This window comes from Spongiibacter thalassae (assembly GCF_012272835.1).
Lineage (GTDB): Bacteria > Pseudomonadota > Gammaproteobacteria > Pseudomonadales > Spongiibacteraceae > Spongiibacter > Spongiibacter thalassae.
On the sequence record NZ_JAAWWK010000005.1, the window covers coordinates 308654 to 423996 of the forward strand.

91 protein-coding genes and 1 pseudogene (1 of these 92 cut by a window edge) are annotated in these 115343 nt (G+C 51.8%); 55 read left to right on the forward strand and 37 right to left on the reverse strand.

What is annotated here, in order from left to right; genetic code table 11:
• The first annotated feature begins 417 nt into the window (after positions 1–417).
• Complete coding sequence (locus HCU74_RS14745; RefSeq protein WP_168451181.1) at positions 418–1284, forward strand: hypothetical protein; 867 nt, start codon at positions 418–420, stop codon at positions 1282–1284.
• 34 nt (positions 1285–1318) lie between these two features.
• On the opposite strand, the gene HCU74_RS14750 is transcribed toward HCU74_RS14745, so the two are convergent.
• The 4 genes and pseudogenes from HCU74_RS14750 to HCU74_RS20470 form a co-directional block, all read right to left on the reverse strand.
• The gene (locus HCU74_RS14750; RefSeq protein ID WP_168451182.1) at positions 1319–6703 is read right to left on the reverse strand and encodes a site-specific integrase; all 5385 of its coding nucleotides are present in this window, start codon (positions 6701–6703) and stop codon (positions 1319–1321) included.
• Positions 6704–6782: 79 nt separating this feature from the next.
• On the reverse strand, positions 6783–7352 hold the full coding sequence (locus HCU74_RS19840; RefSeq protein WP_210425301.1) for a hypothetical protein: 570 nt from the start codon (positions 7350–7352) through the stop codon (positions 6783–6785).
• 20 nt (positions 7353–7372) lie between these two features.
• Positions 7373–7978 carry a recombinase family protein gene (locus tag HCU74_RS19845; protein ID WP_210425302.1) on the reverse strand — a complete coding sequence of 202 codons (606 nt, stop codon included), beginning with the start codon at positions 7976–7978 and terminating at the stop codon, positions 7373–7375.
• A 95-nt stretch (positions 7979–8073) separates the two neighbouring features.
• Positions 8074–8454: pseudogene (locus HCU74_RS20470) on the reverse strand (recombinase family protein); the annotation flags it as partial.
• 615 nt (positions 8455–9069) lie between these two features.
• Here HCU74_RS20470 and HCU74_RS14760 point away from each other — a divergent pair.
• Both HCU74_RS14760 and HCU74_RS14765 read left to right on the forward strand, forming a co-directional pair.
• Complete coding sequence (locus tag HCU74_RS14760) at positions 9070–9408, forward strand: helix-turn-helix domain-containing protein (RefSeq protein WP_168451183.1); 339 nt, start codon at positions 9070–9072, stop codon at positions 9406–9408.
• Positions 9398–10657, forward strand: a complete 1260-nt coding sequence (locus HCU74_RS14765; RefSeq protein ID WP_168451184.1) for a type II toxin-antitoxin system HipA family toxin — start codon at positions 9398–9400, stop codon at positions 10655–10657. The genes HCU74_RS14760 and HCU74_RS14765 overlap by 11 nt, the downstream gene beginning before the upstream one ends.
• A 46-nt stretch (positions 10658–10703) precedes the next feature.
• On the opposite strand, the gene HCU74_RS14770 is transcribed toward HCU74_RS14765, so the two are convergent.
• Complete coding sequence (locus HCU74_RS14770) at positions 10704–10898, reverse strand: hypothetical protein (protein WP_168451185.1); 195 nt, start codon at positions 10896–10898, stop codon at positions 10704–10706.
• A 571-nt stretch (positions 10899–11469) separates the two neighbouring features.
• On the opposite strand from HCU74_RS14770, the gene HCU74_RS14775 reads away from it, so the two are divergent.
• From HCU74_RS14775 to HCU74_RS14870, 20 genes are all read left to right on the forward strand, one after another.
• Complete coding sequence (locus HCU74_RS14775; RefSeq protein WP_168451186.1) at positions 11470–12123, forward strand: TetR/AcrR family transcriptional regulator; 654 nt, start codon at positions 11470–11472, stop codon at positions 12121–12123.
• A gap of 405 nt (positions 12124–12528) precedes the next feature.
• Entirely contained in the window at positions 12529–13632 is a 1104-nt protein-coding gene (locus HCU74_RS14780; protein ID WP_168451187.1) for a homogentisate 1,2-dioxygenase, read from the forward strand.
• Positions 13633–13657: 25 nt separating this feature from the next.
• Positions 13658–14542 carry an HpcH/HpaI aldolase/citrate lyase family protein gene (locus HCU74_RS14785; RefSeq protein ID WP_168451188.1) on the forward strand — a complete coding sequence of 295 codons (885 nt, stop codon included), beginning with the start codon at positions 13658–13660 and terminating at the stop codon, positions 14540–14542.
• Positions 14543–14544: 2 nt separating this feature from the next.
• Positions 14545–15054, forward strand: a complete 510-nt coding sequence (locus HCU74_RS14790; protein WP_168451189.1) for a MaoC family dehydratase — start codon at positions 14545–14547, stop codon at positions 15052–15054.
• A 2-nt stretch (positions 15055–15056) separates the two neighbouring features.
• Positions 15057–16211, forward strand: coding sequence for a CoA transferase (locus tag HCU74_RS14795; RefSeq protein ID WP_168451190.1), 1155 nt, complete (start codon positions 15057–15059; stop codon positions 16209–16211).
• 55 nt (positions 16212–16266) lie between these two features.
• Positions 16267–17118: an alpha/beta hydrolase gene (locus HCU74_RS14800; RefSeq protein ID WP_168451191.1), complete on the forward strand. Its 852-nt coding sequence runs from the start codon at positions 16267–16269 to the stop codon at positions 17116–17118.
• A 1-nt stretch (position 17119) separates the two neighbouring features.
• A complete protein-coding gene (locus HCU74_RS14805; protein WP_168451192.1) occupies positions 17120–17953 on the forward strand; it encodes a fumarylacetoacetate hydrolase family protein in 834 nt (277 codons plus the stop codon).
• An 81-nt stretch (positions 17954–18034) separates the two neighbouring features.
• Complete coding sequence (locus HCU74_RS14810) at positions 18035–19300, forward strand: MFS transporter (protein WP_168451193.1); 1266 nt, start codon at positions 18035–18037, stop codon at positions 19298–19300.
• Between the two features lie 184 nt (positions 19301–19484).
• Positions 19485–21890: a TonB-dependent receptor gene (locus HCU74_RS14815; RefSeq protein WP_168451194.1), complete on the forward strand. Its 2406-nt coding sequence runs from the start codon at positions 19485–19487 to the stop codon at positions 21888–21890.
• Between the two features lie 75 nt (positions 21891–21965).
• Positions 21966–22136, forward strand: coding sequence for a hypothetical protein (locus HCU74_RS14820; RefSeq protein ID WP_168451195.1), 171 nt, complete (start codon positions 21966–21968; stop codon positions 22134–22136).
• Between the two features lie 298 nt (positions 22137–22434).
• The gene (locus HCU74_RS14825) at positions 22435–23214 is read left to right on the forward strand and encodes an SDR family NAD(P)-dependent oxidoreductase (RefSeq protein ID WP_168451196.1); all 780 of its coding nucleotides are present in this window, start codon (positions 22435–22437) and stop codon (positions 23212–23214) included.
• A 188-nt stretch (positions 23215–23402) separates the two neighbouring features.
• Positions 23403–24284 carry a carotenoid biosynthesis protein gene (locus HCU74_RS14830; RefSeq protein WP_168451197.1) on the forward strand — a complete coding sequence of 294 codons (882 nt, stop codon included), beginning with the start codon at positions 23403–23405 and terminating at the stop codon, positions 24282–24284.
• Positions 24285–25193: 909 nt separating this feature from the next.
• Positions 25194–26696, forward strand: a complete 1503-nt coding sequence (locus tag HCU74_RS14835) for an HAD-IB family hydrolase (RefSeq protein ID WP_168451198.1) — start codon at positions 25194–25196, stop codon at positions 26694–26696.
• A 17-nt stretch (positions 26697–26713) separates the two neighbouring features.
• Positions 26714–29116, forward strand: coding sequence for a glycerol-3-phosphate 1-O-acyltransferase (locus tag HCU74_RS14840; protein ID WP_168451199.1), 2403 nt, complete (start codon positions 26714–26716; stop codon positions 29114–29116).
• Positions 29117–29393: 277 nt separating this feature from the next.
• A complete protein-coding gene (locus HCU74_RS14845; protein ID WP_168451200.1) occupies positions 29394–30185 on the forward strand; it encodes an SDR family NAD(P)-dependent oxidoreductase in 792 nt (263 codons plus the stop codon).
• A gap of 55 nt (positions 30186–30240) precedes the next feature.
• The gene (locus HCU74_RS14850) at positions 30241–31107 is read left to right on the forward strand and encodes an SDR family NAD(P)-dependent oxidoreductase (protein ID WP_168451201.1); all 867 of its coding nucleotides are present in this window, start codon (positions 30241–30243) and stop codon (positions 31105–31107) included.
• A gap of 120 nt (positions 31108–31227) precedes the next feature.
• Positions 31228–32922 carry an FAD-dependent oxidoreductase gene (locus HCU74_RS14855; RefSeq protein ID WP_168451202.1) on the forward strand — a complete coding sequence of 565 codons (1695 nt, stop codon included), beginning with the start codon at positions 31228–31230 and terminating at the stop codon, positions 32920–32922.
• A gap of 150 nt (positions 32923–33072) precedes the next feature.
• On the forward strand, positions 33073–33798 hold the full coding sequence (locus HCU74_RS14860; protein WP_168451203.1) for a sulfite exporter TauE/SafE family protein: 726 nt from the start codon (positions 33073–33075) through the stop codon (positions 33796–33798).
• Between the two features lie 243 nt (positions 33799–34041).
• A complete protein-coding gene (locus tag HCU74_RS14865; RefSeq protein ID WP_168451204.1) occupies positions 34042–34521 on the forward strand; it encodes a nuclear transport factor 2 family protein in 480 nt (159 codons plus the stop codon).
• A 67-nt stretch (positions 34522–34588) separates the two neighbouring features.
• Positions 34589–35248, forward strand: coding sequence for a DsbA family protein (locus tag HCU74_RS14870; protein ID WP_168451205.1), 660 nt, complete (start codon positions 34589–34591; stop codon positions 35246–35248).
• 115 nt (positions 35249–35363) lie between these two features.
• On the opposite strand, the gene HCU74_RS14875 is transcribed toward HCU74_RS14870, so the two are convergent.
• The 8 genes from HCU74_RS14875 to HCU74_RS14910 all read right to left on the reverse strand — a co-directional run bounded on the left by HCU74_RS14875 (position 35364) and on the right by HCU74_RS14910 (position 46834).
• Positions 35364–36131 carry an SDR family NAD(P)-dependent oxidoreductase gene (locus tag HCU74_RS14875; protein ID WP_168451206.1) on the reverse strand — a complete coding sequence of 256 codons (768 nt, stop codon included), beginning with the start codon at positions 36129–36131 and terminating at the stop codon, positions 35364–35366.
• A gap of 28 nt (positions 36132–36159) precedes the next feature.
• Entirely contained in the window at positions 36160–37164 is a 1005-nt protein-coding gene (locus HCU74_RS14880; protein WP_168451207.1) for a zinc-dependent alcohol dehydrogenase family protein, read from the reverse strand.
• Positions 37165–37199: 35 nt separating this feature from the next.
• Entirely contained in the window at positions 37200–37988 is a 789-nt protein-coding gene (gene budC, locus HCU74_RS14885; RefSeq protein WP_168451208.1) for a meso-2,3-butanediol dehydrogenase, read from the reverse strand.
• A 35-nt stretch (positions 37989–38023) separates the two neighbouring features.
• Entirely contained in the window at positions 38024–38794 is a 771-nt protein-coding gene (locus tag HCU74_RS14890) for an SDR family oxidoreductase (RefSeq protein ID WP_168451209.1), read from the reverse strand.
• 217 nt (positions 38795–39011) lie between these two features.
• Positions 39012–41054, reverse strand: coding sequence for an NADPH-dependent 2,4-dienoyl-CoA reductase (locus HCU74_RS14895; protein ID WP_168451210.1), 2043 nt, complete (start codon positions 41052–41054; stop codon positions 39012–39014).
• A 96-nt stretch (positions 41055–41150) separates the two neighbouring features.
• A complete protein-coding gene (locus HCU74_RS14900; protein ID WP_168451211.1) occupies positions 41151–42128 on the reverse strand; it encodes an alpha/beta hydrolase in 978 nt (325 codons plus the stop codon).
• Positions 42129–42192: 64 nt separating this feature from the next.
• A complete protein-coding gene (locus HCU74_RS14905; RefSeq protein WP_168451212.1) occupies positions 42193–44343 on the reverse strand; it encodes a PQQ-dependent dehydrogenase, methanol/ethanol family in 2151 nt (716 codons plus the stop codon).
• Positions 44344–44572: 229 nt separating this feature from the next.
• The gene (locus tag HCU74_RS14910) at positions 44573–46834 is read right to left on the reverse strand and encodes an enoyl-CoA hydratase-related protein (protein ID WP_168451213.1); all 2262 of its coding nucleotides are present in this window, start codon (positions 46832–46834) and stop codon (positions 44573–44575) included.
• Between the two features lie 459 nt (positions 46835–47293).
• Here HCU74_RS14910 and HCU74_RS14915 point away from each other — a divergent pair, with 459 nt between their 5' ends.
• The 8 genes from HCU74_RS14915 (at position 47294) to HCU74_RS14950 (ending at position 57867) form a co-directional block, all read left to right on the forward strand.
• Positions 47294–47878 carry an AraC family transcriptional regulator ligand-binding domain-containing protein gene (locus HCU74_RS14915; protein WP_168451214.1) on the forward strand — a complete coding sequence of 195 codons (585 nt, stop codon included), beginning with the start codon at positions 47294–47296 and terminating at the stop codon, positions 47876–47878.
• 3 nt (positions 47879–47881) lie between these two features.
• Positions 47882–48238: a helix-turn-helix domain-containing protein gene (locus tag HCU74_RS14920; protein WP_168451215.1), complete on the forward strand. Its 357-nt coding sequence runs from the start codon at positions 47882–47884 to the stop codon at positions 48236–48238.
• 580 nt (positions 48239–48818) lie between these two features.
• Positions 48819–50456, forward strand: a complete 1638-nt coding sequence (locus HCU74_RS14925) for an AMP-binding protein (protein WP_210425303.1) — start codon at positions 48819–48821, stop codon at positions 50454–50456.
• A gap of 65 nt (positions 50457–50521) precedes the next feature.
• A complete protein-coding gene (locus HCU74_RS14930) occupies positions 50522–51733 on the forward strand; it encodes an iron-containing alcohol dehydrogenase (RefSeq protein WP_168451216.1) in 1212 nt (403 codons plus the stop codon).
• Positions 51734–51754: 21 nt separating this feature from the next.
• Complete coding sequence (locus HCU74_RS14935) at positions 51755–53179, forward strand: coniferyl aldehyde dehydrogenase (RefSeq protein WP_168451217.1); 1425 nt, start codon at positions 51755–51757, stop codon at positions 53177–53179.
• Between the two features lie 773 nt (positions 53180–53952).
• Positions 53953–55428: a flavin-containing monooxygenase gene (locus tag HCU74_RS14940; protein ID WP_168451218.1), complete on the forward strand. Its 1476-nt coding sequence runs from the start codon at positions 53953–53955 to the stop codon at positions 55426–55428.
• Between the two features lie 276 nt (positions 55429–55704).
• Positions 55705–56367, forward strand: a complete 663-nt coding sequence (locus HCU74_RS14945; RefSeq protein ID WP_168451219.1) for a nitroreductase family protein — start codon at positions 55705–55707, stop codon at positions 56365–56367.
• Between the two features lie 84 nt (positions 56368–56451).
• A complete protein-coding gene (locus HCU74_RS14950; RefSeq protein WP_168451220.1) occupies positions 56452–57867 on the forward strand; it encodes a WS/DGAT/MGAT family O-acyltransferase in 1416 nt (471 codons plus the stop codon).
• A 132-nt stretch (positions 57868–57999) separates the two neighbouring features.
• Here HCU74_RS14950 and HCU74_RS14955 read toward each other — a convergent pair whose 3' ends face one another.
• The gene (locus HCU74_RS14955; RefSeq protein ID WP_168451221.1) at positions 58000–58740 is read right to left on the reverse strand and encodes a FadR/GntR family transcriptional regulator; all 741 of its coding nucleotides are present in this window, start codon (positions 58738–58740) and stop codon (positions 58000–58002) included.
• 179 nt (positions 58741–58919) lie between these two features.
• Here HCU74_RS14955 and HCU74_RS14960 point away from each other — a divergent pair, with 179 nt between their 5' ends.
• From HCU74_RS14960 to HCU74_RS14990, 7 genes are all read left to right on the forward strand, one after another.
• Positions 58920–60137 (forward strand): acyl-CoA dehydrogenase family protein, encoded by a 1218-nt coding sequence (locus HCU74_RS14960; RefSeq protein ID WP_168451222.1) that lies wholly within the window; start codon positions 58920–58922, stop codon positions 60135–60137.
• A gap of 37 nt (positions 60138–60174) precedes the next feature.
• Positions 60175–61239 carry a zinc-binding dehydrogenase gene (locus HCU74_RS14965; protein WP_168451223.1) on the forward strand — a complete coding sequence of 355 codons (1065 nt, stop codon included), beginning with the start codon at positions 60175–60177 and terminating at the stop codon, positions 61237–61239.
• Positions 61240–61259: 20 nt separating this feature from the next.
• Positions 61260–61985 carry an SDR family NAD(P)-dependent oxidoreductase gene (locus tag HCU74_RS14970; RefSeq protein WP_168451224.1) on the forward strand — a complete coding sequence of 242 codons (726 nt, stop codon included), beginning with the start codon at positions 61260–61262 and terminating at the stop codon, positions 61983–61985.
• Between the two features lie 13 nt (positions 61986–61998).
• Positions 61999–63048, forward strand: coding sequence for a phosphotransferase family protein (locus HCU74_RS14975; RefSeq protein WP_168451225.1), 1050 nt, complete (start codon positions 61999–62001; stop codon positions 63046–63048).
• A gap of 176 nt (positions 63049–63224) precedes the next feature.
• The gene (locus HCU74_RS14980; protein WP_168451226.1) at positions 63225–63995 is read left to right on the forward strand and encodes an SDR family NAD(P)-dependent oxidoreductase; all 771 of its coding nucleotides are present in this window, start codon (positions 63225–63227) and stop codon (positions 63993–63995) included.
• Between the two features lie 174 nt (positions 63996–64169).
• The gene (locus HCU74_RS14985; protein ID WP_168451227.1) at positions 64170–64817 is read left to right on the forward strand and encodes a glutathione S-transferase family protein; all 648 of its coding nucleotides are present in this window, start codon (positions 64170–64172) and stop codon (positions 64815–64817) included.
• A gap of 830 nt (positions 64818–65647) precedes the next feature.
• On the forward strand, positions 65648–68026 hold the full coding sequence (locus HCU74_RS14990) for a TonB-dependent receptor (RefSeq protein ID WP_168451228.1): 2379 nt from the start codon (positions 65648–65650) through the stop codon (positions 68024–68026).
• A 573-nt stretch (positions 68027–68599) separates the two neighbouring features.
• Here the strand turns inward: HCU74_RS14990 and HCU74_RS14995 are convergent.
• The 5 genes from HCU74_RS14995 to HCU74_RS15015 all read right to left on the reverse strand — a co-directional run bounded on the left by HCU74_RS14995 (position 68600) and on the right by HCU74_RS15015 (position 75025).
• Positions 68600–69379, reverse strand: a complete 780-nt coding sequence (locus HCU74_RS14995; RefSeq protein WP_168451229.1) for a glucose 1-dehydrogenase — start codon at positions 69377–69379, stop codon at positions 68600–68602.
• A gap of 52 nt (positions 69380–69431) precedes the next feature.
• The gene (locus tag HCU74_RS15000; RefSeq protein WP_168451230.1) at positions 69432–70193 is read right to left on the reverse strand and encodes an SDR family oxidoreductase; all 762 of its coding nucleotides are present in this window, start codon (positions 70191–70193) and stop codon (positions 69432–69434) included.
• Positions 70194–70802: 609 nt separating this feature from the next.
• On the reverse strand, positions 70803–72344 hold the full coding sequence (locus HCU74_RS15005) for an AMP-binding protein (RefSeq protein WP_168451231.1): 1542 nt from the start codon (positions 72342–72344) through the stop codon (positions 70803–70805).
• A 200-nt stretch (positions 72345–72544) separates the two neighbouring features.
• The gene (locus HCU74_RS15010; protein ID WP_168451232.1) at positions 72545–73681 is read right to left on the reverse strand and encodes an acyl-CoA dehydrogenase family protein; all 1137 of its coding nucleotides are present in this window, start codon (positions 73679–73681) and stop codon (positions 72545–72547) included.
• 165 nt (positions 73682–73846) lie between these two features.
• Complete coding sequence (locus tag HCU74_RS15015; protein WP_168451233.1) at positions 73847–75025, reverse strand: acyl-CoA dehydrogenase family protein; 1179 nt, start codon at positions 75023–75025, stop codon at positions 73847–73849.
• A gap of 123 nt (positions 75026–75148) precedes the next feature.
• Between HCU74_RS15015 and HCU74_RS15020 the strand changes: the two genes are divergently transcribed.
• Complete coding sequence (locus HCU74_RS15020; RefSeq protein ID WP_168451234.1) at positions 75149–76117, forward strand: GlxA family transcriptional regulator; 969 nt, start codon at positions 75149–75151, stop codon at positions 76115–76117.
• 69 nt (positions 76118–76186) lie between these two features.
• Here the strand turns inward: HCU74_RS15020 and HCU74_RS15025 are convergent, their stop codons facing one another.
• From HCU74_RS15025 to HCU74_RS15060, 8 genes are all read right to left on the reverse strand, one after another.
• Positions 76187–77587 carry a phosphotransferase family protein gene (locus HCU74_RS15025; protein ID WP_168451235.1) on the reverse strand — a complete coding sequence of 467 codons (1401 nt, stop codon included), beginning with the start codon at positions 77585–77587 and terminating at the stop codon, positions 76187–76189.
• Between the two features lie 5 nt (positions 77588–77592).
• Positions 77593–78858 carry an acyl-CoA dehydrogenase family protein gene (locus HCU74_RS15030; protein WP_168451236.1) on the reverse strand — a complete coding sequence of 422 codons (1266 nt, stop codon included), beginning with the start codon at positions 78856–78858 and terminating at the stop codon, positions 77593–77595.
• A gap of 108 nt (positions 78859–78966) precedes the next feature.
• Positions 78967–80520, reverse strand: a complete 1554-nt coding sequence (locus HCU74_RS15035; protein WP_168451237.1) for a long-chain-fatty-acid--CoA ligase — start codon at positions 80518–80520, stop codon at positions 78967–78969.
• A gap of 73 nt (positions 80521–80593) precedes the next feature.
• Positions 80594–81376 (reverse strand): enoyl-CoA hydratase/isomerase family protein, encoded by a 783-nt coding sequence (locus HCU74_RS15040; protein ID WP_168451238.1) that lies wholly within the window; start codon positions 81374–81376, stop codon positions 80594–80596.
• 43 nt (positions 81377–81419) lie between these two features.
• Complete coding sequence (locus HCU74_RS15045; RefSeq protein WP_168451239.1) at positions 81420–82556, reverse strand: CaiB/BaiF CoA transferase family protein; 1137 nt, start codon at positions 82554–82556, stop codon at positions 81420–81422.
• 28 nt (positions 82557–82584) lie between these two features.
• Positions 82585–83751 carry an acyl-CoA dehydrogenase family protein gene (locus HCU74_RS15050; RefSeq protein WP_345889693.1) on the reverse strand — a complete coding sequence of 389 codons (1167 nt, stop codon included), beginning with the start codon at positions 83749–83751 and terminating at the stop codon, positions 82585–82587.
• A 48-nt stretch (positions 83752–83799) separates the two neighbouring features.
• On the reverse strand, positions 83800–85947 hold the full coding sequence (locus HCU74_RS15055) for a 3-hydroxyacyl-CoA dehydrogenase NAD-binding domain-containing protein (protein ID WP_168451241.1): 2148 nt from the start codon (positions 85945–85947) through the stop codon (positions 83800–83802).
• A gap of 78 nt (positions 85948–86025) precedes the next feature.
• Positions 86026–87234, reverse strand: a complete 1209-nt coding sequence (locus tag HCU74_RS15060; protein WP_168451242.1) for an acetyl-CoA C-acetyltransferase — start codon at positions 87232–87234, stop codon at positions 86026–86028.
• 164 nt (positions 87235–87398) lie between these two features.
• Here HCU74_RS15060 and HCU74_RS15065 point away from each other — a divergent pair, with 164 nt between their 5' ends.
• A complete protein-coding gene (locus HCU74_RS15065; protein WP_168451243.1) occupies positions 87399–88406 on the forward strand; it encodes an AraC family transcriptional regulator in 1008 nt (335 codons plus the stop codon).
• A 723-nt stretch (positions 88407–89129) separates the two neighbouring features.
• On the opposite strand, the gene HCU74_RS15070 is transcribed toward HCU74_RS15065, so the two are convergent.
• The 4 genes from HCU74_RS15070 to HCU74_RS15085 all read right to left on the reverse strand — a co-directional run bounded on the left by HCU74_RS15070 (position 89130) and on the right by HCU74_RS15085 (position 94391).
• Positions 89130–89687, reverse strand: coding sequence for a hypothetical protein (locus HCU74_RS15070; RefSeq protein ID WP_168451244.1), 558 nt, complete (start codon positions 89685–89687; stop codon positions 89130–89132).
• Positions 89677–90858 carry a phosphotransferase gene (locus tag HCU74_RS15075; protein WP_168451245.1) on the reverse strand — a complete coding sequence of 394 codons (1182 nt, stop codon included), beginning with the start codon at positions 90856–90858 and terminating at the stop codon, positions 89677–89679. The genes HCU74_RS15070 and HCU74_RS15075 overlap by 11 nt, the downstream gene beginning before the upstream one ends.
• Positions 90859–90896: 38 nt before the next feature.
• Complete coding sequence (locus tag HCU74_RS15080; RefSeq protein WP_168451246.1) at positions 90897–91829, reverse strand: DUF7064 domain-containing protein; 933 nt, start codon at positions 91827–91829, stop codon at positions 90897–90899.
• Between the two features lie 129 nt (positions 91830–91958).
• Positions 91959–94391 carry a TonB-dependent receptor domain-containing protein gene (locus HCU74_RS15085; protein WP_168451247.1) on the reverse strand — a complete coding sequence of 811 codons (2433 nt, stop codon included), beginning with the start codon at positions 94389–94391 and terminating at the stop codon, positions 91959–91961.
• A gap of 331 nt (positions 94392–94722) precedes the next feature.
• Between HCU74_RS15085 and HCU74_RS15090 the strand changes: the two genes are divergently transcribed.
• From HCU74_RS15090 to HCU74_RS19860, 5 genes are all read left to right on the forward strand, one after another.
• Positions 94723–95445: a response regulator transcription factor gene (locus HCU74_RS15090; RefSeq protein WP_168451248.1), complete on the forward strand. Its 723-nt coding sequence runs from the start codon at positions 94723–94725 to the stop codon at positions 95443–95445.
• Between the two features lie 306 nt (positions 95446–95751).
• The gene (locus HCU74_RS15095; protein WP_210425304.1) at positions 95752–96270 is read left to right on the forward strand and encodes a MauE/DoxX family redox-associated membrane protein; all 519 of its coding nucleotides are present in this window, start codon (positions 95752–95754) and stop codon (positions 96268–96270) included.
• 10 nt (positions 96271–96280) lie between these two features.
• Positions 96281–96862, forward strand: a complete 582-nt coding sequence (locus tag HCU74_RS15100; protein WP_168451249.1) for an exopolysaccharide biosynthesis protein — start codon at positions 96281–96283, stop codon at positions 96860–96862.
• Positions 96863–96955: 93 nt separating this feature from the next.
• A complete protein-coding gene (locus tag HCU74_RS19855) occupies positions 96956–97633 on the forward strand; it encodes an MBL fold metallo-hydrolase (protein WP_210425305.1) in 678 nt (225 codons plus the stop codon).
• A gap of 18 nt (positions 97634–97651) precedes the next feature.
• Positions 97652–98347 (forward strand): rhodanese-like domain-containing protein, encoded by a 696-nt coding sequence (locus HCU74_RS19860; RefSeq protein WP_210425306.1) that lies wholly within the window; start codon positions 97652–97654, stop codon positions 98345–98347.
• Positions 98348–98371: 24 nt separating this feature from the next.
• Here HCU74_RS19860 and HCU74_RS15110 read toward each other — a convergent pair whose 3' ends face one another.
• The 3 genes from HCU74_RS15110 to HCU74_RS15120 form a co-directional block, all read right to left on the reverse strand.
• A complete protein-coding gene (locus HCU74_RS15110; protein ID WP_168451250.1) occupies positions 98372–99049 on the reverse strand; it encodes an expansin EXLX1 family cellulose-binding protein in 678 nt (225 codons plus the stop codon).
• Between the two features lie 114 nt (positions 99050–99163).
• On the reverse strand, positions 99164–100204 hold the full coding sequence (locus HCU74_RS15115; protein ID WP_168451251.1) for a hypothetical protein: 1041 nt from the start codon (positions 100202–100204) through the stop codon (positions 99164–99166).
• Positions 100205–100330: 126 nt separating this feature from the next.
• Positions 100331–100768 (reverse strand): low molecular weight protein-tyrosine-phosphatase, encoded by a 438-nt coding sequence (locus HCU74_RS15120; RefSeq protein WP_168451252.1) that lies wholly within the window; start codon positions 100766–100768, stop codon positions 100331–100333.
• A 223-nt stretch (positions 100769–100991) separates the two neighbouring features.
• Between HCU74_RS15120 and tkt the strand changes: the two genes are divergently transcribed.
• The 5 genes from tkt to HCU74_RS15145 all read left to right on the forward strand — a co-directional run bounded on the left by tkt (position 100992) and on the right by HCU74_RS15145 (position 107608).
• The gene (gene tkt / locus HCU74_RS15125; RefSeq protein ID WP_168451253.1) at positions 100992–102989 is read left to right on the forward strand and encodes a transketolase; all 1998 of its coding nucleotides are present in this window, start codon (positions 100992–100994) and stop codon (positions 102987–102989) included.
• The gene (locus HCU74_RS15130) at positions 102989–103993 is read left to right on the forward strand and encodes a type I glyceraldehyde-3-phosphate dehydrogenase (RefSeq protein WP_168451254.1); all 1005 of its coding nucleotides are present in this window, start codon (positions 102989–102991) and stop codon (positions 103991–103993) included. Before tkt ends, HCU74_RS15130 begins: the two co-directional genes overlap by 1 nt.
• Positions 103994–104075: 82 nt before the next feature.
• Positions 104076–105239, forward strand: coding sequence for a phosphoglycerate kinase (locus tag HCU74_RS15135; RefSeq protein ID WP_168451255.1), 1164 nt, complete (start codon positions 104076–104078; stop codon positions 105237–105239).
• Positions 105240–105335: 96 nt separating this feature from the next.
• The gene (gene fba, locus HCU74_RS15140) at positions 105336–106400 is read left to right on the forward strand and encodes a class II fructose-bisphosphate aldolase (RefSeq protein ID WP_168451256.1); all 1065 of its coding nucleotides are present in this window, start codon (positions 105336–105338) and stop codon (positions 106398–106400) included.
• A gap of 248 nt (positions 106401–106648) precedes the next feature.
• Entirely contained in the window at positions 106649–107608 is a 960-nt protein-coding gene (locus HCU74_RS15145) for an alpha/beta hydrolase (protein WP_168451257.1), read from the forward strand.
• A 4-nt stretch (positions 107609–107612) separates the two neighbouring features.
• Here the strand turns inward: HCU74_RS15145 and HCU74_RS15150 are convergent, their stop codons facing one another.
• Entirely contained in the window at positions 107613–107984 is a 372-nt protein-coding gene (locus HCU74_RS15150; protein ID WP_168451258.1) for a hypothetical protein, read from the reverse strand.
• Complete coding sequence (gene serA / locus HCU74_RS15155; RefSeq protein ID WP_168451259.1) at positions 107984–109210, reverse strand: phosphoglycerate dehydrogenase; 1227 nt, start codon at positions 109208–109210, stop codon at positions 107984–107986. Before serA ends, HCU74_RS15150 begins: the two co-directional genes overlap by 1 nt.
• Before the next feature lie 90 nt (positions 109211–109300).
• On the opposite strand from serA, the gene HCU74_RS15160 reads away from it, so the two are divergent.
• Positions 109301–110713 (forward strand): FAD-binding oxidoreductase, encoded by a 1413-nt coding sequence (locus HCU74_RS15160; RefSeq protein WP_168451260.1) that lies wholly within the window; start codon positions 109301–109303, stop codon positions 110711–110713.
• 10 nt (positions 110714–110723) lie between these two features.
• A complete protein-coding gene (locus tag HCU74_RS15165; protein ID WP_168451261.1) occupies positions 110724–111386 on the forward strand; it encodes a fumarylacetoacetate hydrolase family protein in 663 nt (220 codons plus the stop codon).
• A gap of 18 nt (positions 111387–111404) precedes the next feature.
• On the opposite strand, the gene rpiA is transcribed toward HCU74_RS15165, so the two are convergent.
• A complete protein-coding gene (gene rpiA / locus HCU74_RS15170; protein ID WP_168451262.1) occupies positions 111405–112076 on the reverse strand; it encodes a ribose-5-phosphate isomerase RpiA in 672 nt (223 codons plus the stop codon).
• 285 nt (positions 112077–112361) lie between these two features.
• On the opposite strand from rpiA, the gene HCU74_RS15175 reads away from it, so the two are divergent.
• The 3 genes in view from HCU74_RS15175 to HCU74_RS19865 are tightly spaced (at most 25 nt apart) and all read left to right on the forward strand, a layout consistent with a single transcriptional unit that may run on beyond the window.
• Positions 112362–114164 (forward strand): ATP-binding protein, encoded by a 1803-nt coding sequence (locus HCU74_RS15175; protein WP_168451263.1) that lies wholly within the window; start codon positions 112362–112364, stop codon positions 114162–114164.
• 13 nt (positions 114165–114177) lie between these two features.
• Complete coding sequence (locus tag HCU74_RS15180) at positions 114178–115122, forward strand: response regulator (RefSeq protein ID WP_168451264.1); 945 nt, start codon at positions 114178–114180, stop codon at positions 115120–115122.
• Positions 115123–115147: 25 nt separating this feature from the next.
• Positions 115148–115343 carry the 5' end (the start) of an energy transducer TonB gene (locus HCU74_RS19865; protein WP_210425307.1) on the forward strand. Its footprint extends 611 nt past the window's final position, so 196 of the gene's 807 nt are visible here — the first part of the coding sequence; its start codon is at positions 115148–115150; its stop codon lies off the right edge, out of view.

A 115343-nucleotide genomic window follows, 5' to 3' on the forward strand; every position in this document is an offset into this window, starting at 1 on the left:
CATTGCCACGTCACTAATGTGACGGGGGGGCAGATCAGACTCGATCATATCTAATGCATCGCATATCTACCAGATTCAAAAATTACCGGTACTCCCTCTCATAAACACCTCGGTCACTCCTTAACTGTGTTCTAGCTGGACAGCTTGGTCACTCCTTGAACGCTAGCCGAGCTTTCGGCTCAGGAAGCCCAACGCCGTCCTGACATTTACCACTTGAACAGACGAATATAAGTAGCCTCTTTAGGTTTTGCGCCCTACACGGCGCATTTTTCTCCCGCAGAAAAATACTTCCTGTCCTATTAAGTTATAAATAATGCACCGACTGAACAACTTCAGGTCGATTTCGTAAAACAGGCAGTAATTTTTATCACATATTTTCATTAGATATTTCTATATCACAGGAAATGGGGCGCGGAAATGAAAACAACAGAATATTCTCTTGGCGAAGAATTTGATCTCGAATCGGAAAGCCTTCTGGGGAAGGACTTGAAAAGATTCGGGATATCTTTCACATACCTCTACCCGCAAAGCTCCTTGGCTATCCATCTCAATAACGACTGGGTTTCAACTGATAATGAAGATGTGGGTTCTCAGGTACGAAGAAAATTTGCAGGTCAATTGACGTCTGTATGTGAACTTTTCATAGAGCGATTTTATCCAGAACTCGACGCCAGCGTGTCTGTACGAAACTTGACCGCAAAAAACTCAAAGATCAGACGAAATCAAAGAACGGCATTATTTTTGGTTGATCCTAATGAGACGAGGGGAATAGCAGAGAAGCTATCTCATGTTGCCGGATTTGTTTGTTCGAGAGTCCAACAAAACCAGCCGGACCTATTCTTCCGAGATGAGTCGACAGGGCTTCTTGCCTCGGAGGTCGTATTTCTTACGGAACAGATTGATGAGCTTCGTAAGCGTATGTCTGGTATAAAAATCACCCATCCTTTTGGAGTTGAAACGTTGGATCCCAGCACCGAGCTTACTGGGTTTTCCGGTGAGTTCGACAAGTTCGAGTTTGAACTTTCCCCCGCAGAACAAGTTTCTGGACTAGCGATAGTCGACGGATTTCGCGAGTTTCGCAATACCGCATATCTAACTATTTTTGATTCCGCTGAAATTTTAGAGGCATCCAAAGTCTTTGTAGTACAGGACACGACACTTTTTAAGAAGATCACGGAGGCTAAACATTTTGGCAATAAAATTCGCTATGTCGCCGATAAGGTGTTTGAGGTTCGGCCAGACAAGCCAACCTTTATCCTCAAAGACATAGAAATAGTTGGGTGAACGTACATTCTACGTGTAGTCAAGATGGTTACCGTCAATTGACAGCCACGATCTTACTGCACGCATCAGAACTCCAGACCATTATCATCGAAATCGCCAAAAAACCCACAGCCAATTCATATGTATTTCTAACAACGCCACTAGGGGATGAGCCAAGGATGATCGCTCCGTAGTCATAGATGCCACCACTACGTTCTTCTATCGTACAATCGAATACATCAAGCTGAACACTCCGCCCAGACTCAATAGCGCTTTTGATCGACTTTACGTTAAAACCTTGGTCAACGAGCAGCTTAGTCACTATGGGTTCATCCTTTCTGACATAGACATCGTATCGATTGCTTTCGATATCGAGCAGCTTAAACACGCCTTTTACGATTTCGCAATGACGAACGTGACTCATTTTAAGCTGCCTGTTCATTCCAAGCATCATAGGCAGCTCATCGATATTCGGATAATTTGAAGCGAATAGGTTATCGAACTCTTCAATATTTTCAGCTAGCTCGATGAAACGACTCCAGGCCGCATCAGTGATGTAGTGCAAAATAGCATTAGGTGAAGCCTTGCCCTTGAACCAGGCGTTCTCGCCACGTTTTTTGAATCGCATCACCTCGTTAGCTTTGTCAAAATTTGCTTGGATTGAATACACATAATCAGGATGTAGCGCAACGAGCTTTCCGGCGTTTTGGTAGGACCTCCCTTGGGCAACGAGTCTCAGTAGCTTGAATAGCAGTAATGGTGTTGGCTTTTGAAATGAAATATAGGGTGCCTGAGAAGGCGTCTCTATTTGAACTCGATCAAATTCCGCCGTATTAACAATGCCATTAATAGCCAGTGCTCGTTCAGTTTTGACGGGCGTAAGCGCATCGGCCCATTCGGTCATTAGGTGGTTGTAATTTTTGAGGCCAGGCGATGCGCCACTGTGCCCCATCAGTCGTGCCAAGGCTATCGATGACCGAACTGATCTGCTTTGATGTTCTCCCAACACCATTCCCAATAGTGTTTTTGTATCGATGTTTTTGCAAAGTTCACTTTCTGTGGAAGTTTCAAATCCAAGCAGTATTGGAGCTATGTGATTATAGAATGCATGGCGACAATGATGGAGGGTCAAGGTCTTGCTTCCAGTCACCGCTCGCAAGATAACAGTAAGTGCTTCCTGGATTTCGCGGCATGCTGCCCATTGAGCAACGCGCCCACCACGGACCTCACAAAGAACAGGTGCATTCTGCCCCGTCCCGGCAATACTGTCGTAATTCGCCAGCACTTTTTCGATGAGCTCAATTTCATGCGGCATCAGCTTAAACAGCAGCGGTACAGCGCGTCGACTGCTTTTTCGCTTCAACTGGCGAATTCTATTATCTCTAACAAGTACCCAAGTAAAACTTTGCCATTGACACCAATCCTGGCGGCGCAATCCCAAGGCTTCATTTCCTCTCAGCCCAAACCGGAATGTAAGTAGAAGAACAAACCCCAGAAATAATGCGAATTGGCTGTCTTCACCATAAGCGTTGCGGATGTATTCCTGGCAAGCTAGATACTCGTTTTCAGAAATACATCCGGGACTTACAGTGCGGTGGTTATCCTCGGTGTCAATTTCAGACCAGTCTGGATTACTTACTCCAAACTTCGCGGCCCAATGATGGAACGCCTTTAAGCGTTTGCCAAAATATCCGACTTCCTTTTCCCTATCTCGACGCGACTCGATCATGTCATGATAGAGATCGGTAATTGCATCGGAATCCATAGAGAGGAGGTCACAGGAATAGGCTAAACCTTGGAACGCGAGCCTTAAAGTACTGAAGTAACTTTGCACGGTTTTTTTGGCATAAGGCCGGTGGTGTTTGCCGCGACCTTGCCCTGATTCAATGACATGGTTTATCCAATAGACTACCATTGAAATCGATGCACTCACCTTCCCACTGTATGCTCGGCTGGAATTTTGAATGTTTTTCGCGATTTCCTTTGCATTTTTCTTCTCATAGCGACTCAGAATTTTCGTCACTTCGTTGTATAGCTCCTTGGCGTTGTCTTGGAGGGCCAGGGCATTGTTCTCAATCGGTACTCGCTGATTAAATCTGAAGTCTTGAGGTACGTCTGAGTTTGATTCTGTATTTGGCAGCGAGATGCATATCCCGTGTTGAAGCCTGAATACATCTTGCCAGTTTAGGCTAGTCGGTGGCATCCTTTCGCTGAGCGCGCCGGCCACCACGCCAGGAAGCTCTATAAGGTTTGCTTGCCCGATGACTTTGGTAAGCCGCGTCAAAATGTCCTTCACGGTAATTCCATCTTTCTCTACGTCTGGCACAATGTACGTTGCTAGCGCATGTAGTTCCGGCGGAATTGGCAGAGAGCTTAGGTCTGCTAGCCGTGAATTTGTACAACCGAAATGAAGCAGGGATGCTGTTTTATAACTAATTTCATGCCGCTGGACCGGCGCATCAAAATCACTTGCATCCCATTCTTCACTGTATTCAATAAAGTATTTCTTCTTATGTTGGATGAGTCGGAAGTTCCGCCCGTTAAGTACATCCAGCAGCATGCCGCGGTAGCTTAGCCTTTTATCGATGCATAGCAGCATCGTCCCGACAATCAACGCCGTGGTTTTATTAGCTTTGCCCTTCTGAACGGTGTTTGTCGTGTGTTCTGCCCACTGTTTTGCGTTCCTGTAACGATCCAAATCTGCAGGCAAACTTCCCGCAAGCAGATTTCGCTCTTCTTCCCGCTTAAGGATTTTTTTTCTAATAGAGCGAGTATGCTTGCTGTCTCTTGATTTCAGGAATTGCTCAAGAACACGAAATCGAATGCCGTCATCGGGATGAGGCAGTCCATTTTCTCGCTTTAACATGCGATTCCCGAGTTTTTCAATCTCTGTAGGATTCAGCTCCTCAAGCTCTTGCTCCCCAATAAATAGCTTAATTTCCTGCTGTGCTATTCTGCGAGCATTTCTATAATTCTGACGTCGGCGTAGCGCTCTTTCTTTTAAGCCATAAATACTCGGTTCCACATAGCTCCGCTCTTTTTCCCGTGAACCGAGGTAGCTAGGTAACGCTGCCGGCGCACTTATAACATCGAAACCAAGCGAATCATAAATCGCGTTATACGCTAGGCGGTACTGATCGGCATCGTTGATCCAACACCTGGGCGAATAATCCCCATAAGCCGCGCCTCCTCGCTCGGAGTGCCCCATCCACCCATCGATAACCCCGCAGGGCACGCCAGCGCGGGCGAGTTGCTGCGAATATCGGTGCCGAAACAGATTTGGTGGAAGTGACCAGCCAACAATGGGCAGGCCGAGCAGGTCGCCGTCAGATGTTTGATGCCAATAAAGCTGCTCGTCCAAGAAGAAAAACAGAGGAAGCGCACCGTCCTTACGCTCCAGCAAAGCGAGTATTTTTCCGGCCAGTTCTGGACGCAGGACTTCTAAATCCTTTTGAAGTCGTGAAAGATACTCGAGGTAAGTAGCCAGGAGCTTGGCCAATTGTTCAGGAATCGGCACTATCCGTCCATTATGACGCGCACCGTCCGATTTATCGTTAATGTATGCACAAAGATGATTAAAGTTGAAGTGGTCGAGTAATTCAAAAGGTGATTTTAAGTACCGGCTAGCAGTACCCGCATACAGCGCCAGCAAGCAATACTGGGTATACCGATTATGAAAGCTAACGAGATCCCGTGCACCGACTAACAAGAGTTTTGCTTCAGCTATACCTTGAGATAGTACTGATTCAATCGGGGCTAGCAAACTGCCAAGCATCAGCGTAGCGAAGTCCACATTGTCTGTTACTACAGGCAGATCAAGCCCTTTAGCAATGGTGCTAACATCCCAGTTAGCATAACCGCATGCCGCGGGTAGTCCACTTTGAGGCAATGCAGTCACGATTCGAGCAAGATTATGGTCGCCAGTATTATCAAAAACTCGCTGCGCTGCGACTTGGGCCAGTTTCCCGCTGGTCACCCTTGGAAACTGCTCATTAGCTACCCTATCAAACCATGTAGTAATTTTGATAGCAGGGTTAACTTCATTCCATAAGCTGCCTAAAGTAGCTTTGCTTGAGGTGTGCTTTCTGGTGACCCGTCTCAAAGCAGATGTAATGTCGTGCGGGAGCGCTAAGCAGATGATTTCCGAATATGGGTGCACCTCCGCTTGTTCCTGCGGAGATTGTGGGCGCCACGGGCTATGTCGACGCGGTGATTGTCGCTGAAGATGACGATAATCAGGCGTAATTCGCCAGTCGTCCCCAACAGTCGCATCGATCTCGATCCTTTGAGCATGGTAAAGCGAGCGCCCGACGAGACTCCCAATTTTTGCGATCGCTGCGCCAAGGGACTGGACTGGCTCCTTGGAGCTGACTGTATTTTCCAGCCAGGCATCAAATTGAAGTAATTCTGGCGGCAGGAGTTTATCCCAACTCCAGGGCAAATATTGAGACTCCTCCGCGGAATAGAGAAAGACAGACCGGGAAGTAAGTGCTTGCTCCTCATCCGTACTCGATGGATCAACTTCTACGAGTGTGCTGTCTGGTTCGTCCTCGTCATCGTTTGCGGCACCTGGGAGGTTTTGTATAGCCGGCAGTTCCGGGTCTAGCAGACCTAACGGCAGACCTTCAGTCGTGACTGAGCCTAACTGCGGATAGATGCCTGGGGAGTCGACGTCCACAGAAAGTGGTAATGGGCTGCAATAACCCCTGGCGATAGGAGAGATCGCGCCAAGGAATCGCTTGTCAGAATCATCTGCGTGAGCGGCAAGCCCAGATGCAGCCTTTTCTATAGCATAATTGAACCACTGAAACGTGTTTGGAAAGCCTTGAGTTTCATGCCGAGCGCGGATAAGCAATTCATCAATCGTCTCCCACTTTGGATCAATCCTGTCTAAGGTAATATGGCGTGCCGCCCAGCTGATATTGCTATCAGAGATACAGCCTTCCTCGGCAACGCGAATAGCCGCCTGAAGAATTAACCAAAGTCGAAGCCTTTGGCGGCTCTCGGCAATTTTGTCCTGATCGCTATGGGAGCGGGGGTTCACGATCATGGCAAGGAGGTAATATCTGGAAGTCAGTGGGGAAAACTCAGACTTCGTGCCTTTTGCGGATTTACCTTTATGAGAAATTGGCGAGTCAGCTTTGGGGATATACTCGCTAGTATTGTTCAGTGTTTCAGAAAATTCCCACAGGCGAGATACAATCGGTTTACCTGCCCACTCTGATAGTATTTGCTCGGAGACCGGCTGGGTGAATTCGCTAGCAAAATTGTGTATTGCTCGAGGATCGTCAGGTCTGCCAAGGCAAAAATAAGCGATCTCCAGCTCATCATGAAAGCCCGCCTTGATTGCCCACTCTGATATCCCGTCATAGCGAGGCGGTAGCCTGAAGGTCGCTGGGGCGTCATCGATCTTGTGCCGATCTTGAGTGTCTTCCGTCACCTTTAAATGCTCTTATTTCCACCGGATAAAACTCCCTGAAACCTTCTTATCACAGCTTAAAACGTCAAAACAAGTCAATTTAGTACAAATAATATGTACTTATACAATCATTCTCATAACCTCCTGCCCCCGCTACCAACACTACTTGTTGAAGCTCTGAGGGCGATATGTCCTTGGAGTTTTTGCAAGCTTTTCCAAGACTTAGGATGCCTGCCAAGGCTCCGTGAAGGTCAATTTTCAAACCTTTCTTAGCAGCAGTATCTGGGCTTAGTACGATCTTATCGACCAGGCCGCGAATGATCTCTGCGGCCTCTGCGCGCTTGTCATCCTCGTTCAAAACAGCCACCAGTTTTTCGATCTGCTCGCGGTAGCGTTTACCCATGTTCGGGTGAATGTAAACCGGCTCTTCCACGGTAGTTTCGAGCAAGCCTTTCAATTCCTCATTGCGGTTTTCCAGCTCCCACATGCGGTCCTTCACACGAGCGGCAGGTACGCCATTGCAGATCGCGTCGATCAGCTTGTCGAGTTCCTTGTTATTACGGGCGAGTTCTTCATTGTGGCTTTTGATAGCCGCATTGCGCCCCATACGAAGCTTGTTCAGATGGCGGGTATATTCTTCCGCGAACACCGCTGCCAGCTCTGGGTCCATTAGGTGGTGGCGAAGCCCGTTCAGCACGGTATCTTCGAGCAGGTTGCGACGGATGGCGCGGCGGTTTGAACACGTTCCCTTATTGCGCGCTGTAGAGCACCCAAAATGCTCACTGGATATTTTGGAGAAGCCACCCACTCCCCGCACTTCATTAAGCCGGAGAACAGGTATTTCGGGCGACGGCAGTTCCACAGTGCATCATTCTTCTTGCGCGTCTTGGTCAGCTTCTTCTGACGCTCTTTGGCAGCAAGCCAAAGCACTTGATCAACTATCGCCAGCTCCGGCACATCCTGAATGATCCATTCGGATTCAGGATTAAGGCGCGGGACGCGCTTGCCGGTGTCTGGGTCCTTGATAAAGCGCTGGCGATTCCAGACCAGGCGGCCAATATAAAGCTCGTTATTGAGAATACCCGTGCCGCGATCTCGATTGCCGTTGATTGTACTTTGGGTCCAGCCTTTGCCGCTGGGGCCAGGGATGCCACTTTCATTCAATGACTTGGCAATCGCTTTCGGAGAGATGCCCGCCGCGTAATCTCGGAATATCTGGTTGATGATCTCGGCTTGATCCTGATTGATCTCGCGATCACCCTTGATCGGCTCGCCGTTCCCATCGAACTTGCGCACGACATCATAGCCGTAGGATTTACCGCCGCCGGACTACCGGCTTCCACACGACCGCGCAGGCCGCGACGGGTTTTATCGGCAAGGTCTTTTAAGAACAGGGCATTCATCGTGCCTTTCAGGCCGGTGTGAAGATGAGAGATTTCACCCTCGGACAGGGTGACCATCTGGACATTGGCAAAGCTCAGGCGCTTGTGAATTCCGGCAATATCCTCTTGATCACGCGAAAGACGATCCAGCGCTTCAGCCAGGACAATATCGAACTTTCCGCTTTGGGCATCTTGCATGAGCGCTTGAATACCAGGGCGCATCATGCTTGCCCCGGACAGGCCGTGGTCGGTATAGATTTGAACTATAGTCCAGCCTTCGCGCTCCGCCCGTTCGGTACAAAGGCGAACCTGATCCTCAATCGAGGCCTGACTTTGCATATCGGTTGAGTAACGCGCGTAGATGGCGATATTTGCGTGTGAGCGTGTCATACAGACTCCTCGCCATTCTGGCGATGTTCGTGCGACGATTGATCATGGGCTTCGCCGGAGGCTTTGTGATCGCTCTCCGCTGCCGCCCGCGCCAGCAGTTTGACCAGGGCTATCAGCTCCGGTGAATGCCGCGCTGTCGCTGTCTGATTTTTCTTTGAACGCTCCATGCAGCCAGATTACGGCATGGCTGCAAAGCCGAGCCTAGCGGCATCATCGCGAGTCGGGGCTGCGCTCTATCGTGACCTCCGTAAATTAGTGGCATTGGCAAGGAGGTGAATCCAGCTTATCAAAATGGCTCATAAAAGAGTCTGAGAGGGGGAAGATTCTTTCAGGTTTTCTGTTTCATATTGAAATATCCATCGTTTTGATGGATTTCCCAATATGATGCGAATAAACAACCGCTACAAAACCTGGTAATTGCACATGGATGCGCGACGTGACGGCGCTCAACCGGCTTTCTGCTTGAAATATGATCCATATATGGATCATATTAAGGTCATATGCTCTTTTTATAGATCATTTTTAAGTTGACTAAGTGGGCGAAAGCACACTATTGTGATTCATATATGAGTCACAATAGGCCCTTATGGGCTATATACGAAACAAAGTAAGTCTATGCCTAAATCAGTAACGCGCACATATTCTCGCTATAGCCGCGAAGCGGTCTCTCTTCTTGGCTTATTGATCCGCGAAGCGCGGACCGAACGGAAGTTTACAGTACAGGAGGTCGCTGATCGCGCCGGAATTTCCCGTGGGCTATTACAGAGGATCGAAAAGGGAGATATGAAGTGCGAAATCGGGGTTGTATTCGAGGTGGCCACGATTGTCGGGGTCACACTCTTTGAAGCCGATGAGCTCGCACTCTCAAAACAGCTTGGCCAGGTAAAGGACAAGCTCGCTCTCCTACCGAAATCCGTCCGCAAAACCACAAAGGTGGTGCGCGATGACTTCTAGTGCTGATAACGAGGCTTTTGTTTGGATATGGTTGCCGGAAGAAACCGAACCCGTCGTTGCCGGACGGCTTGAAGCCGATAACGGTAATGTCCTGTTCAACTACGGTAAGAGTTATCTTGAGCGGGTTCGTGATAGTAAGTCGGCGATTTCCATTTATGAGCCGGAACTTCCATTAAAGCAGGGAATACTCCCCTTGCTTGATGGCTTATCCATGCCTGGTTGCATCCGTGATGCCGCACCCGATGCATGGGGGCGGCGTGTAATCATCAACAAAAAGCTGGGGCTAAAAGGCGCAGGAACAGATACTGCCGAACTGGGTGAACTGACCTATTTACTGGAATCCGGCTCCGACCGTATTGGCGCACTTGATTTTCAGCGCTCTCCTACAGAATACGTACCGCGCTCAGCGAATAACGTCAGCATGGAAGAGCTGATTGAGTCCGCTGCGCGGGTGGAGAAAGGCGTGCCCCTCACGCCCGAGCTCGATCAGGCGCTGTTCCATGGCAGTTCTATCGGGGGGGCACGCCCCAAAGCACTGATACAGGACCAGGGTAAAAAATACGTTGCCAAGTTTTCATCAAGTGCTGATCTTTACAGCGTTGTAAAAGCAGAGTTCATCGCGATGCGGCTTGCCGCGCTTGCGGGGCTTGATGTCGCGCCGGTAAAACTGGTGAAAGCGGCCAACAAAGAAGTGCTTCTTATTGAGCGCTTTGACCGGCTGCCCAAGGGGGCCGGATGGTCACGCAAGGCAATGGTCTCGGCACTTACGCTGTTCGGGCTGGATGACATGATGGCGCGCTATGCAAGCTATGAAACGCTCGCAGAAATCATTCGCCGCAGGTTCAGCGATCCGAAGGATACGCTTCAAGAGCTGTATGCCCGTCTGGTCTTTAATATCCTGTGTGGTAACACCGATGATCATGCCCGCAACCATGCGGCATTCTGGGATGGTCATAGGCTGGCATTAACTCCTGCCTACGATATCTGCCCTCAAGGGCGAACCGGCAATGAAGCGACACAAGCCATGCTGATATCCGGTGATAACAGGCTAAGTCAGCTTAAAAGCTGCAGGGAAGCCGCTCATAATTTTCTGGTATCTGAAGAGGAAGCATCGACGCTATTTGATCATCAGCAGGCCATTATTGAAAAACACTGGGATGAAGTCTGCGATGAGGCTGAGCTCAGTGAAGTCGATAAGAAGCTCTTTTGGGGTAGGCAGTTTTTAAACCCATTTGCGATTGAGCGATAAAGAGGCCGCCAGCTTTATTAGCTAGCGGCCAGCAGGTTGATTACTTTCAAAATCCAGGCGGCTTTGGCGCGGGTGCTTTCCGCTTTGCTTCTATCACTCCGCTGATGGCATGAAGGTTAGCTGTGGCGATGGATTGATCCATTTTTGCAGCTTGCAGCCCGTCCGCTTCGGCGCGAAACAGGGCCTGCAACGAGCCCAGGCTGTAGGACTGCAGTTCAAAGATTGTGTAGGACTTTCTCATTTTTGGCTCCTTTTCCTGAAGGCCCTGACTGCCAAGGCCTTTACGCCCGGCCCACACATCATCATCCAGTGGCTAAGGCCTTTGACAGGCAGAGGAAAAAAGGAAGAGGAAAAGAAAAACGGGAATTGCTACCCAAGATTGATGCAGGTCGAGGCGGGTTCGTTCGGGATCAAAAGGTATGAAACGGACTGTTGCGAAAATCTGCGCTATCCATTACTGACCCTTGTTAAACCTTCGTTAACCAAATGCAACCTAGAATAGAGTTATGGATAAGAAGAAAAGAAATAAGGGGCAATCTGGCATACTTATCGAGTACCGAGGACTTGGCACAGTCTCTCCAGTGCGCAGCCGGAGGGTTACGGCGGGTTATATCTGGAGGAATCGTCTGCTTTTGGTTCAAGATATGGTTAAAATGTACCGATTAAGTATCGGCAAGCCTGATCGCATAAATCTTTGTTTGATATAAGGCTATGTGCTGTCGTTTGGATCGTTGATCGCTTGCGGTGTAACATGGCTGACTTACCCCCTCACTCTTTTATCTCGTGTTTAGACGACACTGACGGACCTGGAAATGGCTAAATCTTCATCGAAACCCGGCGTTGCTCCAAATGGGAATGTTCTACGAAAATCAAAAGCTAGAGAGGCCATGATCGTTGCCGCCGATGAGCTGTTTTCCGAGCTTGGAGGCTATGACGGAGGCGGCTACGAAGCAACCACAGTAGATCTAATTGTTGAGAGGGCTGGCGTTTCAAGGCGAACTTTTTTTAATCACTTCACCGGAAAGGCCGATGTTCTCATGCTCGATTTTCGTACGATGGCTGAAAATCATTTGAACGCATTCCGAAACAGGCCTGAATCCGAGGCGCCTCTTCAGGCAGCGTTGCTGGCAATGGAAGATATGAACCAGAATTTTTTCGCAAGCCATGTGAATAGACGTCGCTATGTGCGCCAGTTGAGGCTGGGTATGAAGGCGAGCCAATGGTCCCTGATGGGGGAGTGGGAAATGCGCATAGCTGAAGAAATATCAAATCGCCTGACAGGTAGAGATAAAAGCACCCGGGCGAGGATTATGGCGGGCCAGGCTGCGTTAATGATTCGAATCGCCAGTGAGCAGTGGTTTGCCGGCGGCCTACTAAAGGGTGAGTCTATTGTAGCAACGCTACGAAAGGTAGAGAGGGTGGCCAATAAAGTGGCGGAAGAGGCTTATCCGCTTATAAATAAGTAGCAGTAATGCTGCGGCCTGTGCCCGATAATCTCATATCGTATTGTTTTTATTGACTATTATTCCTTGTTAATGCCCTGTTTCCGGTAAATTCTGCAAGACCCAGCCTGTCCGTGGCTGCGGAGTGTCGCCTTGTCGCTGTGCTGCCGGTAAGCCGCCCGGCCTGCCCCTGAATCTATCCAGATCTCGCTCTCCAAAATTTTCTGCTATTCGCTCTTCCCTCTGATATTGAGTCATACGGCCTTGAGCTGTATGGCTCAATCTGTTTTGCCCTGATTTCGTTGTAACTACATCCCTCTTGACTTGCATCTGCACTAGTGCAAAGATATGTGGATGCACTAGTGTACTTGTCTTGGGGGGGAACCCTGTCTGAGTCAGGGCGCTAGCTGATAAAAACAGGAGTAGATTATGAAGAATTCGTGGATCCAGGCATCCAGTGGGGTATATGTTCCTCAGGCTCGCGTCGGAGTGCGTGAAATGCACGAGGAGCATATTAGTCGGGAGGGGTTCTTTGGTCCCGCTTCCATGATCTATCACGAGAAACCTGCCAAAGCGCCCACCCGAGTAGAGGGATCCCTGGCTGTTCGAATGGCAAAGGTTGAGCATTTTGACCAGCTTGACGAAGAAAGTGAGGCAGGTCTGCCCACGCTCATGCTGCATAACCCGGAATTGAGTATTTCCCTGAGCCGTCGAGTGGCAGAAATGCCGTTCCTGTTGCGCAACATCGACGCTGATACCTTGATTTATGTGCAGTCCGGTAGCGGCACTTTGGCCACAGAATTCGGGCCTCTGGAGTATTCAGGAGGGGACTACCTCTATATACCAAAAGGTATCAGCTACCGTCAGATGCCTTCGTCGCTAACAGTGGCTTTGGTTGTGGAATCAATGGCTCCTATCGGCATCGCAGAGCATGCCATGCTGGGGCGTCACACGCCATTTGACAGCGGCGTTTTGGGTATTCCCGAAGTGCAGGCCTACGATTGGCCCGAGCAGGATGAGTGGGAGCTGAAGCTGAAGCAAGGCGAGGAGCTAACCTCTTGGTTCTTTGACGATTTGCCCTTCGATGTCATTGGCTGGAAAGGTGATTTATTCCCGTTCCGGTTGAGCGAAAAAGATATTCGACACATCAGTGCTGAGCGGATGCATATTGCTCCGTCTTCCTGGTGCATTTTTGAGTCCGCAAGTTTCTTCTGTGTGGCCTTCCGTCCCATGTCCGGTGTTAGCGATGTAGAGGCAGAAGAGCTTCCCAGTCGTCACCGCAATCTGGACATGGAAGAGGTGCTGATGATTCGTTCGTTGTTCGCTGGTGTGGAAGCGCCTGAGTTGTGGCATATGCCACAGGCAGTGACACACGGCCCCCTGGGAGAGCATCGAGATATGTTTGAGATGTTCCGGAAGCAGATAGAAGCAGAGGGCGGCAAGCTGGAGCGTACGTTTGATGCGGTGAGTATTGATCCGTACAAGCGGGTTACGCCGACACCGGCGTACCTGGCAATGGTTGCCAAATATTAAGATTAAATAAAACCTAGAGGAATTAATGATGGCACAAAGACAGCTTGAGAGAGCGCGCTCCTTTATGTTTGTTCCGGGCAACAAACAACGCTTTCTGGAAAAAACCGAAACCCTTCCATTGGATGTCGCTTTTTTTGACCTGGAAGATGGTGTTCTTCCTGAGGAAAAAGAGAGAGCGCGGGAGATGGTTATTCCGGTTTTGGAAAAAGAATGGTCGGGCCCTCGTCGCTTTGTTCGCTTGAATGCACAAACGACGCCCTGGTTTGAAGGTGACCTTGATGCCGTCGTTCGCCCAGGTCTTGAAGGCGTTTGCATGACCAAGGTGAACTCTGTGGATGAGCTTCGCGCCGGTGCGGAATCAATCGCCCAGCGGGAAAAAGAGCGAGGCATGAAGCCTGGCACTGTGCGTATCGTTGCTGCAATTGAAAGCCCTAAAGGTCTTCTCGCTGCAGCTGATATTGCTGCGGCTGACCCGCGTGTTTGCGGGCTTATCTTTGGCGCAGAAGACTACGCACTGGAGTTGGGGCTTGGAGCAAATCGCGTGGAGGAGGCAGCAGAGCTATTGCACCCCCGCAACGTCATTATTGTTGCTGCGGCAGCGGCGGGCGTTTTGTCTATCGATGGTGTTTTTCCGGATCTGAGCAACGAAGAGGGTTGTCTCAAGGACATCTGGCAGGCTCGTCGTCTTGGCTTTACGTCCAAGTCCACGTTCAACCCCCGTCAGGTTGACATGATTAACGACGTGTTCTCGCCACAACCTGAAGAAATCGAATATGCAAGAGGGCTTGTCAAAGCCTTCGATGAAGCCAAAGCGAGAGGCGATGCCTCTGTTGCACACGGTGGGCAGTTGGTCGATCTGCCTATATTAATGCGCGCAGAGCGCATTCTTAAAGAAATTGGAGAGCGTTAAAAATGAGTGAAACAAGAGTCGTAGAGGGTTGGGTTGGGCGTTATTTTGAAGATTTCTCCGTGGGAGATATTTATCGTTGCCGTCTCGGTCGTACTATCACGATGACTGATAACATTCAGTTTACGATGATCACCAACAACACCAATCAGATTCATTTTAACGACCATTACGCCAAGCAAACCGAGTTCGGCGCGCCGCTGGTAAACAGTGCCCTGACCCTGTCTGTTGTCGCAGGACTGGCTGTTGCCGATGTCAGTGAGCACGGCTTTGCACTCGGCTGGGACTATATCAAGCTTCCGAACCCGGTTTTCCCCGGCGATACCATTTATGCCGAAACCGAGGTGTTGGAGATTCGTGAAAGCAAGTCTCGCCCGCATCAAGGTGTTGTGAAGGTGTGTACCCGTGGCATCAATCAGGACGGCAAGGTGGTCATCGACTACGCTCGTTCGGTGATGGTTTGGAAAAAAGCGCATGCGCCAGCAGCGTCCATTTTCCCAGAGAGAGCTGAGTAACAGTGGCTAATCACGAAAACGTCGGCAGGCAAGCACTTGGGCAGCCGCTTGAAGGCGTGACGGTTGTCGCGCTTGAGCAAGCCGTGTCGATGCCTTACTGCACTTTCGTTCTCGCAGAGATGGGCGCGGAAGTCATTAAAATTGAGCGAGTCGGTACAGGTGATGTTGTACGAGGCTGGGACTCTGCGGTTCACGGATTGTCGACCGGGTTCGTCTGGGTCAATGCGGGTAAAAAGAGCGTTGAGTTGGATGTTAAATCAGAGGAAGGCCGTAAGGCCTTGCGGGATCTGATTCGTGATGCCGACGTTTTTGTTGAAAATCTCGGCCCGGGAGCAGCGAGTCGTATCGGCCTGGGGGTGGATGATCTTTCCGACCAGCCGGAGCTGGTTTATGCGAGCCTTTCTGGTTATGGGCAAGATGGTCCCTATCGGGATGTTAAGGCCTATGACCTGACCATGCAGGGTGAAACCGGCATGCTGCTGAGCAACGGATATCCAGGTCAGCCTGCAAAGGTCGGGCTTCCTATAACCGATCTGATTGCGGGCTCCAATGCCATCATGGGGATTATGATGGCATTGTATCAGCGGAAAAATACCGGCAAGGGCGCCTATCTCGACGTCTCCATGTTCGATTCAGCGCTGCCCTGGCTAGGCTATTTTCCACATCATGCATGGCACAGTGGGGCAGAGCCCCCTATGTCTGGTATGAGGCATCAGTACATTGTGCCCTACGGGCCTTATCTGGCTTCAGATGGCCGCTATGTGTCACTGGTAGTCGCCGACGACAAAAGCTGGCAGCGTTTCTGTGAGCAGGTAGTCGACAAGCCGGAGTGGATTACTGATCCCGTAATGGCGACGATCGCCTCTCGCCGGTCAAATCGTCCGCAGGCAGAGGCCGCAGTTGAAGAGGTTATGGCCTCTCAGCCAAGCCATATATGGAAGGAAAAGCTCGACAAGGCGGGTATTCCCTACGGTGACGTCAACACGATGTCGGATGTAATCAAGCATCCACAAGCGTTATCGCGGCAAATGTTTGTCGAGACCGACTCCGAGCACGGCAAACTTCCGTTGATCCGCTTCCCGCTGGCGCCGGCAGGCAAAGAGCGAAAGCTGCCTCGACTGGGTGAACATACCGACCAGATTCTAAAAGATAAATAGGGCGTATGCCCGGCATTGTCGTTTATAAGGCTATGCAGAAGACAAAGGCATTGATATGAGATCTGATTTTCAAGTTGGGGCTGTCCATGGCTACGAATATGACTCGAGTGGGGAAGCTCCTTACACCTTGTTGATCGTCCATGGAATCGGTGGGCATGGCGGAACCTACGATGTTTTTTGCGAGCCTTTGTCAGAGCGCGGGGTTCGTATCGTATCGATAGACCTCCCCGGGCATGGCTTGGCACGTTGCCGGGATGGCCAGCGCGGTAACTTCCGCTTTACGGAGTGGCTGGAAGATATCGATATTGCTGCCACGGCGTTGGTGGAAAAATATAAAAAACCTGTATTTGTATTGGGCTCTAGTCAAGGTAGTGCGGCAGCGTTCCATTCCCTGGACTTTTCGCGTGCCATTAGCGGCGCAGTCTGTATGAACATCGTTCTGACCGAAGTGCCTCCCATTGAAGGCGATCCGCTGTTTGAGCAATTTTCCAAGTTTCAGGATGAGAACGTGCGGAAATTCGCGGAAGCGGTAGGCGATAGTGAGCGTATTGATCTCTCTACCGCAGTTGATTGGAACAAAAACTACGCGTCTAACGATCCAAATATTTTGGCAAAAAAGCAGGAAGATGACCTGCGTGTTTGGAGCTATGGTATAGCAAGTATTACCAGCTATGGAACCTACCAGGCGCCGCGTCCGGCTGCAGAAAATACCAAGCCAGTGTTGCTCAGCTATGGATCAGAAGATCCATTTACCAACGCGCGGTATATGGAGGCTTGTTTTGATGCTATTGGCGGGCCAAAGGAACTGGTTGTTGTTGAGGGCGGTTCTCACCAGCTAATGCTCTACCACACGGATGAATATATTGAGATTGTGGACAGCTGGATAAGATCGCAGGTGGGGCAATAGTATGAAACTGGTTCGAGTAGGAAAGGTCGGAGCCGAACGCCCGGGGATCATCGATGCTGAGGGCAATATTAGAGACATAAGCTCTATCGTCGATGATATCGATGGGACGGCGCTGTCTTCGCAGTCGTTAGCCGAATTGAGTGCTATGAATCTCGACGATTTTCCCAGGCTTGACGGTGATCGGTTTGGGTCATGTATCTCCGGAGTCGGAAAGATTATATGTGTGGGCTTGAATTATGTAGACCATGCCTCTGAATCTGGATTCGTGGCTCCAAAGGAGCCGGTATTGTTCATGAAGGCGAGCACATCTCTATGTGGCGCGTTCGACAATGTGGAGATGCCGGTCGGGGGGGAAAAGCTGGATTATGAAGTCGAGCTAGGCGTTGTTATCGGGAAGACCGCAAAAAACGTATCAGTAGAAAATGCAGCTGCCCATATTGGTGGTTATTGCGTTTTTAATGATGTATCAGAGCGCGCGTTCCAGCTAGAAGGCACAGGGCAATGGTTGAAGGGTAAGAGCTGCGATACATTCGGCCCTTGTGGTCCTTGGTTGGTTACCCCCGATGAGGTTAAGGATATCTCCAATTTGGATTTGCAGCTCACCGTTAATGGCGAACTTCGCCAGACAGCCAATACACGAGACATGATATTTGGTGTACCCGAGTTAATCTCCTACATAAGCCGTTTTATGACTTTGCAGCCAGGTGACTTAATCGCCAGCGGTACACCTGCAGGAGTCGCGCTGGGTATGAAGCCGCCTGTTTATCTGAAGCCAGGGGATACCATGGAATTGAGTATTGAAGGGTTAGGTCAACAGAAACAAACCATCGTTTAATATAATAATAAAACCGTGGGTAAAGTATTCCCGCGGTTTTGCCAGCGCAGCTTCATCTGGGCTGTACATAGGTAGTGAAATATGAACGAATTTAAAATCGGCTGGAAAATTGTACTCACTTCCATGCTGGGTATCGCTTTTTGTGGCTCCAATGTACTGCTCTACTCAATAGGTGCGTTGGCACCGGCATTGTCGGAAGAATATGGCTGGTCACATGGCTCTATTCAGTTCGCATCCCTTATTTCAATATCTACCGTTGTGCTAAGTTTGCCTGTCGTCGTGCAGCTTACCGCCAGATTTGGCGTTCGCGCCGTCACGCTCGCCTCCATGTTTTTGTCTTCAGTGTTTGTCAGTCTGCACGCACTACTGCCCAGTGACATCAAGTATTTTTATTTATTCGCGTTTCTAACCGCGGTGAGTTATGCAGGTACTCTGCCGATTACGTGGACGAAAATGGTCACATCGTGGTTCGATAAAAGGCTCGGGCTGGCCCTTGGGCTTACCCTGTTAGGGACCGGACTGGGCGGGGCCCTGGTAAAACCGATTGCCGCTGCGCTTATTGAAGGTTATGGGTGGCGTGGCGCTTATATTGGCCTGGGTATTATTCCTTTGATAATCGTACTCCCTCTGATATTTGCATGGTTTAAAGAGCCGGCATCAGACATTGAGCAGGCTGGATCGAAGGACGGCGCTGCCGACTCCGGTGATGCAGCTGATAATTCCGCCGCGGCTCAACGACAATTTCTGAAAAACTGGCGCTTTTGGGTATTAGCCGCGGCTTACTTGCCGATTGGGTTTGCTGTTCCCGGATTGATTACCAACATGGAGCTTATTTTAGCGACTGGCGGCGCTAGCCCAGAGGTTGTGGTCACGGCGGCATCGTCCTTTGGTCTATTTGTTATCGTCGGTCGAATTGTTGGTGGTGTATTGCTGGACAAATTCAACCCTGGGATCGTAGGAGGGGTGCTGATTTTATCTCTCTCTGTCGCGCTGTTGATGTTGTTGCAACAAGATTTAACACTGTCTGTGGCGTTGGTTGCCATCGCTTTGGCCGGTTTCGGAACCGGTGTGGAGTTTGATGTGTTGTCCTACCTGGTGACCCGCATATTTGGGCATAAGCAATACGTGAAAGTGTTTGGTGCGGTAATGGGGATATTGTATTTATCCTCGGCTTTTGGTCCGATGCTGTTTGGTGCGACGTACGACCGTTACGGCAATTTTGACCTTGTTCTCTATTCTACGGCGGTTGGGGTGTTCGTCTCTGCACTATTGATAGGCTCTCTAGCCGGGACTTTGAGGTCACCTGCCGTATCATCTGACGGAAAAATATCGAGCGCTCTGCCTTAAAGTGTCAAATTTTTAAGAGGATAGGTATATACACAGAGGGCGCTTATAAGCATATGGTATGTAAAATGCACTTGTGCAAATTAAATGCCGTGGTAGTATTGTTGCACTAGTGTACTTATGGGTTCGCTTAGCGGCGCACAATTTATAGTGGCACTGAAAAAATAACTTTTAATACTGGGTATCAATGATGAAATTACTGAGAATGAGATCCCCCCTCGTTTTAACACAACTTTCTATCGCGTTAGCAGTGGCTTCGGGCCATGTAAGTGCTGCAAAGCCTGCTCTGGAAGAGGTTGTGGTTACGGCCCAGAAGCGGACGGAATTGTTGAGTGACACTCCTCTTTCGATTCAGGCAGTATCTGGTGACGCAATGGCCAGAGAAAATATATTGGAAATGGATGATCTGGTCGCTCAAATGACCAATGTCACCTTGTCGTCAGCATCCGGTCCGCAGTTTATGACGATGCGTGGATTGGGCACCGGCGTTGCAAATTCAGCAGCCGAGCAGTCTGTGGGCATGTTTATTGATGGTATCTATGTTAGCCGCGGATACCAGTTCAACGCACCGTTTCTGGATATCGAGCGAGTTGAAGTTCTAAAAGGCCCGCAGGGCATTTTGGCCGGTAAAAATGCTGTTGCCGGTGCGGTGGTTATACACACTAAGCGCCCAACGGCTGAGACAGAAGGCTTCGTTCGAGGTGGTTATGAGTTCCAAAACGGAAGCGAGTTTGTAGAGGCTGCTATCTCAGGAGCATTGACAGACAACTTCTTTGTTCGTGTTACCGGGCAAACAACCAGCAATGGCGGGTGGCTGGATAAGACAACGCGGGAGTCCTCTGATGGCGTAATCCTGCAGGGCGAAGAAGATCAAAATACCACGGAAATTGACGTTTTACGCTTGAGTGCTGTTTGGGATTTCTCTGACACCTTGACGCTCTTCGGGAAGGTCGAGGGTTCTTCGAGAGACATTCTTGGCGAGCATTTCGGTACTCGGGCCATTCAACCCGGTGCGTCAACCACGCCCGGTGGAAATATTGAAGACAACTTCCGGAGTAGAGATCCCAATTTCGATTATATTACCAATGGTGTTGCCTCAAATGGTCGCACACTGAAGGTAAGTGACAATGGCTTAAGTATTGAGGCCACTAATGGCACACCATTTATATCCGTCGATGCGCAAGCAGCTGTATTCCAGTTTGATAAGGATCTTGATGGTCTGGGTACGTTAACCGGTATTTCCGGCTATTCGACCTATAAGCATTCCCAGCTGCTGTCTAATGGCATGGTGCCTGTTGACTGGATCCAGTTCAAAGCCGATGAGGGCAATGGTGGAGATGAGTTAGATCAGTTTACGCAAGAGTTCCGCTTGGTATCGCCCGGAGGGGAAACAATTGACTACGTCGTTGGTCTATTTTTCATGGATAGAACCATAGAGGTAGATGGTGCGCAGATATTTGTAGCGTTGTCGGAGCTCGGCATTGGCGAAGGTACTGATGCAATTATTACTCAGATATTCAAGGAGCAGACAAAAACCTATTCGGCTTTCGGTCAGCTGACCTGGAATATTGGCGAAACTTTGCGTTTGAATACAGGTGTTCGGTATACCTATGAAACGAAGGATCGACTGAAGCATTCGGTTGAGTCACCGTTTCTGAACCCACTGCTTAACAATAATCCCATCGGCGATGCAATCCTCGCGCAATTTGGCACCGTGCCTTTTGATGAATCAGATGTTGAGGTGCCGGAAATTGAGGACACAACGATAGATCCGAGTGCCTCGCTACAGTGGGATGTGAGTGATGGAACCATGTTGTATGCCTCCTATACTGAGGCAACAAAAGCCGGTGGCTTCAATGCTCAAGCCCTTGCTGAAAAAGGCAGTGCCTATAGACCTGAGTCAGCAATTAGCTACGAAATTGGTGCCAAAAGCTTCCTGTTTGACAATCGTCTCAGTTTGAATGCTGCGATTTTCCACTCCAAGTTTACTGACTTGCAGGTAAGCAGTTTTGATAGTTCGGGTGCTGGCGCGTTGATATTTCAGAATGCTGCGACTGCAACATCCGAAGGCGTGGAGCTCGACTTCAGGCTTGCTGCGACCTCTGAGCTAGAGATCGGCGGTGCTGTTGCTTACCTCGACGCTACCTATGACGATTTCCCGGGGGCGGCATGCTCCGCCGGTAGTTCCAAGGAAAGTGACTGCGATACTTCCACCAATACGCGGAATGCTGCAGGGGATAAGTTGCGGCTGGCGGCGGATTTGAGCGGTAATCTGTATGCAGATTATCGTTGGGGTATCGGCAGCGGGTTGGTGCTTGGTTTCCGTACTGAGGTGACCTATAGCGACGATTACTATTTCACTGCTGAAAACGATCCATATGGTCAGCAGGATGCATTTACCAAGGTCAACGTGTTGCTGGAATTGGCTGATGAGAGCAATCAGTGGTCGGTATCGCTTCTTGGTAAAAACATCACTGATGAAACTACAGCTAACTATGGCGGTGGCGCTCCTTTCTTTGTAGGCGCTTACTGGTCGAATGTCGACAAGCCTAGACAGCTGTTTTTGAATGCACGCTATAATTTCAATTTGTGAGATGTTTACGGTACCTGGAAACCTTAAATTGATATTCGCAGAAGTATAGGTGCACTAGTGTCTGGCTGGTGATATATGAAAGCGCCTGCGGATGCAGGCGCTTTCATCGTGGCCGTAAAAAATCTTATCTTGAATATCCATAATGAAAGCAAGGAGAGAAAGATACCGATTGGGTTGGCTCAACAATCCCTGGCAATAGCGATGACTTCTGAGTATGCACGGGCTAGCCAACTGATGCTTGAATAAGTCATTGGTACGGCTCGGAAGAATGGATCTACTGCTAGCGACACATCTCTGTCGCTTTAGCTTGCCTCAGGCGAAGCGATGGCCAGAGCAAGCGTTATTGAAGTACAGGATTGTCGTTGAAGCAACACTACTACCGGTGGGTAGTGCCCTAAACCTTAAGTTTGTCGAGTTCGGTAGTTTGATAAAAAAACTACTCTTCTGGTTGCGGTGTGTATTGCTTCTTGATCTGTCGATTTTTGGCATCGCGATTAATCAAGGTATAGAAAGGTAGTAAATGTTATTCCGTTGGTGAATTAAAATGATAGAAGATAGCAACAAAAACTTACCTCGGTACGACTTCAGCGGCAAGGTAGCCTTGGTCACTGGAGGTGCGTCAGGTATAGGCGCTGCGGCGGTCAAACGTTTCGCCCAGTCAGGGGCCGAGGTTATTATTGCAGATATCAATGGCTCGGCCGCAGCGGATTATGCAACGGCAATATGCGCAGAGGGTGGTACAGCAGTCGGCTACGGTTGCGATGTTAGCGATGAAGCACAGGTGAAAAATCTTATCGCCTTTGCGGTGGAGACGTTCGGTGGCCTTGATTATGCGTTCAACAACGCGGGCATTATTGGCTTCGATGGAAATCTTACAGGCACATTCACCGCAGAAAACTGGACTAAAACCCTTGAAGTAAACCTTACGGGTGTTTTTAACTGCCTAAAGCATGAGCTGGCTTATATGGCTGAACACGGTGGTGGATCCATCGTCAACAACAGTTCTTCAGCGGGCTTGTTTGCTGCCAAAGCTGGTGCGGCTTATGGTGCTACTAAGCATGGGGTGATTGGTTTGACCAAAACCGCCGCTAAAGAGTACTTGGCTAAGGGAATTCGTGTGAATGCGGTTTGCCCCGGTGGCGTGGCTACCCCTCTTCTAGAGGATATGGTGGGCATGGCAATTCCGGAAATTGCCCCCGGTGGAGAGATGCCGGCAATCGCTGCTCCGGAGCACATTGCGGACGCGGTGATGTGGCTTAGCTCCCCTGCGTCAGCCTTTGTCATTGGGCAGGCAATGCTGATCGATGGTGGAACGTTCCTATAATTCGAATAGGATTATCTCGGTAGTCGATTTCCGAGGGCTACGGTTCGGTGAAGGAGCAAATGAATGTAGATAGGCTCCAGGTGAACACCTGTTGTCCATTTTTCACGATATCGCTCTCGAGAAGGCGCGGCCTTCGAGAGAAAGTCAGTATGGCGTAAAGCAATATTTCTCACTTAAAGGCAATATTTATGCACTCACAATCTCAAAATCAATCGAATACAATACTTTGGGGCCTAAGTATAGCGCTGGTTATACATTCAGTTCTGATGGTCTTTCACTTGCTGCCGACATATTTAAATGCTCCCCTGATGGTGGTATTGCTGACCTCGTTTATGGTACTCCATGGGTTGAGAAGTTATTCCGGCGTGGAGGTCGTTGCATTTTTCGTTATTGGCTTTGTTGTTAGCAATGCTTATGAAAACTTAAGCGTTATGACCGGCTTTCCTTTCGGTGATTATTACTATACCGATAAGTTCGGTGCCAAGCTTTTTTTGGTCCCATTAGTGATTGCTCCGGCATACATTGGCATGGGTTATCTTTCGTGGATGTTGGCTCAAGTGCTATTGGGCACCTGGGGACGTAGTCTCCGTGGTTCAGAGCGTATTTTGGTTCCCGTTATCGCGAGTTTCGTGATGGTGATGTGGGATTTGGTTATGGATCCAAAATCAGCCACCATTTATCAATTCTGGATTTGGGAAGACGGTGGTGATTACTTCGGCGTTCCATTTGTCAATTTTCTTGGCTGGTTGCTGTGTGTTTATACAATTTTTCAGCTGTTCGCGCTTTTTCTAGCGCGCCGTGAAAAGAGCGGGGCAAGAGAGCAAAAGCCTCAAATGATGCTTCCTGCTTATTGGTACACGGCGGTACTTGGCTATGCTTCAGTTGCCTTAAACCAAGGACTTAGAGCACTAGATAAGCCTGAGAATACTACCGTATACGACGCTGCTGGCGTTGCATGGCAAACAGACCACATCAACAGCAGTATGGGGTTGATCACCATATTTACGATGGGCTTTGTTATTTTGCTGTCGTCGATGCTAATTGCGAGATCGACACAAAAAGAGAATTGAAAGAATAGCCACCAATTGCGCCGGTCGATTTAGCAAGTGTTCTTCACTATTCGAAGTCGGCCGGTTATTTGGCAAAGGCTCCTGATTGCTTCAACGCCTGTTTAGGCGCTTGTGATAGCGCATTTCTAAATCTTTGCACTGGCTTTGCGTCGATCAAAGTTGGATAGCGTGGTTGATCTAAATCACGCTATCTTACGCCTGAACACCGGCCTACTACGTGAAATACTCTGAACTTTCCCACTATTCGAATGCTAGCGTCTGCGTAATAACTTCGCGGCGGTAGCTTGATGGCGATCAAATTATTCGTCATGGGCAATTGTCGCTGCCTTCCGTACTTCTCCTTACTAATTTCCTTGCAGTACACAATCAATTGTCGACATACGATGCTCGGACCTGGTTTTAATTACCGGGTGCACGCGCTTGTTTGGCTCGCGGAGGGTGTGAGAAAGTCAAGAGAATCACTTGCGTCTGATCTTATTCGTGGCAGAAATAGACTGATTTGGCGGATAAGGTATGCCCTCAAGCTATGCGGCCAATGTACCGAGTCGCCAGGAAAAGAAAAATTGATAAATGGCGTTGCTTTCGGCGGGCCTGTTAATCGTTCAGGTGCAGTGGCGCACCTACGGTACAGTCAAAGCATTTATCAATTCCCTCCTTGACATAATAAATGCACTAGTGCATTCTTTTTTCGATGGCGCTATTTTTCGTCTACAGAATTATGCGAATAATCTGCTTGTGCTTTATGGCGCAGTGAGTTGGTTGTTTGAATTTTTGAGTAAGGCATTGTGGAGAATTCCTGCGCCTAAAAGCCAGTTTCAGTTCCGTATCACAAGTCAGTTTGGGTGTTCGCGTTAATCACAAAAATACCGTAGTGCCCAAAAATGCTTGCAACTCACTCAAAGGGAAACCATGAAAAAGATTAAGGATTTGTTGGCGGATATAGAAAAAAGTCCGGAAGGGCCTGAAACGGCTGCTCTATTTGATTTCGATGGCACCATCATCGCAGGATACTCGGCGACGCACTTTATGCGTGAGCAGATTAGGCGCGGAGATTTTAGTCCAAAAGATCTGATGCAGATGTTCCGCGCTATTAATAGCTTCGGTAAAGGTAATATTGGCTTCTCCGGGATGATGGCTGTATCCGCCCAATTTGTTCGTGGTATCGATGAGGACGTGTACTGGGATTTGGGGAAGAAACTGTATGCCAAGAAAATAGCGGCTCTCATTTACCCAGAAACACGCGCGCTGATAGAGGCGCATAAGGCTAAGGGCCACACAGTGGCTATAATCTCTTCGGCGACGCCCTATCAGGTTAAAGCTACAGCAGATGACTTGGGCATCGATCATGTCCTTTGCACGCAATTTGAGGTGGAAAACGGCAAGTTTACCGGAGGCTTGGTTCGTCCAACTTGCTTTGGTCAAGGAAAAGTTGCTGCCGCAGTGCAGCTTGCCGCAGAAAGCTCCTCAGATTTAGATAAAAGCTTTTTTTACTCTGACAGCACAGACGATATTCTTTTGCTGGAGCACGTGGGTTATCCGCGAGCCCTCAATCCCAATGACAAACTCGCGGATATTGCAAAAGAGCGGAACTGGCCTGTAGCTCGTTTCGATAGCCGTGGCCGCCCAAGTGTGGGCCAGTTCGTCCGGTCATTAGCCGCCAGCTCTAGTTTGCTGGGGTCTGTGGCAGCGGGCCTGCCGATATATGCCTTCACCGGATCCCAGCAGAAGGCCGTAAATTTTTCCTTATCGCTCTTTACGAATTCTGTCAGTGCGATCGTTGGTCTGGATCTGGATGTAAAGGGGGAAGAACACCTTTGGTCTCATAGGCCGGCAGTCTTTGTGTTCAATCATCAAAGTAAGGCTGACATGATGATTCTTTCGAGCCTTATACGAGAAGACATTACGGGGATCGCCAAGAAGGAAATTCTTAAAGAAAACCCCTTGCTTGGCAAGGTCATGCAAATGGCCGGGGGCGTCTTTATCGACAGGTCTGATGGCAAAAGCGCCATTGAGGCAATGAAACCGCTGGTGGATGCGATGCTAGTGGACGGTAAGTCGGTGGTAATTGCCCCGGAAGGTACAAGGTCGGTTTCGCCTGCATTGGGTCCGTTCAAGAAAGGCGCATTCCACGTTGCCATGGCGGCGGGGGTACCCATTGTTCCTATCGTGATTCGCAATGCATTGGACGTTCTTCCTAAAGGCGCTTCCGTTATGCGTGCGGCAACCGTCGATGTCACCGTTTTACCGCCGGTGGATACCAGTGAATGGTCGCCGGAGACAATCGATACCCATGTGCGCCACGTGCGCAATATGTTTGCTCGCACCCTGGGGCAGAAAGAAGAAAGCGAGCCGCCAGTTAGGTCCAGGTCAGGTTCTACCAAGAAAAACACAATTTCACATAATAATGATTAATACTTGGAGTGTTTACTGTGAGCTTACCTGCCAACTTTAATACCAACCCCTGGCCAGAAGACAGTGAGGGTTTGCAAGTACTTTTTTTGCTCGATGCGCATAATGATTACATCTACGCTTTGCTGAAAGAATGGATTGATCAATACGCGATGGGGCGAAGCTATCGTCAAGTGAGACTCGATCTGAGCGACGATCGTGAAGGCATTGATATCAGTGAGCTGCTTCAAACACTGAGCCTTCCACCACAGACGTTGTATTGTCCTCTTAGAATCGCCTGGCTTCCCAGTAATAACGCGATTCACTCTGGCCCTCGAATTCGGGATTTTGTTTTCGGAGATCCTCGTCGACCCAGTGCTCGGCGCTGCCGCCGAATACTTCGGAAAATGCCCGAACGAGTCCATCCTATTATCGGAAAGCCTGATTCCCTTGAGAGTCTGCGCGCTCGTTTTAGTCGTAAGTACGGTCGCGATAGTGCTACAGAGCCAGAGTCATTCAGTACGTTTACAGCTCGTCAAGCGGCTATTGTCCTTGACGTTAGTGAGCGACGCTTGCAGGGCGGCCGTTACAAGGTGCCGAGATATGTAGCGGAGAGCTTGCGTAATAATCGCAGCTTCAACGAAGCATTGGATGCATTGGCGGATAAGTCTGGCGAGAGTAAGAGCACGCTGATGAAAAGGGCCAATGCCTACATGAAAGAGATGATCTCTGTCCCCTCTACGTTTTGGCTCGACGTGTCCGCACGGTTTGCCTCTTTCTGTCTGGGTCTAGGTTATGAGCCTAAAATTGTCGTGTCTCCTTCGGCCCTGGAGGAATTGCGCAAGGTCGTAAGAGAGAACCCCTCGATCATGCTGTGGACACACAAGACTTACCTCGATGGTTTTGTTGTTCCAAAAGTAATGTATGACAACGACTTTCCTATGCCGCATATGTTTGGTGGTGCCAATATGAAGATGCCGGCATTGGGAATGTTGGGGCAGCGGGCCGGTACTATATTTATTCGGCGAAGTTTTCAGGATGATGAGGTGTATAAGCTGACGCTGCGCCAATACATTGGCTATCTCATGGAGAAGCGATTTCCCATGAACTGGTCTTTTGAGGGTACGCGCTCTCGAATGGGAAAATTGATGCCTCCGAAGTACGGATTGTTGAAGTACGTGCTGGAAGCCTGCCACGCCAGCGATGCCCGCAATATTCATATTGTACCTGTCACAATAAGCTATGACCTGATTCGCGATGTAGAGGAGTACGCCACCGAGCAGACGGGTCGAGGTAAGGGGGCAGAAACGCTACGCTGGTTTTTCGGTTACGTGCGTAGTCTCTCGCGCCCCATGGGTAAAATCTATATGGATATAGGGGAGCCGGTGGTGCTGGAGCAGGCACCTGAACCCGGCGACAAGTTGGCATTGTCCAAAATTGCCTTTGAAGTGGCGGTGGAGGCGAACCGTGTTACGCCAATTACCTTTTCGTCATTAGTGACCATGAGCTTACTTGGCGCGGCTCCTCGAGCGCTGACCGAGGAAGAGATTGCGACCGATTTAAGAAAACTATTGGTATGGGCGGAAGAAAGGAAGCTTAGAATTTCGGAGGATTTTCGTCGAGATTTTGCCGACCAAATGGAAGGCTTGATGGGAATCATGATAAGCGAAGGAATAGTGACACGCTACGATGAAGGGCCGCAGACCGTCTTTGGCCTGGCTCAGAATCAACAGCCTGTGGCTAGCTACTATCGTAATACTGTCGTGCACTTTTTTGTCAATAAAGCCATCATCGAGCTCGCCTTGTTAAAGGCAAGTGAGGTCGAAGCCGAGGCTGCGCTGAACGTTTTCTGGAGGGAGGTAGACGCCCTGCGTGATTTGTTCAAGTTCGAGTTCTTTTATTCACCCACGGAGGAATTTCATCAGGAAATACGCGAGGAGTTGGGGCGTATTGATCCCCAGTGGGAAGACGTGCTCCAACAGGGGCGGGTGGAGACTGGTTGGCTGCTAAAACATATGGACCCCTTAGTCGCCCATGTGGCGCTTCTGACCTATGCAGAAGCCTATGCTATCGTCGCAGATCTCCTTGAAGAAATGCCCGCCGAGGAGTCGCTCCAAAGCAAGGATTGCGCAAATAAAGCGTTTAAGTTGGGGCGTCAACTGTATCTTCAGAGGCGCATCAGTAGCGAAGCGTCTATCGGCAAACAGCTGTTCAAAAATGCCTATCAGTTAATGGAGCACCGCAAGCTCACCAGTGGCTCAGCTGCGGGCGACGAATGTTCTGCTGTTGCTGAGCGGCGCAGCTCTCAGGCGCATGAAATTCGTGACATTCTACGTCGTATCGAAATTATTCGTAATCTTGGGAACGTTGGTGCGCGTCAGCTGGCGACACAAACACAGAGCAGAAATAATATGCAATTGCCAAGTGGTGCCCCGACGGCCTAAGCAAAAGCTGACTGGCCGCGATGGGTATTGGCGCCTTTACCGCTAATTCACTCGCTCCTCAGGGCGCGCTACGGGGCCGTGGGGAAGTTATATTTTCAGTATTCGGTAGTGCTCTCGGAGAGGTATTGGATTCCCGAGCGATAATAGCTTGACATATATACATGCACTAGTGCACATTGGTTGGGTGTAATAGCTAGCCATGCGTTTAATTGGTCCAGGCAGCCTGGGGATTACGGTGGCTCGCTTATAACTTAATATAATAAGTTAAGGTTTATTTATGAGTAAAAAAACGGTTGTTGTCACAGGTGCGGCAAATGGAATTGGCGCGGCTACTGCCAGTGCCTTTGCAAAACAGGGGCATCTCGTTTGGATTACCGATCGAGATGAGAATCTGGGGCAGTCCTTTGCTAAATCCCTCTCCGACGATGGTGCTGATGTTGAGTTCAAGCAGCTTGACGTGACCAATGAGGAACATTGGGACGCGTTGCGTGCGGCCATCGAGGAAAAAGGGAATCGAGTCGATGTGCTCGTTAATTGCGCCGGTCGCAATGATTTCGGCTTTATTGCTGATACCCCGTGGAAAAAAGTCGCGCAGGTGATGGATGTTAATCTCGGCGGCGCGTATCTCGGAATACAGAAACTTTTGCCACTGCTGTCCAAGCGAGGCAGTGATGAACCAAAGGCGTCGGTCGTCAATATCTCTTCTATGGCTGCAGGGGGCGGAGTGCCGTTTTTTAGCGCCTATGCGGCGAGTAAAGCCGCATTGACGTCGATGACAAAGACGGCAGCACTGGAGTTCGCGCGGCTGCAGGTTCCTGTGCGAGTGAACGCGATCGAGCCCGGCACTATCAATACTGAAATGTTTGCAGAAACACAGGAAATGCTGTCTGCATTCGGAAAGACGAAAGAAGAGTTGACGCAATATTCAATAGATAAGCACCCGGTTGGCCGCTTGGGTACCGTTGAAGACGTAGTTTATGCGGTTCTCTACCTGGCAGATGACAGGGCGTCATTTACTACAGGGCTATGCTTGCCTGTTAGCGGCGGACGCGGCGCGGGTGAGTGGTAGTTCATAGTTCGAGAAGCATAGGTAAATCGAAATATCATACTTAGGAGAATGAATAATGAGACGTTTGGAAGGTAAAGTAGCTATTGTTACAGGTGCTGGTGGCTCAATCGGTACTGCGGGCGTAAAGCGCCTGGCTGAAGAGGGAGCCAACCTGGTTCTCAATGACATCCGCGAAGAGGCCCTGATGGCTGCGGCCGAGGCATGTCGTGAAGCTGGCGCTAAAGTTGTGACCTTGGCGACCGATACTCGCTCAGAAGAAGCTTGTGACGAAATGGCAGCTAAAGCCGTTGAAGAGTTTGGTCGCATTGACACGGTATGGGCAAATGCTGGTCAGGTGTGGGTTGCTGAAGCACTGGAGCAAGACAAGGATTTCTGGACCCGCTGCCTTGATTTGGAGCTGACCGGCCAATGGTTGCCAGTGCGTGCTGCGCTTCCTACCATGCAGGCGCAGAACTCCGGTTCGGTTATCTTCAGCTCTTCAATGACCGCGAACGTGGGCATCAAGCACATTTCGGCTTACAGTGCTGCAAAAGGCGCACTGCAGGCTTTGGTAAAAGCCCTGTCTGTTGAATTCGGTCACCACAAGATTCGTTTTAACAGTCTTGCGCTTGGCTCTGTTGAAGGTCGCCACATCATTGAGTCTAACGCAATGCGAAGCGGCATGACCTACGAAGAAGCAGAAGCTGTTGTTAACATGACCAAAAAGTTCCGTGACCTTATTTTTGCTGTAGGGCGTATGGGTACGCCTGAAGACATTGCACCGATCGTCGCTTATTTTGCCTCAGACGAATCAGAGTGGGTAACTGGTGCTAACCATTATATCGATGGTGGTTTGACTCACCTGGGAATGGCGGGCATGCACAACCTGGATTCAGAACAGTTAATGGCCGTTGGCTCTGCTCTCGGAATCGAGCTTGGCTAAGATAGTGGCCTTACTCACTTGGGGATGGCAGCAATGCAAAAACTGAGTGTGAATCTTATAAGTCAGTCCCTTTGGGGCTGACTTTTTTGTAGCTGGTTTGTGAAGAAGGAGGGTAATCCGTTGAGCTTGCAAGACGCACAGTACGATGAGTTTCATGACGTAATTGTCGTCGGGTCCGGAGCCGCCGGTTTGGCTGCGGCAATTACCGCGAAGTTGAATGGGCTCAATGTTCTTGTCGTTGAAAAAGCTGACCACTACGGTGGTACCTCTGCGGTATCGGGTGGCGCCTGCTGGATTCCAGATAACCCCCATATGAGGGCGGCGGGACTTGAAGACAGTTTAGAGGCGGCCTACGGCTATATCGAGATTCTGGCAGGCGAGCATTTTAAACCAGACCTGGTAAAAACCTTTTTGGAAAAAGGTTCTGAAATGGTCACTTTCCTGGAAGAAAATACTGAAGCACGGTTTGAGCATCGAGACCACTCGCCGGATTATCAATCAGACAAGCCCGGTGCTGCGATGGCGGGCCGAACCCTGGATGTGTCCCTGTACGATGGGCGGAACCTGGGAGAGCATTTCTCGGCGCTTCGCCCCCCCTTGTCCGATATCACAATCTTCCGTGGTTTAATGGTAAATCACAAAGATATTGCGCATTTGGTCAACGTCTCAAAATCCTTCAAGTCCTTCTGCTATGTTACTCGCCTTATCACGGGGCATATCATTAGCCTGTTAAAGTATGGGCGAGGCACGCGCTTGCTATTCGGCCAAGCCCTGATTGCTCGTTTGGCAAAGACCATGTTTGATCTGAACATTCCGCTTCGGCTGGAAACGGGAGTCACAGAGTTAATTGAAGAAGAGGGGGTGGTTACGGGCGTGGTTGCCGAGCACAAAGGCCAGATGCTTCGCTTGGGGGCAAAAAAGGGCGTAGTGCTAGCGGCCGGAGGATTTCCCCAAAGTGCCGAAAAGAAATTCAAGTTTATGTCCCACGTGCGAAATGGTGCCGAGCATTTCACACTGGCGCGTTCATCCAGTGACGGCCTGACTCAGGATGCCGCAGTGAAAGTTGGCGCCAAGCCAATGGCTGTCGGCGCGAGTCCTGCTTTCTACATGCCAGTGACCTTGGTCACTCAGGCCGATGGTACTACTGTACCGCACACCAATTTGATGGATCGTGCCAAGCCAGGCGTTATTGCAGTCAATACCGACGGCAAGCGGTTTACGAATGAAGCGGCGTCCTACCATGATTTTGGTGCAAGTATGGTAGCGGCAGGATTGAAGTACGCGTGGTTAGTGTGTGACGAAAAAGCGCTACGGCAATTTGGGCTGGGGGCTGTGCGCCCGGCGCCAATACCCTATAAAAAATATTTGCGCTCCGGTTACCTGAAAACAGGCGCGACAATAGAAGATTTAGCTTCTGAGATAGGGGTACCTAAAAATGAACTTCGGGATACGATTGAGCGCTTCAATGTCGATGCAGCTCAAGGTGTTGATAGTGAATTTGGTAAAGGGTCGACTGCCTACCAGGAAATGATGGGTGACCCGGAGCACAAGCCCAATGCCTGTGTGAGGCCGTTAGAAGGGCCCTTCTTTGCGGTAAAGCTGCAACATGGGGATATTGGCACAGCGTGTGGTTTGGCAACGAATGTTCACGCTCAAGTGTTATCTACGTCAGGGGAGCCGATTCGCGGGCTTTATGCATGTGGTAACGAAATGGACTCGATTACCGGAGGCGTGTATCCGGGTGGCGGCACGACTTTGGGGCCCGGGCTGACCTTCGGATACATTGCTGGCCAGCATGTCGCTAAAAGCAGCTAAATGCTACTGCGGTGTGCTTCTGGACTGCAGAGGTGTGCCAGATTATAGTCGCCTGGGCGAGGGTCGCTGCCTGCAGACCGATAAAGGCGGCGTTGCAATGGGCGAATGCACGAACGTAAATAAGTGGTGCGTATTCGATAATGCATCGCTATGACGGCTACTGATCTCATAATCTATTCGTCCATTGCGCTAAGCACCTCTACCATCGCAGCAGTCTTTGGGTTCGCTGGCGGTATGATCCTGGTCGCCGCGCTGTCGAATCTTCTTCCGGCCGCTGCGGTCATTCCAGTGCACAGCGCTGTACAGCTTATTAGTAACTCCAGCCTCGCGGCTTTCGGTAAAAAATTTATTCATTGGCCTATTGTTCGCGAGCATTTGATAGGCGCATCTATCGGGATAGTTATTTCTTTCTTATTCCTGCGAAAATTGGATCTTGCGATGACGCCGGCGATTATCGGCTCATACATCCTGCTCAGTGTTTGGAGTAAGCGATTTATAGCGGTAATGGGAAAAATCGAGTCCTTCTATATTCTAGGTGCAATTCAGGCAGGCTTAAGTCTGATAGTTGGGGCTACGGGGGCGCTGCAAATGCCCGCACTAATAAGGAAACTATCAAACCACCATCAGGTGGTATCTACCGTTGCGGTGATTATAACGACCGATCACCTGCTAAAATTCATCGTGTTCTATGCGATAGGGTTCGCCTTCATAGATTACGCACCGGCTATCCTGTGTATGGGGTGCTCTGCAATCATAGGGTCTTATGTGGGGACAAAGCTTCGGCACTATATTGATTTAAGCAAGTACCAGTGGGTTATTAAGGTGCTGCTCTCTATACTGGCAATATTGGCGATATCCAGATACGTATTAAACTAATCCATTCGCTTTGGTCGGAGATGCTTCGTTGACTCGCGGGGGGATGTTGATATTGAAGGTTTGCTGAATCGGAGTGCACTAGTGCATAATGAGTGTTGTGCGTGTAGCCGTTCCAGTCTGGCTTCCTGGTTTTGATAAGGCTGAGCTGTCCAGGGGCAGGCTGTTTGATCCTTTACGATATTTACGTTGATTTTTGTCCTTGCTAATTATCCAGACCGCATCGTCCGTCAAAGAGAAATAATAATGAATGATATAGATGAAATCAGAAATCTCATCGCCAGCTATGGTCAAACCGTGGACTCCTTTCCACGAGATCCTCGGCGTTACGCCGACCACTTTGTCGAAGAGGGCGCGTTCACCGACTGTGGTGTGACATTGAGTCCGCGAAGCAAAATCAAGCAGTTAATGGAAACCGCACGGTCAGCAGAAGTAGAAGCTGCCCCCCTAAGTGGAACGCGACACCTGCAATTGAATTCTGTTATCAATGTAGATGGCGACTCGGCCCATGCGACTAGTCAGCTTGTAGTTGTGGAGCTTAGTGAAAAAGGTTGGAAAATTCGCGGTATTGGCCAGTATACCGATGACATTGTGCGAGACGTCGACGGTTGCTGGAGGTTTAAGTCGAAGGTGGTAACCTGGTTTAAGGGGTTGGGGCCGGATCCATTAAACCCTGAGTTAAGCTCCTTTTATGAAAGTGTTTTCCTGTCGATAATGAATTCCTAGCGTGCATTAGGGAGTTATTATCGAAAATTCTACATCAGTGTAGATTAGTCAATTAGTAGGTTTTTAAGTGAAAAAATTATCCATTGATATCGTTTCAGATGTGATGTGCCCGTGGTGCATAATCGGTTATAAAGGATTGGAGATCGCATTGGCTGATCTTGCTCCAGAAATAGAGGCTGAAATTAATTGGCTACCCTTTGAAATTAATCCGCACTATCCCAAAGAAGGGAAGAATTTTATCAGGCATTTAACTGAGAAGTATCCGAATACGACGCCCGAGCAATTCATGCTACAGCGCAACATGATAGCGGCAAAAGGGCGAGAGGTAGGTTTCGAGTTTGGTTTTTCGGAGGAGTCGCGGATATTCAATAGTTTTGACCTGCACCGCTTGCTAACCTGGGCCAAAGAAAAAGGTAAGCAGCACGCATTGAGCCTTGCGTTTTTTCAGGCGCATTTTTCACAGAGTATGCCTCTGTACGATCAGGCGACAGTGTTGAGCATTGTTCGCGCAGTGGGTCTCGATAGTGATGAGGCTGCAAAAGTACTTACTTCTGACGCGTATGTAGAGCAAGTCAGGAAGGAGCAGCAAAAGAGCGCCGCAATGGGCGTTCATTCCGTCCCGACGTTTTTCATTAATGGAAAAAACGTCACTTCCGGGGGACAGCCGCCAAGCGTATTCAAGAGGGTTCTTCTTGAAGCGGCGTCGGAAATGCCCGGCGAAAACTAAGTTGAGGCGACTGGCAGGTCGCCTGCTAACTACAGCCGCTTAGGTAGGCTGGCCTGCGTGGATTCCCCGGGGTCGCGGGCATGTCTGGAGTATTTTTTCAACAACAGACGTTCTGTTACGCCGATAGCCCGCCGTCAATCGCAATAGCTTGGCCGTTCATATAGGCATTCGCTGGCGATATGATGAGAATCATCGCGGCGACGGCCTCGTCCAGCGTGCCGACGCGTTTCATAGGATTTGTGGCAGCGCAATTTTCCTGGAATCGATCGGTGGAGTCACCCATAGAGTCGCCAATAGCGGTGCCGCTAATAGCGTAGGGGCACACCGCATTAACCCGAATGCCCTGTCCGGCATATTCCAGTGCGGCACTTTTTGTTAAGCCAATCACGGCGTGCTTGGACGCTGAATAGGCAGACATTAAAGGGGCTCCGCTTATCCCGGCCATCGAGCTAATATTAAGAATGACACCCTGCCGTTGTTGTTTCATCTGCTTGAGCTGAGCCGTCATACAATAAAAGACGCCTTTGGTATTCAGGTCTAGCATACGTTCAAAATCGCTGGTGCTGATGTCGGTCATTTTGCGTAGTGGGTGACTGGCCCCCGCATTGTTAATGGCGATATCAATGTGCCCGAATTTCTCCATGGCCACCTCAACCATCCGTTGGCATTGGCTTTCATCGGTCACATCGCATGCGATGGCTACAACATTGGCGCCTTCGCTATCCAGTTTAGCTCTGGTACTCTCCAGAGCCTCCAAATTGATGTCAGAAATGACCAGTAGCGCATTTCGCTTCGCCAGTTCAGCGGCAAGCCCAGCGCCAAATCCTGACGCTGCGCCGCTTATGAGTACGGTTTTGTTTGAAAAATCCAGGTAGGGATCCATACGGCTTTCTCTTGTATGTATTGTGTCATCAGTCGTCGTAACGAAGTACGATTTTGCCAAAGTGAGCGCCGGATGCCTGGTACTCAAACGCTTTGGCGAGTTCATCAAATGCAAAGACCTTGTCAATGACGGGTTCGATACCGTTGGTGTTTATGGCCGCTATCATTTTCTCTTGCATTGCTCGGCTGCCCACAGCAAGACCGCTCATGGTGACCTGTTTGAAGAACACGGTAGGCATCATCATTGTGGCAGTGATACCGCCCAAAACACCAATCAAGGCGATATGTCCGCCCATTGCAACGGCGTCAAGCGAGTGTTTGAGTGTGGCATCGGCACCTACATCGAGCACATGGTCAATGCCCCCGGAACGCGTAGCCAATGTTTTTCCCCAGCTCGAGTCTTCACGGTAGTTGATAACCTCGTCGGCCCCGAGTGCTTTCAAGCGGGCCATTTTGGTATCACAGGATGTGGTGGCATAAACGTAGGCCCCCGCCGCTTTGGCAAATTGCAGGGCAAAAATAGACATGCCCCCGGAGCCTTGAACTAGTACAGAGTCACCGGCTTGAAGATTCCCTTCAACAATCAGGCCACGCCATGCTGTGAGAGCTGCGCAGGGAAGGGTTGCTGCTTGCTCAAAGCTGTAATTGTCCGGCATGCGAGTTAGTGCGGTTTGATCTACGCAGGAATACTCCAGTGCAAAACCGTCGACGGTGTCACCGCTGACGGCAGCGTTATTGGTCGGAGTAGGCTTTCCATCTATCCAGTTTGGGAAAAACAGGCTGACAACTTTATCGCCGACTTGCCAGCTGTCGACACCTTCACCGATGGCGACAACTTCGCCAGCACCATCTGACATTGGCACTCGATTTGCGGCGGTCGGAATAGCGCCCAAGGCCACCATATAGTCGTGGTAATTAAGTGATGTGGCACGCCATCGAACAAGTACCTGGCCTCTGTTGGGCGTGGGTGTTTCAGTTTGTACTATCGCCAGATTTTCGAGGCCACCCGGCTTGGTTACTTGATAGCGTTTCATATGCGTCCTTATTTTTCGTTAGGCTGGAGTCTTGGTTAAAAGAAGCGAGGCTGACCGCTCCATGCGGTCATGCCGCCATCGACGGGGATCACCGCGCCAGTCATGAAGCTCGCTTCGTCGCTGCATAAAAAGTGAATAACGTTGGCAATTTCTTCCGGTTGTGCCGCGCGCCCCATCGGGATCGCGTCGAGTGCGTTCTCGGCAATGTTTTTGTTGTTGAGCACGCCAGCAATTAACGGTGTGACTACCGCGCCGGGACATACCGCATTGACGCGAATATTGTCTCTTGCATGGTCTAGCGCCGTGGTGCGAGTTAAATTAATTACGGCTGCCTTTGACGCGCTGTAAGAACTGAAGCCGTAATCGCCACTCAGGCCGGAAATTGACGCCGTGTTGACAATATTCCCCGAGCCTTGTTTCAGCATGATCTGCAATACCGCTTTAGTTGCCCAGAATACGGCGTTTAAATTAATATCCATCACTTTTTGCCAGTGGTCGGCTGGGGCTGTAGCAACTGGTCCAGAACCTGATACACCGGCATTGTTGACCAATACGTCGAGTGAGCCAAATCGTTGCTGAGTTGAGGTCACCATCTGCTCTACTTGGCTTCTCTGCGACACATCGACTTCCAGGCAGTCGGCAATGTCACCGTTTGGCTGATTACTGCCGTACTCAGCGTTTAATGTGTTTTTTAGTTCCTCTGCCTGGGCGAGGTTGCGGTCGGCAATCATTACTCGGTAGTGGTTGGAGGCGAAGCGTCTGGCAGTTGCTGCCCCAATACCCGAGGCGCCTCCGGTAATGAGCGCTACTTTTTGTTTTGACATAGCTACACTCCTGATTTCCACAGTTGTCGTGGCACTTATAGCGCTGTTCCGCCATCAATGGGGATAATATTCCCGGTCATGTAGCGGCTTGAGCACAGGTAGATTGCGAGGTTGGCAATGTCTTCGGGGGCGCCCATGCGCCCCATAGGAATAGTGCTAAGCACCGCTTCTTTGGCTTCGTCTGTTTTCATAATCCCTGCTGTCATCTTGCTGGGAAAATGACCTGGTGCAATTGCATTCACGTTGATGTGATCTTTGACTAAGTCCTTGGCCAGAACGCCGGTTAGATGGTGAATTGCCGCCTTGGATGTGCCGTAGGAGTAAGCGCTCAAGCTGTCTTTGCTTATGCCGGCAATCGAACCAATATTCACAATGTGATGTGGCTGTGCAGCGCTTCCGCCACGAAGCAGGGGCAATAGCTTTTGTATCAGCATAAAGGGCGCCTTGGTATTGATGGTCATCACATCATCCCAGGCTTTTTCCGGGAAAGATTCCAGCGGTGCTCCCCATGTTTTGCCTGCGTTGTTGATTAGGATATCCAGTTGAGATTCCCGCTCGGTGATTTGGGCAGCGAGTGTTTCAATTCCAGCCATGCTGGAAACATCGGCGACCAAGCCAACACATTGCCCCAGTTGACTAAACTCCTCGACCTTTTGTTCCAGATCCTCGAGCTTGCGTGATGTGATGTAGACTTTCGCTCCAGCTAGAATGAGTCCCTTGGCGATCATTTCACCTATGCCGCGTGCACCGCCGGTGACCAATGCGGTTTTCCCTTCCAGTGAAAATTGTTGGATTAAATAGCTCATGATAGGACCTCCAGGTGTTGTTGGGCTTTCTTATTTCAACGGGCTGATAAGTATTTGGATATGATCAGTGGTTTGTAAAGTGGCAGCGATACGTTGGGGTCGTAGCAATGCCGGTAGTGTGTAAAAAGGTGGTGACGGCTGACCGGCAGACTTTCCATAAGATGCTAATGGATGGGCCTTGTGCCGAGTATCAGCCGATATTATTGAAATCCTGTATTTATATAGCGCACGCAAGTCTGAAACCCTGATCGATTGCGCGCTTGGCGTCAATTTCCTGTGCCAGTTCTGCTCCGCCAATCAGGTGTACCTTGTCGCGTTTCGTGCTCACTGCCTGATATAGCGCGTTGTCAGACTCCTGGCCTGCGCAAATCACAATGGAGTCGACATTTAAGGTTTTGGGCTCGGTATTCAATTGAATATGAAGGCCATTGTCGTCAATAAAGTCGTAGTGCACACCAGCCATCATTGTGACGCCCTTGCGTCTTAGACTGATTTTGTGGGTCCAGCCTGTCGTAGTACCCAGTGATTTGCCCAGTGACTGATCTTTTCTTTGCAGCAAGTATATTTCGCGGCCGCTGGTTTCAACTTCAGGTTCCACGCCGGCTACTCCGCCGCGAGGGTGATTGGTAAAATCGATTCCCCACTCCCGCGCAAAGACATTGATATCCAGCCCTGAAGAAACACCGGCGTGGGAGAGCAGCTCTGCTACATCAAAGCCGATGCCGCCTGCGCCAAGGATGGCGACCCGCTTTCCAACTTGTGCCGGGTTTCTGATTGCCTCCTGGTAACTCATTACCATCGGGTGTGTTATTCCTTTAATCGCCGGTGTGCGCGGTTTTATGCCCGTGGCAATAACGACTTCATCCCAGCCCAGTAAGTCGTCGGCGGAGACCGGCGTACTGAGTCGCAGCGTGATCTTGTTGAGCTCAATTTGGCGTTGATAGTAGCGAATCGTTTCGTGAAATTCTTCTTTGCCGGGTATGACTTTGGCCATATTGAAGTGCCCGCCAATTTCATCGGCCGCTTCAAAAAGAGTGACATTATGACCGCGCTGGGCAGCGGTAATCGCAAAAGCCAGGCCTGCAGGCCCTGCTCCTACAACGGCAATGCGCTTGGCCGAGGTTGTGGGTTGGATTTCAATTTCTGTTTCGTAACAGGCTCTGGGATTGACGAGACAGGTTACGCGCTTGCCTTCAAACGTATGGTCCAGACAGGCCTGATTGCAGCCTATACAGGTGTTGATTTCGTCGTCGCGGCCACTTTTAGCCTTGTTGACAAAATCGGGGTCCGCGAGCATTGGACGCCCCATGGAGACAATGTCTGCCCAGCCCTTTTGCAGGACATCCTCAGCGGTCTGTGGTGTGTTGATTCGGTTGCTGGTAATCAGTGGAATGGATAGCTCTTTGCGCAATCGCCCTGTTACCGAGGCAAATGCCGCACGCGGAACGCGGGTGGAAATGGTGGGCACCTGTGATTCGTGCCATGTGAAATGTGTACTGATAATGGTTGCGCCTGCGTTTTCGATGGCCTTGCCAAGTGTGACGACCTCTTCCCAGCTGCTGCCATCTTCCATCATTTCCATAGCGGCAATGCGATAGGTAATAATGAATTCTTCACCGACCGCTTCGCGTACCCGCTTCACAACTTCGATGGCGAAGCGCATGCGGTTCTCGTAGCTGCCGCCCCAGCGATCGTTGCGTTTGTTGGTTTTCTCAACCAGGAATGTGCTGATGAGATAGCCCGCCGAACCGATAATTTCGACCCCATCGTAGCCGGCTTTTTGCGCCAGTTTTGCGCAATTGGCGAAGTCAGAGATGGTTCTTTCTATATCATCTTCGTTCATAATCCTGGGTTTAATAGGACTAATACGAGATCGAATGCCGGATGGCGAGACCGCGTTCGGATTCCCGGCTAATGGTCCCGGGTGCAGAATCTGCATACAAATTTTGCAGCTTGCATCGGCTTCTTTTACCGCGCTGGTCACCAAGCGGTGTTGATGCACCTGATCTTCGCGATACAGCATGGCGCTTTCCATGCTGTCTGCACCCGCATCGGGATTGGGGGCGATTCCGCCGGTCATGATCATCCCCGCGCCACCTTTGGCGCGTTCTGCGAAATAGGCGCCCAGTTTCGCATAGCCAGCTTCACCGATATCTTCAAGGCCGGTATGCATGGACCCCATCATGGCTCTGTTTTTGAGCGTCGTAAATCCGAGGTCGAGTGGTTGAAATAACAGTGGGTAGTGAGGGGAGGAGCTCATTTTCGCAGTCTCTGGTTGTTGCTATGCCTCAATCATAGGTGAATCGTGCCAGCTCGGCATTAAACTAGTTTAATGCCGAGCTTCCCACACTGAGTCCTATAGTTCGCGAATCGCATAGCGATCGTAGAATTTCGCAAATTGACTGAAAGTGTAATCAAAGACCTGTTGACTGATATTGGTTTGCGCGGCGATCACTTCGAAGGCGTGGAAAGCACCTTCGTAGGTTTCAAATGCTACGTCTACGCCTGCATTCTTTAGTGCTTCGACATAACGACATGTTTCCTGATAAAACGGATCAAGCGTACCGACCAGGGTGATGGTGGGGGGGAAGCCGGAATAATCGCTATTTTTCGCCGGAACGGCGTAGGCGGGAATTGCCTGATTTGTCTTGTGTAGCTCACTTAAATAGGCGCCCCATCCTGCTTTATTCGTGTGTGAATCCCATACCGGTGCCTTTATGTAGCGTGACGCGTCTGCAGGCTGCTGGTCGTCGATCATCGGGTAAAAGGGCATCTGAAACGCAATAGGCACGTCACCGGTGTCCCTGGCTTTCAGCGTGACGGCTGCGGTGAGGCCGCCGCCCGCGCTATGCCCCGCGGTAATGATGCCGTGGTGTGATGCCCCCAGTTTCTGAGCATTGTTTTTGACCCATAGCAGGGTGTCGTAGCAGTCATTAAATCCGGCAGGGTATGGCGCTGTATAGGATTTGCGGTAGTCCGGTGCCACCACAATGCAGGGCTTGGTTTTAATAAAGCCTTCTATATACACATGGAACTGCTCCGGAATGCCCGCAAAATAGCCGCCCCCGTGAAAGTAGACAACAACCGGTAACTCGCCCTCTGATTCCAGCGGGCGGTATATGCGTGTTCTGATCTGATGAGCGCCGACACTGGAGGGGATGGATATTTCATCGCTTTTGAGACCTTTTATCCCAGCTCCTTTTAAAACGCGGTTTAGTACGGCGTTCAGGCTTTTAGTCAGCCACTTGTACTGAAATACCGGTTTAATGGCATTCGCCTTGAGATAAAAAGGGCGAAGGTCTTCGTGTAGTTGTTCTTTCGTGACTTTCATCATGAGTCTCGTTATGAGGTCTTTTACTGTTCCCGCCTACGGGCGACGGCGCTCAGGGCATTGGTGCCTATTTTTCTGGCTCTTGTGGCGATTGCAGATTCCGGCCGCGCCAGGCTTGCTGAATGATATAGTCACGTATGGCAGACGATTGTGCTTCGTCGATCCATTTTGCAAATGCTGGCATGCCATTTTTCTGCAGGGCGCCGTCGCGCACGACGGAGTTCCACGCTTCCAGAGAATGCAAGAACCCTGACCCTCTGAGGTCGGGTACGAGCAGTCCTGACACCGCGTTTAAACCATGACAACCCATACATGTTTCCTGGTAGATGGAGAATCCTTGGCTAATACTTGCTTCCGTTCCTGTTTGAGCGGGCGGGTTAAATACAACGCGAGGCTGCCAATCCAAAGTAGGAAGTTTTCCCTTGGCACCCAGCTTGAAGGTCAGCACTCGAGCGGCATTTGGAAGGCTTTCTGGCTGAACGTATTCTCCAAATGCCAGCGCGAATACGCCGCCCCAGCCGACATTGATAGAAACATACTGCTCACCGTTTACGGTATAGGTGATGGGAGCGGCGACGACACCAGTCTGCGTTGGAAAGTCCCACAGGCGCTCTCCGGTATCAGCGCGGTAGGCCACAAATTTCCCGTCAGCTGTGCCCTGAAAAACCAGGTTGCCTGCGGTGCTTAATGTGCCGCCATTCCACGGGCCGGAGTGTTCAACACGCCAGGCTTCTTTTTGTGTTTTTGGATTCCATGCAAGCAGGCGACCTTTCATTAGGGGTTTTAGCGCATCGCGCTGGGCTTGATCGTCAGGAAGGCTGCCGATAATGCCGCTGGTACCAGTATTGGAGATACCCGGGCGATACTCAAAGTGTTCGGGCTGCCCATGTACAGCGGGCATATCCAGTACCGGGATGTAAACCAGGCCGGTATCCGGGCTATAGGACATAGGGTGCCAATTGTGACCACCGAGAAAAGAAGGAAATATAGTGTAGGGTTTGTCGACGTAGCGGGCGCCTTCTACCTCAACAGGTCGGCCTGTTTCCATATCTACATGGGTGGCCCAATTGATATCAATGTAGTTTTCGGCGCTGAGCAATGTGCCGTCGGTGCGGTCAATCAGGTAGAAAAAGCCATTTTTGGGCGCTTGCATCAAGACCTTGCGGGTCTGACCTTTGAGTTCAATGTCTGCGAGGATAATATGCTGAGTAGCGGTGTAGTCCCAGCTATCTCCGGGGGTAGTTTGGTAATGCCATACAAAGTCGCCAGTGTCGGGGCGCACGGCTACAATTGACGACAGAAATAAATTGTCTCCACCACCGGGTGAGCGAATTTCGCGGTTCCAGGGCGAGCCGTTACCCACACCAAAGTAAAGTAAATCGAGCTCAGGGTCGTAGGCCATCGAGTCCCATACGGTGCCGCCACCGCCAATCACCCACCATTCGCCGTTCCAGGTTTTCGCGGCCATTTCCATAGCCGAGTTTTCAAAGCCAGATTCCGGGTTGCCGGGTACGGTATAAAAGCGCCATGCCATATCGCCAGTGTTGGCATCGTAGGCGCTTATGTAGCCCCGCACGCCAAACTCGGCCCCGCCGTTGCCAATGACAACCTTGCCTTTCACAACACGTGGAGCACCGGTAATGGTGTAAGGTTTGCTTTGGTCTACGGTGGTAACTTCCCAATTGACGTCACCATTGGCGGCATTTAAGGCGATAAGGCGTCCGTCGAGAGTCCCCACGAAGACCTGCCCATTCCATACGGCGACACCCCTGTTAACCGGGCCGCAACAGCCTTTTACCATGACGTCTTTTTCGATTTTGGGATCGTAGCGCCAAAGCTGCTTGCCGTTGGCAGCATCCAGGGCGTAGACGACATTCCAGGTGGAGGTGAGATACATTACGCCATCTACGACGATAGAGGTGGCTTCAATGCCGCGCTTTGCGCCCAGGTCAAACGACCACGCTAAACCGAGGTCTTTGACGTTGCTTTGTTGCACTTCCTTTAGTGGGCTATAGCGCTGTTCGCCGTAGGTGCGCCCGTGGGACATCCAGTTGCCGGGTTCGCGGTCGGCATTCGCCAATCGCTCATGGTTGACTGCCGCAAAAGAGGCTTCAGCTGAGTTGGAGGAAGTGGGATGGTCGCTGTTTTTGGGGCTGCAGGCGGTGCCTAGTGTCAGAGCTAGACATAAAGCAGCTGCCGTGGATTGCGTTCTCAGCATAATGTGGTCTCCTATGTGCAGCAAAGGGAGTTTTTATCGATTGTGTCATCACCCTTTGTCAGCATGTATTTGCTGTGTGTTGAGTCTAGCCTAGCTTGGCAGGCGTCGATATTTTCTTCTACATAATGAGGTACTGGAAGCGATACGGTTTCATTTCAGGTCATCGTCGCATGGATGTATGAGGGGCTTGCAGCGGTAAACCCCTCATACAATGGGTCGGTTATAGCGCTTAACGGCCCGTCCAGCGCGGTTTGCGTTTCTCGGCGAATGCTTTGCTGCCTTCAAAAAAGTCTTCGCTGTTGAGCAGGTTGTCAAACACTCTGTGGGGTTGAGTTACCGCATCGTCAATACTTGCAAAGCCAGCCGTCTCGTTAAGTAATTGCATGGTGCTGCGCACGGCGACGGGGGCGGAATCACAGATAAGCTCGGCCAGATTCATGGCGTGTTCGTCCAGCGCTTCTTTGGCAACGACATGATTCACCAGCCCTAGCTCACTTGCCTCGTCGGCGGTGACAGACTTGCCGGTAAGCAGCATTTCCATGGCTTTTTTCAGGCCGATTTGGCGGGTTAAGCGTTGAATCCCGCCCATGCCTGCAAACAGCCCCACTTTGACTTCCGGCAGACCGAAAATGGCATGGTTTGCGCTGACAATAATGTCGCAGGCTAGTGCAATCTCCAGACCGCCGCCTAAGGCAGAGCCGTTTACCGCGGCGATAATGGGCTTAACGCGGTTTGGCCGCGCGGTTAGGCCGGCAAACCCGGTTTTTGGCACCCAGAATGGCTCGCCTGATGCCATCGCCTTGAGGTCATTCCCTGCCGAGAAGGCTTCAGAGCCTGCGCCGGTGAGTATGGCGACCCAAAGGTTTTTGTCTTTTTCGTAGGCGTTAAAGATATTTTCCAGCTCTTGGTTGGCCGCAGGATTGAGAGCATTGCGGACTTCCGGCCGATTTATGGTGACCTTCAACACTTTGCCGATTCGCTCTACGCGGCAGTATTGATAGTCTTCCTGAAATTCATCAATAACGGGGGGGAGATATTGTTGCAGGGTTTCGCGTGAATACGCATAGCGATTCCCGCGCGGATCTGCTTCCACAAAAATGGTGCTGCCAAGCATCTTGTCAGAAAGCGTCCTGGCGAGTGTTTCGCTATCCTCAAACGCGTTCAGTGCGTAAAAGCGTTTGCCATTGGATTTTAATTTCCCGATGACAACACTGTTCAAGGGCTGTCCCTTGAAGTAGTTAATGATGTATGACTCCAGCACTGCCTCGCCACTGGGTTTTGCCTCCATTTCAATGGGGGCTTCTGCGTCAACATTGGCTTGCAGGTGGGTGGATGGGGCGGGCTGCCAGGCCTCTGAGGGCGGCGTGGTGGAATAGATCCCTGCGGCGTGCTTCGACATCCACCCGCCGTTTGCGTACAAAAGGCCGTAGCTGCCTGGCTCCTTGCGTAGCGACTCCACTAGTGAAACAAGGCCATGGGTAGAGTAGTTGTTTCCCGGGCCGCCAAAGTAGGGGAGACCACCGGTTTGCGACAGTGGACGGGGGTCGTTGGCCGCAATACCCAGTATATCCCTCGCCTGGTGCACAACAACGGGAAAGCAGCTGTAGATGTCAAAATGCTGAATGTCCTGTGTCTGCTTGCCTGCCGCTGCCAGCGCGCCCAGTAAACTTTGCTCCATCCCTTTGGAGTAGCCAATGCGAGGGCGCTCAAGCAATGTGCGTTCCTTGGTGTTGCTGTATCCGTGCAGATACACCCATTTACTTTCCGGAATACCCAGTGACTTTGCCTTGCCAACGGTTGTGAGTACCACCGCGGCGGCTTGGTTCACGCTGTCTTTGGCTACCAGATTGCGCGTAAACGGTGACACAATCATGCGGTTTTTATCGTTGGGCTCAGTGAGCTCGTTCGGCGTATAGGCTTGTGGGAACTGGGCGTGAGGATTGTTGGCAGCAATCTGGGAGAGTTTGGCGAAGGTGTTGCCCATTTCCTTGCGGTATTCGCTGATATCCTCGCCCAGGTCGGCGCGACGTGCCTGCTCCATGAAACCATAGAATTGCATGGGCTGTAATAGCTGGTGTTCAAATTCAATACTGGTAGCCAGGTGGTCGCCATCGGTAAGTCCTCTGTCCTCCAGGCTGCCTTCGATGTTTTCTGACCAGTTCAGTTTTACGCCTTGGCGTGACGCGGCTTTGATATTCGCCATCACTTCGCCGCCGACGAGCAATACTGCTTCGCAGCTGCCCTTGTGCAGCTTCTCTGAAAATTCGCCAACCAATGCTTGCGGGGTTTGCCCTCCCACCGTTGCGTAGATCGCGTCCTTGGGGGTGATGCCCAGTCTGCGGCCGACGGCGCGAGGGAAGTTGTCCGGGCTACCAAATGGGCTACTCCAGGCGGGGCTGGAATCTGCAAATATACGCACGCCGACAATGGTATCTATGTGCTCAGCGATGCCGATGTATTCGCAATCGGCAAGGGCGCGTTTAGCCGCCATTGCCGCGAGATCTGCGTGGGAGGGGGCTGTTGATAAGTCTTCTGGGACTTGTTCGGTTTGTTGTCCTACACCGACGATAATAGGAGTTTGGTCGTGTATCTGCATGTCTTCACTCTTTTCATTATGACGGTGGTCTAGCAACGCATGCGTATCATGGTTTGAGAAAAATCCACATAGACTACCCTTGCTCGGGGTGGTGAATTAATGGTGCTGGTGGCCAATGATTGACATTATCGGCCACGCTGAGTATTTTTCGATGGTGTTAAGGCCGTAAGTGCGTAGTTGTTGGCGTGTGTGCTGCCTTGCATTAAAGGGGAGCCTGTTGACGTTCGGTCTGCAGCTGCTTGTAATTTGATGTATTCGGCCACTATTGACTCTCGCTAGCTTATGATTCAGACGCAGGTGACTCAAGCACTAATCAGTAGGCATACTGAGGCCTTGCCTCATATTTGGCCTTTGATGGAATCCTATGGCCTGACCGCAGAGGAGTGCATTAAGGGGACTGGGCTGACGCTTGAGCAGGCCTGGGGTCGAAAGGGCGGAATGACTCTCGATCAGGAGTTTTCGCTTTACCGCAACTTATTGAACTTGACTGGAGATCGGCATTTAGGGCTTAAATTGGGTGGGCTTTACCTGCCGCAGACATACGGTATCTTTGGTTATGCCATGATGAGTGCGCGCAATGTGTCGACTCTCATGGAGGTGTCTGCCCGTTTTTTTGACCTTTCTTTTAGCCACTTTCGTATGGTGCAATCGCAGCAGGGGCAGTATCTCGCGCAGCGCTACGAGTTACGCTACCCGATTCCCGATGATTTACTGCAATTATTCTCTGATCGGGATGTGGAGGCGGCCTTTACTATGGGGCATGGTATTGGGCTGGGGAGATCCTATATTGACGAGGTGCACCTGTGCTATCGCGACGAAGATAATATCTCGGTTTATGAGCAGCATTTTGGTTGCCGAGTGAGGATGGGGCAGTCGCACAATGCTTTTTTGCTGCCGGTTTCTTGCGTAATGAGTGAGTTGCCGTGGAACAACGAGTGAACGATGGACGCCTGTATAAAAGCTTGTCGGGAGCTGCTGGATGAAATTTCCAGCCAAGGGTCGCTTAAATCCTGTGTGGTGGATGTGCTGATTGGTAGCCCCGGAGCATTCCCGTCAATAGAGCAGGTTGCAAAAAAGTTGGAGATGTCCACACGAAGCTTGCGTCGAAAATTGCAGCAGGAGGGCACGAGTTATCAGGACCTGTTACAGGAGGTACGTCTGGGGCTTGCGAAACAATATTTGCGAGACAAGTTGAGTGTGGAGCAAATTGCTGAACTGCTGGGGTATTCTGAAACGTCTGCATTTTCGCGCGCGTTTAAAGGCTGGACGGGGAAGGCGCCGCAAGAGTTTCGTGCTTGAATCCGGTTGTTAAAGCGAGTTTCTGTGCTGCCGGGTTAAGCTTTTAACATATTTCGCCGTGGTCGCGGCCTGATTTTAGTTTATTTCATTCAAATCTGCCCAGACTGGCTGCCCATATTCCGCTAAATAATAAAAAGCTGCGTCAGGGGCTTGGGTCATCCAGGGTGTCTTGGCCTTATCTGTCAAATCGTGGCCGCAGATACCATTCTTTGTCATCTAGCCAATGGCTAGTATTCCAATCTCGGTTTTAACCCAATAATTATACAGGTGAAGTGCACAGCGCTGGTTCGCCGCACTCGGAAAGCAGCGGGTCACGTGAATGAGTATCCCCTGTTTACATATTCCATCAAGCCAAATTCATGGCGTTATCCTCCCTGTGCCTCTGGCTGAGAGATGAACGCCCAGGGAGAGTTGGTCTCGATCCGCAAGGTGCATGTTGGGCGCCGCACCTGTGTCCATCATAAGGCGTGATCCATGGCCACTCACCGACAAACCAAGCGTCGAACATGCGTGATGTAAGCATAGAGACGGCAGCTGACCTTCTATTTTAAGGCTAAATATAATGAGAAACACGCAAGATATGAAAAATAGCAACCTCACAATGCTCCCCTTGCAAAGCTTCCTTGCCAAGGTTGAGGCTACGCCCAATGCGGCCTACTTACATCAGCCCGCAGCAGGTGAATGGCAAACTTTTTCCTATGCTGAAGTTGCTGCTATGGCAAGAAAAGTCGCTGCGGGCTTGGTTGAGTTTGGCTGTGAGAAGGGTGATAAGGTCGCCGTAGTATCGAAAAACTGCGCAGATTGGATAATTGTCGATCTTGGAATAATGATGGCTGGCATGGTGAGTGTGCCGATCTATCCCAATGCGGGCGAATCTACGCTCTCACACGTTGTTTCCCATAGTGAAGCGAAGCTCGTGTTTATTGGAAAGCTGGATGATTACGCCGCTGTCGATAATGCCTTGCCTGATCATCATCTTGTTACCATGGGTGGTTATCGTAAAGATGGCCTGGATACTTTGCAGGACTGGTTTAATCGTTACGGTGAGCGGCCGGAAATTGTTCTGCCTGAAGGTGATGACCTGTGGACCATTGTCTATACCTCCGGAAGCACAGGGGTGCCCAAAGGTGTTGGTCTAAACTATAGCAACGTTAGAGCTTCTTCAAAGGATTTGCCATATCAATTCTATGAAGTAGACGATCGGTATCGAGTGCTATGCTACCTTCCGCTTGCACATGTTGCAGAGCGTTCTGCGGTGGCTATCGGCTCAATGTACTATGACGTTGAGGTGTTTTTTAACGAAAGCGTCGAGACGTTTGTTGCTGACTTGCACCACGCCAGAGTGACGAGCTTTGTTTCTGTTCCCCGGCTTTGGGCGAAGTTTCAAGCCCAGGTTTTGGCCCAGATTGATTTTGATACGCTCAACGTTGTTTTGGATTCTGATCAAGGGGAAGAGGTCGCGCGAAGCATTCGGGAAAAGCTGGGTTTTGGTGAGTGTAAAATGTTTATCTCCGGAACCGCTCCAATTGCACCTTCGTTGCTGAATTGGTATTCGAACATCGGTGTTGATATCTGTGAAGGCTGGGGTATGACCGAGACCTCCGGCGTCGCGGCAGCCAATGCGCCCTTTGACTCGAGCAAGTTAGGCACAATAGGTGTTCCCGTCAATGGCGCGGAAATGAAATTGTCAGACGACGGTGAAATTCTCATAAAAGGCGCCACCATTTTTGGCGGTTACTACAAAAACCCTGAGGCGACAGCGGAGTCCTTTGTCGACGGATGGTTCCGCACTGGCGATTGCGCCGAATTGAGCGACGATGGCGCTTGGCGAATTATTGGTCGTATGAAGGAGCAGTTTAAAACGGCTAAAGGGAAATACGTCGCCCCCGTTCCTATTGAATCCATGCTTTCGGCAAATCCCTATATTGAACAAGTGTGCGTAGGTGGGTCAGGGCACTCCCAGCCGTATGCGCTACTCGTACTCGCTGAAGGTATCAAGCTGGCTAAAGACGCGCTGGCCGAAGAGCTGGATAAAACGATACAGAATGTGAACGCGCAATTAGAGTCCCATGAGCGTTTATCCGGCGCGCTGATTGTGAGTGAACCGTGGTCAATTGAAAACGAAATGCTCACGCCAACAATGAAATTAAAGCGTAGCAATATCGAATCTCACTATGAAGAAAAGGTAGATGGATTGCGCGGAATCTTGTGGGAATAAACTAATTAGTTATCGATAAATCGTTTAGTCAAAACCAATTGGACGTCTCAACTAGGAACAAAATTATGCCATTTTTTACTCAAGTGTTGTTTTACAAGGCGCAAATGTCTGTGATCGGTTTGGTGCTTAAGGCGGTGCCAGTACGCAAACCGTTAATCTATACGGGCCCCGATTCGACGCTACAGCTCTGTAATCATATTGCGGTTTCTGGTCACCAGCGAATTTTGCTTGTTACTGATGCGATCCTTCACAAGATGGGGCTGCTGGATGCATTGAAAAACAAGCTAAGTGCCGCGGGTGTTGAGGTGTATGTATACGATGGCGTAGAACCAAACCCGACATTCACGCAAGTTCATGCGGGGAATGAATTGCTTAAGAAAAATCAGTGCGATGCGGTATTGGCCTTTGGTGGCGGGTCTGTTATTGATGTAGCGAAGGTCATTGCGCTGGCGGCTGCCAATGGCAAAACGCCTGAGAGTCTGGTTGGGTTCCTGAAATCCAGGAAACCGGGTTTGCCCTTCTACGCTGTTCCGACAACCGCGGGAACCGGATCAGAAGTGTCTGTGGCAGCGGTGATATCCGACCCGAAGACACATGAGAAGGGCGTAATAGCTGATCCCAAATCGGTGCCCTTAGCGGCTGCCCTGGACCCTAACATAATGCTTGGATTGCCGCCCCATATCACCGCGGCAACCGGTATGGATGCCTTGACCCACGCTGTAGAGGCGTATTTGGCTACGGCACTTGCCAATGACGAAAGCGATGCCTACGCGAGGGGCGCAGCCAAACTTATCTTTGAAAATCTGGAAAAAGTATACCATGACGGCGGTAATGTAGAAGCGCGCGAGGCCATGGCGGTAGCGTCGTGTCACGCGGCCCTGGCGTTTAACCGAGCCGGGTTAGGCTATGTTCATGGCATTGCTCATCAATTCAGCGCTTTCTACAACACGCCCCATGGTTTGGCAAACGCCATTGTGATGCCCCATGTGCTGGACTACCAGAAAGAGGTTAGCAAGACGAGATTGGCCGAGTTGGGTGTGGCTGTAGGTCGAGCCAACCCGGCTGACTCGAAAGATGTGCAAGCGCAGAAGTTTATTGATGCTGTGCGTGAGTTGAGTCTAAATCTAGGCATTCCTACATCGCTGGATGCACTTAACGTTGACGATATCCCGAGTATCGCTAAAGGGGCGTTAAACGAAGCACACAATACGTATTTTGTACCCCAGTATATGAAGCAAAAACAGTGTGAAATGCTAATTAAAAAGATGGTTCCGTAACCAACTCAAAGGGATATAGCGATGAACGTTAATAATGACGCCGCGACGACTAGTCAACTGCAAAGCCTCCTGGAGGCCCAGCGAAAAGCACATATCAAAGACCCGTACCCCAGTTTGTCGCTTCGAATCGATCGTATTCAGCGAATGATCGACATGCTGGTATGCAATGAGCAGAAAATTATAGACGCAGTGATGGCGGATTTCGAAAATCGCTCACCGACCATGACGCGGTCTTCTGACATTATGCCGACCCTGGATAATCTCAAGCATGTAAAGAAGCATCTCAAGAATTGGATGAAGCCGGAAAAACGCAATAGTAAATTTCCGCTCGGTTTAATTGGTGGAAAGTCAAAGGTCGAATATGTGCCTCTGGGCGTCGTGGGAAATATTTCCCCGTGGAATTTCCCTATTCAGTTAGCGCTTTCACCCATGGCTGATATATTTGGTGCCGGAAATCGCGTCATGTTAAAACCGTCAGAGCTAAGCCCGAATAGCTCACAGTTAATGGCTGACATGGCGAAAAATAACTTTGATAGTGCCGAACTTGCAGTTGTTCTCGGTGGGCCTGAAGTGGCCGCTGAGTTTGCCGCGCTAAAATTCGACCACCTGCTATTTACCGGTTCGACGAATATAGCCAGATTAGTGGCGCAGTCTGCTGCGCCGCAGTTAGTGCCATTAACCTTGGAGTTAGGCGGAAAAAATCCCGTTATCGTATCTCAAAGTGCAGATGTCAAGCTCACTGCAGAGAAGTTGATGTGGGCTAAGGCCATGAACGGTGGGCAAATATGCCTATGCCCGGATACCGTCTTCCTACCGGATAACAAAATAGAAGAGTTTATTTCTGCGTGTAAAGCGGCGCTGGATAAAATGTACCCGGATATCGCTAATAACGAAGAATACACGCATATTATTTCGCCACGTCACGCTGATCGGCTGCGCGAGATGACTCAAGAAGCGCGAGATGCCGGTGCTCGGGTAGTGGAATTTTACGATGATAGCGCGAGTGGCCGCCGTGTGCTGCCTAAGCTTATTTTCAACGCCGATGCCAGTAGCCGAGTTGCGCAAGAAGAAATCTTTGGGCCATTGATGGCCATACAAAGTTATTCCAGTCTGCAAAGCGTTCTCAATGGTATTAACGAAGGTAGCAGGCCGCTAGCCATTTACTATTTTGGTGAAGACAGAAATGAGATTGAAAAGATCACCCACGAGACCGTGTCAGGAGGCATGGTAATCAACGACCTTATGGCGCATATACTGCAAGATGATCTGCCGTTTGGTGGTGTGGGTGAAAGTGGTACCGGCAGTTATCACGGTTTCGACGGATTTAAAAACTTCAGTCATGCCAAGGCTGTTTACAAACAATCCAAGCTTGATCCTTTCAAGATTCTGCGGCCACCCTACAGCGACCTTATGAAGAAAAATATCGCGAAACAAATAAAGCCATAATTCAGGCTGTTAAGTGGTTATGTGACGCCTGCAATTGCAGGCGTTTATTCGTTGGCATTGATGTAATTTCCGGAGTGGTAAGGGGAAGCTTTTTATGAACTACGGGCACACGTTGTTGGTGTATGCACAAGTAGTCGATCGCGGAAAGTGTGGCCCTGATATAAGCCTACCATCGAGTTCATGAATGTCCCTATGTTCCCTTCTCTGGCAATTATCCCAAGCCAGGCTATTCAGGAGGGGGCATACCTTCCCGAATCCTGTGCTCATATTTTTTACCATCGTCGAGTCAATGATATTAACGATGATCTACCTAAAATTTCAGGGTTTGCTGGTAGTCAGATGCTGTTAATGAAGAAATTGTTTTTTGGCATTTTGAGAAGAAAAAGAGTATCACAGGACAATCAATAGTATGGAAAGCCTCTCCGGAAAAGTAGATGTTTTTTCCGGCTATGTGGGGATGCCAAAATAGCTACGAAAGCGCATGCAGGCGCAAGGAGGGCTATCCTTGAACGAGGATCGTGCTTGGGAAGTAAAACACTTGGAAGTGTCCTGTTTGGTCAATTGGTGTCCGATAATATCATTCAACTACGCCACTTTGTCGCGTACATTGATCACATGGGGTTGTCAACATTAAGGTTTTCGGTGGCGTATCCAGTTTTCTAATAAAAAGAAGCTATTTGGCTAGAAAACGAGCAGACACGCCCTGTATTCCCATATTTAATAACTATTTTCATTAGTATGTTAGGGAAACCTAATTTGATTTCGGTGTTGTTATGAATTGTATTTCTGAAAAGCCGTTTAAAGTTGCGATTATAGGTACCGGGTTTGGTGGCTTGGGCATGGGCTACTATCTTAAAAAAGCCGGAATTGATTCTTTTGTTATTCTTGAGAAAGAATCGGATGTCGGTGGAGTGTGGCGTGAGAATACCTATCCAGGTGCGGGCTGTGATGTTCCGTCTCACTTGTATTCCTGGTCCTTTGAGCCACATTACCCTTGGCAGTATCGGTACGCAAAGCATTATGAAATCAAAGAGTATATGCGGCATACCGTAAGAAAATATGGTTTAGCCTCTCATATACGTTTTGGCACAGAGGTGACGGCGGCCGATTTCGATGAGGCTCGCGCTTTATGGGTTATCACCACGGCTGGCGGTGAAAAAATTGAGGCCGATGTGCTAATCAGCGCTGTCGGGCAATTGCATAGACCCTCAATTCCCAATATTCCAGGGCGAGATACCTTCAAAGGCGTTAGCTTCCATTCCGCGAACTGGAATCACGACTTTGATATGACCGATAAAAACGTTGCTGTAATCGGCACGGGCGCTAGCGCCGTTCAGTTTGTGCCGGAAATTGCCAAGCGGGTTAAAAAGCTGGATGTATTTCAGCGGTCACCGGGTTGGGTAGGCCCTAAGTTTGAAAAAGCGTTTTCCTCGCTAGAGCGTTGGCTATTGGATCGTATTCCGTTTCTACATGATATGGATCGTTTACGTATCTTTCTGGTCTCTGAAAGCCTTGGTTATGCTTACCGGGGGCACCGCTGGGCTGAAAAATTGCTAACGTGGATGTCTAAAGCGCAGCTAAGAATTCAGGTAAAAGACCCTGTGCTGCGCAAACGACTGACGCCGGACTACCCCATCGGGTGTAAGCGTTTGCTGTTGACGACGGATTGGTTGCGGGCTCTGGTTCGCCCTAATGTCAATGTTATATCCGAAGGTGTTCAGGAAATCACCGAAGACGGTGTGCGCAGCGCTGATGGCCGTTTGCATAAAGTAGACGCTATTGTGTACGGCACAGGGTTTTTAGCGACAGAGTTTTTGGCGCCGATGCGAGTTAGCGGCCTTGGCGGCGAGTTGCTTCATGAGCGCTGGGCGAAAGGCGCGAATGCCTATTTGGGTATGGCTGTGTCCGGGTTTCCGAACTTTTTCACCTTATATGGCCCAAATTCAAATCTGGGTTCCGGCTCTATTATTTATATGTTGGAACGTCAGCAACGGTACATCACTCAGCTTTTGGTAGATCGCCGTGAAAAGTCGTGGGACTATCTTGATGTCAAAAGTGATTGTCACGAAGATTTCGTAGAGGAAATACGAGAGCGCAGTGAGCAGTCAACCTTTGAGGGTGATTGCCAAAGTTGGTATAAAACCGCTGAGGGTGTCAACACCAACAACTGGGTCGGCTCTATGTTTGAGTATCACCGCCGTACTGCAAAGCCCGAATTTGCCCACTATCAGTTTATCAAGCTGGGATAGCCTTCCAGTTCTTTGATTACCTTGATGCAAGGTCTTTGGAGGTTCGGAAACGGCCTCCTTTTTTTATATCTGCCCGTAGTGAGTATCAGTACGGGACAAATAGGCCATGCTGCGATCGCTGGGTGGCGCAAGGCCGTTAAATCTGATCATTTACACCTGCCGGCATTATGATCTACTCTGGTGTGTAAGAACCCGTCTGCGTGGGGTGTATATAGATAGATCCTTAAGTGCTGGGTTAGGTCGCTGGGAATTTAGTAGCAGTAAGAGGGATATTTTGTGAAAGTCAGTCAGGTGATGCAAATGCGCAGCTCGGTACGGGGTTTCATAGATAAGCCGGTGCCTGACGAGATTTTGCGAAGAATATTCGAAAACGCCCAGCAATCACCGTCAAACTGTAATACCCAACCCTGGAAAGTCTATGTCTTCTCCGGTCAGAAAAAAGACGAACTGAGTAAGAGGCTTGTAGCGGGTGTGCTTTCCGGAAAACCGGCTTCGCCGGATTTTGACTGGAGCGTGCAATATCAGGGGGATCACCGCGAGCGTCAATTTGGGGCTGCCGCGGTCTTGTATGGCGCATTGGGAATAGATAGGAAAGACAAGCAAGCGCGCGCGGAGGCAATGCTAAGAAACTGGCAGTTTTTTGGCGCCCCCCATGTCGCCTTTTTCACCATGGAAAAGTACCTCGGGGTTATGGGGGCGGTGGATTTAGGGGTCTATGCACAGTCGCTCTCATTATTACTGGAAGAAAATGGTATCAGCAGCTGTATGCAGGGCGCGTTAGGGCAATTTCCAGGGCCTGTGCGCGCCATGACGGGGATGCTCGAGTCCGAAGGGGTGTTGTTTGGCATGTCTTTTGGATACGAAGATACAGAGGCACCGGCTAATGCAGCGAAAACGGACCGGGCTGAGCTGAACGACTCGGTGCATTTTTTAGTGTGACAGGCTCCATCCTGAGCGGAGCGCGACGACGATTAGTGTGCAATAAAATTTGAATGTCGGTATTGAAATTAAGGAAGATCACCAATGAAGCAACTCAGTAACATGGATTCGTTATTTGTTTACAACGAATCAGCTAAAGCACCCCTGCATATTTCCAGCATGTTTATTTATGACCCACCCGTTGAGGGTGAGCCGCCTGTTCGCTTTAAGGACATATTGCGTCGCTACGAAGAGCGTCTTCCCTTGTCGCCCGTTTTTCGCCGTAAGCTCTCGAAAGTGGTTTTTGATCTCGATACGCCGTATTGGATTGAGGATCCGGATTTTGATCTCGAATTTCATGTGCGCCATATCGCCTTACCTGCACCCGGTGACTGGCGGCAACTGTGTATATCGCTGGCGAGGCTTCAAAGCCGGCCATTGGATTTGAGTCGCCCTCCCTGGGAAGTCTACGTTATTGAGGGCTTGAATAATGTGAACGGCCTGCCTGAAGGCAGCTTTGGGATGTTGATTAAAATCCATCATGCAGCCATTGATGGCGCTACCGGGGCGCAGTTGGGGGCTGTACTACACGATCTGGAGCCTAACCCGGTGCCGCGGGATATAAGCGATGATTGGCAGCCGGAAGAGGAGCCCAGTCAGCTAAGAAAATTAGGTAAAGCGTATCTAAATTTCATTACGACACCGAGGAAAGCCACGTCTTTGGTGAAGAAGGTGGTTAAGTCACGCAATAACTTATTTGGCAATTCTACAAAGACGCCTCAGACTGAACATAATTTGAAAGTCCGTACCCGCTTTAATCAGCCCATAAGCCCACACCGGGTGTTTGGTGGTTTGCGTATGGACCTTGATGATGTAAAGCGTATCCGTCGCGTTGCGGGTGAATGTACGTTAAATGATGTGTTGTTAAGCATTATCGGCGGGGCAATGCGTCACTATCTTGAAGATAAGGGTGAATTGCCGGAAAGCTCCCTGGTTTCTCTTGTGCCGATCAATACCCGTAAAGCTGACGCTAGTACTGAAGGTGGGAACGAAGTTTCCGTAATGTACGTCAGTGTGGGAACGGCGGTGGCAGACCCGCTTGAGCGCATTCGCTTCATTAATTCAGATGCGGTTAGCTCGAAAGCCTACGCCGAAGCGGTCAGTGTAGAGTTGATGAGTTCAACGATCGATACCGTGCCCACCAGTCTGATGTCTTTGGGAATGCGGGTTGGTGTTAAAACGGGTCTGGTATCAAAAGCAGCGTTGCCACAAACGATTGTAACTAATGTGCCAGGGCCGCAGTTTCCCTTGTATTTCTGCGGGGCTAAAGCGTCAGTGGGTTTTGGGATAGGTTGTATAACGGACGGGAGCGGGCTGTTTCATACTGTAACGAGCTACAACGGTAGTGTGACCCTGACTTTTTTAAGTTGCCGTGAAATGATGACCGACCCTGATTTTTATCATCAGTGTATTAATCGCTCGTTGCAAGAGCACTTGGAGGCAGTTGGCGTAGGCGGCTGATTCTCTGTGGGGCGCCGTTCCTATTAGCTGATTACGGTAAGTGTGCGCAGGCAAAATCCTTGGGTTTGTCTGCGCATTTTGTTGGTTTACCGCGCATGGCTCGTTGATAAGCTTTCTGAGCCTGGCGCTTACTTAAACATCGTCTGAGCCAAAATGATTTGGCTGGATATCCAGGCTGTAGCCCAGTTTTTCACAGCCGCGACCAAAATCCCGCACGTGTTTGCGTGCCCACTCTTCGGCAGCTGCTGAATCTTTTTGCTTGATTGCGGCCACAATGCTTTCGTGTGCTTTTAACATGCGAATATTGGCATTATCTAAATTTGCCAATAGCTTGCTCTCTGCGAGGTAAAACAGCTCAGTCATGCCAAGGCGGCTCCATTGCAGAACCCTGTTGTTGGAGGCTTCGGCTAGTAGACTGTGAAATTCACGGTCAAGGATTTCAAGCCGTTGATTGTCGTCCAGAGCCTCTCGCATTTGCTCCAGATTGTCCTCTAGCTGTCCCAGCAGCTTCGTCGATACTCGGCCTGCGGCCAGGCCCGCCAGGGTCGGCTCAATCATCAGAATTGACTCATACACCTCGGCCAACGTGACCTGGTCAATCAGCATAGTGGTTGAAATGCGGCGGGAAAAATTCTCGTATTTCGGTACGGTAACCGTGAGCTTTTTCTTGCCCGGAGCGCGGCCAACCAGATCATTTTCCTCCAGCAGTCTCAGCGCCTCGCGTACTGAGGAGCGGTTAACGCCGTAGCTTTCTGCCAGCTCAGTTTCCGAGGGCAGCGTATCTCCAAGCTGTAGCTGGCCGCTTACTATCTGTGATTCCAGTTGGTTGTAAATCTGGCGGTATAGCGGTTCACGCTTTAGTGGCTTAACCATAACACTATGTTTTTCCTGAGCTTTTTTTGCTTTTCCCGGCTTTAGGTACCGCTTTCGTACTCGATTGACGGGCGCTTAGCCTATTGACTTCTTTTAGGGCTGTCTATAGATTAATGATTGTCGGACTGTCCGACAATCATTAATCGCTATAAAGCGCTAAACGAGCGAAGAGGCAGGCTATGAATTTTGAACATACTGATAAGGTAATGGAGCTGATCGCTCGTATTGAAGCCTTTATGAAGGAATATATTTATCCGAATGAAGAGGCTTACGAAGAGTTTGTTACTGATCCTGCCAATCTGTGGGTTGTTCCGCCCATTATGGAAGAGCTCAAAGCCAAGGCGAAGGAAGAGGGTCTGTGGAACTTCTTCCTGCCTAAAGAATATGGCGAATTTAGCCCGGGTTTGACCAACCTGGAATACGCCCCTCTGGCAGAATTGATGGGTCGTGTGGAATTTGCCAGTGAGGTGTTTAACTGTAGCGCACCGGACACCGGCAATATGGAAGTGCTGGCTCGCTACGGTACTCCTGCCCAGCAGGAGCGCTGGTTGCAACCATTGCTGAACGGCGATATTCGCTCTGCCTACCTGATGACCGAGCCTCAAAACGCCTGTTCCGATGCCACCAATGTTGAGTGCTCTATTGTTCGAGATGGCGATGAGTACGTGATTAACGGTCGCAAGTGGTGGGCTTCCAGTGTTTATGACCCGCGTTGTGAGCTGCTGTTGGTCATGGGCAAAACCGATTTTGATGCCCCTAAGTACACACAACAATCGACTATTATCGTGCCTAAAAACACACCTGGGGTGACCTTGGTTCGCCCGTTAAAAGTGATGAATCACCTGCACTCGCCTCACGGCCACGGTGAGGTGTTGTTGGAAAATGTACGCGTACCGGTAGAGAACATTATTTTAGGTGAGGGGCGTGGTTTTGAGATTGCCCAGGGGCGCCTTGGCCCGGGCCGCATCCACCACTGTATGCGTATGATCGGTGCCGCCCAGCGTAGCTTGGAGTTGATGTGTCATCGCGTCGAAGAACGTTCTCCGTTTGGTAAGAAATTGTCTGCTCAAGGCAGTATTCGCCAGGACATTGCCAAGTCTCGCTGTGAGATTGAGCAGGCTCGCCTGCTGACGCTGGCCGCCGCCGATAAGTTGGACAAACTGGGCAACAAAGAGGCGAAAGACTTTATCGCCATGATTAAAATCGTTGCACCGCAAATGTGTCAAACCGTGGCTGACCGCGCCATGCAGGCGCACGGTGGTATGGGCGTTTCTCAGGACACGCCCATTGCCAACTTCTTCGCCAACGCTCGCATGATTCGTTTTACCGATGGCCCCTGTGAAGTGCATATGTCTCAGTTGGGCAAGCAGACCATTGCTGAAGTGCTAGGTAAGTAATAAGCCATAAAGGCAACAAATAAACGGAGATTAATTTATGAAAGCACTTGTATTTAACGGCCCCAAAGACCTGCGTTACGAATCCTTTGCTGACCCTAAAATATCTAAAGATAGTAGCCTGATTATTCAGGTAAAGAACTGCAGTATCTGCGGGTCCGATTTGCACATGTATCACGGTGACCGCATTGGACCGTTTGATTACAGCAAACCCATGGACCACTTTTGCACTGGGCACGAAACCATTGGTGAAGTGGTTGAAGTGGGTAAGGCAGTCACTGCCCACAAAGTCGGCGACCGTATTCTGGTTGCCGGCGGTTCAGGTTGTGGCGTATGCAAGCACTGCCGAAGAGGTGAGCTAAGCCTTTGCGAAGGTGGCTCTCGCGGTCAACCGGCCATAGCCTATGGTGTTTCACCTGTGCTACAGGGTGGCCACGCAGAATACATGGAAGTGCCTTTTGCCGACATAGGTGCCGCAACAATCCCTGACGGCGTTACCGACGAGCAGGCTATTCTGTTAACCGATGCACTGGGCACAGGTTATTACGGTGTGAAAATGGCCAATGTCAAACCCGGCGATAGCGTCGCCGTGATTGGTCAGGGCCCTGTCGGTTTAATGGCCGCGGAAGCGGCCATGGCGGTAGGTGCCTCTCGGGTTTACTGTATCGACATGCAGGACAGCCGTCTCAAGCTAGCGGCCAAATTTGGCGGTATTCCTCTAAAGCCGGATGAGGCTCTCCAGCGTATCAAGGAGGACACCAACGGACTCGGTGTTGATGCCGTGGTTGAGGCTGTCGGTGTGGGCCCCACACTCAAGCAAGCCACCATGATGCTGCGCTTCGGCGGATCTATGTCCATTCTCGGTATCTTGCAAAAAGGCACAGAGCTGCCCGTGCGAATAATGCAAACTAAGTGTCTACGTGTTCACGCAGGTATTTCTGGTATTGCCAACTTGTGGGAAGAGTTAATCCCCTTAGTACAGGGTGGCCGCATTAAAGGTGAAGGTATATTTACCCACCACTTTTCCCTATCCGAAGGGGCAGAAGCCTTCCGCTTATTTGAATCTCGTGAAGACGGGGTCATTAAAACCTTGATCACGCCTTAACTAATTTTCGAGAGAGTATTATGAGCATTAAAAGCGTATTAGATTATTCCGGCAAGACTGTCTTGGTGTGTGGTGCCTCCGATGGCATTGGCTATGGTGTTGCCACCATGTACAAAGAGCTGGGTGCGACCGTACACATCACAGGTACCCGTACCGCTGATGCCTATGACAATGATTTTAGCGGCATGGAGTTTCATAGCCTGAACCTGCAAAGCGGTGAGGATATTTCTGCCTTTGCCAAAAAATTCGATCACTTGGATGCGCTGGTTAACTGTGTAGGCACCGTGTTGTGGGACAAAAAGGAATTCGAGCGCGAAGGTTTTGAATTTATTATCAACATCAATCTGACCGGCGCCATGCAGCTGTGCACCGAATTTTTCCCACTGTTGGAAGCCAGTGGCGGCAGCATTGTTAACCTGGATTCTGTGGTATCTATTCGCCCTGCGCCCGCTAACCCTGCCTACAGTGCCAGTAAAGCCGGTTTGGTTCAGCTAACTAAAAGTTTGGCGATGAAATGGGGGCGTAAAGGCGTGCGTATTAACACTGTCGCTCCGGGAATGGTGCCCACCAAACTGACAGCCAACCAATCCGGCCCAGAGGCTGAGAAGCAATGGATTAAGCAAATTCCGTTAAGCCGTGTTGGCAAGCCTGAAGACATCGGCGGAGCCGTCGTATTCCTGACCTCCCCATTGGCGGCCTATATAACTGGCCAGCAAATTGTTGTCGATGGTGGCGCTACACTGTAAGCAGGTATTCGGCATGATGAATCAGGAACAATGGCAAGCGGTTGCCAAGTATGTGGAAGGTTTGGGCCATACGCTCGACCTTTCCTTTAACCCGAAGAAACTTTCCGGTGGTGTCGCTAACTTTAACTACGTGGTGATGCTAAACGGCAAAAAGGCGGTGTTGCGCCGCCCACCCGATGGCCCATTGCCGCCAGGTGCAAACGATGTCGCCCGTGAATACCGTGTACTCTCAAGTTTGAAAGAACAGTACCCACCGGCACCGACAGGTTTGGTGTTTTGCGATGACGAGTCTGTTATCGGTGTGCCGTTTTGCATTAGCGAATTCCGTGAAGGCATATGTATTGGTCGGAATCTTCCTGACTCACTCAGCGATCGTCCCCAAATTGGCGATGCACTGAGCCAACTGGTTGTTGAATCGCTGGCCAAATTACACAAAGTCGATTTGAAGGCGACGGGTTTGGAATCTTTGGGCAATGTCGATGGATTCCTTGAGCGTCAAATCGGCGGTTGGTACAAGCGCGGTTCTCGCGTCTTGAACGAACAGCAACTGGAAAAGCTAGGCACTATCCGCGACTGGCTACAGGCTAACTTGCCAGAACAACGTTTGGGCACTCTGGTCCACAACGATTTCAAACTGGACAATATGCTGGTTGACGAAGAGTCTCTGGCCGTTAACGGCGTTGTTGACTGGGATATGTGTACAGTGGGCGACCCCTTCTACGAGCTGGCTATTTTATTGGCTTATTGGGGCGAGCAGGCCGACGAACCTGCCTACGAGTTTCAGTGCCGTATGCCAAAAGAAGCCGAAGGCTGGTGGCCGCGAGACAAAGTTATTGAGGAATATTTCAAGCTCACAGGTTTCGAAAAGACCAACCTGAATTTCTATTGGTGGCTCACTCAATATCGCAATATCGTGGTTTATGCGCAGCTCAATGCCTTGTTTACGCGCACAGGGGAATTTCCAGCAGCACTTACCCAAGAAGAATGTGAGTTAATGCCGGAGAGGGTTGAATTGTTATTGGGAACAGTCACAGAAGCGGCTGGAGCTAAAGTGTTTGGTTAATACGATGCGCGTATTAGCTGCATCTTGGCGCGCAGCTTTGAGGTCATAAAGCACATCATTGGTCGCGATGTCTTTCGCGAAAACTAAAGCAGTATTCTTGATGGATTGCGTCGATGAGTATCGCTTTTAACTAGTAGTAAGGTCGGTGATTGCCGTCCATTTTTTTGGAGAATATTATGGAAATCAAAGGTAAAGTTGCCATCGTCACCGGTGGTGCATCGGGTTTGGGTGAAGCGACGGTACGCCGCTATGTAGACAATGGTGCCAAGGTTGCCATTTTCGATATGAACGATGAGCGTGGTAACGCTTTGGTTGCAGAGCTGGGCGATGCGGTTATCTATCAAAACGTAAACGTTGCTAACGAAGAAGCGGTTGAAGCGGCAGTTGCGGCAACGGTTGCCGCTTTTGGTGACATTCACATTTGTAATAACTACGCCGGTATTGGCAACGCGATTAAAACCGTTGGTAAAGATGGCGCGTTCCCGCTGGATAAGTTTAAGCAAATTATCGATGTAAACCTGATCGGTACCTTTAATGTACTGCGTTTGGTTGCCTTGAAAATGAGCACGCAAGAGCCTGTTACTGACTGTGGTAGCCGCGGCGTGATCATCAATACCGCGTCTATTGCCGCTTACGAAGGTCAAATCGGTCAAGCGGCTTACAGTGCCTCTAAAGGCGGTGTTGTGGGCATGACGTTGCCAATCGCTCGCGATCTGTCTCAGTTCGGTATCCGTGTTAATACCATTGTGCCAGGCCTGATTCACACCCCACTGTTTGACTCGGCACCTCCGGCTGCATACGAGGCGCTTTCCAAGAGCCCGCTTTTCCCGAAACGTTTGGGTACTGCAGATGAAATTGCGCACTTGTCGCAGTTCATTGTTGAGAACGATTACACCAATGCCGAGTGCATCCGTATGGACGCCGGTATCCGTATGCAGCCTAAGTAAGGCTGCTGTAAAAAGCGCCGGGTCTCCCTGGGGAGCCTCGGCGTTTTTGTATTATTTATTTTTCTTCTTGTAATTTTAATAACATGAATGGAAGTGTCGGGGGGCCTTTAGCAGGCATAAAGATTATTGAATTCTCTTGCACACGTGACAGTTGGCCTAGGCTATCTCTGACTGTTGAATCCTGATAAATGGAGATTTGCGACAACCATGCGCTTAACATTATTTCACACCCCCAGTTCTCGTTCACTCCGTCCTCTTTGGTTGCTCGAAGAGATGGGGCTCGATTTTGAATTGAAAACGATCACCTATGATGCGGCGTATTTTGCATCCGACGAATACAGGGCGATCAACCCGATGGGCAAGGTGCCAGCCTTGTACGATGGCGATAACCTTATTCTGGAGTCGACGGTGATTCTGGAATATATTCTGGCTAAACACGCTCCATCGTCTTTAAGCGTAAAACCTGAGGAGAGCGACTTTGGATTCTATTTGACTTGGTTACACATGGCCGAGAGTGGCCTGGCGCACTATCTAGCAGTGTATCTTGGTCAGTTGAGTGGCCTAGATAGATATGCCGTCTCCGAAGGTTTTGAAGCCTACGTAAAGTACCAAGCCGAGAAGGCTTTTGAGATGTTAGATAATCATCTTATTGGAAGGTCATTCATTGCTGCAGACCGCTTTACAGCAGCTGATATTTCTGTGGGATACAGCCTGTTTTTGGCAAGCGCACTTTGTGGACTGCCGTTGCCAGATCGCGTGCAAGGGTATTTTGAGAGATTGCAGGAACGCCCTGCCTGGAAAAAGGCCGTTTCGGTCAAATAGGCTTGGTTCCTTCGTGCTGGGGCTCCTGTGGACTTGGTTCTGGAGCTCTTGGCCCGATCTCCCGATTAAGCCAGTGACCGATGCAGGTAGCCGAGGCTGGTGGTTACGGTCATAATTCATTGAGGCGTATTTCAAGCCTACGGGACTCGAAAAACAATAAGAATTTTTACTGGTGGTATACCCCGTTCGGTGTCGAGGAGTTGATCCCTTGATCTCGGCCGGGCATAGTCAGCGCGCTCTCTCCAAATGTCGGCATAAGATGTCGTTATCTCAAAATATGTTGGCCCGTGCAGTACCTGCGGCCTACGCTCGGTAAACCCTGGCAGTCGATCTGTGCATGGCCATATTCGTCAAGTGATGGCCGAAATTAGCATTATATCTCGACGGCATAGCCCCTAATATTGCGCTATCAATACTCTGGAACTCGAGTGGCGTCTATGACGTTGGTTGCCTGTTCGTCGAAAGGGTTTGGCTGCACAGCGTAGGGTCCGTGCCGTTTGGCAAGGATCGTATAACGGCAGCTAGAGCATAATAAAACGGTGTACTTTAGAGCTCATGCTGAAAAACAACGGTTCCAATGCCAGCGCTTTTCCGAATATAGCTGCAAATGGGGCAGGGAGAAGGTGGTAGCCAGTAAGGTAATAAATAAGCCGGTTTATATAAATTTTAATTGATTAAGATTTTTGCTCTTTCGTGAGCTTAACCAAGATAAATTCTGTTCGATTTACGAAAGAGCAGTTTGGCTAATCCAGGGCTAGCGCAATCACCGAAATAGTGATAGCAGCTAGCGTGTAACGTTGAAAAATATCAACAATAAAAGGAAGCAGAATATGAAGTCAGAGCGTTTTGCAATTGCGTGTGCATTCACTGCAGTGCCTGCACTCTTTTCAGGTAATTTGATGGCCGCTGCGCTTGAGGAGGTCATCGTGACCGCTCAAAAGCGATCGGAAAGTGTACAGGACGTGCCGGTGGCCGTAACGGCAATGTCGCAAGATGCCATGAGAGAGGCCGGTGTTTTTAGTGCGAAAGACTTAACCGACGTGAATCCGAGCGTAAGTTTTGATATAGCGCAAAGCTCTCAGAACGCCAGTCTGAAAATTCGAGGTATCGGTACCGTTGGTAATGGCCGTACCTTTGAAGGCGCCGTTGGGGTGTTTATCGATGGTGTCTATCGGTCCCGGTCAGGAATGGCAATGCAGGATATGAATGATATTAGCCGTCTTGAAATACTGAGGGGGCCACAGGGAACCCTGTTCGGGAAGAATACGGTCGCTGGCGCGCTTTCTATGTCCAGTACCAGACCAAACTTTGATGGCGTCAATGGCTCTATTGAAATTGGTGGCGGTAGCTATGACCATGAAATGTTTTCTGCCGCGGTGAATGTGCCTGTTGGCGAAAAGCACGCACTACGCTTCTCTGGTATTTCAAATCGCCGCGATGGCTACTACGAAAGCCCGCAACAGCAAAGGACATACAACGATGTTGATCGTTTTGGGGTTAAGGGCCAATGGTTATTCGATATAAACGATAGTTTGAGTTCGCTGCTAGTCGCGGATTATACAAAGTCCGATGCGGAGTGCTGTTTTGGTTCTGCTCAGGTGGTGTCCGGACCCCTCCAGCCCGGGATCGAGTTATTTGCTAACCATCGAGGTCTGGAAACCTACACCGAAGAAGACAATGCGACGGAACGTCGCTTGACTAATGTCAACGGACATTCAATTCAGATTTCTGAAGACTACGGCTTGTCCTGGACTTTAGAGTTGGCGCTTGAAGCGGTTGATGTGAAGTCTATTACCGGCCTTCGCCGCTACAAAGATGAGCAAATTGATTCCGATGCGGATTTTGGGCCAGCGCATGTTCTTCTATTTGATGAACCAGCTGTGCTTGATTTCTTTTCTCAGGAATTCAATTTCTCCTGGGCGTGGGCGGAAACCGATTTTGTTGCAGGTTTGTACTATTCATTTGAGACCATTGAGCATACGCGATCGGTAGTCTCCGATACAGATGCCAACTCCTATGTGAGCTATCTGGTTGCTTCGCAGGCGAATCCAGATGCGGCGTTAGAGAGCTGTCGCCTGTCGTTGCAAGCAACGGGTTCGTGCGGTGATTTTCAGCTTGTAGGACCAGGAGGGACGCCGGTCTCGATTGAGCGCTATTTCCAGGACTCAGAAAGCTACGCGGCATTTCTTCACAGTCAAACATCTCTGGGTGAGCGGTGGACGATTATCGCTGGTGCCCGTTATAGCTACGACAGCAAAGAAGGCGGGTATGAAAACCTGTTTTGGTATAACTCGCCTGTTGCTCAGGCGATTGTCGCTTCCGGCGCTGTAGGCACACCCCCAAGTGGCGATGCAACGACACCCCGAAATGCTTTTGACCTGGCTGGAACCTGGCGTGGCGAGAGCTTCGATGAATCTTTCTCTAAGGGCGTACTCACCGGCACACTGGCCGCAACATTTCATATCACCGACGATGTAAATACCTACTTTTCTGTGGGGCGCGGCTATAAATCCGGTGCGGTCAATCTGTTTTATGAGGCAGATAACCTTAACAATACCTTCTATGAGCCCGAGTATGCGACGAGCTATGAGCTTGGCTTCAAGTCCCGCTATTTAGACGGAAGCGCGCAAACGAATATTGCAGTATTCCATACTGAATATACCGATTTGCAGTTGAATTTCTTCACCGGCCTGAATTTCTTTACTGAAAACGCCGGGGAGGCAGTCTCGAAAGGTGTAGAAGTCGAAAACATGTATCAAATCAATGAAAGCTTTAGAGCTGAGTTGAACATGACGTTTCTTGATGCGAGCTTTGGTGACCTGAGCGACGGTCCGGAATTTACACAGTTTTTGACCGATCGTGATACACCTCGGGCACCTGACTTCGCCGGTGTGGCGGTTTTGAACTACAACAAGGCACTGAGCTCATCGATGGAGATTACCAGTCGTTTATCAGCGTCTTATAACGGCGAATTCTACTCTGGTGTCAATGCAGAAGATCAGGTTCAAGATGCTTACACGCTGATTGATTTCTCTTTGGGTATGACATTTATCCGAGATCAAGATTGGGAAGTGAAGCTCTCGTGTAAAAACTGCACGGACGAAACCTACCAGACCTTCTACTTCGCCACACCATTGCAGGCAGGTAGCTTTAATACATACACCAATGAGCCTCGTAGACTGCTATTAAGCTTTGCGACGCGGTTCTGAGTATCTGTATTCACTGCGTGCAAGGTGCCGTAGCGGTAATTGGTTAGGATACTGTTTTTTCAGCGGGTGAACGTACTTTATTGCGAGGTTCGTTTCACCTTTTCCTGTTTAGCAGGTGTTGAGTCCGTGCCGATTTGCCGTTTTGTTAAACGCTTTGGTAAGTCTTGTGAAGGCATGCGGTAAGCTTGCGAAACCAATCTCCCCTACAGTCATTTAAACCAGCGATAGCCAGCAGAGCGTGGCAGGGAAGCTTACGCTCTGTTGCACGTCGTCCAAAGTTGTAGCTGCACTGGTGTCGGTAAGTTAAAAGGGGATTTCTACGGCAGAGCTAGGCGTGATCAGCGCCCACTATCTCAGTGCAGACTAAGGGGCTATTAACGTCCTCGCGCAGTCCTTCGGAGAATACCTAACTATCCCGAACTGGCGCAACGCTGCCCGCCGCGTAACCAAGAGTTACGGCGCCAAAATCGGGTTCACACCTTGATCAGCGCGTTGCAGGAGATTCCTGCAACGTGCTGACTTGCCGTTTTTACGCCGATGATACAACAACGGCCCTCGCAGGAGGGCGCTACTCTAATGACAGGTATACCCGCCATCAATAACGAGTTCTGAGCCGGTCATGTACTTCGATTCGTCTGAAGCGAGGAATAGGCAGCCATTGGCGATATCCAGAGGCTCTCCCATGGCTCCCCCGAGCGGTATTTCGCGGGCCAGTCGTTGCATCGCTTCCTGTTTCATCTCATCTGGCAGGGAGGCGATGCCTTGTTCCACCAAGGCAGTGAGAATAAAGCCCGGATGCACCGAGTTCACCCGAATAGGGTAGGCCTTGCTGGCGCAGTGCAGGGCCGCGGATTTGGTAAATATTCGTACGCCGCCTTTGCTGTAGTTGTAGGCCGCTGCACCTGGTTCTCCGACAATGCCCTCGATTGAGGAAATATTAATAATCGAGCCACCCGATTCCTTCATCACGCCGATGGCTGCGCGGGTACCGAGGAATACGCTCTCGCCGTTCACAGCCTGTGTTGTACGCCAATCTTCGATGGTGGCCTCTTCGGCGTTGCCCGGCAATCCGATACCGGCATTATTGACCAGTATGTGCAGCGCGCCGTAGCTGCTGACGATGTCGTCCACCACGGTTTTCCACAGCGCTTCATTGGTAACGTCCTGTTGCCGGGCCATGGCCTGACCGCCGGAGGCGTTGATCTCTTCTGCCACACGGGCAGCTGTGTCGGCGTTGAGGTCGGTCACAACGACCACAGCACCTTCCTCGGCGAATCGCTTTGCTGTCGCTTCGCCCAGACCGGAACCGCCGCCGGTGACGAGGGCAACCTTGTTTTGTAATCTTCCAGCCATTTTGTTATCACTCCATTTCTATTGTATGAGGTTATTGTTTGGGCGCTATCTGCTAGTGGTTCGAAAGGTATCTTACCAGGCGTCGTCGGCCTGATTCGGGAAGCAGCTTGTCGATCACGCCCCACAGCTTGGCGGAGGCGCCAAGCAGATAACTGACCCGTTTGCCTTTTATAGCCATCTCAATCGCTTCAGCAATTTGTTCTGGCTCAACGTCCACAGCCATCCTCTGCGTGATCCTTTGGTCAATCGCATGGCCCATGCTGGTGTTAACAATCGGCGGTTTTACCGCTGTAACACGGATATCATGCTGGGCCCACTCGATATTCAGGGCTTCGGTGAGGCCGTTGACGTAAAATTTCGATGCGCTGTAAACCGCCAGCAGCGGTAGGCTATGTACACTGGAGGCCGAACAGAGGTTAACCAGAGTGGAACCCGGGGTCTGCTTCAAAAGGGGAAAGCCCTCCTGGGCCACTGTGGTAAGCCCTTTCACGTTGATATCGATGATGAGGTCGTGAGCCTCTGGCTTGATATCCTCAAAGGCTCCGGAGCTGAGAACGCCAGCGTTATTGACCAGCACATCCAAGCGCCCATTGGTGTGGCTGCCAAAGTGCGCCAGCGCTTCCTTAATGGAGTTACGTTGGGTTACGTCGCAGTGTTTACCACAGGCATGGGGGAACTCGCCGGAATCCAGCAGTGACTGGAGCCCGTCGCTGTTAATGTCGTATAGACCTACAAACCAACCTAGGCCAGCGAAGTGTTTTGCTGTAGCCAAGCCGATACCATTGGCAGCGCCTGTTATAAATATTGTTTTCATTGCGAAATCCTGAAATCAAATCCGGGCGGAATGATGAGCCCTTGCCCATTCCAGAAACCGATGTATGCCATACCGTGTGCGTATTGAGGGTAGCAGGTCAATAGCGTGATCGACGCAAGCGAACAATCCCGCTATATGTTGAGGCCATTATTTCATTGCAGGAATTTCCTGCGAATACATTATTTTTTTTGAAAGATAAACCTTGGATGTTAGTAGAGAGGGTGGGGTGTAAGGAATGTTAATCGAGGCCGTTTGTTGACAAATCCGGCCGCTTGACCTTTGCGACGAAGGAAAAGTGCCGCTACCGTGGGGGCGGGGCTTCGAGTTAATTCTCGGGTGCGTGGCGGATAATGGGAGTTCAGGGAGTCAAATTGAATCCGATACGAAAGTATTCGAAAGAAGCATTTTGTAGACTGATTTCGAGTGAGGCGCTTGGGAAGTCAGGCGACTGTTTGCAGAGTCCTCCGATTATTGCCTGCATTGAAATGGCCTGAAAAAGCACCAGTATTTCTGTTTTTTTCATCATCTTGATCTGTATATAGATCAGCAATATAGGAGATCGCGGCCAGTAGGTATGGCCGCATGCCAAAGGAAGTGGTTGCCGCGAAACTATGCGCAGGCACTAGCCTTTTTATATTGCTCAATAAGGCGTTTTTTATAGAGTTTGCCATTATCCATGCGCGGTAGTTCCTCAGTGAAGTCGATGCTGCGAGGGGTTTTGATACTGCTAAGCCGCTCGCGAGTCCACTCCCGCAGGGACTCCGCAAGGCCTGGCGAAGCCTCTTTGGGGTTGAGGAGTTGTACTACGGCCTTCACTTCTTCACCATACTCCTCATTGGGAATGCCAAAAACGGCGACGTCAGCAATTTGCGGGTGTGTAATCAATAGATTTTCAATTTCCTGTGGGTAGATGTTGACCCCACCACTGATAATCATAAAGTTTTTGCGATCCGTTAAATACAGGAAGCCGTCATCATCTAAATAGCCAACATCTCCCAGTGTTGACCAGCCGTGTGTATTGTGAGCGCTTGCGGTTTTTTCAGGTTCGTTGAAATATTCAAACTCGGAGCCGTTGGCAAAGTATACGGTGCCAATCTCTCCTTTTGGCAAAAGCTCACCCTCATCGCTGACGATGCGGATTTCGCCCACTAATGCCGGGCCAACTGAGCCTTTATGGGTGAGCCATGACTTGGAATCGATCATGGTCATGCCTGCGCCTTCAGAGCCTGAATAGTATTCCGCTATTATTGGTCCCCACCAGTCGATCATTTGTTGTTTGATTTCAATGGGGCAGGGGGCCGCAGCATGTATGGCAAACTGCAGACTACTAACATCATATTTATTTCGCACGGCCTCGGGTAATTTAAGCATGCGAATGAACATGATTGGCACCCACTGGCTGTGGGTGACTCGGTAGGTTTCTATGTGCTTTAGTGCCCGCTCCGGGTCAAACTGCTGCATGACAATGCAACTTCCACCGAGTTGCATGACTAACATGCAGTAGTGGAGCGGTGCGGCGTGGTACAGCGGAGCAGGTGACAAGTATATGCAATTTTCGTTGATGCCAAAGGCGGCGGCGAGGGCCGCCATATTGGGGTGTACTTCATGAATGCTATCGATAGGTAGCCTGGCCAGTACGCCCTTGGGCTGGCCCGTGGTGCCTGACGAGTACAGCATGGGAAGCCCTAAGCACTCGTCTTGAATCGGGCTGTTTGGCTGAGTGGCGAGTGCGCTCGACCAGCTTGTGAATTCTGCCTGCGGCGCGTCTTGCGCATCTACATTGTAAAGGTGTTTTAGCGCGGGAAGGGCTAGTGTTGAAAATTGCTCGACAAACTGGTTGGACGTGACAAACAGCTTTGCATTGCAGTTTTCTAGTATATAACGCACTTCTTCTTGTTTTAGGTGGGTGCTTAGGGGCGTGAAAATGATGCCACTGCGTACCGCGGCTTGCGCGATTTCTATTAATTCGCGACGGTTTTCAAGCATCAGTGCTATATGGTCGTCTTTCTGCAGCCCCAAACTGCGAAACAAATTCGCGATACGATTTGAAGCGTGGTCCAGCTCCGCATAGCTAACGCTTTCGCCGGTTTCTGCAATGCAAAAGGCGAGTTTGTTGGGAGCAGTTTGTGCGGTAGTACTGATATGAGGCACGACAATATTCCTTATTGTATGAATATGATGGTTGTTGTGCAGTGGTTTTGCATCGAGTTAACGACGTTGTTCTAAGGTATTTATTATTTTGTAAACTATCAAGCCCGTTCTTGTTTTTGTGTGTGGCTTTGTGGCGCGCGTAACGAGGGTGGAAGAAAGCCGGTGAGTTTTGCTACCTACTCACCGGCAATTTCGCTGGTTTAGCCGAGTTGAGTGGATAATTTTACAAACTTTTGCTGATTGTAGTCGGCATCGCCAAATGTGGTGTTTATCATCATTAGACGTTTGACGTAGTGCCCAACGTCCAATTCGTCAGTCATTCCCATGCCGCCATGTAACTGAATGGCTTCACCGCCGATCAGTTTTCCTGCTCTACCTACCATCACTTTCAGAGCGAGTAGATCTTTAAGCGCGTCTTCGCTGTTGGCGTCGGCGGAGCACACGGCACGATATAGCAATGAGCGGGTTTGTTCTCCGGCGACGAACATGTCGACCATACGGTGTTGCAGGGCTTGAAAATTGCCAATTGCGGTTCCAAACTGCTCACGGGTTTTGCTGTACTCAACCGTTGTGTCGGTGAGTTTTTGCATAATGCCCTGTGCTTCAGCGCAGAGTGCCAGCATGGTGTCATTGACAACAGCCTGTATTAGGCCGAAGCCTTGGTGCAGTTCGCCAATTAGCTGAGCACCTGTCACGTTGTTTAGAGTGATGTTGGCGGCTTGCTGGCCATCCATCATCGGGTAGGCGACGACGCTGACCCCTTCCGCCTGGGTATCGATCAGAAACAGGCTGATGCCATTCTCGTCACATTGATCGCCAGCGGTGCGGGCAGAGACAATCAGTTTGTTGGCGGCGGCGCCGTTAAAGACGACTGTTTTCTCGCCGTTTAAGCGGTACAGCTCGCCGTCGGCGGCTGCTGTGGTTTTAACATCGCTCAATTCAAATCGACTTTGGCGTTCAAGGTAGGCAAAGCCCCCTTGAAGGCTGCCGTCGATGATGCCGGAAATCAGTTCTTGTTGAATTTCGCCTTCACCGCTGTGAGCCAGTAGACCACCAAACAGTAACACCGTTGCCACATAAGGTTCTGCGACCAGTCCTTTGCCAAATTCTTCCATAATCACCATGGTGTCAACGGCGCTGCCACCGAAACCGCCTAAGGAGCTAGGGAACGGAATAGACAGCCATCCTAACTCAGCAAAGGTTTGCCAGGTAGCTGGATTAAAGCCGTGTTCCATCGCAACATTTTTAGTGCGTTGCTCAAAGCTGTAGTCGTCGGCAATAAAGCGCGCGACGCTGTCTTTGATCATGGATTGTTCTTCAGATAGATTAAAATTCATAGGGCGTTCTCTATTGATTGTATTTTCGCTGCGCGGTTCTGTTGTGCCGCAGGCGAGACCGCTGTGAACAGCTTGGCAATGGCAGAAACAAGTGTGGAGTAGGCTGCCTTTTGAGAGCTAAGCTGCGCGCGCATTGGAGTGTTTATCCTTCGCTGTAAATTGGTGTTACAAACCCAGCACCACTTTAGCGGTAATGTTTTTCTGGACTTCATTCGAGCCACCATAAATGGTGGAGGCGCGGCCATACATGTACTCGCGTCGAGCGCGATCGCCAAACTCGTGCCCCAGTTCGCTGTTGCTCAATTCGCCCTGTAGCACGCCGCTGTAGTAACCGGCCAAATCCATACGCAGCTGTTGAATCGCTTGCTGTATCTCCGTTCCCTTGAGCTTAAGGAGTGAGGACTCGGGGCCTGGGCCTTTGCCTTCGGCGAAGCCAGATAAAACCCGTAGCTCGGTGTATTCCAGTGCCATCAGTTCTATTTCAATCTCGGCGAGACGCTGTTGGATCATCGTGTCTTCGATCAAGCGTTTTCCGCCACTAACTTCTGTGTTGGCAATGGCTTTGAGTTCGCTCAAGAAACGACCGGATCTAGCTACCTCAGCAATGGCGGTACGCTCATGGGCGAGTAGGACTTTGGCATAGGTCCAGCCTTTGTTTTCTTCGCCAATGCGGTTTGCCACGGGTACCCGTACATTGTCAAACACCACTTCATTGAGCGTATGATTGTTGTCGATGGATTCGATCTTGTTGACGGTGATGCCAGGTGTTTTCATGTCAATCAACAGGAAGCTGATCCCACTTTGCTTTTTACCTTCAGTGCCGGTTCGTACCAGGCAAAAAATCCAGTCTGCATATTGGGCATAGGTGGTCCAGATTTTCGCACCATTGACAATGTAGTCGTCGCCGTCGCGTACCGCTCGCGTTTTAAGGGCGGCGAGATCCGAGCCCGCGCCGGGTTCCGAGTAGCCTTGGCACCACCAGTCATCGCTATGGTAAATACGCGGTAAGAATCGCTGTTTTTGTTCATCGTTGCCGAAGGCAATGATGACTTGGCTGACCATTTTCAAGCCAAAGGGCACAACATCGGGTACGCCAGCGGCTGCCCGTTCGCGCTCATAGAAGTATTCCTGGGCAATGGACCAACCCGTGCCGCCATGCTCGACCGGCCAGTTCGGCGCTATCCAGCCTTTTTTCGCCAGAATTTTCTGCCATTCAACAATGGCATCCCTGAAGGTTTTGGGGTTGGCAACGCGCGCCGCGAGCTCATCGCTAAAGTGCTCTTTGAAAAATTCCCGGACCTGATCGCGGAATGCGAGGTCTGCCTCAGAAAATTGAATATCCATAGCGATGCTCTCTAGGTGATGAATGTAGCTATTCAGTCTAGCGCGTTCCAATAGGATTATCTTTGGTCTAAAGTGTCAGATTCTATGGTAAAAGGTATATTTGCGGCGGGGTAGCGGCACGGAATGGCGCCTTTTGGAATACGTGTAGCGTTTGCGGTGTATGAGGGAGTTTGGGCTTCTACGCTCTACCCCGCGGCCGATGTTTTGCAAAGTGTAAACTTACGGCAGCTCACCGGTACCTTTAGTTGGAATATTGTGACGCCCACTGAGCAGAGTGTTGTGTCGTATAGCGGGCAGCGGATGACGGGTGACGCAACCATGATGGATAGTGGTCGCTACGACTGGGTCGTGCTCCCGCATTTCTGGGGGGATTTCGATCGTGCGCTTGAAGTACACCCGCAAGTCGCTCATTGGCTGCAACGGCAATATCAATCCGGTGCACTCATTGCCAGTGTAAACAGCGGAGCGTTCTGGGCGGCGCAAGCGGGGCTGTTACAGGGCCGTCGAGCGACAGCCTATTGGCGCCATATACCTGCGCTAAAACAGCAATTTCCCAATGTTGAATGGTTGGAGCAGCAGGGTTTGGTGGAAGATGCGGGTTTGTATACCTCCAATGGTCAGAACGCGGGGATGGACTTGGCCATGCATTTGGTTGAGCGGGTTTGTGGGGCGGAAATGGCCAGCGACCTGGCGAGGGACATCACTTTCGACAGCCGACGAGATTATGATTTAACGCTGTTTAATATGGCGGGTTTTCGCCATCATCGCGATGACAATATCCACCACGTCCAGAATTGGCTCGATAAGCACTTTGCCGAGACGGTGTCATTTCGAGCGTTGGCAGATAATGCCGGCATGAGTAAGAGCACTTTCTTGCGCCGTTTTGAGCGGGCTACGGGTGAAAAGCCCACTCGTTACCTGCAGCGCCTCCGGGTGGAAGCGGCCAAGCATCGTCTGATCAACAGTGATGATAATATCAAAGCCATTAGTATTAATGTGGGTTACCGGGATTTCAGTTATTTTTCCAAAATCTTCAAGGTGATAACAAATTTAAGCCCAAAGCGTTTTCGCGAGCGCTACCGGCCAAGGTAGGTGAGCACGGCTTGATGGGTGGCGTTCAAGCTTCTGAGCGTACTCATTTCTCAGAAGCTTGATTGCACTTTAAGCTTGTAGCGCGGAGTATTTGGGCTGGTCTATAAATAGCCGCCCGGCTACGGTGGTGCGCAGGTGTTCACTTAATCCCTGTGTATTCAGGGCCACGCCATCGCGGAGCATCTCAACAAGTCGCCAGCGCAGGGTGTCCAGGTCGGCATTTAGGCCAGTCAGCGCGACTAGTCGTTGTTTTTCCTCCTGTTCTAATTTGGGCGCATATTGAAATTCGCGCTGTGCAATAGACAAGGAATTTGCCGCAACCTTGGCGAGAAATTGATCATGGGGCAGCATGTTATCTGTGGCGCTACTCTTTAGAAAAGTGGCAACGCTCGCAAGCAGTTCTGCGGGCATGGGTAGCTGTGTGCCGTGATCCAGTTCGGCGCTTGCTTCCGGCAGGGTAAACTCGCCGGGAATCAGCAGGTTTACACAATCCATTTGCGCTTCAGAAGAGCGACGACCTATTACCGGGCGTTCAAGGCTGGGCGTTTCTCCGGTGCGCCAGGTTTGCGCCATACTGAGTGTGCCAACTGACCACCAGAAAGAGCCATAAACTTGCCAAAATAAAACCTCTTGCGCGGTGATCGCAATGCCAGTTTCCTTTTCATAACCCGCTAATAGATCGTCGAGATGTCCAAAACCGCCAACAGTCAATTCGCGGTTGCCAAATCGCCAGGAGTTCACACATAGCCAGCCAAGGTCTTGAATGGGGTCGCCAATATGGGCTAGCTCCCAGTCGAGCACGGCTTCAATGCCCTGTGGGTTTACCATCAAGTTGCCGTTGCGGAAGTCTGAGTGGACGAGGGTGGTGCGTTGTTGGTTCGGCAGGTTTTCCAGCAGCCATCGGGCTGTATAGTCAACCATGGGAAGCGGAATATTGAGATTCTGGTAGGTGTCCCAGACTTCTTGTATTAGCGTTTTCGTGTCAGTGATCGTTAAAAATTGATCCAGTTTTTCCTTGCGCCAATCTATGGCGTGAATGCGGCCTAAGATTTCACCACAGCGGTGGGCAAGCTGTGGGCGAATGTCTTTGAACTCTGAATTACGATTAATTCGATGTCCGAGGGTTTCCCCCTCCAGCCAGTTCATAATAAATCCGGCGCCCAGGCCGTCCTCTGCTTGCAATTCATAGACGACAGTCGGGCTGGGGATACCATAGTGTTTGGCGAGATTGAAGAGACGTGCCTCAGATGCGAGGCTAATGCCGCCGACACTCGATTCGCTGCCGGAGGTGGGTTGAGCCCGTCGCAGTGCCAGTGTCGTCTCTCCCTTCGCATCGCGATAGGTAATGCGGTAGGTTTCCTGGCTGGCGCCGGCAGTCAGCTGCCGACAATCCAGCAAGGCTTCAAAATCGGGAATTTGTCGACGCAGCGTAGACTCTAGCAACTGCTCGAACTGTTGTTTTGGAGACATGGCGGTTAACTTACCCCTTTAGGTTTGCTTTGCTTCATAAATCCAAACATATAGCCTGCTACGCGACGCATTTGAATTTCATCGGCGCCTTCGGTGATGCGGTAGCGCCGGTGGTGGCGGTATATGTGTTCAAACGGTTTGTAGCGTGAGTAGCCCATGCCGCCGTGCACTTGCATGGCAAAATCCGCTGCTTCACAACACAGGCGATTGGCTTGGTAGTTACAGATAGATACTTTGTCCGATACGGAAAAGGCCCCATCTTTATCCATCAGCCAGGCGGTTTTGTGAATCAAGGCCCGTAGCATTTCAGCGCGAGCCTGCAGCTCCACCAAGGGAAACTGTATACCCTGATTGCTCGACAGAGGCTTGCCAAAGGGCTTGCGCGTGTTGGCGTGTTTTACTGATTCGTTAATACAGTATTGTGCTGCGCCCAGGCTGGAGGCGGCTTGACGAATGCGGTTTTCATTGAAGAAATGCTGTACCACCTGTAGGCCTCGGCCCTCGCCAGCAAAAATCGCAGAATCGGGAACCCGTACGTTGGTGAAGCTGACCCGCGCATGGTCAGTGGGCATATTGAAGGTCCACAGGTATTCTTCGACCTTTACTCCTGGCGTGTTCATGGGCACAAGAAAAGCGGTGATGCCCAATCCGTCGCCGGGCTTGCCGCTTGTACGGGCCATGACGATGTCGGCATTGGCGATATGCACGCCGGTATTCCAGGTTTTTTCGCCATTGATGACCCAGTGGTCGCCGTCTTTTACGGCGCCGGTTTCCATCCAGGTCGCGTCAGAGCCGTGTTCAGGTTCGGTTATTCCAAAGGCAAAACCGGCGGTGGCGTTTTTCAAGCCGTCCAGCCACTCTGCTTTTTGTTGCTCTGTGCCATATTCGAGCATGAGCAAAAGGCTCACGTTGTTCCCTACAATGGAGTGTTCATTCTGCAAGTCGTTGTGTAGGCCCAGCCCCTTTGCCGCCAGGTGCTCCCGAATAATGGCCATGCCGAGATTGCTGCCATCGCGACCACCATGCTCTTTCGGGAAGGGGTAACTAAAGACCCCGGCCTCTATTGCCAGTGCTTTGGCTTTGGCTAATAGCGCTTCCCACTCTTCGTTTGGAAGACCGTCTCGATGCCAGTCAGTGCGAGCATCTTCCCGGCGGTAGTCAAAGAATCGAATATTGTCGTCCTGTTCTTCAAGAGGGCGAATCTTTTGTGCAATAAAGTGATCCAGTTCAGCCAGGAATTGGCTAATGTCTTCCGGGATTTGAAAATCCATGGCGGGTCTCTCGGTGTTATTCTTGGAGTTATGGTGCGGAGAGTAAAAGACCCGTTAGGCAAACAGGGTTTGTACTGCCTAACGGGGGGCACAATGCCCTATAAGGAATTAGCCGATCGATCTTTTCGCGTCTTTCCAGTAGGGTTCGCGAAGGACTTTTTTCAGTATTTTCCCGGAAGGGTTACGCGGTAGCTCAGCGACAACTTCCAGCTTGCGCGGAATCTTGTAGCCGGCGATTTTATCGCGGCAGAACTCGACCATTTCCTCTGCAGTGAGCGAGCTGTCTGGCTTCAGTACGACAAAGGCCAGCAGGGCTTCGCCAAACTTATCATCAGGTACCCCAATCACTGCGACATCGGCAACGGCGCCGTGTCTAGCGAGGACTTTTTCTACCTCAACCGGGTAGATGTTTTCGCCACCACTAACCACCATGTCTTTGATGCGGTCTTTCAGGTACAGGTAACCTTCCTCATCCATGTATCCCGCATCGCCGGTATGTACCCAGCCATCGGTGAGGTCCTTGGCGGTGGCGTCGGGTAAGTTGTGGTATCTCAGCATGCTGCAGTCAGAGCGAAGCCAGATCTCACCGATTTCACCGGCGGGCATGGTTTCTCCATTTTCGCCGACAACCTTGGCCTCGGCACCGATTGTTGGGCGACCGCAGGAGCCGAGGATTTCCGGCTTGCCATTCAGTGCGCGGCGGTGATCACTAGGAGACAGTAGTATTCCGGCGCCCGCGGTTTCTGTCATTCCATACAGCTGTATGAATTCACATTTGAAGACGTCCATGGCCTGGCGTAGGACAGTTTCCGATATAGGTGAGGCACCGTAAAAAATGGTGTCGAGCTTACTAAAGTCTCGTTTTTCAATGCCGGGTATCTGCAGGAGGAACATGATCATGGCAGGAACCATGAAAACGTTGCCTACGGGATAGTTCTCCAGGTCATCAAGTAATTTCATCGGGTCAAAGGCTTGGTGAAGCAAGGTGTGCTGACCAGCACAGGTGTTTAGAATCGCCGAGCCTGCACCACCAATATGGAACAGAGGTGCGCATAAGATACTGGCACTTTGCTGGTCAACACGCTTTGGTGTTGCCAACACGTTCATCGCTGTTAATTGTGTGATGTTGAACTGGGTCAGGATAACGCCTTTAGGGTGCCCGGTGGTGCCGCTGGTATAAAGCTGAAGCAAAGGCGCGTCGCGGTCTACCCAAATATCGGGTTTTGCGTTTGCCTGGCTTTCAAGAAAGCTATTCCAGTGCAGGCTGTCAGGCAGGCTTGAGGTAATTAAGGTAATGTCATTCGACAGAAGCGGGCGTAGTGCTTCCAGCGTGCCTGCCATTTCATCACCAACGATCAATACTTTGGTATCGGAGTCGTTAATGATGTAGGCGAGCTCTTCCGCCGCGAGACGATAATTCAGAGGTACTGAAATAGCACCGATTTTACTGCAAGCCATAAAAAGCAATGGGTGCTGCAGGCAATTTTCCGCCAGAATAGCGACCCGTTGCTCTTTCTCGACGCCTAGGCCAAGTAAACCGTTAGCCAGTTGGTTGGTGCTTTCGTTGAATTCACGATAATTACAAGTCGTATTATTAAACGTGTAGCAAGGAGCGTCGGGTATCGCTCTTTCGTAAAACTCCAAGTAGTGATGAATCAACATTTTAACCGTCCTTTGAGTCTATTGGTTATTTATGGCTTGGCAGTGAATTCAGTTCAGTCTTGTGTATCGGCTCTTACTTGCCGGTAAACACAGGCTTTTTCTTCTCGAAAAAAGCCCCTATTGCTATGGCAGAATCCTGGCTGTTGGAGCAGTTAACCTGAAGTTTCGATTCAAGATCCAGTGTTTCTTCGAACGATGCAGTGTGAACCCCACGCATAATCTGCTTGCCATACTTCTGAGCGAGCGGTGCACCTTCGGCGAGACGTTCCGCCCAGGCTTGGGTTTCTGCTTGTAGCGCGTCATCGGCTACAACCTTATTTGCCAAGCCGTATTGCAGGCAGTCTGCTGCAGGAATACGCGCTGCTTCGATAAAGGCTTGATAGGCTTTGCGGTAGCCCATGTTACGCACCAAATGATGGGCAATCCCGCCGTCCGGAACCAGCGAAAGACCGGCGAAAGCCAGGTAGACGAACGCGCCTTCGGACATGATTGCCAGATCGCACGACATTGCCAGCGCTGCTCCAATACCCGCGCAGGCACCGTGAACCGATGCGATGTACGGCTTGCTGGAGTTGGCGATGCTCATCATTACAGGCTTGTATTCCTGTTGGATTTGATCGTCGATGGTATCGAAGCCGGCAAGTCCCTCGGACAGGTCTGTGCCAGATGAAAAGCCCCGACCTTCGGCGCGAAGGACGACAATGCGGACGTCATCGCTTTGCTCGGCGGTATCAATGGCCTTTTTCAGTTCCAGGCGCATTTGCTGACTGATGGCGTTCATTGCCTTGGGGCGATTCAGGGCAATGGTGGCGACACGGTTTTCAACCGTGTAAGTAATGGTTTCAAAATCACTCATTTTAAGTATGCCTTGTTAGTAGGATGGGTTCTTATGCTGCGTATTAGCTCAGAACACCAGCCTGTTCCAGGGATGCAATGGCATCATCGTCAAATCCCCATTCGCCAAGCACTTCTTTGGTATCCGCGCCTTCTGCGGAAGGCGGCTTGGGAGTGTCGCTTTGGCTGCGGCTAAACCGTGGTGCCGGGGCTGGCTGCATTTGGCCATTGACTTCGACATAGGTGCCGCGCGCTTTGTTATGGGGATGTTGAGCAGCCTCTTTCAAGGTGAGGATGCCGGCCACACAGGCGTCGCTGCCTTCAAAGATGTCTACCCACTCGTCGCGGGTCTTGGTTTTGAAGGCTTGTGTAAGTGCGGTTTTCAGCTCAGGCCATATAGCTTGATTGTTTTGCTCTGCAATATACTTCTCTGGCAGGCCCAGCTTTTGAATCATTTCGGCAAAGAACTGTGGCTCGATTGGCGCGACAGAGAGATGTTTGCCGTCTGCGGTTTCATAGGAACCGTAGAAGGGAGTGCCCCCGTCGAGTAAATTGGCTTCGCGCTGGGTGTTGAATAGCCCAAGAGCGTCCATTGAGTGAAACATGCTCATAAGGTGAGATGTACCATCAGTGATCGCTGCGTCGACTACCTGACCTTTCCCGGACTTTTGTGCTTCCAGTAAGGCGGATAGCATGCCGATAACCAAAAACAAACTACCGCCGGCAAAATCACCCACTACATTCAAGGGGGGGACGGGTTTGTCTGGTGTGCCAATGGCCGCTGCAGCACCGCTCAGGGAGATGTAGTTATAGTCGTGACCGGCGGAGTGTGCCAAGGGGCCGGTTTGGCCCCAGCCGGTCATGCGGCCGTAGACAATTTTCGGGTTGCGTGCCAGGCAGGTATCAGGGCCGAAGCCGACGCGTTCGGCAACGCCAGGTCGATTTCCTTCAAAAATGCCGTCGGCACCCTCGACCATTTTAAGAAGGGTCTCAAGGCCTTCCGGTTTTCTCAGATCGAGAGCAATACTTTTCTTGCCGCGTGAGTTGACATCAATAGCCGAGGGCAGGGCAATGGAGTTGGGCTTTGAGGCCCGCTCCACGACGATGACTTCGGCGCCAAGATCAGCCAGAACCTGGCCCGCGTAGGGGCCAGGGCCTATGCCCTTGATCTCGATAATTTTTAATCCGGTTAGTGGTCCCATCGTTCTTTCCTTTGTTTTTTTTTGAAGGTTAGTCCAAAATGCTGGCGTATTTGTCAGAAAAAATGTCGCGACCAATGATCAGCTTCATAATTTCTGAGCTACCGGCGAGAATCCGGTTTATACGCGCGTCGGTGAACATGGTGCAGATGGGGTATTCCTTCATGTAACCCGCGCCACCGTGGAGCTGCACACCAAGGTCCAGCATACGCCCTTCAATTTCTGTGGCCTGCAGTTTGGCTTTCGCTGCCATGTTAACGGTGAGCTTACCTTCGTTGTGCACGGCCACGCAGTGATCTACATAGGCTTGAATAACTTCTATTTCGGCATCCATCTCAGCCATTTTGAACTGCGTGTTTTGCATATGAGCCAGGGGCTTGCCGAAGACTTTGCGCTCCATAACAAAATCGCGGGTCAGGTTGAACGCACGTCTGGCGTTGGCCGCGGAGCCAGTCGCGCCAATCAGGCGCTCTTCAGCGAGACCTTGCATCAGGTAGAAAAATCCGTGGCCGGTTTTGCCGAGAATATTTTCCTTGGGAATTTTGACATTGTTGAAAAACAGCTCGGCGGTGTCCTGGGCTTTTAAGCCCATTTTGTCCAGATTGCGGCCGCGCTCAAAGCCTTCCATTCCGCGCTCAACAACACAGAGTGTCATTGCGTGCGGGTTATTGTCCGGGTCGGATTTGCCCGCCACGATAACCAGGTCGGAATTGATACCGTTTGAAATATAGGTTTTAGAGCCGTTGAGAACGAAGTGGTCGTCCTTTTCAAGCAGCGTAGTGCGCATGCCGGCAAGGTCGCTGCCAGCATCTGGCTCAGTCATCGCAATGGCGAGGATCTTTTTACCCGACACGCAATCCGGCAGCCAACGCTGCTTTTGTTCGTCGTTGCCGAAGTGATCAATATAGGGGCCGACCAGACGGCTATGCAGGGTATTGAACCATTCTCCGGTGCCGGCGCGTGCTGATTCTTCGATAATAATCTGCTCGTAGCGGAAGTCGCGATCTCCCATGCCGCCGTATTGTTCATCCGGCCAGATCATCAGAAAGCCTTGCTCGCCTGCTTTTTCAAAGGCTTCGCGGTCGACTATGCCTTGGTCCCGCCATTTTTCGACGTTTGGTGCAATTTCTATTTCCAGAAATTTCCGAAAGGCGTCGCGGAACATCATTTGTTCTTCGGTAAAGTTGCGCATTCTTATCTCCATAACCGGAACCCAGCACAGCTGGGTTCCAATTCGCAAAAGGGATTATTGGAAGGTTTCGCCGGCGGCGATTTTCTTCGCAACAATGGCGGGGCAGGTAAAGCGTTCACCGTATGCAGCAGCAAGCTCTTCACAGCGTGCCTGGAATTTCTCCAGACCGTAAGTGTTTACGAACTGCAGGAAGCCACCTGTCCATACCGGTGCGCCGATGCCCATGATAGAGCCGATATTGCCGTCGGCCACGGTGCGCAGCACGCCTGTTTCCAGGCACTTCAGCGACTCGATCACTTGACGGAACAGTAAGCGGTCTTTGATATCCTGATCGCTGATGACCACGTCTTCCTTGTAGAATTTTTCGAGCAAACCCGGCCAGAGGGTTTTGCTGCCGTCGGCGTGGTATTCGAAGTAACCGCCACCGTGGTGACGTCCGCCTCGACCATTTTCGCCGATCATAAAGGCGATCATTTCTTCCAGCGCATTTTGCTCGCCGTATTTCCCTTTAACGCCCATTTCCTCCCAGGTTTCCATGGCTTTGCGGCTCAGCTCGAGGCTGGTTTCGTCATGTACGGTGAGTGGGCCAACCGGCATGCCAATGGCCTTGCCAAGGTTGTCGACTTTAACGGGGTGCGCGCCCTCTACGACCATACGCACGCCCTCGTCAAAGTAGGTGCCGAAAGTACGCGAGGTGAAGAAGCCTAAAGAGTCATTGACGACAATGGCCGTTTTTCTGATTTGCTTGGTGTAGTCATAGGCTTTGGCCAGTGCGATATCACTGGTTTTCTCGCCACAAATGATTTCAACCAATGGCATTTTGTCAACGGGTGAGAAGAAGTGTATGCCGATAAAGTTCTCGGGCTTGCTTGAACCTTCAGCGAGCTGGGTGATTGGCAGGGTTGATGTGTTGGAGCCCCATACGCCATTTTCGCAAAGATACTTTTCTGTTGAAGCTGTAATTTTGTTTTTCAGCGCAACGTTTTCAAATACCGCTTCAATAATAAGATCGCAGCCCTGCAAATCTTCGTCATTGGCGGTGGGTTTGATGAGCGACAAAATTTCTGCTTTCTTCTCTTCCGTCATGCGGCCGCGGCTAATCGCCTTGTCCAGCAATTTTTCGGAGTAAGCCTTGCCTTTTTCAGCGGCCTCGACAGAGATGTCCTTCAGGATAACCTCGATACCGGCCTTTGCTGAAACATAGGCGATACCCTGGCCCATCATGCCGGCGCCGAGTACGCCGAGTTTCTTGGTTTCCTGCGGTGGAACACCTTTGGGGCGTGAGGCGCCGCCGTTGATTTTGTTCATCTGGAAGAAGAACGTGGTAATCATATTCTTGGCTTGTGGCGTTGTTGCCAAATACGCTAACCCACGGCTTTCTACGCGCAACGCCGTGTCAAAGTCGAGGCGTGCCGCTTCAACAGCGCAGTCCAGAATTTTTTCAGGCGCAGGCAGCAATCCGCGAGTTGTCTTGGACAGCATGGCGGGGGCGCCCATCAGCACCTGAGCGAGCTTAGGCGAGCTGGCATTGCCACCGGGAATCTTGAACCCTTTGTGATCCCAAGGCTGGATTGCCGCGGCTTCGTTGTCTTTGTTTTCCAGAATCCACGCTTTCGCTCTAGGGAGTAGTTCATCCACAGATGCGACAGTCTCGTGGATCATGCCCGCCTTCAGTGCTTTGGCAGGGTCAACTTTTTTCCCTTCGAGTAGGTAGGGTAGTGCATTCTGCAGGCCCAATAAATTTACCATGCGGACAATCCCGCCGCCGCCAGGTAGTAGGCCGAGGCTTACTTCTGGTAAACCAAGTTGTACTGACTTGTGGTTGTAGGCAATGCGGTAATTCGTAGAAAGGCAAATTTCGAAGCCGCCTCCCAGTGCCGCGCCATTGATCGCAGAGACAACGGGTACAGGAAGTTTTTCCAGTGCGCGCAAATCTGATTTAGTGGATTCCAGAATTGCCATGAATTCGTCTTCGTCGCCAGGCTGTGCCGCTAGCAGGTCGTTCAGGTCGCCGCCGGCGAAAAACACTTTCTTAGCTGAGGCTAACACGACGCCGCTCAGGTCATTCTCAGCCTGCAGTTTTTGTACTGTTTCAGACATGGCTGTGCGATATTCTTCGTTCATCGCATTCACTGGCCCAGTCATGTCCATGGTGATGGTGACGATGCCGTCCACATCTTTGTCGTACTTGAATACACTCATTGTCTTGTCCTAAATTCTGTCATTGTTAGTGGCGTGTTCAGAACCGGCGCTGGAATGTTGTCGCCGGTTCGAGGCCGTTTAAACCCGCTCGATGATGGTAGCGATGCCCATACCGCCGCCTACGCACAGTGATAACATGGCGCGTTTAAGGTTGCGGCGCTCCAGCTCGTCGAGCATGGTGCTGACCAGCATGCCGCCGGTCGCGCCCAGCGGGTGACCCATGGCGATGGCTCCGCCGTTGACGTTGGTGACCTCGTGGCTGATATCAAGGTCTTTCATGTAGCGCATGGCTACCGAAGCGAAGGCCTCATTGATTTCCCAGAGATCGATGTCCGAGGCGGTCAAACCGGCTTTTTCGAGGGCTTTTTTTGCGGCGGGGCCGGGGCCTGCCAGCATAATAATAGGGCAGGTAGACAGTACCGCAGTGGATACAATACGCCCACGTGGTGTCAGCCCGAGATCCTTCCCTGCTTTTTCGCTACCGATAAGCACAGCAGAGGCACCGTCAACGATACCGGAGGAGTTGCCTGGGGTGTGTACGTGCTCTACGCGGAGCAAGGTGTTGTACTTGCGTAAAATGATGTCATCAAAACCAATGCTGCCCATCATGTCAAACGACGGCTTTAGACTGCCGAGGCCTTCCATTGTGCTGTTGGGTTTAATGAAATCGTCTTTTTCCAGAATAGTCAGGCCGTTGCTATCTTTAACCGGCAGTACTGAGCGGTCGAAATAGCCATTGTCGCGCGCATGGGCGGCACGACGTTGCGATTCCAATGCAAAGGCGTCAACGTCTTCACGGCTGTAGCCGTCAAGATTGGCGATAACATCGGCGCCAATGCCCTGGGGTACGAAAGAGCTATCCATTTGGAAAGAAGGGTCGCTGGCCATGGCGCCACCGCTTGAGCCCATGGGCACCCGTGACATTGATTCCACGCCGCCCGCGACGACCAGGTCTTCCCAGCCAGAGGCAATTTTTTGTGCGGCAAAGTTTACGGCCTCGAGGCCGGATGCGCAGAAACGATCCAGCTGTACGCCGGCGACAGACTCATCCCAATTAGCACGTTGCACGATCATTTTGGCAATATCTGACCCTTGCTCACCAACGGGGCTGACACAACCCATGACGACGTCATCGATGTAGGAGGTGTCCAGATCATGGCGGCTTTGCAAGCCTTTAAGTAAGCCTGCGCCAAGATCGATGGGCTTGACCTCATGCAAAGTGCCGTCTTTTTTGCCCTTGCTTCGCGGGGTACGAACTGCGTCGTAGATATAAGCGTGATTTGTCATTGTCTTCCTCGTTTTGTCGTTACCCGGCCCTTATTCGGGCTTGAGGTGGAGCAGTTTGGGGAATAAACAAGACTGATGCCATGGCATAGGCTATCGAAAAAATCGTCATTTTCTGACATTTCGTGTTAGAGTTTTTGACGGTTTATTGTTTGTGAGGGGCGGCTATGCAGGCGGCTACAGTATCACCAGTATATGTACGTATGGCGCTGAACGGCGCGATAGCTAAAGGCTATAACCCTGAAGAAATACTGCAGGCTCAGGGGCTTCCTCCTCAGATTCTCAGTAATCCCCGCTTGAGAATATCGACCTTGGCGTTTGCCGGCTTAACGCAGGCGCTGGTCGAACTGCTCCGGGACGAGACCGTGGGCTTGCTGGCAAGACCCTCACCAATAGGCACCTTTTCTCTTATGGCAAAGGCCTCGCTCAGCTGTGGAAACATATTGGAGTCCATGCAAACGTGGCGCGATTCCACTAATTGGCTGTCCAGTAGCGCGAATTCACACACCTTTTTCGACAGCAACGGTGGTTTTATTGCCTTTAATGGTCAAAAAAGCATAGGCATTAAGGATAGCTATATTATCGAGTCCCTGATGACGGGGTGTCATCGTTTTCATTGCTGGCTGGCCAACGAATTTTTGCCTATAGAGCGAGTAGAGCTGGTAGATTCGGAACCGCCTTTCAGTAGTGAACACCGCTTTTTATTTTACGGTGCGCCGGTTCACTACGGTCAAAAACGGAATGCGATGCATTTCAGTGGTGCTACATTGCGGCAAGGCAACTTTAGAACTCGTGAGGAATTAAGTGAGTTATTCGATCATCACATCGCTGCGATTATGACTCAGCCGCGGCAAAGTAATCGTGTGTCGGTCAAAGTACGGCTTTGGATGGAGCGTTTATTTCGAGAGGAAGGGGGCTTGCCTCTTTTGGATGAGGCAGCAAGTTACCTTGGTTTGACCGAGCAAACACTGCGCCGTCGGCTTAAAAAAGAGGGCTATGCGTTCAAGCAGATTAAGGAAGATACCCGACGAGATGTGGCTATGCACTATATAAAGCAATCCAGTCTAAGTGTGGAGGAGATCGGACTTCGCCTGGGGTTTTCGGACGCCAGTGCGTTTATACGCGCTTTTAAAAATTGGGCAGGTGTAACACCGCTGGTGTATCGAAAATTGTGATTGGGCGTGGGCGTGGGCGTGGGGGGCTGATTTTGACATTGATTAATAACGGAATAGTCTTTTCGTTCAATGGTAGGTGGTCAAGGATCTTTAAACTCTGGTGCGGTCAACGTCTGAGCGTATGATGCGACCCGTCGGGGTGTGTCCTGCGGCGTTTATCCAAAGCACTCACTGAGCTCGGAGGCAGGCTCTCAGTCGCTTGTGTAGTGCAGCACATCGCGCTCTTTCCGCCTTGCCGGGCGCCAAAAGTCCATCCAGAAGCTGGTTCGACTTTCTTGGCTGTCGAGCGTTGAAGTACTCGTCTACATTTTTTACCCGGAATTTGGCTTTCGCGATCACCTTGGCTGTAATGGATTCCGCAGGATCGGTGGAACCCTCAAGGGGCTCCGGAAACCCAACCAGCCAGGTGTGAAATTCAACCAGCCTTTTTGGTGTTTTCCCGGATCGACCTCGAAGCTAAGGTCGATCCGGGCGTTAAACCTCTTGCAGAGGTTTCCGAGTTCGGTCAAGGAAGCGCTAGTGTACGGCACAGTTTGATGTGCGATGGCGCTCGGCTCGCGCCCGTGATGTATCTGCAGCGCCAGGCGCAATTCCCTGACAGCATACGGCCGACGGGCATGATCGTCTATTTGGTATTTGCGTAGGTAAAAACAGAAATAGCGGGACGGGTGACGCCGGTACGCGTACTCTGTGATTTTCGAGGTTTGGTGATAGGGCCACGTCCTAATCCTCGATATTCTTGTAAATATACAGGAAGGAATTGAGCATCTCGTCCATATCCGGCAAGTCCCGCACATCAGGATCGAGATTGTTGCTTTTAAACCACGTTCGTTCGCGGGTAGACTGGCAATGATTATAGTTCAGTATTTCCTTAAACATCGCCGACTTGAACTCGGTACTACCGGCTGCGTAGGCACTGCGAACCAGTTCGTCGATCGCCTGACCGAGCTGGGCTGTTAGCTTGCTGACCCCTGTTACGGTAAGAGGCAAATCGCAGGGCAGTTCGGTGAGCGCATGAGCCAGGTGTTGAGCTTTGGTCAGGTTATGAGAGCCGCCTTTGGCCAGATTTACCAGGGTGTGGGCCAGTGCTGCCATGTTGTCAAAGGATCCTTTTTCGTAGAGATAGGCATTGTCCCATTGCTCGTTGAGGATTTTGAGGTGTCCCAGCATTAGCGCGGCCTGTTCAGCGGCAAAGCTCTCGTCTTCGCCTATGGCCGGTATGATGACACTTTCCAGCGCTTTACTAAGGTTGTTTATTCTCGTAGTAATATCAGGCAGCATTGCTGGTGTCCTCACGCAATAGTTTTTCGATTTGGTCAAGAAATACAGCACCTGCAGACCCCAGCCAGGTTATCAACAGGTCCTGGTGATTGTTACTCCTTTGGCCGGCAATGATTGCACTGGAAAGGTCCATGATTGCGCATTTCCAGGCATTCAAAACCTCGTAATAGCGAAGTACTTCGGGAAGAATGCTTCGCCCTGACAGTCGCTGATAATCAGCGATAAATTTTTCCCGTTCCATCAGGCCGCATACCAGGAATTTTCCTTCAGCATTCCAGCTTCCGAATAACTTTTGCAGTATCCACGACAGGTCTTCGTGGAAATCGCCGAAATGGGCCAGCTCCCAGTCCAGAATTGTGGTAATCCTGCCGCTGGGTTCCTCAAACATAAAGTTGCCCACTCGGTAGTCGCAGTGCACCAGGCACGGCTCGGCACACACGGGAGCATTTTCGCGCAACCACTGTTCGGTAAGTGTGATCAGTGGCACGGGCTCGACGCCGTCAAGTCGCCAGATTTCAGACCAAAGATTAACCTGGTAGAGTGCAGCTTCGGTGGTGTTGGCTTTGGGGATAACATAGTTGGGAAGAGCAGCGTTCTGCCAACCTTTCCAGGAGTGCAGCCGCACAAGAATGTCGAGAAACTGCGGGGCGATTATATCGGCGTAGTGGCCATAGCTTGAGCCAATGCCGGAAACACTCTGGCCGTCCATGGCGGTTGGCTTGGTCACCCCGGAGACAAAGCCGGTAATCAATCCGGGGTTATCAAGCCATTCGCCCTCGCCATCTACCGCTAGGATGGGCGGCACCGGAAAATGTCCTGCCAGGGCTTCAAGTAATTCAGCCTCACGCAAGCGGCAGGTTTCGACAATACCTTCCAGTGGATCCATTCGTAGAACGTAGCGTTGCGGCTTGGATTGCTCCTTATGTGTTAGGGTAAACAAAAATTGTTCCTTGGAGGCCCCGCCCGTCATTCGCTTTACGCCGCTTATCGCAATATCGGACATACTCCGTGCAGAGAGGAGGCGTGTTAAGGATTGCTCGATGTCGCTTGCTGTCTTGGGTCGGTACGGCCCCAGCTTGCTGCGTTGAAGTTTACGCTGAAGAACGTATGCCATTCGCGGCTCAATCAGATCGGGGCGATGGTTATTCTGTTGTAAAGCTCGTGTTGTCATTGTTTCTACCTCAAATCCGGGGCGTGAGTCATAAAGACTCAGTTGCCGTTACCCTGCCAGGGAAAGCTAAAACCACCCTCTGCCATGCCGTAGCCTTTCGTCCCGTCGGCCAAGGTGTACTCCATCATCTGCTCAACAAACATGAAGGAGTCGTAGGGGAACATCCAACGAAACAGTGGCTTTCCAGTAAAGTCCCACAAGCGCCCCTTCTCGTCCCAGACCTTCCAGTGCACCTGTTTGAACCCGATGTCATCGTCTTCATAGGTAATGACTTCCTCAATCTTGTCGAGAGTTAGCCAGGATTCGCCATCGTGCAAAATTTTCTGATAACTGTCGCCTTGGGTGGTGATTCCGTGAACCGCTACACACCCTACCCCGTTGTCAAATATTGGCCATGCGAGACGATAGTGTATCAAGCCTGTCCAGTTGCGCGGGCCGACGCTCAAGTCACGGAATCCTTTGTCATTGATGTCAATTGTTTCGTTGCTACGTAGCCTGATCTGTCCTTTTACATTGCAAAAACCCTCCGGATGAACATAGGTAAGTTCTTTTGCAATAGCATCGTTTTCGCCGCTCTTGCTAAGTGCAATACTGTCGCCCATTGGGTGTATAAGGTCCCACTCCAGTTCGGCGTAAAAATCCTCTGTCTCCACCTTTACTGTGGCGGTTTGCTGTGGCCTGGTAGCCTTCATGGTAATACCGGCTACCGTAATGCCGGGGTCAAGGCGTTGCGTTGTGTAGGGTAAATTCATATTCAGACGGGTAAAGAGTGGCTTTCCATCCCTGAAAAAAATCGCGAAGCAATTTACCTCTCCAACGTTCTCAAGTATACCTATGCGGAAAAAGCCACCTGTTTTTTTATGACGGTCGTAAAAATTAAAATAATAGCTTTGATTCCATTTGTAGATGTCCGGGTTAGAGATCAATTTCTCGATGTTTTCGGTCATATACTCTGTTGTCAGGTCAGGCATGTTGATGTTCTCCGGCGGCTATCGCCGCGTCATGTTTATTGTGGAAGCCAGTCCGACGATATATCGCCGAAGGCTGCTGGCTATGGTTCGCATGTAAATATTAATACCGCAAGTAAGAGGGTTAACGCCCTAAAAGGTATAGCCAAGGCTTAGCCCGAAGGTGCGCGGGCGGCCGACAAAGCGCGCAGATGTGTCGGAGGAGGCGATAACATTTGTTGTATAGTACTCATCGAGAATATTTTTACCCCACAGGGTTACGCGCCACTGGCCGTCGGCAGAGCGGTAGCCTAGTCGTGTATTAACAACGCGATAGCCTTCCATTTCATTAAACCTGGGCGTAGTCGACTTTGCGCCGGCATCGAGTTGATCCTGGGTGTAGCTCAGCCTGCTGCCGCCAAATGCTGCGTCTGATTCGCTCTGACCGTTAAGATTTAACCCGACAAACCATTCTTCGCCCAAAGCCAGCGGTGCGGTGTATTCCAGGTCAATCATATAAGTCAGCTCGGGTGTAAAAGGTATCGGGTCACCGGAGAAATCTTCTTCGCCTGTTGCCAATACCAGCGATCCATTGCCATCGCTTACAGCTTCACTGGTAAAGCTTGCACCTTGATACTGTTTGACCTCGGATTGAAGGTAGGTAAACGCCGCCGAAATTCGCAGTCGCTCAGTCAGCTGCGCTGTGGCGTCAGCTTCCAATCCGTAGACTTCGGTTTCGGGCACATTCTCGAGGCGATCCAAAAAGCCGAAAATAGGGTCGAGTACTTTGGTCCGTAGCTGTTTGTCGGTGTAGTCGTAGTAAAATGCTGCACCGTTGAGTTGGATTGAGTTACCGGCAAGGGCGTGTTTAAAACCCAGCTCATAGGCGAGAACGGATTCCTGAGTAACGGGGTTTAGCTGGAAGAAGTTAGCTGCTGCGAGCGCCGGGTAGCTGCCGGACTTAAAACCTTTGGATATGTTTGCATAAAGCAGGGTTTCATCCAGAAGGGCGTAGTCGATGCCAAGGCGCCAGGATCGGTTGTCTTCATTTAATTTATCCCGGTAGGCATCGCCAGGCACTGAGTTTTCATTCAACGTATAGCAGTCGTTTACACCAATGGGAGTAAAGGGCGTTGTGCCGAAGGCATCTCCCAGTGCGTTGAATAAGGTGGCGACATTGGCGCCGTCACCCGCATCTATCGCGCCGGCCATATTGGCAGCAGCGTAGTTACAGCTTTCCACCTCATTGCTGGAGTCTGTATATCGACTACCAATCTTGATAGTAAGCACATCATTGAGGCTGTAGTCCACATTGCCAAATAGAGCAAAAGTGTTGATATCCTGATCCAGCGCTATGCCACTGGAGTTTATATATGCATTTTGGTCGGTGTAGTTTGTTGAGTCGATATAACGCAGCACCTGGTTTTCCTGGGTGTTGCTTTGTTCAAAATTGGCGCCGATTACCCATTTCATTGACGCGTCGACTGATGCAAGGCGCAGCTCGCTGATCCAAGTGTCAATTTTACCGGTGCTGGGGGCTAGGTCGAAAAGCACCAAGGGAAGGCCGTCGCCGTCTGTGGCCTGCTCCTGCTCGAAATCCTGATAAGTCGTCAGGGCGGTCAAGGTCATTTGGTCATTAAGGTCCCAGTCTGCACGTAGCACCAATTGGTAAAAGTCTCGCTTCGAGTAAGGCGGGGAGTCTGCGGACCAATCTGCAGCCGTATTATCTTCCCTGCTGAATTCCTGGGCTGCTATCGCTGCAAGTGTGCCAGGAGGATTGCCGGTGGCGGCGTCTGTTTTGATAGCGGGATTAAAGGCGACGTACTGTTGGGCTTGTGGCTCGCTATCTTCTTGCCACGCATTGGCGTTAAGTAGGTAGCGGGCGTTGTCTGTGGGATAAAATTCCAAAATTATACGGCCCGAAATATATTCTTCCTCACCATTTTTGTCTTTGCGGCTAGCACTTTTTTGCCAGCCACCCGTTTCCAGACTGGAGAATGAAAGGCGTCCGCCGAGGGCGTCGCTCAAGGGCCCGCTGACGTAACCGTTAACTTCGCTTCGCGAGTAGTTACCGATACCGATCTCTCCGCCGGCCTCGAACTCATCCCCGGGCTTTGAAGAAATAAAGTTGATCGCTCCGCCGGTAGAGTTTTGACCAAACAGTATTCCCTGCGGGCCTTTCAGAACTTCTACTCGCTCAAGGTCCTGTGCAGCGTGGCTGGCCAATACTGGAAATGGCATCGGTGCCTCGTCAAGATACATGCTGGTTGCAGGGTATGCCCCGAGACTCTGTTCGTTAAATCCAATCCCCCTGAGAGTGAAAATCGGTGTATTCGATGCGCTTGACGAAAATACCAGTCCCGGCACTACTGATGATATTTCTTCGAGTGAGGTGAGCTTTTGTTCTGACATTCGCTCGCCACTGACAGCCGATATCGACAAGCCTACATCATTGATGTTTTCGGATCGCTTATTGGCCGTGACGATAACCTCCTCTAGAACAGGGGCGGAAAAAGCAGTGCCGGGCGTCATTGCAGCACTAAGTAAATAAAGGGAGCAATAACGCTTTTTATGATTTTTCAGCATACTTTGATTTCTCTATTGAAAATGGATATTGACCTTTGATTGTTATGTCAGTAGAGGTCGTTATTATTCGCGCTGCATTCAGAAAGGAATCAATCGCGATTCTGGATGCGTGGCATGGACAGAGGGTCGTTCAAGCGCAACGCCTCGATCACCATCTTGCAAGAAACGATAGCATGCGTATGATAGGGGGGTAATAGACGGAATCCAGTCAATTTACGCTTAACCGAGGCGGCCGGTGTGTCGCCGTTGCTGTTCAAGGCCTGTTTGATAACGCCTATGCTAAGCTGATGATATTTCTAATAAATATAAACGATAGAATGGCGCATCGATAATGCATAATTACGATTTTGAGGTGGCTAACTTTCGCTTTGCTCGGCAAGTCCTGAGACGGAGTAGAGCAGATGGGATAAGCCTGTTCCTTTACGACAAGCGAAACGGTGGCGATATTCTCTTTTTACATCAGCAGAATACGCGGGCTGAGGCAATGGAAGCCTATCGGCATCGGCTGCATAAACATGACTCATTTCTTAATGGTCTTTCCGGTGCGGGGCGCGAGGTAACTCCTTGTTATGCCGTTAAAATAAGAGAAAATATCGTGCCGTCGAACACGATGCAAAGACGGAGTGATAGCTTGTATTGGCAGGGGCTGGGCAATTTCGGGTACCAGGAAACCGCGAGCATGATTTACTCGCTATCCAATAGCCTGCATTTGGTTATCGGGATGCAGGTCACTGAAAAACGTCGACACCTCAGTGTGGATGGAGCGCTCGCGACTATGGAGGATTGGCTTAACTATAGCAGTGACTATATTATCGAGCAGTCGGTAGACTCTTTTCGAAAATCAGATCAAGGCAGCTCGCTGCAGCGGGAGCTTGCCCGGGCCACCAAAAGAGAGCAGCAGGTTATTTGCGAAGTGCTCCAGGGGCGTAGCAACAAGGAAATTGCGGAGGTGCTTTCACTTTCCTACTATACAGTGGAAAATCATTTACGCCGCATCTATAAAAAATTCGGTGTCCATAGCCGCACGGCATTAGTTTCTATGTTGCATAGATAGCGACTCGTTTTAGTGGCAGCTTTTTGAAGAGGTCTGTCACTGCTCAGGTCATCGCCGGAAAATGTAGGTCTTCTATAGTCATTGATGGCATTTAATTCCTTTCTATTGAAGGGCCTTTACTTGCGCTCGACAAAGGCAATTATTGTACCGCTTTTTCAACTGAGGCTCGGTTGAACTCCCCCAATATCTCTCTGTCCCTTACTAAAACGATGTCACTGCTTAGGCGGTAGGCAGTTGGTTTTATGCACCGATTTTCGTGAGCAGGGCATTCGGCGGTGAGAATTGTGAGCTCTATGGGAGGTTGTTGTGGCGACTACACCTGATTTCAAAAAACAGGCGGAGGATCGTGGCAAGCATTTGTCCGATTATCGGCCCTTGCTGGTGCTCATTCTGGTGTCGGCAGCGGTGGGCTATGCGGTGTCCCGGTCTTTTCTCCCTGGCATGGTCGGCTGGATGCATGGGGCGATGGGGGTGTTTTTATGCGTCTTCGCCATGTTGAAGTTGTTCCATCCCGGCGCTTTTGCCGATGGTTTTGCCATGTACGATTTGCTTGCCCATCGATGGCGTCCTTATGCCTATCTCTATCCCTACCTTGAGTTGTTTTTGGGATTGGCCTATCTCGGCTTTTTTGCGCCGACCCTGACCTATGTACTGACGCTGCTGTTGCTGGGTTTTAGTGCCGTCGGTGTGGTGTCGGCCCTGCGGCGGGGTTTGGATATCAATTGCCCGTGTATGGGCTCGGTGCTGGATGTACCTCTCAGCACAGTTACCCTGACGGAGGATTTGGGAATGATTGCTATGGCGCTGATGCTGTTGTGGATGTAATGGGGGCGTGATGGAGGCTGATACTGGAAGCCTGAGCGAATTGATAGACGGTTTGCAATCGTCGGTGAAGCGCCGGGAGCGGGTGTCTGTTGGTGTGGTGGTCGATGCGGTTGGCCGTCGCTCCTTCGGTCCGTTGTTGCTCATTGTTGGCTTGGTGATTTTGTCGCCCTTGAGTGGTGTGCCAGGGGTGCCAACCCTGCTGGCGCTGTTGGTGATTTTGGTCGCGCTGCAGTTATTGCTGGGTTGGCGTCAGGTTTATATTCCCGCCTGGCTGATGCGCCGGTCGCTGGATCAGCGCACCGTGGTCAAGGTGCTGAGTGGGTTGCGCGGGCCGGCCGAGCGGGTGGATCGGGTGATGCAGCCACGACTGTCTCGCTTAACCAATCGCAAAGGCAGCGTGGTGATCGCCCTGGTCTGTCTGCTTATTTCCATATCGATGCCATTAATGGAGTTGCTGCCGTTCTCTGCTACGGCGGCCGGGCTGGTGTTGACGATGTTTGGTCTGGCGCTGGTGTTCCGCGACGGTCTGGTGGCCCTTGTTGCGCTGGCCTTGTACATGGTGGTCGCGGGAGGTATCTGGCTGGGGCTATAGGGCTTCTTTCCGCGCGGCCGGTGTGAGGAAAAATTGATATACGGAGGGGGAGGGTGACGCCGAATGTGTCGGCGTTGCGACCGGGGCGGACCTGTGTGGGCCGCTGCTTATTATTCTGGGAGGACGTATGGAATTGAAACCCCTGGTATAGCCCACTATGCCTATCTGATTGCCGATGGCGGTGAAGCGGCAATTGTCGATCCGCGCCGTGATATTGATGACTACCTCACGGCCGCGCGACAGCTCGGCAGTCGAATTCGCTATGTTATTGAAACCCATCGCCAGGAAGATTTTGTTATGGGCAGTGCCCACCTGGCCGAGCGCACCGGAGCCGAGGTTGCTAATGGCGAACACGAGCTATTTGGCCACGGCGACATTCGTTTGAAAGACGGTGAGAGTTTCTCGGTGGGTAAGCTAACGGTGAAGGCCCTGCACACGCCGGGGCACACACCGGAAAGCATGTGTTACGCCGTCTATGCGCCCGAGAATGAGCAATCCCCCTGGTGTGTATTTACCGGCGATACCCTGTTCTTTGGAACCACTGGGCGTACTGATCTGCCCGACGCGGAGCGGTCGGTAGACAATGCGGGCCTGCTCTACGACTCGGTGCATAATAAAATTGCCGGGCTTGGCGACCGTGCGCTGGTGCTGCCCGCCCATGGTCCCGGCTCTGTGTGCGGCAGTGGTATGGCAGAGCGGCCCTATTCCACCCTTGGTGATGAGAAGGGCTACAACGAGGTGTTTACCCTTTCCCGTGAGGACTTTGCTTGAAAGAAAGGCGGAGAGCGTTTGTCCCGCCCGCCTTTCTTTCGGCATATGGAGAAGGTGAATCTGCAGGGAGGGTTGCCGCCAGTGATCGCTCCCGGGGTGGTTGAATTACTGGGTGTTGAGGGGTTTGCCGAAGAAAGTGAGGGCGAGCTGGTGATTGATACCCGCGAGCCGGAAGCATATGCCGGCGGACATATTGCCGAGAGTTACAGTATCTGGCTGGGCGGTCTGCCGGTTTTCGGCGGTTGGCTGGGCGATGAACACAGCCCTGTTTATCTGGCCACCGACAGAGAGGGGGATGTCGACACTGCGGCGATGCACTTGTCCCGCATCGGTATAGACAAGGTGCGGGCGGGCCTTGCCGGCGGGTTTGGTCGCTGGCGCAGCTCCGGCAGGGGTATCCAGCGCGCCGCCACGCTTTCTCCTCGAGAACTATCGGTCAATCTCGATGACTACCAGCTGTTGGATGTGCGCGAGGTTGATGAGTTTGACGGGGGGCATATTCCCGGTGCGCTCCATTGTTTTGTTGGCGAGCTGGAGTCAAGGCTGGAGCATTTGGCTTTGAAACGGGGTTGCCCCGTGGTGGTGACCTGTGGCGTGGGGCACCGCGCCGGTATCGGGATCAGTATCCTGCAGCGGGCCGGTTACAGACAGGTGTATAACCTGCTCGGCGGCATGAGCGCCTGGACCAAACTCGAACTGCCAATGGCGAAATGAATAAGATGGTCGTCCGAGAGGATGTCAGGGGGCGGAGTCGCTCTCCACGATCTGTTTGGGGCTGACGTCCGCCCCGGGTTGGAGTGTGACACCGTGCAGCTCTGCGGTGAGTCCGGTGAAGTCAGTAAGGCGAAAGTCGTAGGGGCCGCGGCCCATGCCGCTGTGGGCTATGAAATAGTTATACGGCTCCCGCGGCAGGGGCTGATAGGCACCTCGGCCTGCCGAACGGTATGCCAGTTGAGCGATGGGGTAGCGATGGTTGCGCACCTGCACCGCTGTCCACCACTGGCTGGAGCCCTCTTTGAAATAGAGAGTTGGCTTGCCGCCGTGATCGTTGGAGACATAATGCCAGCGGATGGGGATTCGTCCGGTCACGGCCGGAGCGATGGTGGTGAAAGCACGGCGATCAAGGTCGATATCACCGGGAGCGCATTCGGGGCATTCGTCGTCGATGCGTACCACCACGCTGAGGTCGTTGTCGGTATTGGTGACGACAACCAGTCCGCCGCAGGCCGCTGAGCCCTGATAGTCAGTGGCGTTCATCGCTGCGGTCATTACGTGCCGGGGCGTCGGGAAACTACAGTGGCCGCCGCCTTGATAGTCGTAGTGGGTGCCCTCGCCAGCGTGTGTCGAGGTATCTGCCAACAAAGCTGCGCTGGCAATGAGGGTTGTGAGTCCAGTGATGCTGAGTCGGGTTCTCATTACATCTCCTGGTGCACGCGTTTTGCTGGCGGCACACGGTGCGCGAAAAGGCGCTACATTACATGCATTCCAGAATGCGCCTTTTCGCTGCCGCTGACCAGTGTTTTTGCTGCGCTATTCCTCGTCGGCGTTTTCCCAGCTGATGGTGGGCTGGCTTTGGGTGGCGGCCGGAGCAGCAGGCTGTGGAGGCGGTGTAGCGACGACGCTGGCAGTGGGGGGCGAAATGGCCTTGGACAGCGCGCGAGCCTGGGCCATAAACGACTGGCTTTGCAGGTCGGGGATGTTGGCCTGCTCATTGATGGTTTGCAGCAGTGACTCCACATAGAGGGCGTACTGCTCGGCTTTTTCCCTGTTCAATTCAACCAGTTTCGCCGCTTCCTGGCCCACATAGTAAGCGCGCTGGGCGGCGACATAGGCATTGTGGGTGACCCGCACGACGCCTTCCCGGTCGCGGTAGTTCTTGCGTATAAAGTCCTCGGCGAACTCTATGGCCGCCTCGGCTTTTTCAAAGGTGGCCTCAGCGAAGTCGTCAGCGTCAATGGATTCCGCTTCGTCCAGCTTGTCGATGGCGATATCCAGGTGGGTGGTCTTCAGGGTTTCGGCCTCCACCTCGGCGTAGTATTCCAGCACGTCGGCCTCGTCGTCCTTGGCTTTTGCCAGCAGGCCTCCCTCGATGTCGCGAATCAGGTCTTCAAGTTTGTTGACCGCCTTGCGGTAGAGCTTGGGATGAATGGTGTCGGTTTTCAGTTCCAGCAACACTTTTCGATGATCCAGCACGCGACTGAGCTGGGTTTCGACCTTGGTCTTGTTGGCGTGGGCGTCCTCAACCAACTTTTTGGCGGCGAAGGCGGCACCGGTCACCGCAATCTTGTCCTCCGGGGTTTCCATTTTTTTCAGGATTTTACGTGCGGTGTCCAGCTTGTCTCTGGCCTTTTCCATATGGGAGGGGGCGTAAAACATCAGTTCCTGGGCAGTGGCCTGGGTGTAGAGCTCAGTGGCCTGGGTCAGGGCGTCTTCCGGGGTGATTTCGGTGGCGCTGGCCTGCTGCTGGGCCTGAAGTTCAATCTGCTCGCTGTTGGCTACGTGGGTGTTGGTGCAGCCAGTGGCGAGGGCGAAGGCGCCGGCGACAATGACAGCGAGATGAGGCTTTATCATGCTAAGTCCCTTTAGTTCCAGGTCGTGTATTTCGGTGAATTGCCGGTAACGTTACAGTAACTTCGGCGATAGGTCGAATGGCGGGGGATAAAATCGGAAATTCGTCACAGCGTGTTGCTGCAGGGTTTACAGATATTTCACCCAGTCGTCGGTAAATTGGTCCAGCAGGTTATACACGTGGTCGAAGGCCTCCCGGCTTTTCTTGTAGGGGTCGGGAACCTCCTGGCCCTTTGACCACTTGCCGAGCAGGAAAGTTTTGCCGCCCACCTGCGGGGCGAGGTCGTTAATGCCTTTTATATGACGACTCTCCATCGCCAGAATCAGGTCAGCGTTTACCAGCATGTCGCGGGTGAGCTGGCGGGCGGCGTGAGCGCTGCAATCGATGCCGTGTTCACTGAGCAGGGTCGCGGCGGTGGGGTCTACCGGCTTGTCCACCAGGGCGCCGAGTCCGGCAGAATGCACCACAATCTGGGGTTTGTTGCCAAGTTTTTGTTTAAGAAGGTATTCGGCGCTGGGGCTGCGGCAGATGTTGCCGATGCAAACGATAAGAATGTTGTTAAACATGAATGTGCTGGCCTGAGTCATTCCTTGAGACTTAATTCTCCCTGTCCGTGCGGAAGGGTGCAAGTCGGTGGTGCTTTTTCTTCGGTTTGAGCGATAGTTTGGCAATTAAATGTGTCATAGGCTCCAGCGTGCGGCCATTTTCACGGTCGAGATGTTTGCTGTATCGCGCCGGGTAGGGGAAAATACGCCCCTCTTTGCTGCCACCGACTTTCAGGAGCCCTCAATGCCTTCACGTAGCGATCTCGCTAATGCTATCCGCGCTTTAAGTATGGACGCCGTTCAAAAGGCTAAATCCGGTCACCCCGGCGCACCGATGGGGATGGCCGATATTGCTGAGGTTCTGTGGCGGGACTATATGCAACATAATCCCGCCAACCCTGAATGGCCCAACCGCGACCGTTTTGTGCTGTCCAATGGGCATGGCTCCATGCTCATATACTCCCTGCTGCATCTCACTGGCTACGAACTGTCTATTGAAGACCTGCAAAATTTCCGTCAGCTGCACAGCAAGACCCCTGGTCACCCGGAGTATGGCTACACCCCCGGTGTTGAAACCACCACCGGGCCACTGGGGCAGGGTTTGGCCAACGCAGTGGGTATGGCGGTTGCTGAAAAAGTATTGGCGGCCCAGTTCAACCGCGACGACCACGCCATTGTTGATCACTACACCTACACCTTCCTGGGCGATGGCTGCATGATGGAGGGCATCTCCCACGAAGTTTGCTCGCTCGCGGGCACGCTGGGGCTGGGTAAATTAATTGCCTTTTATGATGACAACGGTATTTCCATCGACGGCGAGGTTGAGGGATGGTTCAGTGATGACACCCCGGCCCGCTTTGAAGCCTACGGTTGGCAGGTTATCCCCGCGGTAGACGGTCACGACAGTGCGGCCATCGCCCGTGCCATAGAAGCCGGTCGCGCAGAGCCCAACAAGCCGACGCTGATCTGCTGCAAAACCGTTATTGGTAAAGGCTCGCCGAACAAGCAGGGCAAGGAGGAGTGCCACGGTGCCCCGTTGGGTGACGATGAAATCGCCCTGACCCGGGAAGCGCTGAACTGGCCCCACGGTGCCTTTGAGGTGCCTGAAGAAGTCTACTCCGCCTGGAGTGCCCGGGAGGCCGGCGCCGCTGCTGAGAAACAATGGCAGGACAAGCTCGCCGCCTATAAAGCGGCCTACCCTGAGTTGGGCGCCGAGTTTGAACGCCGTGTAAACAATGAATTGCCCGCTGATTTCGCCGAGCGGGCAACGGCCTTTATCAACCAGTGCCAGGATGAGGGCAAGGAAGTTGCCACCCGTAAGGCATCGCAGCTGTGCCTGGATGCCTATGGTGAGATGCTGCCCGAGCTGCTCGGAGGTTCGGCGGATCTGGCGGGGTCCAACCTGACCTTCTGGCAGGGCTCCAAGCCCATCTCGGCTGAAGACGCCAGCGGCAACTACCTGCACTACGGTGTGCGTGAGTTCGGCATGTCGGCAATGATGAATGGTATCGCCCTGCACGGCGGCTTTATCAACTACGGCGCGACCTTCCTGGTATTTATGGAATATGCCCGCAACGCGGTGCGTATGGCGGCGCTGATGAAACAGCGCGCGATTCACGTCTATACCCACGACTCGATTGGTCTCGGTGAAGACGGCCCGACCCATCAGCCGATTGAGCAGATTGCCTCGCTGCGTGGCACACCGAATATGTCGCTGTGGCGGCCCTGCGATATGGTGGAATCCGCCGTGGCATGGCGCTCCGCCATCGAGCGCACCGACGGCCCCACTGCATTGATCTTTACCCGTCAGGGCTTGCCCCATCAGCAGCGCAACAGTGCGCAATTGGCGGCGGTGGCGCGGGGCGGTTACGTCCTCAGTGATTGCGAGGGTGAACCGGAAGCCATCATTATTGCCACCGGTTCCGAGGTGAAGCTGGCGATGGCCGCCCAGCAGACCCTGGCTGAAAAGGGGCGTCGGGTGCGGGTAGTGTCCATGCCTAGTGTCGACGTGTTTGAAAACCAGGATGGCTACTACCGCGAGTCGGTATTGCCCAGCGGTGTGTTGGCCCGGGTGGCGGTCGAAGCCGCCCACAAGGACTACTGGTACAAGTTTGTCGGCCTCGATGGTCGCATTGTCGGCATGGACAGCTTCGGTGAATCTGCTCCGGCGGGCGAATTGTTCGAGTACTTTGGCATTACTGCCGCGGCGGTTGTTGAGGCTGTAGAAGAAGTTCTCGACTGATGCTGCGACTGGCGATAAATGGCTATGGTCGCATCGGGCGCTGTGTACTGCGCGCCCTGTACGAGTCGCCGCTGCGTGACCGAATGGCCATTGTCGCCATCAATGAACCGGCGGATCTCGACACGATTGTGCATCTCACCCGCTACGACAGTACCCACGGGCGCTTTGTTGGCGCGGTGGAAAAAGGCATCGCGAGTTTGCATATCAACGGCGATGCCATTGCTGTAAGCCACCACGAACGCGCCGAAGATCTAGACTGGGGGCGTCATAATATCGACGTGGTGCTGGAGTGCAGTGGTAATTTCAGTACCCAGCCTGAGTTGGCAATGCACCTGGAGCGCGGCGCCCGCCATGTGATGCTGTCCCAGCCCGGCGAGGCGTCGATTCCCACGATTGTCTACGGCTTGAATCACCTTGAGTTAAGTGCCGAGCAGCGCATTATCTCCAACGCGTCGTGCACTACCAACTGCATTACGCCGGTGATCGATGTGTTGCACAAGGCGTTTACGGTGCGCTCGGGTTGTATTACCACAATCCATTCGGCGATGAACGACCAACCGGTGCTCGACGCCTACCACCACACCGATCTGCGCAAGACGCGAGCGGCGGGGCTGTCGATGATACCGGTAGACACCGGCCTGGCCGCCGGTATTGGGCGTATACTGCCGGAACTGGATGGTCGCTTTGCGGCGCGGGCAGTGCGTATTCCGACCAATAATGTGTCAGCGATGGAACTCAGTCTGGCGGTGCAGGCCACAGTGAGCAGCGGCGAAGTGAATGCCGCCCTGCAAATGGCGACCCGTGGTCGACTCGCCGGGGTGCTGGGGGTAAGTAACGAGCCACTGGCCTCCTGTGATTTTAATCACGACCCGCGCAGCGGTATTGTCGATTTGGCGCAAACGCGGGTAGCCGATGAGCTGGTCAGTGTGTTTGTGTGGTTCGACAACGAGTGGGGCTACGCGTCGCGGATGCTTGATGTCACCGCGCACTGGCTACAGGACTAAATTTCCCGGCGGCGTCAGTGCATTGCCGGGTAACTCAAAACGGGATGTGGCCGCGGCCACGGAATAGCATCAGGAAGTGACTATGAAAGTATTGAAAATGCGTGATCTCGAACTGGCCGGTAAGCGGGTGCTGATTCGTGAGGATTTGAACGTACCGATCAAAGATGGCGCAGTGAGCTCGGATGCCCGCCTGCGTGCGGCGCTGCCCACCTTGCGCCACGCTTTGGCGCAAGGTGCCAAGGTTATTGTGATGTCCCACCTCGGGCGTCCGACCGAGGGCGAGTTTGAGCAGCAGTACTCCCTTCAGCCCGTAGCCGATTATCTGGCCGAGGCACTGGCTCAGCCCGTCAAGCTTGTCGCCGATTGGCAGCAGGGGGTTGAGGTTGCCGATGGCGAGTTGGTGTTGCTGGAAAACGTTCGCTTCAATGCCGGTGAAAAGAAAGACAATGAAGAGCTGGCGAAGGCCTATGCCGCGCTGTGCGATATTTTTGTTATGGATGCCTTCGGCACCGCCCACCGGGCCCAGGCCTCGACCCACGGTGTTGCCAAATTTGCGCCTGTGGCTTGTGCGGGGCCGCTGTTGGCCGACGAGCTGGAAAATCTGGAAAAAGCACTGGCCAACCCGGCTCGCCCAATGGTGGCGATTGTCGGTGGCTCAAAGGTGTCAACCAAGCTCACCGTGCTGGAAACACTGTCTGACAAGGTCGATCAATTGATCGTCGGGGGCGGTATCGCCAATACCTTCCTCGCCGCCGCGGGCCACAACGTGGGTAAGTCGCTGTATGAGGAAGACCTGATTCCGGCGGCCAAGGCATTGATGGAAAAGTGTGATATTCCCCTGCCCAGCGATGTGGTGACAGGCAAGAAGTTCGACGAAAACGAGCCCGCCACCCTGCGTCCGGCGGAAAACGTCGGCGATGATGATATGATTTTTGACATCGGCCCGGTTTCTGCGGCGGTCTTGGCAGAAATCCTGCGCACGGCGGGCACGATTATCTGGAATGGCCCGGTTGGCGTATTTGAGTTTCCACAGTTTGCCGACGGCACCGAAGAAATCGCCAAGGCGATTGCCGAGTCTACCGCCTTCTCGATAGCCGGGGGTGGTGACACCCTGGCTGCGGTAGACCAATTTGGTATTGCCGATCAGGTGTCGTATATCTCCACCGGTGGTGGCGCCTTCCTCGAATATGTTGAAGGTAAAGTGTTGCCCGCAGTGGCGATACTGGAATCCCGGGCAAACGGTTAACAGGCGGTGCCGGGCAAAGATTGCGCCCGGCGTCGAGTAACGAGTTTTAGCGACGACAAATCAGCGACTTAAATTACAGCGAAAGGATTATCAACTATGGCACTTATCAGCATGCGTCAAATGCTGGATCACGCCGCCGAATATGGATACGGCGTGCCGGCTTTCAACGTCAATAACCTGGAGCAGACCCGCGCTATCATGGAAGCGGCCCGCGCCACCAATAGCCCGGTCATCATGCAGGCCTCAGCCGGCGCGCGAAAGTATGCCGGCGCGCCCTTTCTGCGTCACATGATTCTGGCGGCCATTGAGGAATTCCCCGAGATTCCCGTGGTGATGCACCAGGATCACGGCACCAGCCCTGCGGTGTGCCAGCGCTCTATCCAGCTGGGTTTTAGCTCGGTAATGATGGACGGCTCGTTGCGTGAAGACGGCAAAACCCCCGCCGATTACGACTACAACGTAAACGTGACTCGCACCGTGGTCGATATGGCCCACGCCTGTGGCGTGTCGGTGGAGGGGGAACTGGGTTGCCTGGGTTCGCTGGAGACCGGGCAGGCCGGTGAAGAAGACGGCGTTGGCGCAGAGGGCACCCTGTCCCACGACCAGATGCTGACCGACCCCGAAGAAGCGGCGGACTTTGTTGCCAGAACCCATGTTGATGCGCTGGCAATCGCCTGTGGCACCAGCCACGGCGCCTACAAATTTACCCGTCCACCCACGGGAGATATTCTGGCCATCGACCGTATCAAGGCGATCCACGCGCGGATTCCCGACACCCATTTGGTGATGCACGGCAGTTCCAGTGTGCCCCAGGACTGGTTGGCGATCATTAACGAGTTTGGCGGCGAGATTCCCGAAACTTACGGTGTGCCTGTTGAGCAAATCGCCGAAGGCATTAAATACGGTGTGCGAAAGGTGAATATCGACACCGATCTGCGTCTGGCCTCCACGGGTGCTATTCGCCGCTTTATGGTGCAGAACCCCAGCGAGTTTGATCCGCGCAAATACCTGAAAGAAACCATTACCGAGATGAAGAATATCTGTATCGCCCGCTACGAAGCGTTTGGCGCGGCGGGTAATGCAAGCAAGATCAAGCCGATCAGCCTTGAGGCCATGTTCGGTGAGTACGAATCAGGGCGTCTTGATCCCAAAATCAAGTAATCCTGCGGGCACAGCGGCGTCTTTGAGCGCTGCTGTGCCGCTTTTTACTCCAGCGTATTTCGGCGCAGTAGACTTCCCCCCCCCCTCCTTTATTCCCACCACTTTTCCCAACTCGCAAGTAAAGCGCCAGACCTATTCGCGGTTCGCTTGCGGCAACTGACGCCTGCCGGCTAATTCCCGCCAACTTCAAACTGCCATCCCGGCTATACTAGGTCAGCGAAATCCAATAATGAGTCAATGGAAGTTGTATGTACTGGCCTGAACGTGTCGATCAAACCGCCCTCCCTGAATTACTGCCCCTGTCTACTGAAAGCACCGTTAACAGCCTGCCCTGGTTGGGGGAGTATTGCGCCTATTACGGTATCGATTACGAAAAGGACTATGACGGACTGCGCCATTACATCGGTTATGTAGAGGTCGGGCAGGATCGGCTTGCGACCCAGGTTTTCAGTTTGCCCGGTGCCAGATACACGGCGGTGGTGGTTCACGGTTACTACGACCATGTTGGCCTGTTCAATAATGTTATTGAGTATTGCCTGCGCCATGAGTGTTCCGTGGTGGCCTTTGACCTTCCCGGGCACGGCCTGTCATCCGGTGAGCGGGCGTCGATAGACAGCTTTCAGCGTTATCGGCAGGCATTGGTGGGAGTTCTGGGGGAGGTCGGCGGTTTCAACCTGCCGACCACACAGATCGCCATCGGACAAAGTACCGGTTGTGCGGTGCTGGGCTCGCACCTGTTGGACGGGGGCGGTGAGGATTTTGCCAAAGTGGTGCTGCTGGCGCCGCTGGTGCGCCCCTGTGGTTGGCGCAGTGGCAGCTTGGTCTACCCCTTTGTGCGACTGTTTATGAGCAGTTTGCCCCGGCGCTTTGCCGATAATTCCGACGATCAGGCATTTCTTGAATTCTTGCGCGAGCGGGATCCCCTGCAGCCGCGTATTTTGCCGTTGGACTGGGTGGGTGCCTTGCGTAAATGGTTGCCCTGGTTTGAGAAGCTGCCCTCGACGGATACCGAGGTGCTGATTATTCAGGGCGATGCCGATGAGACCGTAGACTGGCGCTACAATTTGCCGGTGTTGCGCAAGAAATATCGGCAGTTGAGCGAGGTGTTGATTCCGGGGGCGCGCCATCACCTGGTTAAAGAGGGAGAGGCCTACCGGGCGCTGGTGTGGCAGGCCTGCGATGATTTTCTGTTCGACAGCAAATCCTAGCGACTCAGCCTACTGACGGCGGAGTGGTATTGGCCACCCACTCCCACCACTGGTGTTCACCCTCGGGCTTGTCTTTGTCCTGACAGCGGTGCACATTCCACGTGACCAGGTAGTCGGGGTTGTCCAGCGTCTCGCCGTCGCTGCTGCGATAGCTACCCTTCGGGGCGATAAACCACGGCGCCATCGACGACGGCAGGGTGAACTCCTGGTCGTTCGGCTGGCGCAGGGTAATACCATCACTCGGGGTAACTCGAACAACGGTGCCGATCAACATGCGTTGCTGAAGCGCGTCGCCATTGATGTCGAAATAGCTCAGGCCTACCACCGCCGATTTTTCGACGAGGGCGGCCAGCTCTGCAGAGAGTATCTCGGTCATCAGAACAACAGACGGCAGCGGATGGTGTCAGGAATCTGTGACAGCTTTTCCTGGGCCAGCTCGCTGGATGCCTGGTCGATATCCATTACCACATAACCAATTTTGTCATTGGTTTGCAGGTACTGACCCGAGATGTTGATATTGTTCTCGGAGAATATCTGGTTAATGGCGCTGAGAATGCCGGGTACGTTGCGGTGAATGTGCAGTACGCGGTGCTTGCCGGGGTGGGCGGGCAGGGCGACTTCTGGGAAGTTCACCGACGAGGTCGTGGTGCCGTTGTCGGAATATTTCACCAGCTTATCTGCTACTTCCAGGCCGATATTCTGCTGGGCCTCGGCGGTAGAGCCACCGATATGGGGCGTTAGGAAGACATTGTCGAATTCCCGCAGGGGCGAAATGAATTCGTCGCTGTTGCTCCGCGGCTCTTCGGGGAACACGTCGATGGCAGCGCCAGCCAGATGGGCGTCGCTGAGAGCGTTGCAGAGAGCGTCGATATCGACCACGGTGCCACGGGAAGCGTTGATCAAAATGGCGCCGCGCTTCATCTGGGCGAACTCATTTTTGCCGATCATATCCTGTGTTGAAGCGGTTTCCGGTACGTGCAGGCTGACGATATCCGAGGTGGCCAAAAGCTCACCCATGCTTACTTGTACCGCATTGCCCAGCGGCAGCTTGTTGACCACGTCGGTAAAACACACTTCCATACCGAGGCTTTCGGCAATGACAGAAAGCTGCATGCCGATGGAGCCGTAACCGATAATACCCAGGCGCTTGCCGCGAATTTCATAGGAGCCGACGGCGGTTTTCATCCACTCGCCTCGGTGGGCGGCGGCGTTCTTCTCGGCGATGCCCCGCAGCAGCAGGATCGCTTCGGCAATCACCAGCTCGGCTACCGAGCGGGTATTGGAAAAGGGCGCGTTGAACACCGCGACACCGTGCTCGGTGGCGGCCTTGAGATCGACCTGGTTGGTACCAATACAGAAACAGCCGACGGCAATCAGCTTTTTCGCTTCGGCGAAGACGTCGTCGGTCAGCTGGGTACGCGAGCGAATGCCGACAAAGTGGGCGTCGGCAATTTTTTGCTTCAGCTCATCGTCGGGCAGTGCCTTCTGGTAGTAGTCGATATTGGTGTAACCGGAGGCATGAAGTGCATCCACCGCAGACTGGTGAACGCCTTCCAGTAGCAGGAACTTGATTTTTGCCTTGTCGAGGGAGGTTTTAGCCATCGGGATGTTCGCTCTCGAGGAGGTGAAGTGAAAGCCGGCTATGGTATCATAAAACGCTTTTCCCGTAGTCAATTTCCGAGGCAAATCGCCATGTCATCTGCTCCATCCTCCCCTTCGTCGGCCCCTGTCATTGCTGAGCTCGAGGCCATTGTCGGCGCCGACAAGGTGCGCTGCGACGAGGACACTCTGTTCAGCCATGGCCGCGACTGGACAAAGGCCTGGGAACCGGCCCCCCTGGCGGTGGTTTTTCCCCGCAGTGCCGAGGAGGTTCAGGCCATCGTCAAGCTGGCAAAACGGGAGTCCCTGGCGATTGTGCCCTCGGGCGGGCGCACCGGGCTTAGCGGCGGTGCGGTGGCGGCGCAGGGCGAACTGGTGGTGTCATTTGACTATATGAACAAAATCAGTGACTTCGACCCCATCGATAGGACCGTTCAGTGTCAGGCGGGAGTGATCACCGAGCAATTGCAGCACTACGCCGAAGAGCAGGGCCTGTACTATCCGGTGGACTTTGCCTCGGCGGGTTCGTCCCAGATCGGCGGTAATATTTCCACTAATGCCGGGGGGATTAAAGTGCTGCGCTGGGGAATGACCCGCGACTGGGTGGCAGGCCTCAAAGTGGTTACCGGCAATGGCGACCTGCTGGAGCTGAACCGGGGGCTGCTAAAAAACAATGCGGGCTACGACCTGCGGCAGCTGTTTATCGGTGCCGAGGGAACGTTGGGCTTGATCGTCGAAGCGACCATGCAGCTTACCCGACCGCCGAAAAATCTGACGGCCTTTGTGCTCGGGGTGGAAAACTTCGATGGCATTATGAATCTGTTCAACCGCTTTCAGGCGGAGATGGACCTGACCGCCTTTGAATTTTTCTCTGAACAGGCCCTGCAAAAGGTCGTGGCCCACAGCGGTCTGCCGCGACCCTTTGAGTCCGCGTGCCCCTATTACGCGCTGCTGGAATTTGAAAAACTGAACGACGAGGTCGAAGAACAGGCGATGGCGTTGTTTGAGTCCTGTGTGGAAGAGGGTTGGGTACTCGACGGAGTAATGAGCCAGAGCCTGGAGCAGCTGAACAATCTGTGGCGTCTGCGCGAGGATATTTCCGAGACCATCTCCCAGTGGACGCCCTACAAAAATGATATTTCCACGGTGATCTCAAAGGTGCCGGGCTTCCTGCAGGATGTCGAGGAGCTGGTCACCGCGGAGTACCCCAGCTTTGAAATTATCTGGTTTGGCCATATCGGCGACGGCAATCTTCATCTGAATATTCTCAAACCCGACGACCTGGACAAGGCGGAGTTCTTTGCCCAGTGCAGCAAGGTCAGCGTTGCGGTATTCGACATCGTCAAGCGATATGGCGGAAGTGTGTCGGCAGAGCACGGAGTGGGGCTGCTGAAAAAGGACTACCTGACCTATTCCCGCAGTGCCGAAGAAGTGGCGTTGATGCGCCAGGTCAAGCAGGTGTTTGACCCTGCGGGTATTATGAACCCGGGTAAAATTTTTGATTGAGGGGAACGCCATGAGCTATCAGCACCGGTTTAGTGATGGCAGCGCCTGCGCACTTCCGGCGGGGAAGGTTGTGTGTGTGGGTCGCAATTACGCTGCCCACGCCAAGGAGTTGAACAATCCGGTTCCCGATCAGCCGCTGCTGTTTCTGAAGCCGAGCACGGCGTTGGTGGATATGACGGCGCCCCTGCGACTGCCCCGGCAGCGCGGCGCCTGTCACCACGAGCTGGAGGTGGCTCTGTTGATCGGTCAGCCCCTGTGTGACGCCTCGCCCAAGGAATGTATGACAGCGGTGCTTGGCTATGGTCTGGCGCTGGACTTGACCCTGCGGGAGCTGCAGGACGAATTAAAGAAAAAAGGCCAGCCCTGGGAACGCGCCAAGGCCTTTGATGGGGCCTGCCCGCTATCGGCGTTCGTGCCCGCGCAACAGGTTGGTGACTGGCGCGAACTGCGTTTGACACTACAGCGCAACGGCGCCCGGCAGCAGGACGGTGCGTGCAGTGATATGTTGTTCCCGGTGGATGAGTTGCTGGCGGAAATCAGCCGGAGCTTTACCCTTCTGCCGGGGGATGTGGTGTTGACGGGTACCCCGGCAGGGGTGGGGCCGCTGCTCAGCGGAGATCAGTTGCGCTGTGAGTTGGGCGGCCTGTTAACCGTGTCGACATCAGTATTGTAAGCCGATGGGTGTAAGCGCTTAGGCTGTTAGCCGCTTGACGCCATCGGGGGTGCCAAGTAACAGCAAGTCCGCAGGGCGAAGGGCGAACAGGCCATTGGTGACTACACCCGTGATGGCGTTAATACGTTCTTCGGTCTTGCAGGGCGTTGCAATCATAAAATCGTAAACATCGAGAATGATATTGCCGTTGTCGGTGACGACACCTTCGCGATAGACCGGGTTTCCTCCCAGTTTGACCAATTCCCGGGCAACATAGCTGCGCGCCATGGGAATCACTTCCACCGGCAGGGGGAAGGCTCCGAGCTGATCGACCAGTTTGCTCTCGTCGGCGATACAGATAAAGCGAGCGCTGGCAGCGGCGACAATTTTTTCCCGTGTCAGTGCCGCGCCGCCGCCCTTGATTAGTTCGAGGCGGTGGTTGCTTTCGTCGGCGCCATCGACATAGACCGCGATATCGCCGGTGCTGTTCAGGTCCAGCACCTCGATGCCATGGTTGCGCAAGCGCTGGGCTGAGGCCTCTGAACTGGCGACGGTGCCTTTGATTTCGTTGCGATAGGGCGCGAGCAGATCAATAAATTGATTGGCGGTCGATCCGGTGCCAATACCGATGATCTCGCCATCGAGAATAGCCGACTTCACTTCTTCAATCGCGGCGGCGGCGACCGCCTTTTTCAGCTGATCTTGATCCATAGTGTGATGCATCCGTCAAATTGAACGGCGAATTATAGGTTTCAGCACCGCTAAATGCGAGTGCTAGAGCACACTTGAAAAGGATCGTGCTAGACATTTTGAAATGGGGCTTTTATCCTCGGGCCTCGCCAAAATCAAAAAGTGTAATAATACGGCGCTTTCACTGACAGAAAATCAAAACGCGAGACAGCGTTAAACAATAACGCAGTGGAATGCATGGCAGCGAGCGGGACAGTTCGCGCTTCACGTAAATCGTGACTAGGCCCATGGGGGTAGGAGATGGATATGAGCCGAATAACTATAAAAGAGAAGTCGGATCAAAGGGAAAGCAGTCAGCAGTCAGTTAACCAGCAAAGTGGATTCCGCGTGCAGCGCATATTTGCGCCGCTGGCCATTGTGCTCGCCTTTTCGGTGCTGGGTTATTTGCTGTGGGTGACGCTGAGAAACCCTTTGGAAACCGGTATACACGTCGTTCGTCTTGAAATACTGGATGCCGCGAAGGAGGCCGAAACCCGCTTGAACCGCGCAATTGTGCGCGCGCCCCTAGCTCTTGATGATGAGTCGCGGGAGCTGCAGGCGGCGCGAGAACGCTATCAAACGGTGTCGCAGTCCCTGAGCTACACCCAGACCGGCCTGGCTGGTCTGTCGCCACTGATCGATCGGGCCCTTGCCGACTACCGCTCAGGTACAGGTAAAAAACTGGAGTTGGTAGAAGAGCACCGCGAAAAGCTGCGCCGCTTCCGTCTGCTGTTTTCTGCGATGCGCGTAGGCGGGGTGTCCCTGCTGAGCGCACCGCCTATCGAAGCAGCCCCCGGCCTGCGCGAAGATATCAAGCGGCTGATGTTTGAGGCCACGCAGTACAGCATTATTTCGTCGGCAGAGAATGGCGCGGTAATCGACCAGCTCAGCGCAAGGGTGGCGATGAAGGCAAGCTCCCTGACAGACAACAATGCCCTGGCGGCGCTGTCGCAGCTGCTGGATACCATCGACGGTTTGCGATTTACCCGGGATGAGCTCAACGCCCAGCAAGACGCCATTGCCGAATTGGCGGTGTCGGGGCAGTTGGCCCAATTGCGCGATCGCTATGAAAGCCATTTCAGCACATTGCAGCAGGAGGCCGACCTCAACCGTCAAACCCTGGCGGCCTACGCGGCGGCGCTGCTGCTGGCCTTTGGTCTTATTGCCTGGCGCCTGCGCGGCAGCTTTGATGAGCTGGATCAGCTGAACACCGAGCTGCAGGATGCCAACGTTAATCTGGAAGGCCTGGTGGCCGAGCGCACCAAGGATCTGAGCGCGGCACTGGAAGATATTCGCATGCAGCAGGCCCAGCTGATCCAGTCGGAAAAAATGGCCTCCCTCGGTCAGATGGTTGCCGGGGTTGCCCACGAGATCAATACTCCGCTGGGCTATGCCAACAGCAATGTGCAGATTGTGCGCGAGCTGATAAACGGCATTGAAGAAAGCGTTGATGAAGAGTCCAAGTCCGAGTTTGACATGCTCCTGGGAGATGCCCAGTACGGCCTGGAGCAAATCTCTGAACTGGTCATGGGGCTGAAGAACTTCAGTCGGGTCGATCGTTCGTCCACCGAATTGTTTGCGCTGAATGAGGGCATTGATACCTCGCTGAAAATTTGCCAGAACCAGATCAAGGATCTGGAAATTGTCAAAGAGTATGGCGATCTACCGGACATTACCTGCGCGCCGTCCCAGCTCAATCAGGTCTTCCTTAATCTGATAAACAATGCCTCACAGGCAATGAATGGCCAGGGCAAGCTGACCATTCGTACCCGCCAAAAAGACGAAGAGGTGGAGATCAGCATTGCCGATAACGGCTGCGGTATGGATGAAGAAACGGTGGCTCATATCTTTGAGCCGTTTTTCACCACCAAGGCGGTGGGCGAGGGCACCGGGCTGGGGCTCTCTATTGTGTTCAGAATTATCGAAGACCACGGCGGCCGCATTAATGTGTTGTCGGCGCCGGGGCAGGGTACCGAGTTCCTGATTAACTTACCGATTCGGGCACCGGAAAAAAATTCATCTGAAGCGGTGACTGAAGACAGCATCGTTTTCAGTGACAGCGCGGTATGAGAGGGCGATATTCATGACAGAAGCAATGGAAAGTAAAGCGCGTATTCTCTTTATTGACGACGAGCCCAGAATTCTCGTCGCGCTCAAAGCCTTGTTCCGCAGCAGCTACGAAGTGTTTACCGCCAATTCCGGGGCGGCGGCGCTGGACGTATTGCGCGATAACGACGTCGATGTCATCGTCTCCGATCAGCGTATGCCGAATATGACCGGCGTTGAGGTATTGCGCAGTGCCAGGGAAATGCGCCCTCGGGCGATTCGCGTGCTGTTGACCGGCTACTCGGATCTGAGTGCGATACTGGGGGCGATAAACGACGGTGAAATCTTCCGTTTTATCAACAAGCCATGGTCCAACAACGAGCTGCGCGAAACCATTGCTGCTGCAGTGCGAGCCTCTGCGGTAGAGCAGGTTCCCGAAATTGAAGCCGAGGAGACCCCTGAGGCGGTGGTGGCTGAACCTGTCGCTATTCGCAACGAAACCGGCATTCTGGTGCTCGACGAAGACAGCACCACCCGTGAAGTGTTGCAGCGAGTCTTGCACCGGGATCGCCCGGTATTCACTGCCCACAACCTCGACGAAGGTCTGGAAATTCTCGAACAGCAGAACATCGGGGTCATTATCACCGAGTTGGCGGTTGGTGGCGAAAGTGTCACCAATCTGCTGGCGGCACTGCGCCAGCACCATCCCAGTTTGGTCGCCATCGTACTGACCTCCCGAGCCGATGCGGGACACGGCATCGAGCTGATTAACCGCGGGCAAATTTATCGTTTTCTGAGTAAGCCGGTGAGTGAAGGGATGCTCCGTGGCAGTGTGAACCTCGCGGTGCGCCGCTACGATATTCTGCAAAAAAATCCCGAGCAGGCATTGCGTCTGGCGGCGGAAAGCAAACCTGCCGAGCAGGAAAGCGATCGCCGTGGCGTGTTCAAGCGTATCGGTCGCCTGTTTGGCTTGACCGCCTGAGTCGACGGGTGAGGAGAAAACAATAATGAATAGCATTATGACGGCGAACACCGGCGCCGAGCCGGTTCACAAAAAGGCCACCGTTCAGTCGGCCGAAACCTTTATTGCAGTCGTCCTTTTCGCGGTATGTGCGACCGCGGGGGTCGCCGCGTGGTTGATTAACTATTTGCAGGGTGATGAGGCGCGGTCTGTCGATAGTATCGACACCGTACAGGTCTACG

Excerpts from the sequence above, each read along its gene's own strand:
- HCU74_RS14925 (WP_210425303.1), top strand. The coding sequence starts at position 48,819 with ATGAAAAATAGCAACCTCACAATGCTCCCCTTGCAAAGCTTCCTTGCC.
- HCU74_RS14780 (WP_168451187.1), top strand. The coding sequence starts at position 12,529 with ATGAAGAATTCGTGGATCCAGGCATCCAGTGGGGTATATGTTCCTCAG.
- HCU74_RS15110 (WP_168451250.1), bottom strand. The coding sequence starts at position 99,049 with ATGAGAACCCGACTCAGCATCACTGGACTCACAACCCTCATTGCCAGC.
- HCU74_RS14980 (WP_168451226.1), top strand. The coding sequence starts at position 63,225 with ATGGAAATCAAAGGTAAAGTTGCCATCGTCACCGGTGGTGCATCGGGT.
- HCU74_RS15000 (WP_168451230.1), bottom strand. The coding sequence starts at position 70,193 with ATGAAAACAATATTTATAACAGGCGCTGCCAATGGTATCGGCTTGGCT.
- HCU74_RS14770 (WP_168451185.1), bottom strand. The coding sequence starts at position 10,898 with ATGAGAAAGTCCTACACAATCTTTGAACTGCAGTCCTACAGCCTGGGC.
- HCU74_RS14965 (WP_168451223.1), top strand. The coding sequence starts at position 60,175 with ATGAAAGCACTTGTATTTAACGGCCCCAAAGACCTGCGTTACGAATCC.
- serA (WP_168451259.1), bottom strand. The coding sequence starts at position 109,210 with ATGGCTAAAACCTCCCTCGACAAGGCAAAAATCAAGTTCCTGCTACTG.
- HCU74_RS15090 (WP_168451248.1), top strand. The coding sequence starts at position 94,723 with ATGCATAATTACGATTTTGAGGTGGCTAACTTTCGCTTTGCTCGGCAA.
- tkt (WP_168451253.1), top strand. The coding sequence starts at position 100,992 with ATGCCTTCACGTAGCGATCTCGCTAATGCTATCCGCGCTTTAAGTATG.
- HCU74_RS15065 (WP_168451243.1), top strand. The coding sequence starts at position 87,399 with ATGCAGGCGGCTACAGTATCACCAGTATATGTACGTATGGCGCTGAAC.
- fba (WP_168451256.1), top strand. The coding sequence starts at position 105,336 with ATGGCACTTATCAGCATGCGTCAAATGCTGGATCACGCCGCCGAATAT.
- HCU74_RS15075 (WP_168451245.1), bottom strand. The coding sequence starts at position 90,858 with ATGACAACACGAGCTTTACAACAGAATAACCATCGCCCCGATCTGATT.
- HCU74_RS14745 (WP_168451181.1), top strand. The coding sequence starts at position 418 with ATGAAAACAACAGAATATTCTCTTGGCGAAGAATTTGATCTCGAATCG.
- HCU74_RS14960 (WP_168451222.1), top strand. The coding sequence starts at position 58,920 with ATGAATTTTGAACATACTGATAAGGTAATGGAGCTGATCGCTCGTATT.
- HCU74_RS15120 (WP_168451252.1), bottom strand. The coding sequence starts at position 100,768 with ATGTTTAACAACATTCTTATCGTTTGCATCGGCAACATCTGCCGCAGC.
- HCU74_RS14790 (WP_168451189.1), top strand. The coding sequence starts at position 14,545 with ATGAGTGAAACAAGAGTCGTAGAGGGTTGGGTTGGGCGTTATTTTGAA.
- HCU74_RS15020 (WP_168451234.1), top strand. The coding sequence starts at position 75,149 with ATGGCGCCTTTTGGAATACGTGTAGCGTTTGCGGTGTATGAGGGAGTT.
- HCU74_RS14785 (WP_168451188.1), top strand. The coding sequence starts at position 13,658 with ATGATGGCACAAAGACAGCTTGAGAGAGCGCGCTCCTTTATGTTTGTT.
- HCU74_RS15035 (WP_168451237.1), bottom strand. The coding sequence starts at position 80,520 with ATGTTGATTCATCACTACTTGGAGTTTTACGAAAGAGCGATACCCGAC.
- HCU74_RS15030 (WP_168451236.1), bottom strand. The coding sequence starts at position 78,858 with ATGGATTTTCAAATCCCGGAAGACATTAGCCAATTCCTGGCTGAACTG.
- HCU74_RS15130 (WP_168451254.1), top strand. The coding sequence starts at position 102,989 with ATGCTGCGACTGGCGATAAATGGCTATGGTCGCATCGGGCGCTGTGTA.
- HCU74_RS15070 (WP_168451244.1), bottom strand. The coding sequence starts at position 89,687 with ATGCTGCCTGATATTACTACGAGAATAAACAACCTTAGTAAAGCGCTG.
- HCU74_RS14935 (WP_168451217.1), top strand. The coding sequence starts at position 51,755 with ATGAACGTTAATAATGACGCCGCGACGACTAGTCAACTGCAAAGCCTC.
- HCU74_RS14860 (WP_168451203.1), top strand. The coding sequence starts at position 33,073 with ATGACGGCTACTGATCTCATAATCTATTCGTCCATTGCGCTAAGCACC.
- HCU74_RS14955 (WP_168451221.1), bottom strand. The coding sequence starts at position 58,740 with ATGGTTAAGCCACTAAAGCGTGAACCGCTATACCGCCAGATTTACAAC.
- HCU74_RS14875 (WP_168451206.1), bottom strand. The coding sequence starts at position 36,131 with ATGGATCCCTACCTGGATTTTTCAAACAAAACCGTACTCATAAGCGGC.
- HCU74_RS15150 (WP_168451258.1), bottom strand. The coding sequence starts at position 107,984 with ATGACCGAGATACTCTCTGCAGAGCTGGCCGCCCTCGTCGAAAAATCG.
- HCU74_RS14845 (WP_168451200.1), top strand. The coding sequence starts at position 29,394 with ATGAGTAAAAAAACGGTTGTTGTCACAGGTGCGGCAAATGGAATTGGC.
- HCU74_RS19840 (WP_210425301.1), bottom strand. The coding sequence starts at position 7,352 with ATGGACCCAGAGCTGGCAGCGGTGTTCGCGGAAGAATATACCCGCCAT.
- HCU74_RS15145 (WP_168451257.1), top strand. The coding sequence starts at position 106,649 with ATGTACTGGCCTGAACGTGTCGATCAAACCGCCCTCCCTGAATTACTG.
- budC (WP_168451208.1), bottom strand. The coding sequence starts at position 37,988 with ATGTCAAAACAAAAAGTAGCGCTCATTACCGGAGGCGCCTCGGGTATT.
- HCU74_RS14995 (WP_168451229.1), bottom strand. The coding sequence starts at position 69,379 with ATGGCTGGAAGATTACAAAACAAGGTTGCCCTCGTCACCGGCGGCGGT.
- HCU74_RS14910 (WP_168451213.1), bottom strand. The coding sequence starts at position 46,834 with ATGGCGGCTAAACGCGCCCTTGCCGATTGCGAATACATCGGCATCGCT.
- HCU74_RS14970 (WP_168451224.1), top strand. The coding sequence starts at position 61,260 with ATGAGCATTAAAAGCGTATTAGATTATTCCGGCAAGACTGTCTTGGTG.
- HCU74_RS15165 (WP_168451261.1), top strand. The coding sequence starts at position 110,724 with ATGAGCTATCAGCACCGGTTTAGTGATGGCAGCGCCTGCGCACTTCCG.
- HCU74_RS15060 (WP_168451242.1), bottom strand. The coding sequence starts at position 87,234 with ATGACAAATCACGCTTATATCTACGACGCAGTTCGTACCCCGCGAAGC.
- HCU74_RS14830 (WP_168451197.1), top strand. The coding sequence starts at position 23,403 with ATGCACTCACAATCTCAAAATCAATCGAATACAATACTTTGGGGCCTA.
- HCU74_RS14825 (WP_168451196.1), top strand. The coding sequence starts at position 22,435 with ATGATAGAAGATAGCAACAAAAACTTACCTCGGTACGACTTCAGCGGC.
- HCU74_RS14850 (WP_168451201.1), top strand. The coding sequence starts at position 30,241 with ATGAGACGTTTGGAAGGTAAAGTAGCTATTGTTACAGGTGCTGGTGGC.
- HCU74_RS15085 (WP_168451247.1), bottom strand. The coding sequence starts at position 94,391 with ATGCTGAAAAATCATAAAAAGCGTTATTGCTCCCTTTATTTACTTAGT.
- HCU74_RS14930 (WP_168451216.1), top strand. The coding sequence starts at position 50,522 with ATGCCATTTTTTACTCAAGTGTTGTTTTACAAGGCGCAAATGTCTGTG.
- HCU74_RS14810 (WP_168451193.1), top strand. The coding sequence starts at position 18,035 with ATGAACGAATTTAAAATCGGCTGGAAAATTGTACTCACTTCCATGCTG.
- HCU74_RS14775 (WP_168451186.1), top strand. The coding sequence starts at position 11,470 with ATGGCTAAATCTTCATCGAAACCCGGCGTTGCTCCAAATGGGAATGTT.
- HCU74_RS15040 (WP_168451238.1), bottom strand. The coding sequence starts at position 81,376 with ATGAGTGATTTTGAAACCATTACTTACACGGTTGAAAACCGTGTCGCC.
- HCU74_RS15015 (WP_168451233.1), bottom strand. The coding sequence starts at position 75,025 with ATGGATATTCAATTTTCTGAGGCAGACCTCGCATTCCGCGATCAGGTC.
- HCU74_RS14880 (WP_168451207.1), bottom strand. The coding sequence starts at position 37,164 with ATGAAACGCTATCAAGTAACCAAGCCGGGTGGCCTCGAAAATCTGGCG.
- HCU74_RS14900 (WP_168451211.1), bottom strand. The coding sequence starts at position 42,128 with ATGATGAAAGTCACGAAAGAACAACTACACGAAGACCTTCGCCCTTTT.
- HCU74_RS14890 (WP_168451209.1), bottom strand. The coding sequence starts at position 38,794 with ATGAGCTATTTAATCCAACAATTTTCACTGGAAGGGAAAACCGCATTG.
- HCU74_RS14905 (WP_168451212.1), bottom strand. The coding sequence starts at position 44,343 with ATGCTGAGAACGCAATCCACGGCAGCTGCTTTATGTCTAGCTCTGACA.
- HCU74_RS14800 (WP_168451191.1), top strand. The coding sequence starts at position 16,267 with ATGAGATCTGATTTTCAAGTTGGGGCTGTCCATGGCTACGAATATGAC.
- rpiA (WP_168451262.1), bottom strand. The coding sequence starts at position 112,076 with ATGGATCAAGATCAGCTGAAAAAGGCGGTCGCCGCCGCCGCGATTGAA.
- HCU74_RS14920 (WP_168451215.1), top strand. The coding sequence starts at position 47,882 with ATGGACGCCTGTATAAAAGCTTGTCGGGAGCTGCTGGATGAAATTTCC.
- HCU74_RS14865 (WP_168451204.1), top strand. The coding sequence starts at position 34,042 with ATGAATGATATAGATGAAATCAGAAATCTCATCGCCAGCTATGGTCAA.
- HCU74_RS14765 (WP_168451184.1), top strand. The coding sequence starts at position 9,398 with ATGACTTCTAGTGCTGATAACGAGGCTTTTGTTTGGATATGGTTGCCG.
- HCU74_RS15175 (WP_168451263.1), top strand. The coding sequence starts at position 112,362 with ATGAGCCGAATAACTATAAAAGAGAAGTCGGATCAAAGGGAAAGCAGT.
- HCU74_RS14815 (WP_168451194.1), top strand. The coding sequence starts at position 19,485 with ATGATGAAATTACTGAGAATGAGATCCCCCCTCGTTTTAACACAACTT.
- HCU74_RS14950 (WP_168451220.1), top strand. The coding sequence starts at position 56,452 with ATGAAGCAACTCAGTAACATGGATTCGTTATTTGTTTACAACGAATCA.
- HCU74_RS15080 (WP_168451246.1), bottom strand. The coding sequence starts at position 91,829 with ATGCCTGACCTGACAACAGAGTATATGACCGAAAACATCGAGAAATTG.
- HCU74_RS14820 (WP_168451195.1), top strand. The coding sequence starts at position 21,966 with ATGAAAGCGCCTGCGGATGCAGGCGCTTTCATCGTGGCCGTAAAAAAT.
- HCU74_RS14975 (WP_168451225.1), top strand. The coding sequence starts at position 61,999 with ATGATGAATCAGGAACAATGGCAAGCGGTTGCCAAGTATGTGGAAGGT.
- HCU74_RS15115 (WP_168451251.1), bottom strand. The coding sequence starts at position 100,204 with ATGATAAAGCCTCATCTCGCTGTCATTGTCGCCGGCGCCTTCGCCCTC.
- HCU74_RS14895 (WP_168451210.1), bottom strand. The coding sequence starts at position 41,054 with ATGAGCTCCTCCCCTCACTACCCACTGTTATTTCAACCACTCGACCTC.
- HCU74_RS15025 (WP_168451235.1), bottom strand. The coding sequence starts at position 77,587 with ATGTCTCCAAAACAACAGTTCGAGCAGTTGCTAGAGTCTACGCTGCGT.
- HCU74_RS14835 (WP_168451198.1), top strand. The coding sequence starts at position 25,194 with ATGAAAAAGATTAAGGATTTGTTGGCGGATATAGAAAAAAGTCCGGAA.
- HCU74_RS14915 (WP_168451214.1), top strand. The coding sequence starts at position 47,294 with ATGGAATCCTATGGCCTGACCGCAGAGGAGTGCATTAAGGGGACTGGG.
- HCU74_RS15160 (WP_168451260.1), top strand. The coding sequence starts at position 109,301 with ATGTCATCTGCTCCATCCTCCCCTTCGTCGGCCCCTGTCATTGCTGAG.
- HCU74_RS14805 (WP_168451192.1), top strand. The coding sequence starts at position 17,120 with ATGAAACTGGTTCGAGTAGGAAAGGTCGGAGCCGAACGCCCGGGGATC.
- HCU74_RS14940 (WP_168451218.1), top strand. The coding sequence starts at position 53,953 with ATGAATTGTATTTCTGAAAAGCCGTTTAAAGTTGCGATTATAGGTACC.
- HCU74_RS14760 (WP_168451183.1), top strand. The coding sequence starts at position 9,070 with ATGCCTAAATCAGTAACGCGCACATATTCTCGCTATAGCCGCGAAGCG.
- HCU74_RS15100 (WP_168451249.1), top strand. The coding sequence starts at position 96,281 with ATGGAGGCTGATACTGGAAGCCTGAGCGAATTGATAGACGGTTTGCAA.
- HCU74_RS15055 (WP_168451241.1), bottom strand. The coding sequence starts at position 85,947 with ATGAGTGTATTCAAGTACGACAAAGATGTGGACGGCATCGTCACCATC.
- HCU74_RS15135 (WP_168451255.1), top strand. The coding sequence starts at position 104,076 with ATGAAAGTATTGAAAATGCGTGATCTCGAACTGGCCGGTAAGCGGGTG.
- HCU74_RS14990 (WP_168451228.1), top strand. The coding sequence starts at position 65,648 with ATGAAGTCAGAGCGTTTTGCAATTGCGTGTGCATTCACTGCAGTGCCT.
- HCU74_RS15045 (WP_168451239.1), bottom strand. The coding sequence starts at position 82,556 with ATGGGACCACTAACCGGATTAAAAATTATCGAGATCAAGGGCATAGGC.
- HCU74_RS15180 (WP_168451264.1), top strand. The coding sequence starts at position 114,178 with ATGACAGAAGCAATGGAAAGTAAAGCGCGTATTCTCTTTATTGACGAC.
- HCU74_RS15010 (WP_168451232.1), bottom strand. The coding sequence starts at position 73,681 with ATGAATTTTAATCTATCTGAAGAACAATCCATGATCAAAGACAGCGTC.